Source organism: Bradyrhizobium zhengyangense, from assembly GCF_022012435.1.
Classification (GTDB): Bacteria; Pseudomonadota; Alphaproteobacteria; order Rhizobiales; family Xanthobacteraceae; genus Bradyrhizobium; species Bradyrhizobium zhengyangense.
Genome location: NZ_JAKLUA010000005.1, coordinates 56655 through 170750 on the forward strand (window position 1 = coordinate 56655; position 114096 = coordinate 170750).

Here is a 114096-nt window from a genome sequence, read left to right on the forward strand (position 1 = left end):
CGGAGAAGCAGTGATTGTGCAGGTTCAAGAGGCCCGGCAAGACGAAGCGGCCGGGGCGATCGTAGACCACGTCCGCACTCGGCTTGTCGCGCGTGATTGCCGCGATCTTTTTGCCTTCGACCAGGACCCAATGGTCGCGCAGCACGTCCTGCGCGCCGTCCTTGCGTGACAGCACATAGCTCCCGAAGATTGCTGTGGTGCTCATGTGGGACGTACGTTCCAGAACACGGCGGTGCCGTCGAGAATGCCGGTGATGGCTTTGCGATAGGCGGTCGGCTGCCTATACAGGCCGATCGGAATATAGGGGATTTCCTCGAACGCGACCGCCTGGATCTCGCGGCAGATGCGCTGCTGCTCGGCAAGCTCCGAGGCCGCCAGCCACTGGCTGCGCAACGGCCCCATCTTCTCGCTCGCGTACCAGCCGGCGACCTTGCCTTCGCCGCGGATGTTGGTGTTGCCGGCCGGGTTGAGCCAGTCGATGCCCTGCCAGTTGCCGACTGCCGCGCTCCAGCCGCCCTGCCCAATCGGGTCCTTCTTGAGCTGGCGCTGCAACACGACGGCGAAATCGAGCCCGGCATATTCGACGTTCATGCCGGCCTTGCGCAGCGAATCCACCGCGATCTCGCCGAGCGGTTTTTGCGCCAGCGAATTGGTGGGAACGAGCAGCACGATCTTCTCGCCATTGTAACCGGCAGCCTTCAAATCAGCCTTGACCTTGTCGTAGTTGCGCGGACCGCGGAACACGTCGAGGCCGACCTCGTTCGCCATCGGGGTATCAGGCGCGAAGAAGCCGATCGGCGACACCTGGAAGGCCGGATCGGTGCCGGCGACCGCGGTCATGAAAGCGGACTGGTCGATCGCGCCGAGCAGCGCACGGCGGATGGCGGGATTGTCGAGCGGCGGCTGGAGATGATTGAGGCGCAGCATGCAGGCATAGCCGCGGGGATCGAGGATGCGTGTCTCGATGTCGCCGGCAGCCCTGATGATCGGCAACAGATCGTGCGGCGTGGTCTCCTGCCAATCCTGCTCGCCGGTCTGGAGCGCGGCGACGCCGGTGCCGGCGTCGGGCGTGGTGGTCCAGACCACGCGGTCGTAATGCACGATCTTCGGACCCGCGGTCCAATCCGGCTTGCCGTCGGTGCGCGGCTGGTAGCGCTCGAATTTGGCATAGGCGTTGCGGGCGCCCTGCACGCGTTCGTCGGCGAGATAGCGGAACGGGCCACTGCCGACGACTTCGGTCAGCGGCTTGAACGGATCCTGGCTCGCGAGCCGCTCCGGCATCATGAAGCAGGCGTTGATCGCGGCCTTGCCGAGCGCCTGCGGCAGCAGCGGGAACGGGCGCTTGAGACGGAAGCGGATGGTGCGGTCGTCCACGGCCAAGAGCTCGGCGGTCGCCTCCATCAGCTCGCCACCGAAGCCGTCGCGCGCGGCCCAGCGGCGGATACTGGCCACGCAGTCGCGCGCCAGCACGCGCTCGCCGTCATGCCAAAACAGGCCGTCGCGCAGCGTCAGATCCCACTGGAGCTGGTCGCCGGAGATGACGTGGCCCGACAGCATCTGCGGCGAGACCTGGAGCGAGGAGCTCATGCCGTAGAGCGTATCGTAGACCATGAAGCCATGGTTTCGCGACACCTGCGCGGTCGAGTAGATGGGGTCGACGAAGGCGAGATCGATGACGGGGATGAAGCGCAGCGTCGACTGCGATTCGGCACGCACGATGCCCGGCAATGAGAGCGCCGGCATCCCTGCGGCGGCCTTGAGGAGCGAGCGGCGGGAGATCGGCATTCCAAGAGCTCCTGAAGGTAACCTACGTATTCAACAAGACCGCACCGATCGCGACAGCGACCGCCTGTTGCGCCGGCTCGACCACGGGCACGCCGATGGCGTCCGAGATCGCGGCGCGGTGCGAGGCCATTCCCGCACAGCCCATCACCAAGACATCGGCACGATATTGCGTGACCAACGCACGGCCGGCTTCGATCAAGCGTCCGCGGATGTCGGCACTCGCCGTCTCGGCCGCGCTCGCGCCTACCGACCAGCTTCCGCCATAACGGCTGTCGACGCCCATGACCCGTGCCATCCGCTGCTGGCGGCGAATGCTCGAGGGCGATAGCGCGATGATGCCGAAACGCTCGCCCAGCATCAGCGCGCGGAAGATGCCGCACTCGGCAATGCCCAACACCGGGCGCCCGCCCGCCGCCTCGCGCACCGCATGCAGGCCCGGATCGCTAAAGCAGGCGAGCACGAAGGCATCCGCGTCATCGCGCGACACACGGTTGACGAGCGGCATCACCACGCTGTCGGCATCGCGCTGCGAGCTGATGCTCGGCGGCCCCTCGGCAAGACCGACCACCTCGATGTCAGGTCCGCCTAATATCCGGAGCGGCGCGACCGCGTCGTCGATCGCCGCCGTCACCGACGCCGAGGAGTTGGGGTTGATGACGAGGATGCGGCGACGGGTCATGGCACTTCTCAACGGTTGGCGGCCTCGTGGCGCAGGAAGTTTTCCGCGATCCTTTCGCCGGTGGTGATCCAGACGTCAGGGCAGGACTTTGCGTAGGTCAGAAACTCGCGCAACAGGCGCAGCCGCATAGGGCGGCCGCTGCATTGCGGATGCAGCACCGTCGTCACCATCGCACCCCAGTCGCGAACCTCATCCAGCTCGTCCTTCCAGATCGAGAGCACGTGCTCCTTGGGGAAGATCGAGCGCGGGCTGAAGCGGGCCGAGAGGCCATGCATCCAGTCGTCGTAGCTCGCAGTGACCGGCAGCTCGATCGTGCCGGGCTTGCCGTCGGCGAGGCGATGACGATAGGGCCGCACGTCGTCGCGGAACGACGACGTGTAGACGATGTCGTGACGCACCAGCGCGACGCGCAGCTCCTCGGTGAACTCGCCGTAAGGCGCCCGATAGCCGGTCGGCTTCACGCCAAGCCGGCGCTTCAGCGCCTCGAAACCGCGCTCCAGCTCCTCCTCGATCCAGGGATCGCCGGGATCGGGCAAGAGATGGTGATAGCCGTGGTGGCCGATCTCGTGGCCGGCCTTGAGGATGGATTCGGCCATCGCCGGATGCGCGTCGACCGACCAGCCCGTGACGAAGAACGTCGCCTTGAGATCGAGCTGGTCGAGCAGCTCCAGAAGCTTCGGCGTGCCGACCCGCGCCTCGTAGCCGCCATAGCTCATGGTGATGAGCCGCTGCGCATGCACCGCGTCCTTGCTGGTCCAGGCGCTCTCCGCGTCCACGTCGAACGACAGGAACATCGCCGATCTGTACGGCTTCGGCCAAGGATATTCCGGCGCGGGATCCGCGGTGTTGGCTGGGGTGAGCGGGATGCTCTGGAGTGCCTTACTGTCCAGCATTGATGGTCGCCTTTTCTATTCCGTTGTCGTTCAATTTCCATTTCGCCAGCAGCGTACGATAGGTTCCATCGGCGATCAGCGCGTCGAGTGCTTCGACGAACGCCTGCTGCAACGCCTTTTCCTTGACCGGCAGTGCGATGCCCGTGAACTGCGTTGCGAAGGCAGCGCCGACCGGCGCATAGGCGTTCGGCTCGAGATCCATCAGATAGGGCAGCGTCTCGTTGCCCTGCACAGCGGCGTCGATCCGGCCCTGCTTGAGCTGGGTGCGCGCATCGGCCGAGCCGTCGGTGCCGACGAACTGGATCGGATTGCTGGAGCAATTCTTCTGGCTCCACTTGTCAATTTCGGTCGGAAACATCGTGCGGCGGCTGGCGCCAACCTTCTTGCCGCAAAGCGACGCCATGTCCTTGAACTCGGACGCGCGGGACTGCTGCACGAAGAATTTTGGACCGCTGCGCAGATAATCGACGAAGGAGGCGATCTCGTGCCGGCTGGCATAGTCGGTGAAGCCGGACAGGATCGCATCCACGCGGCCCGTCGAGATCGACGGCATAAATTCGGCAAAACTGGTCTCGGTCCATTCGATCTTGACGCCGAGCTTGCGCCCGAGCGCCTCGCCGAGATCGACATCGAAGCCCGACAGCGCGTTGTTGGCGGGATCGCGGAACTCCATTGGCGGATAGTTCGGCACCAACGCCACCCTGATGCTGCCGCGCTTGGCGATGTCAGGCGGCAGTTCGACCGCCAAGGCCGATACGGTCATGGCGCCGAACAGCGCCGCGGCAACCAAAACTCTCTTCATCAACATGCCCCCATTTCAGATCACAGCCGAAAGAAATGCCTTGGTCCGCTCCTCGCGCGGCGTGCCCAGCACATCCGCAGCGCGGCCCTGCTCGACGATCGCGCCCTGGTCCATGTAGACGACGCGGTCGGCGACCTCGCGCGCGAAGCCGAGCTCGTGCGTCACCACCATCATGGTCATGCCGCTCTTCGCCAGCTCCTTCATCACGGCAAGCACCTCGCCGACGAGCTCCGGATCGAGCGCGCTGGTCGGCTCGTCGAACAGCATCAGCATCGGCTTCATCGCGAGCGCGCGCGCAATGGCGACGCGCTGCTGCTGGCCGCCGGAGAGCTGCATCGGATACGAATCCGCCTTGGCCGACAGCCCGACGCGCCGGAGCAGCTCCAGCGCCTCGGCGCGAACCTCATCTGGCTTGCGGCCCTGCACCTGGAGCGGCCCTTCGGTGATGTTCTCCAGCGCGGTCTTGTGCGGAAACAGGTTGAAGCGCTGGAACACCATGCCGGTCTTCAGCCGCTGCCGCCCGATCTCGCGCTCGGAAAGCCGATAAAGCCGCTCACCCTGCTCGCGCACGCCCAGGAGCTCGCCATCGAGCCAGATGCCGCCGCTATCGATGATTGCGAGCTGGTTGATGCAACGGAGCAGCGTGGTCTTGCCCGAGCCGGAAGCACCGATCAGGCACATCACCTCGCCGGGCCAGACGTCGAGCGAAACATTCTTGAGAGCCTTGAACTCTCCAAAATTCTTGCTGACGGAGCGGATCGCGACGAGGGGCTTTGTCATCGGGCAAACTGCGTTGTGCCGCGCGCAAAACGGCGTTCGAGCAGCATCTGGAGCGGCGTCAGGATCGAGACGACGAGCAGGTACCAGAGCCCGGCGACGATCAGGAGCTCGATCACTCGGGAGTTGGCGTAATAGATGTTTTCAGCGTTGTGCAGCACTTCCGGATACTGGATCACGCTGGCCAGCGAGGTCGCCTTCACCATGCCGATGAACTCGTTGCCGAGCGGGGGGATCACCACGCGCATCGCCTGCGGCAGGATGATCCGGCGCAGAGCGCGCAGCCGCCCCATGCCGATCGCCTGCGCCGCTTCATATTGCCCGATATCGACCGACAGCATGCCGGCGCGCATGACTTCGGACGTATAGGCGCCCTGGTTGATGCCGAGCCCGAGCAGCGCGGCAAGGAACGGCGTCATGACGTCGACGGCACGCGCGCTCCACAGGCCGGGAATGCCGATGGCCGGAAACACCAGCGCGAGGTTGAACCAGAGCAGCAATTGCAGGATCAGCGGGGTGCCGCGGAACAGCCAGGTGTAGCCGGCCGCGGCCGTCTTCAGCACCGGATTCGGCGACAGCCGCATGATCGCAACGACGATGCCGAGGACAATGCCGAGCGCCATCGCCAACACCGCCATCACCATGGTGTTGACGATACCTTCGAGGATCACCTTTGCAGTGATGAAGCGACTGACATGGGACCATTCGATCTGGCCATTGGCGAAGGCGCGCGCGATCGCCGCCAGCACCAGGACGATCAAGGCCGCGCTGATCCAGCGAAACCAGTGCGGCTCGCGCGCAATCAGCATTCCCGAGAGATCGGGAAAACCCTCCGCGAGTGCCGGCGCCGGCTTCATTGCGGCGCCGCGTTCAGCATGGGCTGAGTGACCATATTCGCACCCAGGCCCCATTTGTCGAGGACGGCCTTGTAAGACCCGTCGGCGATCATCGCCGCGAGCTTCTCCGTCACGACCTCACGAAGCGCGGCATCGTCCTTGCGGAACATGATGCCCTGGTAGCCTTTGGCAAAGGCCTCGCCGACGATGCGGTATTTGCCGGGCTCCTGCGTCTGCGCATAAGGCAGCGTCTCGCTGCCCTGCACGGCGGCGTCGATGCGGCCCTGCTTGAGCTGGTTGCGCACGTCGATCGAGTTCTCGCCCGGCACGTATTGGATGGCTGGCTTGCCGGCCGCCTCGCAATTCTGCTTGCTCCACTTCTCGATCTCGACCGGGAAGCTGGTACTGCGTGTGGTGCCGACCTTCTTGCCGCAGAGATCTGTGGCGGCCTTGGCGTCACTCACCGCCATCACGAAGAACTGCGGTCCTGTCGTCAGATAGTCGACAAAATCGGCGGTCTCACGACGCGAGGCGCGGTCGGATATCCCCGAGATGATGAAATCGGCACGCTTGGTCTGAAGCGAGGGGATCAGCTCGGCGAACGGCGTCTCGTTCCAGACGATCTTGAGGCCGCCGAGCCGCTTGGCAAGCTCATTGGCGAGATCGATGTCGAGCCCGACCAGCTCGTTGCTAGCGGGATCGCGATATTCCATCGGCGCGTAGGTGGAGTTGACCGTGAGCTTGAGCACGCCCGCCTGCTTGATCTCAGCCGGAAGCTCGGCGGCTTGTACCGAGGTCACTGCAGCCAGCGCTGCGAAGGCGAGGAAATGCGAGAGGCGTGTCATGTCAGCTCCTTCAACCTTTTCCTTGACCGAACCATTGCCAGCGCCATGCCAAATTCAGTCTGCGTCGAGGACGGCCGGCTCGATGACGCCGGCGCGCTCGGTGATCACCCTGTATTGCTCGGGCCGCCGGTGGGCGGCGAAATTGAACATCTTGTCCTTGCCCTGGCGGCAGAGGTCGAGATCGATGTCAGCGACGATCACCTCGTCCGTCAGCGTCGCGGCCTGCGCGACAATGCGGCCGTTGGGATCGACGATGCAGGAGCCGCCGATCAGGCCCGAGCCGTCCTCGTCCCCGGCCTTGGCGACCGAGATCGCCCAGGTCGCGTTCATGTAGGCGTTGGCCTGCGTCACGAGCGTCGAGTGGAAAGTGCGCAAGGAGGCGTCTTCCGTGGTGCCGCCATTGGGATCGTAGGCCGCCGAATTGTAGCCGATGCAGACGAGTTCGACGCCTTGCAGGCCAAGAACGCGCCAGGATTCCGGCCAGCGCCGATCATTGCAGATCATCATGCCCATGATCGCATGGGCCCAGGCCGAGCCGGCGCGGAAGGCCGGAAAGCCGAGATCGCCATATTCGAAGTAGCGCTTCTCGAGCTGCTGGTAGCGTGCGCCCGCGCGCGGCTCGACCGAGCCAGGCAGATGCACCTTGCGGTAACGGCCGAGGATCTCGCCGTCGCGATCAACCAGGATGGCGCAATTGTAACGACGGCCGTCGGGGGTCAGCTCGGCATAGCCGACATAGAAGCCGACACGCAGCGCACGGGCACGATCGAACAATTTGGCCACAGCCGGGTTCGGCATGCCGTGCTCGAAATAGCGGTCGAGCGCCTCGCCCTCCAGAAGCCAGCGCGGAAAGAAGGTGGTGAAGGCGAGCTCGGGAAAGACCACGAGGCTGGCGCCCCGGTTCGCCGCTTCCTCCAGCATGTTCAGCATCCGCGACAGCGTGTGCTCGCGCGTGTCGGCTTTTTGCGTCGGCCCCATCTGGGCGGCGGCGGCGCGAAGGACACGAACCAAGATTGCCTCCAATCTGTGCGCAATGCTGCCTCAATGGGCTAGTGAACCCTTTGATCCAGCGTGCAAATCCTGAGGCATTAGGCGCAAGGCGGGCTGCAAATGCAATTCATCGTGCTATGATCTTTTGGCCCAGAATATAAATGCTAGTGATATGAACCTGCGCCAGCTCGAGATCCTGCGTGCCGTCATCCGCCACCGCACTACGGTGGCGGCGGCCGACGAGCTGGCCCTGTCGCAGCCGGCAGTCAGCAACGCGCTGAAGACGATGGAGGCGCAGGCGGGCTTTGCACTGTTCGAGCGCGTCAACAACCGGCTGTTTCCCACTGCAGAGGCGATGGCGCTCTACAAGGAGAGCGAGGCAATCTTCGCGCTTCACGCCAAGCTCGAGAACCGCGTGCGCGATCTGCGCGAAAACCGCGCCGGACATCTCGCCATCGTGGCGACGCCGCCGCTCGCCTACAGCATCATTCCTTCCGCGCTGTCCGGCTTCCTGCGCCGCCGCCCGGAGACGCGCGTGTTCTTCGACGTGCGGCGCTACGAGGGCATCATCGAAGGCGTGCTCAGCCGCGTCGCCGAGCTCGGCTTCGCGCTTGGGCTAACGCATCACCCGGGTATCGCGCATGAAGTGGTGCACACCGGCGAGATGGTCTGCGTGCTGCCGCCGCAGCATCCGCTCGCAGGCAAGCCTGTTATCTCAGCCTCTGATCTCTCCGGCCTGCCCTTCATCGGGCTCGAACGCGGCACGCGGCTTGGAGAGGCCGTGCGCGACAGTTTTGCGCGCGCCGGCGCGCCGTTCCAGCCGAGCGTCGAGGTGCGCTATTGCAATACGGCCTGCGTGCTCGCAGCCGCCGGCGTCGGCGCCGCCGTGGTCGACCCCTTCTCGCCGCGGCAGAACGGCGGGCACGGCCTTGTGGTCCGTCCGTTCATACCGACGACACGCGCGGTCGCCTATATGCTATGGTCGGAGGCCGAACCGCTGTCGCGTCTGGCGAAAGCCTTTCTCGGCGAAATCCGCAAGGAGAGCGCGCTTCTGGCGCGCGCAGCGCCACACCAGCAAGATGGGGCAGGAAGCGACTGAGCTTACCTTTGACCTGAGGGGCATATGGCACGCATCACCATCATCGAGACCGGGCAGGTCCCACCAAAATATCGCGAGCAGCATGGCTCCTTTCCGGACATGTTCGAGCGCATGGTCCGCGCCGAGGATCCGACCGCGGAGGTCGACGTCGTCAGCATCCCGAACGGCGATGCGCTGCCCGATCCGTCCAAGCTTGAGGCCGTGCTGATCACCGGCGCTGCTGCGGGCGTCTATGACGGGCTCGACTGGATCGCGCCGCTGGAAGATTTCGTCCGTAGTGCCTATGCCAACAAGACGCCGATGGTCGGTGTCTGCTTTGGCCATCAGTTGATCGCGCAGGCGCTCGGCGGCACCGTGCGCAAGTCCGACAAGGGCTGGGGCATCGGCCGGCATGTCTATCAGGTGCTGCCCGAGAACGGTGTCGTCGACGGCGAAGCGGTTGCCATCGCCTGCTCGCATCAGGACCAGGTGATAGAGGCGCCTGATGATGCGCTGACGATCCTCTCATCCGAATTCACCCCGCATGCCGGCCTGCTCTACGCCAACGGCGCAACGCTGACGGTGCAGCCGCACCCGGAGTTCGACGTGGGATTTGCCCAGGTGTGCTGCGAGCTGCGCGACGGCAAGGCGCCGGAGGATGTTGTTGCCACCGCCCGGGATTCACTGGCGCAGCCGCTCGATAACGCGAAGCTTGGTGGAGCGATTACCAGGTTCCTGGCGAAGCGCTGAGTTTCACCTCGCCCCGCTTGCGGGGAGAGGTCGGATCGCTCTTGCGATCCGGGTGAGGGGGAGCCTCCGCAGGTCTCGCTGCCATCATTTGCGCGGTGAAAGCCCCTCACCCCAACCCTCTCCCCGTAAGAACGGGGAGAGGGAGAGGAAGGCATCTCAAAACGGTTCCGTCCCCAGCCCTGGCACGTCCGCCGGCCGCGGCCCGGGCGCCGGCCAGTGAAACCGGCGATCCTTCTCCGCAATCGCGATGTCGTTGATTGACGCCTCGCGCCGGCGCATCAGGCCGTGCTCGTCGAACTCCCATTGCTCGTTGCCGTAGGAGCGATACCACTGGCCGCTTGCGTCGTGCCATTCGTACTGGAAGCGCACCGCGATGCGGCTCTCGTCGAAGGCCCAGAGATCCTTGATCAGGCGATAATCCTGCTCCTTCTCCCATTTACGGGTGAGGAACGCGACGATGGCCTCGCGGCCCTGGAACACTTCCGAGCGATTGCGCCACCGGCTGTCCTCGGTATAGGCGAGCGAAACGCGCACCGGATCGCGCGAATTCCAGGCATCCTCGGCCATGCGCGCTTTCTGCGCGGCGGTCTCTCGGGTGAAGGGCGGAAGTGGCGGGCGCGACATGGGGGCCTCATCGGGTTGCGGGGCCGCAATCTATCCCTGCACGCGATGGAGTCGAGAGGCGATCGCCTATCGGGCAATCACGAAATCAGATCGGCCTTCATCAGAGTGCGGATCGACTTCGGGATCGGCTGCGCGCGGCCACCGCTGATGAAGGCGACACGCACCTCCGCCTTGACCAGCACGTCCTCGCCGCGCCGCACCTCCTGCGCCAGCAGGATCGATGCCCCCTTCACCGCAACCGGCCAGGTTACGACGTCGAGCACATCGTCCATCCGCGCGGGCTTGAGAAAGTCGAGATGCATCGAGCGCACGACGAAGGCGAAGCCGGCGCCTTCGGTCTCGGGCTGGTCGAACAGAGCCTGCTGCTCGGCGCCCATCAGCCGCAGATGATTGGTCCGTCCACGCTCCATGTAGCGCAGATAATTGGCGTGATAGACGATGCCGGAAAACACTGGTCCGCCAAATCGTAACATGGACAGGCCGCTGATAGCCCTCGGACGTTGGAAACAGGCCGCCTAAGGGATGCAGCACAGCACAGGCCGGTCCAGAGAACCAAAAACCTCCCGACGCAGGGGCTCCGCCCGTTCTCAATCGGTTCTCGTGTGGCCTAATTTGATCTGTGCGGCCCGAACCGTTCCTCTACCGGAACGTTAACGGTGGGGCTTTTGGAGTGCCGCAATGACCGAGCGCCGCCACGTAAAGCAAACTCGATCTCTGGAAGTGAGGATGGCTGAACAGGCCATCAAACTCAAAGAACAAGCCGCTCAACTGCCTGCCGGGAAGGCCAGAGACGACTTGCTCAGACGGGCGAGGATCGCGGAGACCGGTTCTCACATTAATGACTGGATAAAGTCCCCCGGCTTGCAGGCCCCGGAATAGTTCTTGGAACAAATGTCCACTTTGGTACTTATCAGATCACCTTTGGCAGGGTGATTCCCGTGAACTTTTTTAGCAGCGATAAGTTTTCAGGACCGAAAACCCGGGAAGAGCAGCGGTGCAAGTGCGGTGCGCAGCCCCGCTTGGCTCACAGGATGTTGGACCCGTTGCGCGGCCTTATCGTACGCACGTTCGAGTGTCAGTGCGGCGAACGCAGTTGGACTGAGGACAAAGAGTAAGGCCGCCTCAGTTGGCGGCCTCTTTCGTTTCAACCGCTGGGAGAAGGCAGCGTTCCCGCCTCCATGGCGTCCCTCAGATACTTGGGAATGCGCTGCGCTTTTCCACCCGAGACGAATGCCACGCGGACGTAGGCCTCCACCAACAGGTCAACACCGCGCTTGCATTGCTGGTGCAAGGTGATCGATGCCCCCCTCACCTCCTCAGGAGCCGTGATCACGTCTATCACGTCGTCCATGTAGGCAGGCTTGAAGTAGTCGATCTTCATCGAACGCACGACGAAGGCGAAGCCGCTCCCGCCCTCCTCGAATAGCTCGCGATGATCAGTCCCCAAGAGACGTAGGTAGTTCGTCCGGCCGCGCTCCATGAAGCGGAGATAGTTGGCGTGATATACGATCTGGCTGAAATCAGTGTCCTCAAAATAGACCCTGACTTGCATGTGGTGCGCTCCGCTGCGGATAAAGCCGTCTAAGTTCATCGCGCTCACGGGCAGGCTCCGATTGACATAGTGCCAAGGGTTCCCTGCACTGATAGCCGACCACCGTGGCCTTTGTCAGCCCTTCCGGCTCGCCCTTGACCTAGGCAATGGGGGTAGCCCACAAGCATTCCCAATGGGTCGTGGATTGCGATCCGCGATCTCCAGCGCTGTAATCAACGCGCTATGCCCATCCTGACACGCCGACCTGATCCGTACCGAGAGGAATGCTGGCGTATTATGTACGGAGATGTGCATGTCGGTACGATCGCCAAGGCGGTTGGCAACCCCAGCGCGGGGCCTTGCTGGCAATGGCAGTGCGGGTTCTATCCGGGCAGCGAGCCCGGTGAGTGTAGCAACGGCAGCGCCGGGAGCTTCGAGCAGGCTCGCGACGACTTCCTCAAAGCATGGGCGGTGTTCCTGTCCAAGCGGACGGAAGCCGACTTCGATGAATGGCGGGAGCAGCGGGATTGGACGGAGCGGAAGTATGCGGCTTGGGCACGGGGCGAGCGGATGCCTGCCAGATGACACAGAGCGCCGCGTGGAGGAAATGTCGAGCTTCATGGGGGGCAAACTCCGAAGTGGCGTCTAAAGCCTCTCAGGAAGCCGCGCTGACGCTGACGTGATTTCCGACATATATATCGGGTGCGCCAGAGCCCTCGAACTGCTAGTCTTGCGCAGTCTTGAGTTCGGGTGGGATATGGCTCCAGCAGAACTGTCGAGCAGCGAGGCCGAACGGCTGCGAGCGTTTGAACGCAAAGGTCATGATGCGTTGGCGCAGAGCTATCACGCATTCTTTGCGGCCGTGACCTCTCTAGCTACCGATCCACTTTTTGACGCAGTCCGCTTGCGCGAGGGCATACGCTTACTGGACGTGGCGAGTGGGCCGGGTGTTCTAACGGCCCAAGCAGCAAATCGCGGCGCACGGCCGGTCGGCGTTGACTTGTCCCCGCGCATGATCGAACTAGCGCAACGGCTGTACCCAACCATTGAATTTCGGGAGGCCGACGTAGAACACCTCCCATTTCCCGATCACACGTTTGACGCAGTCGTCTGCGCTTTCGGTCTTGGGCATTTTCCTCGACCGGAGGTCGCCGCCTCTGAGTGCGTACGAACATTATTGCCCTCTGGACGCATTGCTTTTGCTTGGTGGGATGAACCGTCGCGCCAGCGCATTCAAGGTATATTCCGCGACGCTATTGCGGAGGTCGGTGTATCAGCAACTCTGGATGTGCCGCAGGGACACAATGTATTTCGCTTTTCCAACTCAAGCGAACTGCACCGCTTGCTAGAGGGAGTGGGCCTTGGGGAGGTGACGGTTACTGAGCATACTGCGACCTACACCGTTTCCGACACGGAAACCCTTTGGCGAGGCGGTTTAGGAAGCCTAGTTTTGACGGGCGCTGTTATTAGGAAGCAGGATCAGGCGACCCAAGACTTGATCCGAACCGCGTTCGAGCGTTGTGCCAGCGTCTACAGGTCAGCCGATGGTCTAAGGCTTCCTATCGCATTTAAAATTGCCTCAGGCAAACGCCCGATTGCAGAGGCGCACAAGTGAGGTCGGCACGGATCGTCGGCGTGCGTCCATGCGCCGACGCGCTTCCGGACCGCCCGCCAGCGTAGCCCCCCGTCTCGAATATCTCTCAAGACGGGGAGCCACAACGACATCCACAAGAAGATTTACTGCTTTGCGGCGGCAGTGGTTACTTCGTTGTCGGTCATGACTTCGAGGCTGAACCGATTGAAGCCTGCGGGTTGAACTGCCCATTTGACCGCCTTTCCGGAGAGCGGCGCAAATATGCCGGTCGCGAATTGATAGACTGCCTTACCGGTGCTTTCGCTTCCGACTGGTTTGCCGTCTTTCATCACCACCGAGCCGACGCCTTCCGTGACGAGCGTGACCCCAATCCCATTGGGTGAGCGCAGCATTCCGATCCCGTTTAGGTACCGGCCTTTAGGGCCGTCCCATTCACTGGTCGAACTTCCGGTGTATAGCGCTCCTTTCAGGAGCCCCTCGACACCGGCGCAGGCATATTGCGTGCCCACGATCCGATGCCCATCGTGATCACCGATGGGGTCTTGGCTGGCCGCTCCAACAATGTTGCATTCATACCGTCCGATCGGCTCCGACTGCGCAATTCCGCACGCGCTGATCAACAGTATGGAAGCCGCAGTAATCAAGATAAAGCGCTTTCCCATTGAATTACTCCTGCAATCGAGTTGCTTTGGCATAATCAATCGAGGGCAATAGCCCGAAAAAGTCGCTTGGCTGAGAACAGCCGCGCTGCCTGCCGATGGCTTTTGTCGCTGCCTCCAGATTTCGGCACATCCTCGACGGCAGCTCAAAGTAGCGAGTAGATCATACACCTCCAGAGCGGGTTTGGGAACGACGGAGGTTTGAGATTTCGCTAGATGACTCAGGCAGCCTCGTGAGAGCGTTGAGCCGGACCCGATGCAAACGCGGGGGCTCTCGCCAAAGCTCGTCAGGAGGCTGGAGTGCCGTTAAAGTCGGGCTGAGCGCCTGCGGCTGTCCCGTGGTTAGAACTGAGAGCATCCCAACCCAATGACACGCAAGCCGATAGAGCTGCCACTCGGATCAGGACAGAAGTTCGTCGCTGACATGCGAGCGTACTTCGCGGCCGAGACCGAGCTGAAAAAGGATGAGATCGCAGCGAGGCAGCTCCATCGCCTTAGTCAGCATCTCAGGCCGGGGGACAAAAAGCTCCGGCTGAGCGACGTGCGCAAGATGTTCGAGTTGCTCCGCGATGAGATGGATGGGCAATGATCCGCACGGATTCCTTATTGCCAAGTCCCGCCGCCTGAGGCTATCGGCATCGTGTGTCTTGAGCGAGCGGCTTGCAGGGAGAAGGGCAATGAACAAGGGTGTCAAACGGCTTGGTATTATCGCGAGCGTCCTATGGGTGATAGTTGGCGGCCTCTGGACGCGCAGCATCGTAATAGAAGAATAAGTCACTTCGCGACTTCAAACCATCAGCTATGCCTCAAGATGCACTCCATCCAAGATGATGGGACCATGCCCAAGGACACCGATTGGGATCAATGCAATCGGCAGTTCCACGCCGATTGGAGTCGCGACGTAACAAGCACTGGCATAAACGTCGAAAACGCGATCTATACATTCGGCCCACTCATTCTGGCGTGGCTAGTGGCCTACATCGTTCTGTGGCTTGGCCGATGGGTGGCGTCGGGCTTTCGGGAGGGAAAAGCCGTGAAGCGAAGTTGAGCCACCGGCTCTCAATGTACCGTCCCTCTTGATGAGCACTCTACCTGTTCTACAAAGTACAGCATGGCGGCACGTGACATTCTGAGGATTTGCTCGCGGATAACCGGGGTGACCGTGTCAATCGCTTCCTTGTGTGTCTTCCCTTTCGGGCGCTTCACTCCCGTGGCCGCTTCGAGCATGCGAACGACTAGCTCAGCTTCATCGATCGGTATTGATGGCATCTTGGTCTCCCATGGAGTTGGTATCACGCGACCAAAATAGGGCGTCGTCGCATCGTCGCCAGTCGATGCAGAGCCGCGAGTTGCCGGGACAGGCATCTCCGTAAGTAGCGCTTTACACCGACCGAAAGTCGCCGGAGAAAGTCTCAATTAGATCAGTGGACGCGGTTGGAGTTCGTCCCGAACATTAAATTTCTTGTCAAGCAGCTCGGGGACCAGTCCGGTCCTTATGCCCAGCCTGCGCCATGTCCTGCCTGAGGGTGCTCACCCTCAAAAACAAATCGGCGGTTGGCGCTCGATCACCTTGCGCGGCTTACGAGACTGCGGTTCAATGCCGGATTGCGCCATGGCCCCTGTCCGCAAAGCGACAGAGGATGATGCGGCTGAGAAAATAGTGCAGAGATGAAACTATCGATTTCGGACTTTCGGTGCTTCCATGAAGTGAAGAACATAGAATTCCGCCCCATCAACATTTTGGTTGGTGAGAATAGTGCTGGAAAATCGTCTTTCTTGGCCGCCATCCGCTTCTTGTTCGATCTATTCCGCGACGATGCCAAGCCTTCCTTCAACAAAGACCCTTTCTTTCTTGGCTCCTACGATCAAATCGCGCATTTCCGCGGAGGTCGTTTCGGTCGAGCGAAAGAGTTTTCGTTTAGTTATAGCGGCACCTTAAACCGAGAATTTCTTCGCCGTCACCCAGTTATCAAAGAGATGTCTGCCTCCACTGAGGACCGCTTCTCGACTCGCGTAAGCTTCACCAACAACAGATCTCAGCCAGCAGTATCAAGTATCCAATTTCAATCGGGTCTTTTCGGCCTGAACGTCACCCTCGGAGGCACTCCGAATGGCGAAGTGATCACGCCGACGAGACGGCTATAGACAATGGCTTCTGGCGGGCAAGCTCACAGAATACCAACAAGAGCAAATTAATGCTGCGGCTGACCAAATAGACAAGGCTCATGTTACCTCGAACGACATTCACATTTTGGGCTTGGCGCGCGCCTCCGGCGCAAGGCTCCTCTACTCGAAAGATGAGGCGTTGCATTGTGACTTCAAGAACCGAAAGATCATCAGTCCAAAGGGCAAGTGTTACACGTCAGCCAACCATCAGAAAATCCTCGATGAAGCAAGCTGTACGTGTCACTAGCTATCCTGCAACACATCGACTCAGGATGCAAAAAGGCCGCCAGCATCATAGACGCCGGGGCCATCCTTAGTCACCGGACGCTGGTACGTCCGCAGTATCAGACAACCCAAGCTCCTCGCGATGCTGACCAGTGAATGTTGCCGCATCGGGTCAGCACTTCGACCGGTCCCTAGCAGCCGTGGGAGTGATCAAAGGCACGACCGAACAGGAGCGCGCCGATATATGCCGAACAGGAATGGACGTTCGTCCCGCTACCCGACAGGTCCGAATAGCCGCGCAAGCAGCCTTCACTTCTTGACGAAGCCGCGCCAAAGTTTGCCTGTGTATGGACCGATAAAAGTGCCCGTCTTCATGCAGGACTGTCCTGCGGCGGTACATTTTGCGTCCGCATCTGGGTGCCTTGAACCGTCTTGCTTGCAATGAGCAATCGCTTCGGAGCATGTCTCGGCGGACGCGGAGCCAAGACACGCCACCGCTGCAACGAAAACAATAGAGTTGAACAATTTAGACATAGAGGTTTGCCTTTGGAAAGTTTCAAAACCGCCCCTTAGGAAACCGTGAGCGCCGCGCTGCCGTCATTCGGGCAATCCAATTTCTCTAAAGGTGCGCGCCATGCGCTCAAGCCAATCAGTATCCTTCGTTAAGCACAACTGGAGAGCGTCGCGCACCGTCAAATCGGGCCGCATGCGAAGCATCTTTGCAAACGCATCGCGCGCCTCTGCCGTGCGGCCTGCCGGTACTGCATTGATGACCAAATATGCTAACGTGTACATCAGAGGGTGCGCTTCAACTGCCTTCAGTGCCCATTGAAAGCCCGCCTCATACTGCTCCAGGCAATTGTAGGCGCAGGCAAGCCCGGTCCAAGCGTACGCTTGATGCGGGTCGAGAGGATCAAGTCGGAGAACCCGAGTGAAGCAATCAATGGCCAGATCGGCGTCACCATAGTTGATCGATACCCAACCTCTCGACATCCAGCAATAGCCGTGGCTCGGGTTTAGGACTATAGCCCGATCGACAAGCTCCTTCGCTAAATCATACTGTTGGCCGATGAAAGATAGGATATGTGCCGCTCTTGCCAAGGCATGAGCATCTTCGTGAGGCAGAACAGCTACCTTCTGCGCCAATCTGAGGGCTTCTGCCCGAACATCTGGCGGTATGGGTGACCCATACGAGATGTGCTGAAAACACAGTGTGTAGCCGGCCATCGCATACGCAGCCGCATAACCAGGGTCCAAGGTGAATGCTTGAACAAAATGACGATACGCTTCCTCGAAGCGCCGCTCATATCTTTGCAGGGCCATGCCTTTGACATAAAGCTCATACGCATCGAGATCGACGGTGGGTTTAATTCTTACCCTTTCAAGCTCAGCCTTCTCCACCCAAAGCGATACTGAGTTGACGATCTTGGCTGTCAGCGCATCTTGAAGATCGAAAATGTCACCAGCGCTGCCGTCGAGCCTTTCCGCCCAGACATGCTTATTCATTGCCGCGTCGATCAATTGAGCCGTGATTCTCAGACGGTCTCCAGATCGGCGGACGCTGCCTTCAAGGACATATCGGACTCCGAGTTCGCGTCCTACTTGGCGAACATCGACCGGCTTGCCTTTGAATGTAAAGCTAGAATTGCGAGCAATCACAAAGAGGGTTGTGAACCGGGACAACGCGGTAATGATGTCCTCAACCATGCCATCGGCGAAATACTCCTGCTCGGAGTCGCCGCTCATGTTTTGAAACGGCAGGACAGCAATGGACGGCTTGTCGGGAAGTGCCGGATAGGCTGTGGCCGCTGGTGCAGGAGTAGTTTGAACGGAAAACACCTGTATCGGCCGGGGGAGGTTCTTGAGGCTAACCTCTCCCTTGTCGGAGAACGCGGCCTTAACTCGGTCTCGCACCTGATCATAGAGCGGGCGGGAGATCGTGATGCCGCCCGGCGCGGCTATCCCCTCTAGTCTAGCAGCTAGGTTGACCCCATCCCCGAGTAGGTCGTCTTGGTCTGCAACAACGTCGCCAAGGTGGATACCGATACGCAGCCGCATCCCGGTCGTTCCATTTTGGATAGCAATGGCGCATTCTAAAGCTCGGACAGGACTCGCGAACTCTGCAAGAAAGCCGTCGCCCATTGCTTTGAATAAGCGGCCCTCATGTCGGTGTATCGCGGGCTCGACAACCTCTCGCCTCAGCCGCGCAAGTTGACTGAGCGCGGCGGTTTCATCAGCGGCAACAAGCTTAGAATAGCCGACCACGTCGGCCGCCAGGATCGCCGCCAATCGCCTTTGCACGGAGCCCTCTGCCACCCGATCCTCCTGCCGTCAGCCGCTTGCATCAAATCACATCTGCGACTTGCGGGAAAGCAGCCCCTCCTTGCTATTCCAGTCGGCTCGCAGAAGGGCGAGCGCCGGAAGGAGGTGCGATAAAAAGGGGAGCCGCGCGAGCTCGTCGGTCTCGCGCGACTTCCAAGGGCGGTCACTCTCCGTTGCCCACTAGGGACACAGCAAAGCCTCAACCTCAACCCGAGAGCGACCAAGGTGGACCAGTTGAAAAAGAAAGGCGCGAGGCGGACGCCGTTGCTCGCCGCCTCGCGACCCAGCTAGTTTGTCGTCGGTAAAGATCAAAGAAACCCGACGATTGATTGGACCGCTGGGATTTTAAGTGAATGCCCCGTTGAGCCGAACCACGCCGGTTGCGGACGGGTTCGCTGCCGCGACGACTGCAACACCGATCAGAGTATTGGAGGTGGCCGTCGTCGTCACGTACCGATTGGTGTTATCCCAATAGAGATCATCGCCTACCGACCATGCTTCCGCATTGCGCTTGGTGAGCACGTAAACACCGGCAACGACTAGCACGTCATCCGCGCCGGAGAGACCACCGTTCGCGCATATGCCGAACATCGAGCCGATGAGGGCACCGTCGCCGGGATTGCAGTTATACGGCAACTGCACGTCGATATGGTCGCCGTGAACTTGGTACTGGTTTTTCATGTTCCTGACTTTCGTTGATAGGGCGACAGCGGGCCGGTGCCCGCCGCCACTCAGCTCGTTACGCGCCAGCGTTCTTGTAGAAGCCGCGATAGTCGATCGCGCCGACGCCGAAGTCATGCTCCAGCGAAACCTTCACGCCTTGCAGGCCGAAGGGCGAATGGATCGTAGTTCGGGGACCGTTTGCCCCATTCAAGAACCCATAAATGAAACAAGGCACGCGAGACGGCTCCGTTGCCACGTACCAAGACGTGTCAGAGATGTTCGCATCGGAGATCGCTCGCAGCTTGCCAGCGTATGGATTGACCGAGCCAACCAGCGTCGGCGTGATCGATGCGACGAGCTGATCGATGACCGTTTCCTGCGCAGGACCGGCGATGATCAAGGCGGGTGGCACGTTGAGGAAGTTGCCCGAGAGCGACTTCATGCCGCGAAGCGCCTGCCGTGCATCACTGACGGTGGAAACGGACGGAGCCGCCCCGGTGCCAGCGAGATTGCCGTGACCGGATGCGAACACGGCGGTGCTGTCGGTCAGAAGCACCGGGTTGCTGTTGAACATCTTGAAGAAGGTGTCGTTCTCGAACACGAGAACGGTCTCTCCCGCCGACCCCAAGATTTGGTCAATGGCACCGAGATCGTCGTTGACCAACATTTGCCTGCTGATCGTGAAGATCACGCCGTAAGGAGTGATCGAGACATTCTCGCTAGCATCACCAGACGTGCCGGAGCGCAACTCGCCGTTTTGTTGCACTTCCTGCAACTGCGGGAAGTCGCCAGCGCGAACCTGCGGATGCGGACGGAAGTCCTTGAACGGCCGCTCGACCGCGAGTTCGCGGTACGTCGGGGTCACGAGCGAGTAGCGCGCGAGCAGGCTCTTATTCAGCGCGTTCGAGAAGATACTGGGGAAATCGGACGTGCTATTGAATGCACGCTCGAATACCCGGAGTTTGTCTACGGTGCTCATCGAGAAGGTGTGCCCGCGATATCCGATGGACGCAGCGGCCATCTCGACAAGGCTCAAGTCCATGTACTGGCGAGCCTGTTCCTTGTGCTGCTCGAAGTGTGCCTTGCCGTATCGGTCTTTCGGACCCTGATAGTCAAAGCTGCTGCTGGCGAGGATGCGCGTGGTGAGTGCGATCTGCATCGCGTCGGCGACGCCGTCGCGCTCATCGCGAACGATCTGGATACGGGACATTGGTTTCTCCTGAGTGATATGCTGCGGGCTCTCAGCTCTCGCAGCGGGATTGATGTGAGATCGCGGTTGGCGCGCGACCGAAGGGGATGATGCCTGCGCGTCGATCATTCGCTGCCTTGCCTCCATGCGAGCGAGCGGGCCGAATGCGGGCGGCGTCGATGTGCCGTCAATAGAGCGGACAACCGCTTGAGGGTCTGCCGGCACCGAGACGAGCGAGCCCTCCAAGACCTGCCAGCGCGTTGCCTCAAAGGTCAACGAGCCGTCCAGCGGGATACGGTCGTCGTCAGGATCAAGCACTCGACCCTTGGCGTCGGTGATCTCCCAGCTCGATACGATATAGCCGACGCTGACGGCGCTGATCTCTCCGCGCTCAATCATGCCGAGCGCAGCTTCGCCCTGCGGAGTTTCGTTGAACTGGACGCGGCCGAGCAGGGTATCGCCCTCGAACCAGATGCGAACGAAGCGGCCGATTGCATTACTGATGCCTCGCTGTGCGTGCGAGTCGAGCAACGGAATGCCTGCGCTTTCGAGCCGAGATAGATCAACGGCATCTGGCGCAATGCGAAGTCGCTCAGTGCCATAGCTGCGCTGTACGGCGCTGCCTTTGCTTAGGACAACATCGACAGTGCGTCGCTCGGCATTGAATGTTCGGGGCGCAGCTCCGCTCTGTGCGAAGCGACGCCCTTCAAGGTTGTTTAATTTCATGGACGTTTCCTGATGGGCCGACGTTGGGTATCGGCCATGGAGATTGCGCTTACCAATTAGGCCGCGCGTGCGGGCCTTTCGGAGCCACGCTGCAAGATCATTTCCTTCGTATACCGAGCCTCGTCGGCGAGACCGTTCTTTGCGATCGGGAACTCCGTCGCTGTAGCTCTCGCGATCACCGCGAGCCGCTTCGCTGAGAGTAGCTTCTCGCTTAGCCGTTCGGCGACCGGAGCAAGCTCGCTGGCAGCTTGAGCGAACGCATCCATCTTCGCGGCGAACTCGGCAAAAGCCACGTCGAGTGCATCTGCCTGCTCTTGGGCGACGCGACGGCGCTCTGCATCCACGATCTGCTCCTCGACCTCCGCAATAGTCGTGTCGAGCGCGGCGATTGCACTGCCGAGCGCAGAGGCACGGCGCTCTGCATCTGCGAGCCGGGCTTCGACCTGCTCGGCTTCATCGCGGGGAGCATCGCCGATGAGCGCGGCGTGCAGCGCTTCGGTGAGCGAGGTAACGGCAGACGTGGCTTCGTCGTGCTGAGACTGGAGATCGTTGCGACGGGCGCGCAACGTTTCGGGGTCTGCCTGCATGCGCGCAGTAGCAGAGCCCTTCCGGGAAAAGAAGGTCATGAGTGATCCTGATTTGAGTTTTTGAGGTGCAGGGCCAGCGATCGGAGAGGACACGCGGGCAATAAAAACCCCGCTCACCGCGCTTCGGGCGCAAGGGTGGCGGGGCCAATGCGTGCGTAGGTACACGATTTTCGATCGGACCTCAACGCGGTTTTAAGTAGCGTTAAGCGCCAGCACGCTCGCAGCGCAGCTTGAGATGGGGCGGAAGCTCGATACAATTCTCAGCGGAATAGATCGCGAATTCCTGCCAGAAGCGGCTAGGCTTGCAATACCACACTCCGCGTTCGCGCTGTTCTGCTTCCATGATCCGCTTGGAGAGTGCGCACCATGCCCAGACTGCTTCATACGAGATGTAGTCGCTAATTTGCTTCCACAGCGCGCGAAGTGGCTCCCATCGCTCTTGGCGCTTGTTGTCTTGTCCAACCAAGGCGATTTCCGCCTCCAGCGCTGCAAGGCCGTCCACCGCGCGAAGCCGTTCGGCTTCGGCAGTTGCGGCACGGTACTCGGCATCAGCGAGTTGTGCTTCGAGGTTGGTTACCTTGCGCCGCAGATCGGCGTTCTGCCGCTCCAGCGCTGCTCCGCCTTCCGAAGCCGTCCTCCTGCGCTGGAGCGCGCCGGGATCGATGCGCTGGAAGTGGAGATGTACAGCCCGCAGCGCTCCGCCACCAAGAGCGGCCGATGGGTCTAGCGCCGGCCGTTGAAGGTAGTCGGTCAGATGAGTGAAATCGTGGTGCATTGGATTGGGTGCCCCTTGTTCACGATCGAAATAGGCATGCCGCGTCGTCTCACAAGCCCGCGCTCATCCTGTTGAAAGTTCGATTGGCTGCTGCCTCAGCGCCGGGAGCGCGCGGAGCGCGGGGCCGCGATGGTGCTGTGAGAGCGCTCGGTCCGACGATGCGCTCCAGCGGCTCCGCTAAGTAATGGGGTAGCCCATCCAGACACCCTGCCGTTGATGTCCGCTACCAGTGCCTTAGCAGAAGGATTTTGCTCGGCCTGAGGATTTCCGGCCGTGACCCTAAGCAGGCCTTAATTGTTGAGCCGATTTGCTCGGAGTGCTATGCTCCGCCGACATCATTCCCTTTTTGGACTGATGGGGCGGGCGGGTTATCAGGCTTACGGACTGCCGTCTGCCAGTTGGAAATACTTTAGCCATAGGCCCCGCCTCCGGACGCATTTTAAAGTCGGCCGGGGAATGTTCATTAGACGTCATTTCCCTCCGTTCTTCCCATTGACTCGGAGGCGGGCTTTTTTCTGTCCAACGCTTTCAAAAAAAAGCTATTCGCCATGTCTATTTTCAGAAGCCGAGCCCAGTGCGCGGCAGGCAGTGACCATTCAAGCGCTAGGCGGGTTTGCCGCTACGTTTCAGCTTCCATAATCTGGGCAGCCTGCGTCATTCCCTTGGGCACCGCGTCCGCTCAATGCTCAGCCCGCGATGTCTTACAGAACCAGCTGAAGCTCAAGACCCACTCGGTCACGGTGTCCGAACTGCCTATCAGGTCCGCTCGCGACGTTGCGACATGGAAGACGATAACAATAGGTACCTTCGCCGACTCTCTTGCGTTGCGCAACGAGCTCGATAGCAAGGGCTGCAATGTCGGTGGTCAGGCGGCTGAAATCCTTGCTCGGCCAATGTTCACCGTTAGCTCACAGAAGGCAGATGTCGAGCTTGTCGATCTATCGCCTGCGCAGCTCGGGCTCACCACCGATACCGTCACATTGGCCGACGTTTACGCAAACGCTCGGCGGCTCGGCCTTGAACTCGCTGGGGCCGAAATCGGCCCGCAATTGCGCCTCCAATATTTCGACCAACCTATTGGCGAATTTCTCACCATCGGAATGGACCCAATCAAGACATGGAGCGGCGAGCCAATTATTCTGAATGTAGCAAACGGCGGGGCCGGATTGATCCTGATCGGCCAAGATGGTCGACCCGAGGCGAGTATTTCGGTCACATCTCGTTTCATTTTCGTCCGATCCCATCAGCCGGCAGCCAGCACCGAAGCCGTAGGATCAGTCGCTACATTTCTGCCGCCGTGACTTCGCGCCCATTGATTTCATTTTCCAGCGATTGCTTACTTTTTTGGATTTCGAAACATGTTCGTGACTATGGTTGCTGTGCTTTGTCACCTTACCGCTCAGGACTGCACTGAGGTGGTTGTCACAAATTCGTCCTTGGATTCGGGCCTTACGCTCCAGGGGTGCATGATCGGTGGCCAAGCAGGCTTGGCGCAATGGAAGGCAAACCACCCCATTTACCGGTCTGAGGATTGGCACGTTAATCGCTACAAATGCGTGGCAGGTCGCTACGAAGCTAGGGCCAAGATCTGATTTCATACGCAAGCATCTCGATCGTATCCGCCAATGAGGTCATTCAAATAGGCGATGCTTTACTGCGCGGATGAGTCCGTTTGTGGCCCAACTCGGACCTTCGGCGAGCCTCGCCACTGGACCGCTGTTGGGGCAACAGCAGACTCTTTCGCTACTCAAGACCGAGATCACCGGCGCTCAGGGTACGCGTCGCCGGGTTTAGCTCCGGCAGCTCCTCGAACAGGCGTTCGGCGGACTGCATATCGATGAAGGTCGAGCGCCCCAGCTTCTTCGCGACGAGCAGACCTTGCTTGATCAGACGATAGCCCCGAGTCCGGCCAATACCCATCGTCTTGAACGCGACATGGGCGCGTATGTAGCGCCACGTTGGCAGAGATTGTTGGATTTTAGTCATTTCTTGACACCTTACTGTTCATTGACGTTTCGACATGTTCGTTCGAGGCGTCGGAGCTTATTAGGACCGGATGTCCCCCCGAAAGTGCTGGTGCTACAGCGGTGGATCACGCGGGCGCCACCTGCGCCCCGGCTCCCTCCAACAGGAACCTAGAGCGAGGGCTTAGGTCCCATGCAGCAGCGAAACCCGCGCGCCCCCCGCGCACACCCAGAGCTGCGATAGGCCCGTACAGAGGCGGAGGAGAGAGTGTATCCCCCTCTATGATTGGCCCTATGGTCATGGCCTGTTTGGCCGGTGTCGGATGGTGCGTTCCCGCAGTGACCATGAGGCCACACGATCGCCGGCAGTGAGCATCTCGTTTCCGGCCGCCACCGTGATCTGCACAACTGTCGCACCACCATGCAACTGCCGGCGATGGCGGGAGCGCGATTGTCGCTGGCCCACACCAATCATTTGAGCCAAGGCCCTCATAGAGACCCCGCTTAGGGGTGGTCAGAACATTGTTTGACCGGGTGCTGACCGTAGCGTTACGGTTTCTCCATCTCAAATCGGTGTTTGCTGACTCTGCTAGGGCCACTGAGCCGCATTCCGTGTGCCGCGTGCATTTTGGCCCGTCGATCACTGCGCGCGCTGAGCGGACGCCGCTGAGTCAGCACGGCAGCTTCGGAGCTGCCTCACGGATCAGCGAGCGATCGTAGACCGACGACACGGCTCAGAGCGAGCGGGGAGCCGGTGGATCAATCGTTTGTCGAGCAGCTTGCCGAGATCGTTGCGCAGGCACGCCTTGAGACTCCGGCACTCGCGATATTCCGGCCGATCGCGCGCCAGCTCCAGCAAACCCGCTTCCGGCATGTCGGGGTTAGCTGTGATCATCCGCTTCAACCATCGTTCTCGATCGGTGATGCAGAGCGAGTTGTAGTCGATAGTCATGCCCCACAGCACGTCGGCTTCATACTCTGACAGGCGGCGGTGGCGTTCGATTTGCCTCCACGCCCAATCGGGGGTGATGCAATGCGCAGTGATCACCTTCACGAGACGATTGAAGTCGTCGGCGGCCCAGCTCCGGGCCTGCTCGATGGTCATCGCGGCAAGCTCTCTAACGCTGCGGTCGGCCTCGCCGAACTTCTCTCGATAGCTGCGGAGGTCAATAACGTTGGTCATCGTGCGTCTTTCCTATAGGGAGCCACGGGAAGTGGGAGCGGATAGCCGGTCTCTCAAAGATCGAACCGTCGATGAAGCCAGTCTGCCATGCTGAGATGCTCGTGGTGTGGTTCCAACTTGTTGCACTGAATGAGAACGTAACTCATGTCGATACCCGCGTTGAGCGTCAGCTCAAACGCGGACCGAGCTTCTTGCCGATCCCCGATATCGTTCGGGTAGCTGTCACAAAGAATTTCGAAGGCATTGTTTCTGATCTCCCTATCCTCAATCTCATCTCTATCCTCTATGGGGGGTATGCTTCGCATACCCCCTTGGTTATGAGAGAGGTTAACTAAGAGGTTCATCTCAGCCTTCTGAGATTTAGGTTCAAAAGGCTGAGATATAGACGCAGAAGATTGGCATTCATTGGCATCTAGCTGCGCCGCAGAAGGTTCGCAAATCTCAGTCTCTTGAGAGTTAGCCATCGTGTCTCCAGAGACTTCACCCTCCCAAATCTCAGAGGGCTGAGATATCTCGGCCTGAATATCAGCGGACTGAGATTTGGAGTGGTGCTCCATCCGATCGTCGTCAGACAATGACGCACCACTGTTGGCCCTATCGGGACCATCGGGGAGGCCATCCGCGTCTGAGGCCCTGACCAACATGCGGTAGCGGTTGGGGCAACCGCGCCCCTTCTTGCCATGGTGAACGTGGAGATGACCGCGCGCCTCCAGCGCGTCGATTGCGTTCTTGACGGTGCCCTGCGACATGCCGATCTCTCGCGCGATGCACGGCATGCCGGGAAATGCTTCTCCGGTTTCCTTGTTCATGTGATCGGCAATCGTAAAGGCGACGACGAACGTGCTGGCTGTCAGGTTCTTTCGATCAGCGCGAACCTGCTTAAGCCACGCGAACAAGCGGCTGGTGTGCTCGCGCGGCGTGAGCCCGCAGTCGTCGTTGCGGTGATCTTGCGAAGTCGAAGTCGAAGCTCTATGTGGCATGGTATTCCTTGTTTCGGCTTTTGAGCCGTCCGCATCTGGTAATGCGGGCGGCTCTTTTTTCGTCTCAGTGTGATGGTGATTGCTGGCGGCCGACTTAACGCCGCTGGTCGGCGATTCAGGTTCGCCGCCGCCGATTGTGCGGCCGACGAAATCGATTGCGCAATGGAAAGATCGCAAATCAAAATGCTAAATTTCGTGGAAAGCGGAAGACACATGGGGTGGGGAAAAGCGGCCAGGGGTGGCGACTATAGCGCGACGGCCGTTGAAGTTCGGCAAGCATCGACTATGTCGGGCTCTTGGAAATGGGCGGAAGTCTGGTGAACCACCAAGCAACGCCCATCCCAATACGGATCGCTCTCCATAGGGAGTGCGACCCGCTTCAATGGGATCAGGACAATGGATAAAGCCAACAGGAGCTTGGTCAGCTTCGCTGAATTGAAGCCACGCTTCGGCGTGCCCTTTACTCGTCGGTATCTGCTCACGCTCAGAGGAAGTTTCCGGCTCGCGTGTCGGTCAGCGACCACCGCGTCGCTTGGATCGAGGCTGAGGTGCGGCAGTGGATTGATCGCAAGGTGAGGGTGCGGCAGTGAAAAATCCGAAGCACTGGAACTGCGTTGATTGCGGAGTGAATACGGCTAAGGGTGGTCCGACTGAGGAGTTTGCTAGAAGGAAGGTCAAGCGCGGCGTCGCGAAGGTATGGCAGGCGGACAAGACTTGGGAAGTTTATGAGGTCAATCCTCAGGTTTGGAAGGCTGCGAGATGCCGAAGTGTCCTTTGCATAGGTTGCATTGAGCAGCGCATCGGTCGGCGTCTTACTCCCGCCGACTTCACCGATGGCGAACTTAACCAGATCGTCGGCACAAAGCGGCTTTCCGATCGCAAGGGTTTTCGTGGCAAGCGCGAGTTCGGCTTCCTCAACCCGATGTTTGGTTAGCAGTTCGCTCGAAGCACTGCTTTTTTGCCTTTTTCCGACCACGCGCTGACGACCAACGACAACGTGTGTCGCGAAGGCGCGACCTAGCACCGATATGTCGATCTGCGCAGCCGACACAGGCTATGATCTTTGATCAAGCCGAATGGAACGCATGCCAATGACTAGGATGAAAACGGCAGTCGCTTATGCGCGGTTCTCAAGCGATCTTCAAAAAGATCGTTCGATCGATGACCAAGTTGCTCTGTGCGAGAACATCGCGAAGCAGCATGGTTATCGCATCGCGAAGGTCTACAGTGATCGAGCCAAGTCAGCCGCGACGCTTTTCGAGAGGGATGCCCTACTCGAACTGATGAAGGACGTAAAGGCCGGGAAGTTTTCAGCCGTGGTCTGCGAGTCCCTCGATCGCATCAGCCGCGATCAGGAAGATTTAGCGGGCATCTTCAAGCGCCTCCAGTTTCGCGAGATCAAGCTCCTCACTGGCGAAGGAGAGACGAGCAGCATTCACGTCGGGGTGCGCGGCATCGTCGGCAGCATGTTTCTGACCGATCTCGGCAACAAGGTGAAGCGGGGTCACAACGGACGAGTGCGTGAGGGTAAATTTCCCGGCGCTGTGACCTATGGTTATTCCCGAGTGCCCGGCAAGCCGGGCGTGCGCGAAATTCATCCAGAGCATTCCAAGGTCGTGCTCAGAGTCTTTCGTGAGTACGCATCAGGTAAGACGACGCGCGAGATCGCGGCCGGACTGACCAGAGACGGCATCCTTACGCCGAGCGGTGGGAAACACTGGAACCATCAGACATTCACGGGCGGTCGCGGTGGAAAGCGGGGCATGATCGGCAATCAGATTTACATCGGCCGGCTAATCTGGAATGCGAACCGTTCTGTCCTCGACCCAGATAGCGGTAAGAAACTCAAGCGTCGCGGCAAGCCGGAGGATGTGATCACGGTTGAAGTGCCGCATCTGCGGATCGTGCCGCAGGAGCTTTGGGATGCCGCCAACAGCGTTTGCACGAGCCGGGCTGAGGCCAAGTTTGGAGCCGGAGGGAAGCGCCCGCAGCGCATCGGGTATCGCCCATATAGCCGGGAGCACCTGCTAGCGGGCCTGCTCTCCTGCGGCTCCTGCGGCGGCCATATGAGGATTGCTCAAGTGTCCCGCGACGGTGGACCGCGCGTCGCTTGTGCTGCTGCGCATCAGCTCGGCACGTGCCAACATCGCAAGTCATATGACATGAAGGTGTTAGAGGAGACAGTGCTTGCCGGCATAAAGGCCCACTTAACCAGCCCAGAGGCCTTAAAGGAATTCACCAAGGGCTATCACGCCGGATGGGCCGAGCGGCAACGAGAGATGCGCTCAGATCGCGAAAACACGCAACGGGCTCTTAATCGGGCTACTGTCGCGATTGATAGGGTTGTCACCGCGATCACGGAGAGCGACGAGCCTGTTAAGGCCCTGACGGAGAAGCTCAGGAGGCTGGAGACTGAGCGCGCTGGTTTGGAGGAGAAGCTCCGGCTCATCGAGAGCGACGGCGGAGCCAACGTTGTCAGCCTGCATCCAGCAAGCATCGGCAAGTTTGCCACGAGCATCGACGCGCTTCACGCTGCCTTGACGCGAGGCGGTGACCCCGTTGCCCTCGCGCCCTTCCGCTCCGCCTTCCGCAATGTGTTCGACCGGATTGTGGTGCATCCGACCGGCAAGCGGATGCCTTACGAGATCACGCCATACGCTCGGCTCAGCGCGATTATAGGCGTGGAGCTGTTCCCGAAGGTGCGCAGCACAGAAGAAATACTGAAAGAACAAGGGTTTGGCTGTGCCGATTTTGTCGGCCCGGAAAAATCCGTGTCCTCGTAGTAGACGCGGACCTGCATGTGGTGGCGGCCATCGCGGATCTCGCCGTCGAGATGAGCTGTCACGTCGCGAGCCTCTTCGCTTGTCGCTAGAGGTCCGTTTTGCGCAAAAACGGCCGGCAGCGCAAGCGCGGCTAGGACACGGTTTCCACCGGCGCCCGCCCCAGCGTCACCTCGACAATCTCCGGCGGCACGCCGACGCGGACCGGAATGATGCTGCAACCGAGGCCGCCGGAGATGACGACGTCGCACTTCAGCCGCAGATGGCCATAGACGAGCGGAACGCCATGCTGCCGCGGAAGCGCCGGCGACCAACCGAGCAAGCGGACTTGTCCGCCGTGGGTGTGACCGGACAGCTGCAGCGCAACGCGCGCGGGCACGCGCGTCGCGATATAGGGCTCATGCGCGAGCAGAACGATCGGCGCATCGTCGGTGATCTTTGCCAGCGTCGCATTGAGATCGTCGGCCCCGAAACTCCGCGCGTGGCCATAGCGCGGCCCCGGAACGTAAGCGAGCTGATCACCGAGGCCCGCGAGCCAGAACGAGCGGCCATCCTTCGTGAGACGCGCAACATCGTTCTCGTAAACGGGAATGCCGGCCGCCTCCAGCGCACGATGTGCGACCGTCGGCCCGTGCCCGGCGCGCTGTACGACCTTGTCGTCCCAATAGTCGTGATTGCCCATGACGGCGTGAACACCGAGCGGCGCCTTCAGGCCAGCCAACAGCCTCGCCCACTCTGCGGCCGGGATGATGCGCGTGACGTGGTGATGGCCGGCAACATAGTCGCCGAGCAGAGCGATCAGATCGGGCTTGATCGCGTTGGTCTGGTCGACGATGCCCTCGATCCGCTCCAGCGACATCCAGGGATCGCAGGCGTGGATGTCGGCGATCACGGCGATCTTCAGCGGCAAGTCCACAGGCCATTGCCGCGGCGTCGGATGGTAGCGCGTGATGCGCGGCCGCAGTTCCGGCTCGACGCCGACGCCATAGGCGGCCGTCGAGATGCCGAGTGCCGAAAGGCCGCCGACGGAACGGATGAGATGACGCCGAGAGATCATAGAAGCCTGCTGGTGATGTGCTTCCGTGATGCGGTTTGAATGGAGCGAAATTGGGGTGCGCTTGTGCAGATCATCTGCACAGGATTACCGAAAGTTCATGACGGCCGGAGCAATGCGCGTTACCGCAAATTACTCGTCGCTCTCGTCCGTGCCAAACAGGCCAAACTGGGCCGCGGCATCGCGCGATGGCTCGGCGATACCCAGATGACGAAAGGCGTGCGAGGTGAGCAGGCGGCCGCGCGGGGTGCGCTGCAAATAGCCACACTGGATCAGATACGGCTCGATGATGTCCTCGATCGCATCGCGCGGCTCGGACAACGCCGCGGCCATCGTCTCCACGCCAACCGGGCCGCCGCCATAGTTCGTCGCGATGGTCGTGAGGTAGCGCCGGTCCATGGCGTCGAGGCCGGCGGCATCCACTTCGAGTGCGCTCAGCGCATGATCAGCGATCTTGCGATCGATCTTGTCGGCATTGGCAGCGGAGGCGAAATCGCGCACGCGACGCAACAGGCGCCCTGCGATACGCGGCGTGCCGCGAGCACGGCGCGCAATCTCGTTGGCGCCATCGGCGCTCATGCCGACATTGAGCACGCGCGCGCCGCGGGTGACGATGCTCTCCAACTCCTCGATCGTATAAAAGTTGAGCCGAATCGGAATGCCGAAGCGATCGCGCAGGGGATTGGTGAGCAGGCCGGCGCGCGTGGTGGCGCCGACGAGGGTGAATTTGGACAGCTCGATCTTGACCGAGCGCGCCGCGGGCCCTTCGCCGATGATGAGGTCGAGCTGAAAATCCTCCATCGCGGGATAGAGCACTTCTTCCACGGCAGGGCTCAGACGATGAATCTCGTCAATGAAGAGCACGTCGCGCTCTTCGAGATTGGTGAGGAGAGCTGCGAGATCGCCGGCCTTGGCAATCACGGGGCCCGACGTGGCACGAAAGCCGACGCCAAGCTCTTTCGCCACGATCTGCGCCAGCGTGGTCTTGCCAAGACCGGGCGGCCCGACGAACAGCACGTGATCCAACGCCTCGCCGCGCTTGCGCGCCGCTTCAATGAAGATCGAGAGATTCTTGCGCGCCTGCTGCTGGCCGACGAAGTCGGACAGCGATTGCGGGCGTAGCGCGGTGTCGCCGACGTCGTCGCTGCGGCGCTCGGGCGAAACCATGCGGTTGGCCTTGGGATCACTCACTTCGAGAGTTCCTTCAAGCCAAGACGAATGAGCTGCGCCGTTTCGGCGTTCTCACCGGCGCTACGCGATGCCGATGCGATCGCCGCAGCCGCTTGCGGCTGACCGTAGCCAAGATTGACCAGCGCGGAGATCGCATCCGCGACGGGCCGCGGCGCGCGCTGGTCGTCGACGGCGCCGGCGAGGTGCACGACGGCGGGATCGACATTGGCGAAGGCCGGCGCCTTGTCCTTTAATTCGGTAACGATGCGCTCCGCGACCTTCGGCCCGACGCCGGGCGTGCGCGCCACCGCGGCCTTGTCGCGCAGAGCAATCGCATTGGCGAGATCGGCCGGCGCCAGCGTGCCAAGCACCGCGAGTGCGACCTTGGCGCCGACGCCCTGCACGGTCTGCAGCAGCCGAAACCATTCACGCTCCTGGTCGGTGCGGAAGCCGAACAGTTTGATCTGATCCTCGCGGACATAGGTCTCGATCGACAATACGGCCGCCTCACCTGGCGATGGCAAGTGCTGCAAGGTGCGAGAGGAGCAATGCACCTGATAGCCGACGCCGCCGACGTCGAGGATGACAAAATCCTCGCCGTAGGAATCGATCAGGCCCTTGAGCTTGCCGATCATAGTCCCGCCACCTTCAGCCGCAGCGCCGTGCTCTGGCGGTGATGGGCGTGGGTGATGGCGATGGCCAGCGCATCCGCGGCGTCAGCCGACGGCGGTTCGGCCTTGGGCAGCAATATCTTCAGCATCATCGCGATCTGCTGCTTGTCGGCGTGCCCGGCGCCGACCACCGTCTTCTTCACCTGATTCGGCGCGTATTCGGCGACGGAGATCCCGAACATTGCGGGCGCCAGCATGGCGACGCCGCGGGCCTGGCCGAGTTTCAGCGTCGCGACGCCGTCCTTGTTCACAAAAGTCTGCTCGACCGCCGCTTCCGTCGGCCGGTGGCTGGAGAGAATGGCCGCGAGCCCTTCATGGATCGCCAATAACCGGCTGGACAACGGCAAATCGTCCGGCGGTTCCACCGAACCGCAGGCGACGTAGATCAGACGGTTGCCCTCAGCCTCGATCACGCCCCAGCCGGTGCGGCGCAGGCCGGGATCGATGCCGATGATGCGAATGGGTTGGCGAATCGGGAGCGCGGTCATGGGCCAGTGATAGCGGTTGGCCCATGATAGCGAAACAGAAACAGAACAGAAGTCCCCCGGGGAAAGGCGGCTAGAGCCCTACCCGCCCATCTTGGCGACCAGCGCGTCCGAGATCTCGAAATTGGCGTAGACGTTCTGGACGTCGTCGTGCTCGTTGAGCAGGTCCATTAGCTTCAAGAGCTTCTCACCGGTCTCGTCGTCGACCGCGACCGTGTTCTGCGGCTTCCAGATCAGCGCGGCCTTGCGCGGCTCGCCGAACTTGGCTTCCAGCGCCTTGGCGACGTCGCGATAGCCTTCGGTCGATGCGTAGATCTCGTGGCCGCCCTCACCCGAGACCACGTCGTCGGCACCGGCCTCGATCGCGGCATCGAGCACCGAATCGTCATCGGCGACGCTGCGGTCGTACTCGATGACGCCGGTGCGGTCGAACATGAAGGAGACCGAGCCGGTTTCGCCGAGATTGCCGCCGGATTTGGTGAAGAAGGAGCGGATGTCGGAGGCGGCGCGGTTGCGGTTGTCGGTCAGCGCCTCGACGATGACGGCAACGCCGCCGGGGCCGTAGCCCTCGTAGCGGATCTCGTCATAGTTCTCGCCGTCGTTGCCGAGCGCCTTCTTGATGGCGCGCTCGATATTGTCCTTCGGCATGTTCTCCTGCCGGGCGGCGATCACGGCAGCGCGCAGGCGGGGGTTCATGGCGGGATCAGGCGTGCCGAGCTTGGCGGCGACGGTGATTTCCCGCGCCAGCTTGCCGAACAGCTTCGACTTCTGGGCATCCTGCCGCCCCTTGCGGTGCATGATGTTCTTGAATTGGGAATGTCCGGCCATGCGTGATCTTCTCTAGGGAATCGTGCGTCAAAGGTGAGCGTGGGGAAGCGCGGCGTTATAGGCCGCCAACCCACCGGAATGAAAGAGTTTCTCATACTTTAAGGTAAGATCGTAGAGGCCTTTGCCCAGAAGTCAGGCACCGTTAACCCTGATTTCATTCCGGCCTGCAAAAATAGCGTCCGCCCATCTCCCGACAAGAGTAGACCCAATGGCGTTTGCATTTTTCCGGAAGCGCCTGCCAGACACGGCCGCGCCGGCGGCAGCCCCGCAGACGGCTGAGCCGGCAGCCCAGTCCGCGCCGGCTCCGGCCACTGATGCCGATTCGGCCCGGGAAATCCTGGAACTGCTGGAACTCGAGCTCGGCGCGATGATCCGCCAGCTCGAGCGCGCCGCCAATTCGGTGGCGGGGGGCGCCGAGGCGACCGCGGCGACCCTCGCCGACATCCGCCAGCGTACCGACGCGCTGACCGGGCGGGCCAATGCGGCGCAGTCCAACGCCTCGAGCTTCGCCCATGCCGCCGACAAATTCACACAGTCCGCGCAAGGGATCGGCGCGCAGGTCCGCGAGGCCGGCAAGCTCGCCGATCAGGCCAGCGATGCCGCGCAGGAAGCGCGCGCCAATGTAGACCGCCTGCGCGAGTCCTCCGCGGCGATCGGCAACGTCGTCAACCTGATCGCCCAGATCGCGCGGCAGACCACCCTCCTCGCACTCAACTCGACCATCGAGGCCGCGCGCGCCGGCGCAGCCGGCAAGGGCTTTGCAGTCGTCGCCACCGAAGTGAAGGCACTGGCGGTGCAGACCCAGAGCGCGACGGAGGAGATCTCCAAGAAGATCGACGCACTGCAGCGCGACGCCGCAGGCTCCGCCGACGCGGTGCATCGGATCTCGCAGGCGATCGAGGCGATCCGCCCGGTGTTCGACACCGTCAACGGCGCGGTGGCCGAGCAGAACGCCACCACCAACGAGGTCTCGGGCAACGCGAGCAGCGCCTCGCAATTCATCATCGCGGTCGGCGAGAGCGCGGCCGAGATCGACGCGGCGACCAAGGCGGCCGAAACCCATGGCGAAAACGTCGCCAGCGCCGGCAAAGCCGTGACGACCTTCGCACAGAAGCTGAAATCGCGCTGCGCCGTGCTTCTCAAGCAGAGCGAGCACGACGACCGCCGCAAGACCGAGCGGCTGCCCTGCCATCTCAAATTCGACGGCGCGCGCGGCGTGTTGCCGGTCTATGAGATCGCGATGGACGGCGTCTTGATCGGCGGAGCGGAAGCAGGCCGGCTCGCGCCGCAAGCGATCATCGACGGCAGCCTCGAAGATATCGGCGCCTGCCGCCTGCGCGTGATCGAGCAATCCAAGGCCGGCGCCCGCACGCAGTTCGTCAGCCCCAATGCCGAGCTGCGCGAAAAGATCGAAGACAAGCTCTGGTCGATCCACGAGGAGAATACCGAGTTTGTCACCCGCGCGATGGAGGCGGGCAACGCGCTGACAAAGATCTTCGAGCAGGCCGTCACCCGCGGCGAGGTCAAGATGGATGACCTCTTCGACACGGATTACGCGGAGATATCAGGCACCAACCCGCAGCAATACCGCACGAAATATCTCGACTGGGCCGACCGCGCGCTGCCGCCATTCCAGGAAGCGTTCCTCGCCAAGGAACCGCGCATGGCGTTCTGCGCCATGGTCGACCGCAACGGCTTCCTGCCTGTTCACAACAAGATCTATTCGCATCCGCAGCGGCCGGGCGATGTCGCCTGGAACACGGCCAATTGCCGCAACCGCCGCATCTTCAACGATCCGGCGGGGCTGGCAGCCGCGCACAACCAGCGCTCGTACCTGATCCAGAGCTATGCGCGCGACATGGGGAACGGCAACACGGTGATGATGCGCGAGATCGACGTCCCGATCCGCGTGCAGGGCCGGCACTGGGGCGGATTTCGCACTGCTTACAAGCTCTAGGGCGCCTCTCGTGCACTCTCGGGCAAGACGGGGCGCGCGAATCATCCTTTAAGCTCGAGCCTGGAATGGGAATGCCGCGGAGGGCCGGCGAACGGCTCCGATTAAAGAAAGCCCGTACATGTCCCTTGCACAGGTTGCAGTGCTCGACACCGGATCGAACCGGACGCTCGCCGAACGGCTGATCGACCAGCTCGCCGACCGCATCGGTGGCCTCGGCGTCGAGCTTGCCGACATCGCCGGCAACGTCCAGGAAGTCGCCAACCGCGTCGCCAACCAGTCGGAGCGGTTCCACCACCTGCAGAAGACGGCGGAGACCATGGTCTCCGCCAACCACGACATCGCCAATGCCTCGCAGGCGGTGCAGTCGACCACTTCGGCCGCGGTTGGCGAGATCGCGCAGTCGCGCGGCGCGGTCGATACCGCGGTCAGCCACATCTCCGAACTCGTTGCAGCCGTCGAGCGCATCGAGGCGCGCCTGGCCGCCGTCGGCTCGGCGCTGGCGCAGGTGGCCAAAGTCTCCGGCTCGATCGAGGCGATCGCCAAGCAAACCAATCTGCTCGCCCTCAACGCAACCATCGAGGCCGCGCGGGCCGGCAGCGCCGGACGCGGATTCGCCGTGGTCGCAAGCGAGGTCAAGAACCTCGCGGAGGCGACGCGGCAGGCGACGCACCAGATCTCCGACACCGTGCGCGATCTCGACGGCCAGATCGAGGGCCTGATCGGCGAGAGCAGCGACGCCTCGCAGCGCGCCAAGACCGCGGGCGAAGGCGCGCAAGCGATCTCCGGCATCATCTCGCGGGTCCAGCAAGGCTTTGCTTCGGTCGAAGCCGAGATCGACAGCGTCACGCGCGCGGCGACCTCCAACCTCGGCCATTGCGACACCGTCATCAACGAGCTCAACGAGCTCGCCAAGGGCGTCGACCTTTCCTCACGCGACCTCAAGAGTGCCGACCAGCGCGTGACAAAGCTGCTCGACACCTCCGAAGACCTGATCGCGCTGATCGCCGACAGCGGCGTCGAGACCTCGGATGCGCCGCTGATCCGTGTCGTCGTCGAGACCGCCAAGCGGATCTCGGCCGAGTTCGAGGCCGCAATCGGTCGCGGCGAGATCACGCTCGACCAGCTGATGGACGAGAACTACCGGGAGATCGCTGGCACCGATCCCAAGCAATACAACACCGCCTATGTCGACTTCACCGATCGCCTGCTGCCTGCGATCCAGGACCCGATTCAGAAGTCCGATCCCCGCATCGTGTTCTGCGTTGCCTGGGCCAAGGGCGGCTACCTGCCGACCCACAATCCGAACTACCGCCTGCCGCAAGGCAAGGACCCGGTCTGGAACAACGCCAATTGCCGCAACCGCCGCCTGTTCACCGATCGCGCGGTGAAGAAGGTCGCGGCGAACACAAAGCCGTTCCTGCTGCAGACCTACCGCCGCGACATGGGTGGCGGACAGTTCGTGCTGATGAAGGACCTGTCCTCGCCGATCACGGTCCGCGGCAAGCACTGGGGTGCGTTCCGGATGGGTTTCCGGCAGAGCTAGAGTCAAATCTCGAAAACAACCCCATGCACAGTAGCGAGGGCGCAGGCAATCAACGGCTTAGCGCCTCGTCGCGGTTCGGGCGCCGACGAACCCTTGACGCGTCGGGCAAAACAGGCGCATAATGCTATTATTCCGAAATCGCCATGCGCCGTCGCCCTCTCCCGCGAGGGGAGAGCGCACAACAATCGGCCCCCTCGATTAGTCCGCCGGACATGCTCACCACTGCTCGACTTTCCCAATCGCACGAGTTTCGTCATCGCATGGTTTTGCGCATTCGCACGATGATCTGCGGCGATCAACGGCGCGCATGACGAAAAAGCGTCAGAACATGACGATTATCATATCACTTAGCCCAAAACTGCTGCATTCATTCCTGCACAAATTCGTGAACGTCATGGCCTGACGCTTCGCATGCGCAGATATGCATTGCTGCGAATTTGAAAGCTTCATCGTTTCGCATCGGTATGATTATGGTCGCGCGATGTTTTCGCCGACGAGATCGCCGTCAGCGATCTGGCGAAGAAGGGAATGCATATGGCAACAACTCTCACCATCAACGGCGAAACGAAATCCTTTGACGCGCCACCGGACATGCCGCTGCTGTGGGTGCTGCGCGACATCTTAGGGATGACCGGCACCAAGTTCGGCTGCGGCATCGCGCAGTGCGGCGCGTGCACGGTGCATGTCGACGGCAGGGCCGTACGCTCCTGCGTACTACCAATCGGCACCGTCGCGAACCGCGCCATCACCACCATCGAGCATGTCGGCAGCACGCCTTCGGGTGCGAAGGTGCAGAAGGCCTGGTTGGAGGCCGAAGTGATCCAGTGCGGCTATTGCCAGTCCGGCCAGATCATGTCGGCCGCGGCGCTGCTGGCGGCAACGCCCAATCCAGACGATGCCGACATCGATGCGGCGATGGCCGGCAACATCTGCCGCTGCGGCACCTATGTGCGCATCCGCGAGGCCATCAAGCTCGCCGCCTCCGGCCGCCAGTCGTGAGATCCGCCATGAATGCACAGAACAGCGTCTCCCGCCGCACGCTCCTGACCGGCGGCCTTGCCACCGGCGTGCTACTCGCCTTCCATCTGCCGCTGCGCGCCGCGCCGAACGAGCCGGTGCAGAAGGACACGACCGACGGCAAATTCGCACCCAACGCCTTCATCCGCATCGACAGGAACGGCCGCACGGTGCTGATGATGCCCCAGGTCGAGATGGGCCAGGGCACCTACACCTCGATCTCGGCCGTGATCGCCGAAGAGCTCGATGCCGACTGGAGCAAGGTCGAGGTGCAGCACGCACCACCCAACGACAAGCTCTACGCCAATCCGACCTTCGGCCTGCAGGTCACCGGTAACTCGAACTCGATCCGCGCCTGGTGGACGCCGCTGCGCAAGGCCGGCGCCACCGCACGCGCGATGTTGATACAAGCCGCGGCCAGCCAATGGGGCGTCGAGCCCGCAAGCTGCACGGCATCGAGGGGAGAGATCGCGCATGCCGCGAGCGGCCGCAAGCTCGGCTACGGCGAGCTGGCGCTTGCAGCCCAAAGCCAGACGCCGCCGAAGGATGTCGCGGTCAAAGATCCCAAGGATTTCGTCCTGATCGGCCAGCCGCTGAAGCGGCTCGACACACCCGACAAGGTCAACGGCAAGGCGCTCTACGGCATCGACGCGATCCTGCCCGACATGAAGATCGCGGCGATCGCCAACTGCCCTGTGTTCGGCGGCAAGGTCGGCAAGGTCGACGACAGCGCGGCGATGAAGATCGCCGGTGTGCGCAAGGTCGTCGTGCTCGACGACGCCGTCGCCGTGATCGGCGATCACATGTGGGCGGCGAAGAAAGGCCTCGAAGCGCTCGAGATCGAGTGGAACGAAGGGCCTAACGCAAAGATCACAACACAAGACATCTGGGACGACCTCCGCAAGGTCAGCGCGAAGGACGGCGCGGTGGCGAAATCCACCGGCGACATCGCCAAGGCGCTCGCGACCGGCGACAAGTTCGAGGCGGCCTACGAGCTACCGTTTTTGGCCCATGCCTCGATGGAGCCGATCAATGCGACCGTGCGGGTCACCAAGGATTCCTGCGAGATCTGGACCGGCACGCAAATCATGACCCGCGTGCAGTCCGAGGCGGCGAAGGCCGCCGGCGTTTCCGTCGACAAGGTGATCGTCAACCAGCATCTGCTCGGCGGCGGCTTTGGCCGCAAGCTCGAGCCGGACATGGTCGTCGCCGCAGTGAAGGTCGCAAAGCAGGTCGACTATCCCGTCAAGGTGATCTGGACCCGCGAGGAGGACATCCAGCACGACGTCTATCGTCCTGTCTATCGCGACCAGATCACGGCGTCGCTGGTCGACGGCAAGGTCGCGGCGTGGAAGTACAAGGTCGCCGGCTCCGCCATTTTGGCGCGCTGGCTGCCGCCCGCGTTCCAGAAGGGCATCGACATCGATGCGATCGACGCCGCGGTCGACGCACCCTACGACTTCGCCAATTTCCACGTCGAATATGTCCGCGCCGAGCCGCTGTCGGTGCCCACCGGCTTCTGGCGCGGCGTCGGCCCAAACAACAATGTGTTCGCGGTCGAATGCGCGATGGATGAGCTGGCGCGCAAAGCCGGAAAGGACCCGATCGAATTCCGCCGGGCCATGCTGACCAAGAACCCGCGCATGCTTGCGGTACTCAACCAGGTCGCGGAGAAATCCGGCTGGGGTGAGAAATTGCCGCCGCGCGTCGGCCGCGGCGTCTGTGTGCAGCCGTCCTTCGCGAGCTTCATCGCGACCGTGGTGGAGGCCGAGATCGATGACATCGGCGAGATCGTGCTCCGCCGCGTGACTTCCGTTGTCGACACCGGCATCGCCGTCAACCCCGATACGGTGAAGGCGCAGATTGAAGGCGGCTTGATCTTCGGCCTCACCGCCGCGCTCTATGGCGAAATCACCATCGACAAGGGCCGCGTGCAACAGTCGAACTTCCACGACTACCGCATGATGCGCATCAACGAGACCCCGAAGATCGAAGTGACCGTCGTCAAAAGCGGTGAAGCGCCCGGCGGCATCGGCGAGGCCGGCGTCAACGCCGGACCGCCGGCGCTGCGCAACGCGATTCTTGCCGCGTCAGGCGTGGCGCTGCGGCGCCTGCCAATCGATCGGAAACTGCTGGCTGCGGGGAAGAAGGCATGAGCAGGACAATGCGTATCCTCGCAAGCATCGTTGTGATCGCCATCGTCGCGGTGGGGATCGGCGTATGGATCATCCGCGGGCCGGGCCCGCTCGATTTTGCCGGCGGCACGAAGGTGGCTCTGGGCGATTACAGCGCCGGCAAGCCCGCAGGCGTGCCGGCCAAGCTCGAGAAGGCAAGCCTTGTCGAACGCGGCGAATATCTCGCCAAGGCGGCGGACTGCATGGTCTGTCACACCAAGCCGGGTGAGAAGGACTATGCGGGCGGGCTCGCCTTCAAGCTGCCGTTCGGCACGCTCTATTCGACCAACATCACGCCTGACAAGGACACCGGCATCGGCAATTACAGCGACCAGGATTTCCTCAACGCCGTCCAGCGCGGCAAGCGCCATGACGGCGCGCGGCTCTATCCGGCGATGCCGTACACGTCCTACACTTACATGAACGACGAGGACGTGCTGGCGGTGAAGGCCTATCTGTTCAGCCTGCCGGCGGTGCGCGCCAAGGCGCCCGACAATACGCTGTCGTTCCCCTTCAACCAGCGCTGGGCGATGATCTTCTGGTCCGCCGTGTTCAATCCGGACACGCGCTTTGCGCCTGATACCTCGAAGAGCCCGGAGTGGAATAGAGGTGCGTATCTAGCGGAAGCGCTGGCGCATTGCGGGGAGTGCCATACGCCACGCAATCTCGGCTTCGCGCTCGACAACCGCAAGAAGTTCGCCGGCGCCATCACCGCCGGCTGGCACGCCTTCAACATATCTTCCGACAAGGCGACCGGCCTCGGCAACTGGAGCGATGAGGATCTGATCTCGTACCTGTCGGTTGGCCACGCGCCCGGCCATGGCTCGGCCTCGGGTCCGATGGGCGAAGCGGTCGACCACAGCTTCAGCCAGTTCGCGCCGGAGGACATCCGCAGCATTGTTGCGTATTTGCGCAGCGTGCCGCCGCAATCCTCACCCGACCTGCCCGCCACCACGGCGCCGGTCGCACCTAGCTCGCACAAGGACGGCGTCACAGCAGACGCCCGTGGCAAGAAGGTGTTCGCCAGCGCCTGCGCCAGCTGCCACGGCTGGAGCGGTGAGAGCCCGGTCTCGCCGATGGCGACACTCACCGGCACCTGGGCCGTCAACGACCCCGCCGCCACCAACGTCGCGCAGATCGTGATCTCCGGCACCATCAGGCATACGCCTGACGGCGCGCTGTCGATGCCGGCGTTCGGCAATGCCTATAGCGACGACGAGATCGCTGCGGTGGCGAACTACGTGACTGCGCGGTTCGGCACGAAAGGCTCGAAGCTGACGGCGAAGGATGTGGCGGAGCTGAGGGAGCAGACGGCGGAGTAGTGCGCTGGTGAGATTGATGCGCGGTCGCGCGTCAATCTCACCCGTCGTCCCGGCGAAGGCCGGGACCCATACGCCGCAGCAATCGTTTTACGAAGACTCGGAGTGACCGGCTTCGCGCAGCAACTACTCCCTGTGGTTATGGGTACCGGCCTTCGCCGGGACGACACCGAGGGTGTAGCGTCGTAGGATGCGCAAAGCGAAAGCGTGCCCACGCACTTTTCGAAGATGGAGAGAGATCGTGGGCACGGCGCGAGTGCGCCTTTGCCCACCCTACGGTTTCTGTGGGTGAAGCTTCGTTCTTCAGCTCAACCAGAACTTCGGCGTCGCCGGCTCCAGCCGGCCACCGACGCGCACCGGTGCGATCTTCAGCGCAAGCCCTGTCGCATCATCCGTCTCGACCGCAACACCGCTCAGCGTCGCAACGCCCGCGGCCGGCTCGAAGCGGCCCGACGGAATCCCCGACGTAAACCTCCGCAGCGGCTCTTCCTTCTGCATGCCGATGATGGAATCGTAATCGCCGGTCATGCCGGCATCCGTCATGTAGGCCGTGCCGCCTGACAGGATCTGGTGGTCGGCGGTCGGCACATGCGTATGCGTGCCGACGACGAGGCTGGCGCGGCCGTCGCAGAAGAAGCCGATGCCCTGCTTCTCGCTACTCGCCTCGCAATGGAAATCGACGACGATGGCATCGGCGGCAACGCCGAGCGGACAGGCGCCCAGCTCGCGCTCGAGCGCTGCAAAGGGATCGTCGAACGGGGTCATGAAGACGCGGCCCAGCGCGTTGACGACGAGGGCATGCTTGCCGTTCTTGGTCTCGACCAAGGCAGCGCCACGGCCGGGCGTGCCGCGCGGATAGTTCGCGGGACGCACCAGGCGCTCGGCGCGCTCGATGAACACCAGCGCCTCGCGTTGGTCCCAGGAGTGATTGCCCAAGGTCACCGCGTCGGCACCGGCGTCGAGAAACTCCTGATAGATCGCCTCCGTGATGCCGAAGCCGCCGGCGGAATTCTCGCCGTTGACGACGACGAAATCGAGCGACCAGTCCTTGACCATGCCGGGCAGATATTCGGCGATGGCGTTGCGACCGCTACGGCCGACGACATCACCCACGAACAGAATGCGCAACTTCAGAACTCCGGAAATCGAACACGTCGGATTCCGTTAGCACATAATCCAGCGCGACGTCGTGGGCCAGTGCCGGAACCGCCTTGATCTCCTGCGCCGCAAAAGCAAGCCCGATGCCGACGATGTTCTTGGTCTTCCGCAAATGCGCGAAGGTGAAATCGTAATGTCCCGCGCCATAGCCGATGCGATGGCCAAGACGATCGAAGGCGGCGAGCGGCGTCAGCATGATGTCGGGGATGACCTCGGCGGCCGCCGGCGACGGTTCGGGAATGCCGAGCGGGCCGAGCATCAGGCGGTCGTTCGGATGGAAGATGCGGAAGACCAGCGATTGGCCGCGCGCGGTGACGCAGGGCAGCGCCAGCCTGGCGCCGTCCTCGGCGAGCTTCTTCAGCAGCGGCAGGGGGTCGATCTCGCTGCGGATCGGCGAATAGCCGGAGACGATGCTGCCAGGCAGCAGCTTGAACGGCAGCCCGCGCTTGGCGAGCTTTGCGGCGGCGGCGGTGCGCTTCTTCTCGCTCAACGCGTCGCGCGCCGCGAGGGCTTTGGCGCGGAGTTCGGATTTGGTGTTGGTCATGTGCGCTTGCTCCGAATGCGAAGCCTTGCTCCGCCGTCATCGCCCGCGGATGCGGGCGATCCAGTATTCCAGAGACGCCAGTGATGAAACATCGACGCCGCGGCGTACTGGATGCCCCGGTCAAGCCGGGGCATGACACTGCCGGTTTGTCGTGGACAGCTAGTCGACAAGAACGCATTGCAAGCAAACAAAAGTGCGAAGCCGCAAACGCCGTTGAAGCACTCGATCCCGGAGTTCCCTACGAAAGTAGGTGGGCACCATATGTCCGGGCCCACGGGCCCGGCCAGGGACAGTTCCCTAAAGGATCGATAAGGCCCCGGGGATATATGGCTCCGGACGCGCGTCGCAGCCTCGCTCGCGCAATGTAACAACGATACTGACGAATCGCCAGCCCGGTGAACGGGCGGCTCCAAATCACCCGATCGCGATCCCGCCTCCGACGGTGCGGTTCAGCACCTGGGTCGACTTCTCGATGCGTTCGGCTGCCGAGTTCAGCGCATTCACCACGGCGGTCTGGGTCAATCTGGCGCGCTCGACGGCGGCGTTGCGGAAATCCCGGAGCTCGACCAGCTCCTGCTCCATGGTGCGGATGCGGTTGCCGGCATCGACCAGCTCGTCGCAGACGGTCAGCGCCGCCATCACGGTGAGGCGCGCATCGCCGATCTCGCCGAACTTTCCGCGCAACGACTGGATGCGCGTCTCCAGGCTTTCGGCGAGCTTGAGCAGCCGCACCTCCTGGCCTTCCTCGCAGGCCATGCGGTATTGCCGGGCATTGATGGTGACGTTGATGTGGCTCATCCGTCCTCTCCGGTATCGAGCACAGAGCGTATCGTGACGATCGCGGAATCCAGCCGATCGGAGATTTCGCGATTGGTGCGCTCGAGCTTGCGCGCCTTCACAAGCGCACCATCGAGCTCGTCGGCAAGGCGCGAGCGGTCCGCACCCAGCGCCTGGATTCGCGTTGCAAGCTCGTTCTCGTCGCGATCGGCATCGCGCCGCCGCTCGACCGCGCTTTCGAGCGCGTCGAGCGCCGCCGTGAGTCTGCGGGTCGCGATCTCGATCTCGACGGCGGAGGACTCCGTCATGGCAGAGCTTTTGGATACGCGATCGTTCATGCAGTCAGCGGCGGAACCTGTGGGCCTTGCCCGTGGCCTTTACCTCAGGGACTTGCCGGCCGGCAAAAGACTCGGTTCGGCAAGCGGTTAGAAGCAGAAATTTACGTGGCAAGCTAGCGAATCGCAACGCCGCCGCGAAACTATGCACCGCTAAGCAGCGTTTACCGCCAAACAGACGTTTGACCACCTTGGACTCCCGGAACCGAGATGCTATCCCAGCCGCGACCCCAGCGGCCGAAAGGCTCCTTTCCGCGCGGGCGAACTGCCGCCAAGCGCCTCATTTCAGACGGATTTCAGACATGACGCAGGTCGACCACAACCGCATGGCCAACGCGATCCGCGGCCTCTCGATGGACGCTGTCGAGAAAGCGAAATCGGGCCATCCCGGCCTGCCGATGGGCGCCGCCGACATCGCCACGGTGCTGTTCACGCAGTTCCTGAAATTCGATGCGGCAGCCGTCGACTGGCCCGACCGTGACCGCTTCGTGCTCTCGGCCGGCCACGGCTCGATGCTGCTCTATTCGCTGCTGTACCTCACGGGCAACGCCGCGATGACGCTGGATCAGCTGAAGAACTTCCGCCAGCTCGGCTCGCTGACCCCGGGTCATCCCGAGAACTTCCACACCAAGGGCATCGAGACCACCACCGGTCCGCTCGGTCAGGGCATCTCGACCGCGGTCGGCATGGCGCTCGCCGAGAAGATGCTCGCCGCCGAGTTCGGCAAGAAGATCGTCGACCACCACACCTATGTGCTCGCCTCCGACGGCGACCTGATGGAAGGCGTGTCGCAGGAAGCGATCGCGATGGCCGGCCACTGGAAGCTCGGCAAGCTGATCGTGCTCTACGACGACAACGGCATCTCGATCGACGGCCCGACCTCGATCGCCGACTCGGTCGACCAGGTGAAGCGCTTCAAGGCGTGCGGCTGGGCCGCCGAGAAGATCGACGGCCATGACCAGGCCGCGATTGCAGCTGCGATCACCCGCGCGCAGAAATCCAACAAGCCGACGCTGATCGCCTGCCGCACCACCATCGGCTTCGGCGCGCCGCACAAGGCCGGCACGGCGAAGGCGCATGGCGAAGCGCTCGGCGCCGACGAGCTGAAGGCCGCCAAGGAAAATCTCGGCATCTCGCTCGAGCCGTTCTCCGTGCCCGATGACGTGCTGAAGGCCTGGCGCGCAGCAGGCAGCCGCGGCGCCACGGCTCGGCAGGAATGGGAGGCACGGCTCGGCGAGCTCGGCAGCCGCAAGCGCGCCGAGTTCGAGCGCCGCCTGCGCCACGAGCGTCCTGCTTCGCTCGCCAAGGCCGTGCGCGCCTACAAGAAGGAGCTGCTGGAAAAGCCGATGAATGCGGCGACCCGCAAGTCGTCGGAAGCCGTGATCGAAGTGATCGCCGGCGCGATGCCGATGGAATTCCTCGCAGGCTCCGCCGACCTGACCGGCTCCAACAACAACAAGGCGAAGTCTGCGACCGCCTTCTCGGCGAAGACGCCGAAGGGCCGCTTCATCCACTATGGCATCCGCGAGCACGGCATGTGTGCCGCGATGAACGGCATCTTCCTGCATGGCGGCTTCGCACCGAACGGCGCAACTTTCCTGGTGTTCACCGACTACGCGCGGCCCGCGATGCGCCTCGCCGCGCTGATGGGCGCCGGCGTCGTCTACGTGATGACGCACGACTCCATCGGCCTTGGCGAAGACGGCCCGACCCACCAGCCGGTCGAGCACCTCGCAGCGCTGCGCGCCATCCCCAACATGCGCGTGTTCCGTCCCTGCGATGCCATCGAGGTCGCCGAGTGCTGGGAGCTTGCGCTGAATCGCGTGGACGGTCCGACCGTGCTGGCACTGACGCGGCAGAACCTGCCGCAGCTCCGCACCACTGCGCCGAACGAAAGTCCCTGCGCGGCCGGCGCCTACGAGCTGGTCGCCGCCCAGGGCGAAGCCAAGGCGACGCTGTTCGCCTCCGGCTCCGAGGTCGAGATCGCGGTGGCCGCCCAGAAGCAGCTCGCCGAGCGCGGCATCCCGTCGCGTGTGGTCTCGGTGCCCTCGCTCGAACTGTTGTTAGCGCAACCAGAGGCCAAGCGCGCCGCCATCATCGGCAACGCGCCGGTCAAGGTCGCAATCGAGGCCGCGGTGCGCTGGGGCTGGGATGCCGTGATCGGCCAGGATGGCGAATTCGTGGGCATGCATTCGTTCGGCGCGAGCGCACCGGCGAAGGACCTTTACAAGCACTTCGGTATTACCGCCGAGGCCGCAGTTAACGCTGTGCTGAAGCGCGTTTCCTGAGAGTTGAGCTTGCCAAAAAAAAGGACTACGTAAGGTCCCATATGATCAAGCACCGCCCGGCCGAACCGGGCGTCCGCCTCTAAAAAACCCTCGCAGGCGCGCAAAGCGCGTTGTGCGGGATGATGGGGTCATTGAACAGCCGTCACTGAACGGTCATAAGGAGACGAAACATGGCAGTCCGCGTTGGAATTAACGGTTTTGGTCGCATCGGCCGCAACGTCCTGCGGGCTATCGCCGAGTCCGGCCGCAAGGACATCGAGGTCGTCGGCATCAACGATCTCGGCCCGGTCGAAACCAATGCTCATCTCCTCCGCTACGACAGCGTTCATGGCCGCTTTCCCGGCACGGTGACCGTCGATGGTGACTCGATCAATCTCGGCAGCGGCAAGATCAAGGTGACCGCCGAGCGCGATCCCTCGAAGCTGCCCTGGAAGGATCTCGGCGTCGACATCGCGCTGGAATGCACCGGCATCTTCACCTCCAAGGACAAGGCCTCCGCGCATCTCGCCGCCGGCGCCAAGCGCGTGCTGGTCTCCGCACCCGCTGATGGCGCCGACGCCACCATCGTCTTCGGCGTCAACCACGAGACGCTGACCAGGGATCATCTGGTCGTCTCCAACGGCAGCTGCACCACCAACTGCCTCGCGCCGGTCGCCAAGGTGCTGAACGATCTCGTCGGCATCGAGACCGGCTTCATGACCACGATCCACGCCTATACCGGCGACCAGCCGACGCTGGACACGCTGCACAAGGATCTCTATCGCGGCCGCGCGGCGGCGATGTCGATGATCCCGACCTCGACCGGTGCTGCGAAAGCGATCGGCCTCGTGCTGCCCGAGCTGAAGGGTAAGCTCGATGGTGTCGCGATCCGCGTGCCGACCCCGAACGTCTCGGTCGTCGACCTCAAGATCGTCGCCAAGCGCGCCACCGACGCCAAGGAAATCAACGCGGCGATGAAGCGCGCCAGCGAGCAGCAGCTCAAGGGCGTGCTCGGCTACACCAGCGCGCCGAACGTCTCGATCGACTTCAACCACGACCCGCATTCCTCGACCTTCCACGAGGACCAGACCAAGGTGCAGAACGGCACGCTGGTGCGCGTGATGTCCTGGTACGACAACGAGTGGGGCTTCTCGAACCGCATGGCCGACACCGCCGTTGCGATGAGCAAGGTGATCTAACTCCGCAGCGATTTGGTCATTCCGGGATGGTCCGAAGGACCAGACCCGGAATCTCGAGATTCCGGGTTCGCGCTACGCGCGCCCCGGAATGACAATCCAAGTGGTGAGATATCCCATGACCAACAAATTCCGCACCCTCGACGACGTCGACGTGAAGGGCAAGCGCGTGCTGCTGCGCGTCGATCTCAACGTGCCCATGGACAATGGCCGCGTCACCGACGCGACCCGGCTCGAGCGCGTCGCGCCGACCATCAATGAAATCGCCGACAAGGGCGGCAAGGTCATCCTGCTCGCGCATTTCGGCCGGCCGAAGGGCCGCGACCCCAAGGAATCGCTCAAGCCGGTTGCGGAAGCGCTGTCGAAGGTCGTGAACAAGCCGGTCGGCTTCGCCGACGACTGCATCGGCGAACCCGCGGCCAAGGCGGTTGCGGCGTTGAAGGACGGCGACATCCTCTGTCTGGAAAACACCCGCTTTCACAAAGAGGAAGAGAAGAACGATCCGGCCTTCGTCGCGGAGCTGGCAAAGCTCGGCGACATCTGGGTCAGTGACGCCTTCTCGGCGGCGCACCGCGCTCACGCCTCGACCGAAGGCCTCGGCCACAAGCTGCCGGCCTATGCCGGCCGCACCATGCAGGCCGAGCTCGACGCGCTGGAGAAGGCGCTGGGCTCGCCGACCAAGCCCGTCATCGCCATCATCGGCGGCGCCAAGGTCTCGACCAAGATCGACCTGCTGGAAAACCTCGTCACCAAGGTCGATGCGCTGGTGATCGGCGGCGGCATGGCCAACACTTTCCTGCACGCCCAGGGCGTCGGCGTCGGCAAGTCGCTGGCCGAGAAGGATCTCGCAGCCACCGCGCTGCGCATCATGGAGAAGGCGGAAGCCGCCAACTGCGCCATCATCCTCCCGGTCGACGCCACCGTCGCCTATCATTTCGCGGCGAACGCGCCCTCGCATGCTTACGGGCTCGATGCGATCCCGGCCGACGGCATGATCCTCGACGTCGGCCCGCAATCGATCGTGCGCGTCCAGGCCGCGATCGACGATGCCGCCACGCTGGTCTGGAACGGACCGCTCGGGGCCTTCGAGATGCAGCCGTTCGACCGCGGCACCGTCGCGGCCGCCAAGCACGCGGCCGAACGAACGAAGGCGAAAAAGCTGATCTCGATCGCGGGCGGCGGCGACACGGTTGCGGCGCTCAACCAGGCCCACGTGGCCGGTCAATTCACCTATGTCTCGACCGCCGGCGGCGCGTTTCTTGAATGGATGGAAGGCAAGCCCCTGCCCGGCGTCGAAGTGCTTCGCACCAAGTAACTTGGCAGCAAGTAATCAAACGGCAGGAAACAAGCGGCCCTCAGGCCCAAACGGAGAGAAAAACAGATGGCTCGGATCACGTTGCGTCAATTGCTCGACCATGCGGCTGAGAACGATTACGGCGTACCGGCCTTCAACATCAACAACATGGAGCAGGCGCTGGCGATCATGGACGCGGCCAACCAGGTCGACGCGCCCGTCATCATCCAGGCCTCGCGCGGCGCGCGTTCCTACGCCAACGACGTCATGCTCAAGCACATGATGGACGCGGTGACCGAGATCTATCCGCACATCCCGGTCTGCGTGCATCTCGACCACGGCAACGAGGCCGCGACCTGCATGACCGCGATCCAGGCCGGCTTCACCTCGGTGATGATGGACGGCTCGCTCAAGGCCGACGGCAAGACCCCCGGCGACTGGACCTACAATGTCGGCGTCACCAAGACCGTGACCGACATGGCCCATCTCGGCGGCATCTCGGTTGAGGGCGAGTTAGGGGTGCTCGGCTCGCTCGAAACAGGCATGGGCGACAAGGAAGACGGCCACGGCGCCGAGGGCAAGCTCTCTCACGACCAGCTGCTGACCAATCCGGACGAGGCCGTGAAGTTCGTGCAGGAGACCAAGGTCGACGCGCTGGCGATCGCCATGGGCACCTCGCACGGCGCCTACAAGTTCACCCGGAAGCCCGACGGCGACATCCTCGCCATGAACGTGATCGAGGAGATCCACCGCAAGCTGCCGAACACGCATCTGGTCATGCACGGTTCCTCCTCGGTGCCGCAGGACCTGCAGGACATCATCAATGCCTATGGCGGCAAGATGAAGCCGACCTGGGGCGTGCCGGTCGCCGAGATCCAGCGCGGTATCAAGAACGGCGTGCGCAAGATCAACATCGACACCGACAACCGCATGGCCATGACCGGCCAGATCCGGAAAGTGCTCAAGGACAACCCGGAAGAGTTCGATCCGCGCAAATATCTGAAGCCGGCGATGGAAGCCATGACCAAGCTGTGCAAGCAGCGGCTGCAGGAGTTCAACACCGCAGGCCAGGCCTCCAAGTTCAAGAAGATCCTGACCCCCGCCGACATGGCCAAGCGCTACGCCAAGGGCGAGCTGGATCCCCGCGTCGCGTAAGCGATCGCGTGGGTGGCGTAAGACCGCTCCGCAGGCACCCACTCCCGTCATTCCGGGGCGCCGCAAAGCGGCGAGCCCGGAATCCATGGTGCCACCGTCGACGCGGATCAATGGATTCCGGCTCGCGCCAAGGGGCGCGCCCCGGAATGACCGATGTCCCCCCCTTTTACCCTGCGACCAACGTTAACTCGGCAATTGCCCGAGAACCGTCTATTTTCACAGGCAAGGGCAGAATCGTTTTGGGAGGACCTCTCGATGAATCTGACTGAGCTCAACAGGGTTGCGACCGCCATGGTCGTATCAGGCAAGGGCATCCTTGCCGCCGACGAATCCTCCGGCACCATCAAGAAGCGGTTCGACGCGATCGGCGTGGAATCGACGGAAGGCAACCGCCGCGACTATCGCGAGATGCTGTTCCGCTCCAAGGAGGCCATGAGCCAGTACATCTCCGGCGTGATCCTCTATGACGAGACGATCTGGCAGGATGCCAAGGACGGCACGCCGCTGGTGAAATTGATCGAGCAGAGCGGCGCCATTCCCGGCATCAAGGTCGACGAGGGCACGCAAGGCTTACCGATGTGCCCGGGTGAAACAATCACCGTCGGCCTCGACAAGCTCGCCGAGCGGCTGAAGAAATATTACGAGCGCGGCGCGCGCTTCGCCAAATGGCGCGCGGTGATCGATATCGGCAGCGGGATTCCTTCGATGACCGCGATCAGCGTCAATGCCCATGCGCTGGCGCGCTACGCCGCGCTGTGCCAGGCCGCGCAGATCGTGCCGATCGTCGAGCCGGAGGTGCTGATGGACGGCGATCACGACATCGACCGATGCTATGAGGTCACGAGCCGCGTGCTCAACAAGACGTTCCAGGAATTGCGGGTGCAGCGCGTCGCGCTCGAAGGCATGGTGCTGAAGCCGAACATGGCGATCTCAGGCAAGAAATGCCCAAAGCAGGCCTCCGTCGAAGAAGTCGCGGAGAAGACGATCCGCCTGCTGAAAGCCTGCGTGCCCGCGGCCGTGCCAGGCATCGCCTTCCTCTCCGGTGGCCAGTCGGACGAGGAGGCGACCGCGCATCTCAACGCCATGCACAAGCTTGGCCCGCTGCCCTGGGGCCTGACCTTCTCCTACGGCCGCGCGCTGCAAGCCGCGCCACAGAAGGCCTGGTCGGGCAGGCCCGAGAATGTTACGGCCGGGCAAAACGCATTCAGTCATCGCGCCCGCATGAACGGCCTCGCCTCCAAAGGCGAATGGCAAAGCAGCCTGGAAAAGAAGGCAGCCTAGATCTTGTCGAACAAATCGCCTCCGCCGCGCCCGGCGCCGCGTCTCTATCTCGCGACGCCAGACGTCGATGATCCCGCTTCGGTCCTCGCGGCATTGCCTGATCTGCTCGCAGCCGCCGATGTCGCGGCCGTGCTGGTGCGGCTGAAGGAGACCGACCAGCGCACCATGATCTCGCGGATCAAGGCGCTGGCGCCGGTCGTGCAGAACGCCGGCGCGGCCCTGCTCGTCGACGGCCATCCTGAAATCGTCGCGCGCGGCGGCGCCGATGGTGCGCATCTTTCAAATATCGCGGCGCTGGAAGATGCCATGCCGTCGCTGAAACCGGATCGCATCGCCGGCGTCGGCGGGCTCGAAACGCGCCACGAATCCATGAACGCGGGCGAGATGGGCGCGGATTACGTGCTGTTCGGCGAGCCTGACGCGAAAGGCCAGCGTCCCCAGGCCCAGGCGATCGCCGAGCGGCTGGACTGGTGGGCCGAGCTGTTCGAGCCGCCCTGTGTCGGCTTCGCCACCTCGATCGAAGAGGCCTACGACTTCGCCGCCAGCGGCGCCGATTTCGTGCTGGTCGGCGATTTCATCTGGGCCGACCCGCGCGGGCCCAAGGCCGCGCTGATCGAGGCCGACGCCGCGATCAAGAAGGCCTTCACGGCGGCCGCCGTGGGCGAGAGCTAGCAGCCGACATGACGCTCCCGCGCATCACCCTCCTGGCCACGCTGCTGCTGGCGGCGCCTGCGGCCGCGCAGCTCCAGATCACGCCGCCGGCCACGATCCCGAGCCCTCCGCCCGACAAGCAGAAGGCCAAGGAATCGACGAAGGAGAAACCAAAGGTCGCGCCGCACACGATCGCCAAGAAGAAGGAGCCGGCGCCAAAGCCGTCGGCCTCGCCGAGCCCGACGCTGCCGGCAACCGTGATCCCGGCGCCGGCGACCGACAATTCCAATGTCGACCTGGTGTTCGGCGCCTATCAGCGCGGCCAGTACAAGACCGCCTTCGACCTCGCCAGCGCGCGCGCCCAGACCGGCGACGCCAAGGCCATGACAATGCTGGGCGAGCTCTATTCCAACGCCATGGGCATCAGGCGCGACTACGCCAAGGCGGTCGAGTGGTACAAGCGCGCCTCCGATGCCGGCGACCGCGAGGCGATGTTTGCGCTGGCCATGCTGCGCATGGCCGGCCGCGGCGGCCCGGTCGACAAGGGCGAGGCGGTCAAGCTGATGGCCTCAGCCGCCAAGCTCGGCGAGCCCAAGGCGGCCTACAATCTCGCTCTGCTTTATCTTGACGGACAGACCCTGCCGCAGGACGTCAAGCGTTCCGCCGAGCTATTGCGCCAGGCAGCCGACGCCGGACTGCCCGAGGCGCAATACGCGCTTGCGACCTTCTACAAGGAAGGGACCGGGGTGCCGAAAGATCCCGAACGATCGGTGCGGCTGCTGCAGGCGGCTTCGCTCGCCGACAATGTCGATGCCGAGGTCGAATACGCCATCGCCATGTTCAACGGCACCGGCACGCCGAAGAACCAGCCCGCGGCCGTGGCGTTGCTGCGCAAGGCCTCCCGCCAGGGCAGCGCGATCGCGCAGAACCGCCTGGCCTGGGTGCTGATCAACGGCATGGGCACGCCCGTGGACAAGATCGAGGGTTTCAAATGGCACCTGGTGGCCAAAACATCAGGCAAGGGCGATCCGGAGCTCGACAAGGAGCTGTCCGACCTGCCTGCAGACGACCGCGCCAAGGCGGAGGCCGCCGCCAAGAAATGGCTTGGGACCAAATGACCTGACGCCAAATGGCCTGCAAACGACCCGCAGGTGACCTGAATGACTTGACCTTTGGCCCCTCGCGGGGCACCCAATCTCCTCAAATGGCGCCCTTTCGCGCCCCCTCCCCCCGATCAAGACCAGAGCTCATGCTGTATTCCGCCACTATCAACGTCATGGTCAAAGCCGCGCGCCGCGCCGGCCGCAGCCTCAAGCGCGATCTCGGCGAGATCGAGCATCTCCAGGTCTCGCTGAAGGGGCCGGCCAATTTCGTCTCGCTCGCCGACAAGCGCGCCGAAGAGATCCTCTACCAGGACCTCGCCAAGGCCCGGCCCGGCTACGGCTTCATCGGCGAAGAGGGCGGTACGCGCGAGGGCACCGACAGGAGCCACACCTGGGTCGTCGATCCCCTTGATGGCACCACCAACTTCCTGCACGGCATCCCGCAATTCGCGATCTCGATCGGCCTCGTGCGCGAGGGTACGATCATCGCCGGCGTGATCTACAACCCCGCCAATGACGAGCTGTACATCGCCGAGCGCGGCAAGGGCGCCTTCCTCAACGACCAGCGCCTGCGTGTCGCCGGCCGTCGCCAGCTCAACGAATGCGTGGTGGCCTGCGGCCTGCCCCATATCGGCCGCGGCGACCACGAGGAATTCCGCCGCGAGATGACCGCGATCCAGGACCGCGTCGCGGGCCTGCGCCGCTTCGGCGCCGCCTCCCTCGACCTCGCCTTCGTCGCCGCCGGCCGCCTCGACGGCTACTGGGAGCGCAATCTGCAGTCCTGGGACATCGCCGCCGGCATGCTGATGGTGCGCGAAGCGGGCGGCACGGTGACCGACATCAACACATCGGGCGATGCGCTGGTCACGGGCGACGTCGTGTGCGGCAATGAGTACGTGCACGGGGAGCTGGTGAAGATTTTGAAGCGGCCGGCGTAGTCACCCGGCGGTTCGACCCGCAGCGACTAAGAATCGTCGTCGTCGGCCTCCTCGTCACGATATTCGCCGCCGAGGGTCAGGCCCTCGATCATCGTGGCGCCTTTTGACTTGATCACCCGGCGAAGCGGGACCGAGCTCTCGCTTCGCAAGGCTTCCATCAGCTGCTCCGAGTGGGTCACGATCCAGATGTCGGCGCGGGCCGATGCCTTGACGATCAGCCGGGCCAATGGCGCCAGCAGCGACGGGTGCAGGCTGGTCTCGGGCTCGTTCAGCGCAATGAACGGCGGAAGCCGGTAGCCCATGAACACCGCCAGCAGGCAGATGTATTTCAGCGTCCCGTCGGACAGTTCATGAGCCCCAAACGGACGCGGCATGTCTTCGAGTTGCAGATCGAACTCACACAGGCCGTTTTGTTCCCACGCGCGGAGCTCAGCGCCCGGGAATGCATCCTGGATCGCGTCCTGCAGGTCGGTGGCGTCTCCCCTGATGGTATAGAGTGTCGCCAGGGCGGCCGCCAAATCGCTGCCATCGGCACTGAGCGAGGGCGTCGTGACCGCGAGGCAAGGCTTTCGTATCGGCGACGCCGGATCGGTGCGAAAGTCGTGATAGAAGCGCCAGCCCAGCATTGCGTTTCTGATCACATCGATTTCAGGGCATTCCTTGCCGTCGAAAAAGCCCGCAAGCGCCGGCTCGGACGGCAGCACGGCATCCTTGTGGCTGCTCCATGCGCCGCTGTCGTCGCGGATGCTGACGAGCGAATTCTTCCGCTCCATCAGTAGAACCGTTCGCTTGCCCTGCGTCGCCTCGATGCTTTCTCCCTTGATCATCGGCTCGCCGGAAAACGCCGCCTCAGCGGGGGCAGGAAATCCGATCTCAATAGAATATTTCAGGCGATCGAATCTCGCCGACAATCGCAGGCGTCCATCCTCGCCACGTTTGCGGATGCCTGACCAGCAGATTGAATTCAGTCCGCCCTCCTCGGCGATCGTGCGCGTGATCCGCCCGGTCGCCGCGTCGCGCAACAGCGACAGGGATTTGTACAGATTGGATTTGCCGACGCCGTTCTCACCCACGAACACGGACAGGGGGTGGATGGGTAGGGAGAGCCGCCGAATCGAGCGATAGTTCGAGATCGCAATATCGGTCGGACGCATCAGGTGCTCACCATCGGCAGGTGTGCATTCGCAGCGCAGTGCGACTGCACGTTCGTTCAATCAGGGATGCACTCTGGATCGACGAACCCGGGAAGGCAAGCTCCGCTCGTCATTCCGGGCTCGCGCTACGCGCGCCCCGGAATGACAGTGTGCCCTATGGCCTTACTGGCGCCGGCGGCCCATAGGCCTCGCCTTCCTTCGCCCCCACCTTCTCCCTGTCCCCCGCCAGCACGCGCTGCACCGAGACGAAGAACACCGGCACCATCAGCAGCGCCAGGATCACCACGGCGATCATGCCGCCCATCACGACGCTGCCGAGCGCCTGCTGGCTGGCGCCGCCAGCGCCGTGGGCAATCGCCATCGGCAGCACGCCGCAGATGAAGGCAAGACCGGTCATCAAAATGGGACGGAAGCGCAGGCGGCAGGCCTCGATCGTCGCTTCGACCAGTGGCTTGCCTTCTTTGCGCAAATCCTTGGCGAACTCGATGATGAGGATCGCGTCCTTGGCGGCGAGGCCGATGATGGTGATCAGGCCGACGGTGAAATAGACGTCGTTGGGCAGGCCGCGCAGCATGGCCGCTACCACCGCACCGACGATACCGAGCGGCACGGTGAGCAGCACCGCGAGCGGAATGGTCCAGCTCTCATAGAGCGCGGCGAGACACAGGAACACCACGAAGACCGAGAGCGCGAGCAGGAACGGCGCCTGCGAGCCCGACAGCTTTTCCTGCAGCGACTGGCCGGTCCACTCATAGCCGAATCCGCGCGGCAGCTTGCCGGCAAGCTTCTCCATCTCGGCGATGGCATCGCCCGAGGTGAAGCCGGGCTTTGCTTCGCCCGAGATGCGCACGGCCGGATAATAATTGAAGCCGGCGATCTGGGTCGGGCCGCGCGACCATTCGACCGTCGCGAAGGAGGAGAACGGCACAAGCTGGCCGCGACTGTTCTTGACGTTGTAGTTGAGAATGTCCTCGGTCTTCATGCGGTCGCGGCTGTCGGCCTGCACCACGACGCGCTGCATGCGGCCGCGGTTCGGGAAGTCGTTGATGTAGTTCGAGCCGAGATTGGTCGAGATCGTGTTGTTGATATCCTCGAAGGTGACGCCGAAGGCGCCGGCCTTCTCGCGGTCGATCACGAGATTGACGACGCCGGCTTCAGGCAGGCCTTCAATATAGACCTTCTGCAGCACCGGGCTCGCATTGGCCTCCGCGATCAGCTGATCGGCGGCGCGCATCAGGGCCGGATAGCCTTTCTGACCGCGATCCTGCAGGCGGAACGAGAAGCCGGAGGAGTTGCCGAGATTGTCGATCGGCGGCGGCTGCAACGCCGAGATTTTTGCGTCGCGGATCGAGGCCGACAGGTCGCGATTGATGTCGTTGACGATGGCGGCGGCCGACTCCTTCGGCCCGCGCTCCGACCAGTCCTTCAAGGTGATGAACGCCTGCGCGGTGTTCATGCCCTGGCCCGAGAAGCTGAAGCCGGTGAGGAAGGTGACGTTGTCCACGCCCGGCCGCTGCGCCAGATATTTTTCAACCTTCTCGATCACGGCCTCGGTGCGGCCGTAGGACGAGTCCGACGGCGTCTGCACGTCGGTGGTGACAAAGCCCTGGTCGTCGACCGGCAGGAAGCCGCCGGGCAGGCTGACGAAGGCCCAGGACAGACCTGCCAGCAGCGCGGCATAGACCAGCATCAGGCGGCCGGTGCGCTTCAGCGAGAAGCCGACCGTGCGGGAATAACCTTCCTTGCCACCTTCGAGCATGCGGTTGAACCAGCCGAACACGCCCCTCTTCGCGTGGCCGTGACCGGCCGCGACGGGCTTGAGCAGGGTCGCGCACAGCGCAGGCGTCAGCGACAGCGCCAGGAAGGCGGAGAAGCCGATCGCCGCGACCATCGTCACGGAGAACTGGCGGTAGATGATGCCGACCGAACCCGGGAAGAACGCCATCGGTACGAACACCGCCATCAACACCAGCGTGATGCCGATGATGGCACTGGTGATCTGCGACATGGCTTTGCGCGTCGCCTCCTTCGGCGACAGGCCTTCCTCGGCCATGATGCGCTCGACGTTCTCGACCACCACGATGGCGTCGTCGACGAGGATACCGACCGCGAGCACCATACCGAACATGCTGAGCATGTTGATGGAATAGCCGGCGAGCAGCAGAATGGTGCAGGCGCCCAGCAGCGCCACCGGGACAACGATGGTCGGGATGATGGTGTAGCGGATGTTCTGGAGAAACAGGAACATCACCACGAAGACCAGCACCACGGCCTCCAGCAGCGTCGTCAGCACCTTCTTGATCGAGGCCTCGACCACGGGCGTGATATTGTAGGGGATTTCGTAAGAGATATTGGCCGGGAAGAAGCGCGACAGCTCCTTCATCTTCGCTTCCACGGCGCTCGCCGTCGCCAGCGCGTTGCCGGTCGGCGACATCAGAACGGAGAGACCCGCGGTCGGCTTGCCGTCGAGGCGGGTGTTGAACTGATAGCTGAGGCCGCCGACCTCGATGCGCGCGACATCGCGCAGCCGCACGGTCGAGCCGTCGGCATTGGCGCGCAGGATGATGGCACCGAACTCGTCCGGCGAGGACAGCTGGCCCTTGACCAGAACCAGCGCTGAGGTGCGCTGTGTCGCGGTCGACGGCTCGGCTCCGATGCTGCCTGAGGCGACCTGCGCGTTCTGCGCTGATATCGCCTTGTTGACGTCGTCAGCCGTGAGCCCATAGCCGACGAGCTTGGCCGGATCGACCCAGACGCGAAGGCTGCGCTCGGTCGAATAGAGCGTGGCGCGGCCGACGCCGGGGATGCGGCGGATCTCGCCGAGCACGTTGCGGATCATGAAGTCGCCGAGTCCGACTTCGTCTAGGCTGCCGTCGGTCGAGTTCAGCGTGATGATCTGCAGCACCGCGCTGGAGGCTTCCTCGATCAAGATGCCTTGCTGGATCACCGCGCGCGGCAGGCGCGCCTCGACCCGCTTGATGCGGTTCTGTACCTCGACCGAGGCCGCGCTGGTGTCGGTGCCCGGCTGGAAGTTGGCTGTGATCTCGACCTGGCCGAGCGAGTCGCTGGTCGATTCGAAATTGAGGATGCCGGAAGCGCCGTTGAGCTCCTCCTCGATCAGGCGGGTGACGCTGTTGTAGAGGTTCTCCGGCGAGGCGCCCGGATAGCTCGTCGAGATCGAGATCGAGGGCGGCGCGATGATCGGATATTGCGCGATCGGCAGCAGCGGGATCGAGATCGCGCCGATCAGACAGATGAACAGCGCGACGACCCAGGCGAAGATCGGCCTGTCGATGAAGAAGCTCGGCATGATCAGCTACCGCGTGACCTTGAGGGCGTGTCTGTTGTCCGCGCTCGCCTCGGCCTCGGACCAGGATTGCGGCTTGACCTTGTCGCCGGCTGCAAATTTCTGGAAGCCTTCGACCACAACCTTGTCGCCGGCCTTCAGGCCATCGGTGACGAACCAGATGCCGTCCTGCACCGAGCCGGTGCGAACAGGCTGCACCGCGATGCGGTTGTCGTCCTTGACGACGAACACCTCGCTGCCGCCGCCGCCATTGCGCTGGACCGCCTGCTGCGGCACCGCGATCGCATCGCTGTCGAGACCCTGGTCGAGACGAACGCGCACATACATGCCCGGCAGCAGCTCGCGTTTGGGATTGCGAAACTCGCCGCGCAAGGTCACCTGGCCGGTATGGGCGTCGACCTTGGCCTCGGAGAACAGCAGCTTGCCGTCGAGCCCGTAGAGGCTGTTGTCGTCGAGCACGAGGCGCACCTTGACGGCATCGGACTCGATGCGATCGAGATCGCCGCTTTCGAAGGCGCGACGGAGCTGATTGAGCTCGGTCACCGACTGGGTGAAGTCGGCATAGACAGGATCGAGCTGCTGCACGGTGGCGAGATTCGTCTCGTTTTGCACGACCAGCGCGCCCTCGCTGACAAGGGCAGCGCCGACCACGCCGTCGATCGGCGCGCGCACGGTCGCGTAATCGAGATTGAGCTTGGCGCGCGCGAGATCGGCCTTGCGGCCCTCGACCTCGGCCTGGGCCTGACGCTCGGCGGCGATGGTCTTTTCGTTCTCGGCTTCGGGCGCAGCGCGCTGGCTGGTCAGCGTCGCGATACGGCGCGCCTGCTGCTGCGCCTGCATCAACGCGGCCTCGGCCTTGGCAAGCCCGGCCTCATTGGCCATCACCTCGACCTCGAACGGGCGTGGATCGATCCGATAGAGCGGATCGCCGGCCTTCACCTCACTGCCCTGGCGAAACAGCCGCTCGACCACGATGCCTGAGACGCGCGGGCGCACTTCGGCGACGCGCGTCGGCGAAATCCGACCCGGCAGCTCGCGCACCACGGCGCGCGGCTGTGGCTTGACCGTGACGATGCTGACGTCGGGTTCGACAGGTTGGGCGGCGGAGACGGCGGAGGAAGATTCGTCGCAAGCAGCAAGCAGCGGCGCAAGGGCCGCGAGCATCATTGCAACGCATGCCGATCGCGCTCGAAGTCCTGACATGAAGTTAAGTGCCCCAAGATTGTTGAAACTGATCGAGCACGCGCAACGCCCGTCCTGGACAATGCTGCGCGACTGATGCGATCAAAATAGAATGGACGTGCTGCGACGCAATGCATGCAGCAGGCGGCTCAATGTCACACGGGCTATCGCGCTGAGTTCAGGCTGATTTTCGGGACTCACCGGATTGTGAGTCAGGTTCCGTCGCGGCGCTCTGCGACAGAACATCGCAATCAATCCGTCGCCTTCATCCGGTAGTGGCTGACGCCCCACTCCGTTCCGTCGGCGTAGCCGAACAGGCCTGCGGTGGCGAGGAAGAACCAGCGCCAGCGCCGCATCCATAGGTGAGTCTCATCGCCATAGACGTTGCGCAAGGCGGCTTCGATCGCGTCGCGATGCGCGTCGAAATTGGCGAGCCAGTCCATCGCGGTGCGCTGATAATGCGTGCCGCTCCAGCGCCATTCCTTCTCGACCTGGAAGATATCGGCATATTGCCTGACGAGCTGATGGCTCGGCATCACGCCGCCGGTGAAGAAATGCTGCGCGATCCAGTCCTCGCGATTGGCGCGGTCGAACACGTAGGAGCCGGCGCGATGGGTGAAGATGTGCATGAAGAAGCGCCCGTCCGGCGCGAGCCATGACCGCACGCGCGTCATCAGCTTGCGCCAGTTCATCATGTGCTCGAACATCTCGACCGAGACGATGCGGTCGAACTGGCCTTCGGGTGCGAACACGTTCATGTCTGATGTGACGACGCGCAGATTGAGCAGGCCGCGGCTTTGCGCGATGCCCTCGATATAGGCGCGCTGCGATTGCGAGTTCGACACCGCGGTCACCGTGGCATGCGGAAACTGCCGCGCGATCCATAGCGACAGCGCGCCCCAGCCGCAGCCGAGCTCGAGGATGGTCTGGCCGTCGGCAAGGCCCGCATGCTCGACGGTCTGACGCAGCGCTTCCTCCTCGGCCTCCTGCAGCGTGGTCGCGTCCGTCTTGTAGAAGCAGGAGGAATATTTCCGGTTCGGACCCAGCACCTGGGCGAAGAAGCCTTGCGGCACCTCGTAGTGCTGGGTGTTGGCGGCATCCGCATGCTCGGCGATCGGCCGCAGCATCATCTTTCCTGCGAAGGCGGCATCGTCGGCGGCGGCGTCCGCGGCGAGGCGCGTTGCGGTGCGCGAGCACAGGCGCTGGATGGCGGCGCGGACCACGAGGTCCGGCAGCGGCACGCGTTCGGCAGTCCCGATGATCGTGGACATGACGCTCATGCGGCCATTCCCTCTCGCGGTGGCAACGGAAAGAACATGCTGGTTCGGGATTGATAGGCGCGGTAGCGCTCGCCGCGCGATCGCAGCATCTGCGCTTCCAGGGGCGGGATGCCGGTGACGTGGACCAGGATCCAATACATGAAGATCGGCGCGAGCAGGCTGGCCCAGCCCCAGGGGTAGCCCGCCGCAAGCCCGATCACGGGATAGGCGAGCCAGCCGAACCATTCGAAGAAGTAGTTGGGGTGACGCGACCAGCGCCACAGTCCGACGTCGCAAACCTTGCCATGGTTGCCGGGGTCGTGCCGGAAGCGGCGCAGCTGCGCATCCGCCTGCGCCTCGCCGGCGATTCCGATCAGCAGGATCGCCGCTCCCAGGACGTCCTGAATGCGCAAGGCCGGCGCGGGGACATGCGCGGCGACAAAGATCGAAAACACCAGAGGCACCGAGCCCAGCGCCTGGTTTTGCAGGAAGATGAACATCCGCCTGGGGGCATTGAGGCCCCACTCCGCGGCAAAGGCGGCGTAGCGGGGGTCATCGGTGATCCCGGCGGTGCGAATCGCGATATGGGTGCCGAGCCGGAGCGACCAGACCGCGACGAGGCCGGCGACCAGCCATTGCCTGATGTTGGACCCTTCGCCTGCGAGCGGCCACAGCGCGCTGCCGGCGCCGACCAGGCCGATCGCAAAGGTCCAGATCGTGTCGACCCAGCCGGAATTGCCGCTGCGCTGCTGCACAACCCAGGCGAATGCCATCAGGACCGCGAGCGAGAGCGCGATGGCCGCCAATCCCCAAAGAAACATCGCCATGCAAAAAATCCGACCTAAGCCTGTGGAATGCCGAAGTTTTGCAAAATACGTGGATATCAAAGCCCGGTTTCAGCTTTGGGTTCCGCGCTCCTTCCCGAAATCCGCACATCCGGCGCTTTTTTTGCACCCGGCCTGTGCCATAGTGCGGAGGCAAGCAAGCTTCGTAATGGATGATCCCGGCCATGCCGTCAGGCGCCTCGCCCCGCTCCGCCATCGACATCGAGTACACAAAACTGTCCTCGCCCAGCGTCTTCCTGGTGCGGATGCTGGTTTTCCTGGTGCTGTGCACGCTGGTGGGCGTGGTGCTCTACAAGCAGATCATCCTGGCCTTCTTCGCCAATCCCGGGCTGAACGCCCTGATCGGGGCGGTGCTGTTCATCGGCATCGTGCTGGCCTTCCGCCAGGTGATCCGGCTCTATCCTGAGGTGTCCTGGGTCAACAATTTCCGCATCGCCGATCCCGGCCTCGCGCCGGCCCGGCACCCAAAGCTGCTGGCGCCGATGGCGATGATCCTGGGTGGCGAGCGCACCGGGCGGATGTCGATCACCCAGACCACGATGCGGCATCTGCTCGATTCGATCGCGACGCGCCTGGATGAAGCCCGCGACATCTCCCGCTACATGACCGGCCTCCTCGTCTTCCTCGGCCTGCTCGGTACTTTCTGGGGCCTGATCGAAACGGTCGGCTCGGTCGGTAAGGTCATCGACGGGCTCAAGGTCGGCGGCGATGCCGGCGCGCTGTTCGACACGCTGAAGGAGGGGCTGGCCGCCCCGCTCGGCGGCATGGGCATCTCGTTTTCCAGCTCGCTGTTCGGCCTCGCCGGCTCGCTGATCCTCGGCTTCCTCGATCTGCAATCGAGCCAGGCGCAGAACCGCTTCTACACCGACCTCGAAGACTGGCTCGCCACCACCGTGCGTGAGTATGGCAGCGGCGAAGTCTCCGCCGTCGCGAGCACTGGCGGGGGCGGCGTTGCCAGCGGCGAGCTTCAAGCGGCTGTGGAACGGCTGCGCTCCGTGCTCGAGGAAGGCAGCGCCAGCCGCGGCACCACGGCAGCGATGGCGAGCCTTGCCGAAGCGATCCAGGCGCTGGTCTCGCACATGCGCACCGAGCAGCAGATGATCCGCGAATGGGCCGACGGCCAGGGCGAGCAGAACCGCGAGATCCGCCGCCTGCTGGAGCGCATCGCGCGCCAGCCCGAGAAGAGTTAAGCAATCAGATTTGAGAGGCGAGCATGGCTCTAGCCCGCGGCCGCCGCAGCGAAGGCGCCTTCAACTACTGGCCCGGATTCGTCGACGCGCTGTCGACGCTGGTGCTGTCGATCGTGTTCCTGCTGTCGGTGTTCCTGGTCGTGCAGTTCTTCCTGTCGCAGGAGGTGACCGGCAAGGACAAGGCGCTGGAGCAGCTCAACGCCAAGATCGCCCAGCTCACCGAGCTGCTGTCGCTAGAGAAACTCGGCAAGCTCTCGCTCGACGACCAGGTCTCGCAGTTGAAGGCCGGCCTCGCCTCGGCCGAGAGCGAGCGCGACCGGATGAAGGGCCTCTATGAAGGCCTCGCCAACGCCGGCAACGACGCGCAAGGCAAGACCGCCGAACTCGGCAAGGCGCTCGACTCCGAGAAGGCGGTCTCGGCGCGGGCGCTGGCGCAGATCGAGGTGCTGAACCAGCAGATCAGCGCGCTGCGCCGGCAATTGGCGGCCCTCGAAGAGGCGCTCGACGCATCCGAGAAGCGCGACAAGGAATCGCAGAACCGCATCGCCGATCTCGGCTCGCGCCTGAACGTGGCGCTGGCACAGCGCGTGCAGGAATTGTCGCGCTATCGTTCGGAGTTCTTCGGGCGGCTGCGTGCCATTCTCGGCAACCGTCCTGATATCCGCGTGGTCGGCGACCGCTTCGTGTTCCAGTCCGAAGTGTTCTTCGACACCGGACAGGCAACGCTGCTGCCCGAGGGTCGCGCCGAACTCGACACGGTGGCGGCGGCTTTGATCGAGCTCGACAAGAAGATCCCGGCCGAGATCGCCTGGGTGCTGCGGGTCGACGGTCACACCGACGTGCGGCCGGTGAACGGCCCGAACTTCAAGTCGAACTGGGACCTGTCATCGGCGCGCGCGATCTCGGTGGTGCAATACCTGATCTCGCTCGGCGTGCCGGCCCAGCGGCTGGTCGCCGCGGGCTTTGCCGAATTCCAGCCGCTCGACACCGCCAACACCGAAGAGGCCTACAAGCGCAACCGCCGCATCGAGCTGAAGCTGACGGAGCGGTAGTGAGCGCGCTCCGCCTCCGCCCCTACGCAGACGCCGACGAAGCGGCCGCGATCGACCTCTGGCATCGGACCTGGCAGCAGGCTTATCCGCAGATCGATTTTGCCGCGCGGCTCGACTGGTGGCGCGAACGCTGGCGCAAGGATCTGGTGCCGAAGGCCCAGATCGTGGTCTCGGAACAGGACGGCGCGCTGACGGGTTTCGTCACCATCGACGGCGACGGCTATCTCGACCAGCTCGTCGTCGATCCCAATCATTGGGGCTCGGACGCGGCGAGGCTGCTGGTGCATGAGGCCAAGCGACTGTCGCCATCAGGCCTCACGCTGCTGGTCAACAAGGACAATGCCCGCGCCGTTCGCTTCTATGAGCGCAACGGCTTTGCCCATGCCGGCGAGGATTTGAACCCGACGTCGGGACGGCCGGTACTGAAGATGGCGTGGCGGCCGTGACATCAGTGACGTAAAAGCGCGGCGCGGTTTGCTAGCGTGATACCAAGACAAGCCAATGGAGAGGATCGATGCGGCTGAGCGATCTGGCCAAAGGGTCTTCGGTCTTTCTCGGCGTCATCGTCGCGGGCTATGTGTCGAGTGTTTATGTCGACCAGCGCTTGGCCTCACCGCCCAAGGCAGCAACTGAAACGACAGGTTCGCCTGCGCTAACGAACAGTCCTATTCCGACAGACAGCCCGGCGCCAGCCAACGGCGGGTCACCTTGCATTGGCGAGGGCGGAAGCTGGAAGAACTGGCCGTGGCCGAACGTGCCGATGGGCTCGCCCAAGTGTCCGTGAGATCAGCGACGCCTCACGCCCCCTCGAACTGTAACCTCGCCAGCCTCGCATAAAGCCCGTTCGCCGCGACGAGCTCGGCATGGGTGCCCTGCTCGACGATCCTGCCCTGGTCCATCACCAGGATGCGGTCGCAGGACAAGACGGTGGCGAGGCGATGCGCGATGACGAGCGTGGTGCGGTGCTTCATCAGCTCTTCGAGCGCGGTCTGCACCAGCGTCTCGCTTTCGGCATCGAGTGCGGAGGTCGCTTCATCGAGCAGCAGCAGCGGCGCATCGCGCAGGATGGCGCGTGCGATGGCGATGCGCTGGCGCTGGCCGCCAGACAGCGTCACGCCGCGCTCGCCGAGTGGCGTGTCAAAGCCTTCGGGCAGGCGGCGGATGAACTCGCTGGCATGCGCGAGATCGGCGGCACGCTCGACCTCGGCATCATCAGCATCGGGCCGGCCGAAGCGGATGTTTTCACGGGCGCTGGCGGCAAACACGTTGGATTCCTGCGGCACCAAAGCGATGCGCGAGCGGAAGTCGCGCGGATCGGCGGACCTCACCGGCACGCCATCGAGCGAGATCGAACCGCCGCGTGGATCGTAGAAGCGCAGCAGCAAATGGAAGATCGTGCTCTTGCCGGCGCCGGACGGGCCGACGATCGCGACCTTCTCGCCAGGACGCACCGCGAACGACACGGCGTCGAGCACGTTGACATCGGGCCGCGCGGGATAGGCAAAGCTGACCCGATCGAAGCCGACCTCGCCGCGCCCCGGCACGGGCAGCACGCGCGGCGCCGCGGGCGCTGCGATTTCCGGCTTCACATGCAAAATCTCGAACAGGCGTTCGGCGGCGCCTGATGCCGCCGACACCTCGCCCCAGACCTCGCTGAGCTGGCCGAGGCCTGCGGCCGCGAAGGCCGCATAGAGCACGAACTGGCCGAGCCGGCCCGGCGTGATCGTGCCGGTCAGCACGTCATGCGAGCCGATCCAGAGGATGCCGACCACGCTTGCGAACACGATGAAGATGACGATGGCGGTGAGAACCGCGCGGGCCTGTGTCGACGTGCGCGCGGCCTCATAGGCCTGTTCGACCTCACCGCCAAAGCGGTTCGCCGCAAGCCCTTCGCTGGTATAGGCCTGCACGGTTCGGATCGCGCCGACCAGCTCGCCGGCATAGGCGGACGCATCCGCCAGCGTGTCCTGCGCATTGCGCGACAGCCGCCGCACCCAGCGCCCGAACGCGACCAGCGGCAGCACGATCAGCGGGATCGCCAGCAGTACGAAGCCTGAGAGACGCGGGCTGGTGATCACCATCATCGCTGCCGCGCCGAAGAACATCATCAGATTGCGCAGCGCGATCGACACGGAGGCGCCGACGGCGGATTTGATCTGCGTCGTGTCGGCCGTGAGCCGCGACACCAGTTCGCCGCTGCGCGCGGAGTCGAAGAAGGAGGGCGACAGCGAGAGCAGATGCGCAAACACGTCGCGCCGGAGATCGGCGACGATGCGCTCGCCGATCGTCATCACGAGGTAGTAGCGCGATGCGCTCGCGAGCGCGAGCACGGCAACGACCGCGATCATCACCGAGAAGTAATTGTTGATCATCGCGATGCCTTCGGGCGTCAGCCCGAAATCGATCATCCGGCGCACCGCGACCGGCACCAGCAGTGTGGTCAGCGCCGCAATCGTCAGCGCAACGAAGGCAAGCGCCGCGCGGCCGCGATAGCGGGCGACGTAGGGCGCGAGCGCCATCAGCGGCCGCAGCTTGGCCCGGCCCTTGGCCGGTTGCTCGATCAGTTCGGCTTCGATCGACGGGGCCTCTGCGGGCCCGGTTTCAAGCCGTTCAACAGCGCTCATTGGAATCCGACCAAAAGAGAGACGTTGGCTCCACATAGGCCGCTGCACGGGGCGAGGCAAATCCGGGATGTACCGTAGGGGACGGCCCGGTTCTCAAGTCCCCACAATGGCTTGTTTTAAGGGGGGCTGTGAGGTATAGACCCGGCCAAATCCGTCATTCGATAGCCACTCAAGCAAGGCGCCGGGCGCCCTAGGAATTGCCATGAAAGCCGAGATTCATCCGAATTATCATACGATTAAGGTCGTCATGACCGACGGAACCGAGTACCTGACCCGCTCCACCTGGGGCAAGGAAGGTGACACGCTGAACCTCGACATCGACCCGAAGTCGCACCCGGCCTGGACCGGCGGCAACGCCCAGATCATGGATCGCGGCGGCCGCGTCTCGCGCTTCCAGAAGAAGTTTTCGGGCTTCCTCAAAAAGGATTGATCCGGCCGGCAAGGCGGGAACGAAAAACGCCCCCGGGAGACCGGGGGCGTGTTTGTTTTTCCGCATGTCATTCCGGGGCGGTCCGCGGGACCGAACCGGAATCTCGAGATTCCGGGTTCGATGCTTCGCATCGCCCCGGAATGACGAAAAGCTTACCGCTCGAACGCGGCCTTCAATGCGTTGAGGTGCGGCACCAGCGGGTTGCCGATCGCGATGTGGTCGGCCGGCGGGGTGTGGATCGAGCTATCGAGCCGGCGCACGCGGGTCTGCAGGCTCATCGAGCGATGGATCAAATCCTGGAGCTGCGTCGGCAGCTTCTCGATGGTGTCGGAGGGACCGGGATCGGCGGCGGTGAGCTTGACCTTGGTCTTCTCGCGGTTGGCCTGGACCAGCGTCATCTCGCCTTCCTTCACGGCACGGTGCAACAGCAGCCATGAGGCGAGCTGCATCAGGCGCGTGGTGAGGCGCATGCTCTCGGTCGCGTAGGTGAGGCTGACGGCCCGGTCGAGCGCCTTGGCCTCGGTGCGGCCGGCACCGTCGAGATAAGCGGCGGTCTCTTCGACGAGATCCATGCCCTCGCGGAACAGGACGCCGAACGCCGCAGAATTGGTGAACCGCTCGCTGAGTTGAACGAGAGCGCCGTCGGCTTGCAAACGTTCCATGGTTAACGCCCCTTACGCAACTGTTTACCTGTCCGGCTTTTGCGCCGGCTTATGATGAACAAATCATTGCGCGGGGGGATCGCGGAGTCCAGCGGCAAGCGCGGATATGGTTTCCGCGGGTCGTTCCGAGGAACTCAACCGGAAATGGAGGAAAAAAAGAGCCGCCGGAGACCGGCGGCTTTGAAAGTTGATAACAGGGAGGCGTCAAACAGAGTGGACAGGAGCCACTCGGTGTCCAAACGAGGACAGTTCCAGTCATAAACTCGAAAGCTTAATGGTGCGTAAACGAACGATTATTTTGAGGGTTCGTTAGGCATGTCGGCCAGTGGACGAGTGTCTCTCCGTCGTCGCCCCGGCGGCCGGGGCCCATAACCACGGGAGGCGTGGTCGCACGAGCAGGTAACTCGGAGTCATCGCCCAATGACCTGCACGGAGTATGGGTCCCGGCCTTCGCCAGGACGACAGACATTGGTTTGACGACGACTACGTCTTGAAAAAGCTGTTCGCCGCATCGCGCGAGGAGCGCTTCTTGGTGGCGGCTTCTTCCAGTCTTGCGATCTCGGTCTTGAGCAAGGAGACGCGCTCGGTCAGTTCCTCGACCGACAACAGTGAGAGATCCTGTCCGATCTCGTGGGTGACCTTCTTGCGCGGGCGGTCGTCGTCTTCCATCGGCATCGTCGTTCCTCCTGCGTCCGCCGACCGGACCACACCGCTTGATACACGGCTTGGGCGGTTGCCAGTCCGGACTGCGCTGGCTAATCAAAGGCCTCGTTTCCCTCGCACCTTTGCTCAAGGACACATCATGGACAAGCTGCCCGCGCAAATGACCGTGGTCGCCATCTCCAAGCCCGGTGGACCGGAGGTGCTGCTGCCGGAACGGCGGGCTGTGCCGCAGCCCGGTCCTGACGAGATCCTGGTCAAGGTGCAGGCCGCCGGCGTCAACCGGCCCGACGTGGCGCAGCGCTCCGGCGCCTATCCGCCACCACCCGGCGCCAGCGACCTGCCCGGCCTCGAGATCGCAGGTGAAGTGGTCGCGGTCGGCAGCAACGCCAAGCGGCACAAGATCGGCGACAAGATCATGTCGCTGGTCGCCGGCGGCGGTTATGCGCAGTATTGCATCGCACAGGACGCCCAGGCCATGAGCGTGCCCCCGGCCCTGTCGATTAGGGAAGCCGGTGCGCTGCCGGAAACCCTGATGACGGTCTGGCACAATGTGTTCGAGCGCGGCGGCCTGAAAGCCGGCGAGACGCTGCTGATCCACGGCGGCTCCTCAGGCATCGGCACCATGGCGATCCAGCTCGCGAAGGCGTTCGGTGCAAAGGTGTTCGTCACCGTCGGCTCGCAGGACAAGATCGACGCCTGCCTCAAGCTGGGGGCGGATCGTGCGATCAATTACAAAACCGAAGATTTCGTCACTGTGGTCAAGGAAGAAACCGACAAGGTCGGCGTCAACCTGATCCTCGACATGGTCGCCGGCGACTATGTCGATCGCAACTATGACGCCGCTGCCGTCGACGGCCGCATCGTGCAGATCGCGACCCTCAACGGCCCCAAGGTCAGCGTCAACATCGCCAAGGTGATGGTGAAGCGGTTGACCCATACCGGCTCGACCTTGCGTCCCCGTAGTAATGCGGACAAAGCGGCGATGGTCGCCGCGATAGAGGCGAAAGTGATGCCGCTTCTGCGCGAAGGCCGGGTCAAACCCCTGATGGACAGTGCTTTCCCGCTGGAAAAGGCCGCCGACGCACACCGGCGCATGGAGACCTCCGCACATATTGGCAAAATTGTGTTGGAGGTCTAGGCCGCTGGCCCATCAAACCGGGCGGAAACCCTTTGATTTTCTTGGCTTTCGTGGCATCTATCGCGAAACGCCGAACCACTTCCGTCCGGTCTGAAATCGTCTTTACGTGCCAGCCTTGCGTGCCGTTCCTGCACTCAGAGTTTGCGTCGAACGCGGAGAACTGACCTTGCGTCTGATCAGGTGCCTCGCGCCCATCGCGCTGGGCCTCATGATTCTTGTCGCCGCGTATCCCGCGCGCGCGCTCGACGCTGTCAGCGTCCGCAGCGACGCGCCCGCGATCGACCTCACCGGCGTGCTCGAGCATCAGCGCAGCGACGCAGATCGCATCCAGGTCTCCACCGCGCCCGGCACCGACGGCATCGTCCGCCGCATCGAGGTGCGCGCCCGCGAGGGCGGCCAGAACTGGGTGGTGTTCGCGCTCGCCAACAACACCGACGATCAGCTCGACCGTCTGATTGTCGCTCCGCATTACCGCATCGTCTCCTCGGGACTGCTCTGGCCCGACCTCGGGCTGTCGCGCATCGCGACCATTACGCCGTCGATCGGCGACCGGCCGGAACGCCAGGAAAGCGCGACGGCCGACGTGTTCCGCATCACGCTCGATCCCGGCGCCGTCGTCACCTTCGTCGCGGAACTGCGCACCGACAAGCTGCCGCAGCTCTATCTGTGGGAACCGGAAGCCTACAAGGACAAGGTCAACTCGTTCACGCTGTACCAGGGCATCGTAATCGGCATCTCCGGCCTTTTGGCGCTCGTTCTCACGATTTTGTTCGTGGTGAAGGGCAGCATCATGTTCCCGGCGGCCGCAGCGCTGGCCTGGGCGGTGCTGGTCTATATCGGCGTCGATTTCGGCTTCTGGGGCAAGGTGCTCGACATGTCGAACAACGCCGAGCGCATCTGGCGCGCGGCGGGTGAAGCGATATTGGCGGCGACGCTGCTGGTGTTCCTGTTCGCCTATCTCAATCTCAGTCGATGGCATGTGCGCTACTCGCACATCACGGTGGGTTGGCTCGCGTTCCTCGGCTCGTTGGTCGCGCTCGCGCTATTCGACCCGGCCGTCGCCTCCGGCATCGCACGCATCTCGCTGGTGCTGATCGCGTTCGCCGGCTTCGCGCTGATCGTCTATCTCTCTACCCATGGTTTCGACCGCGCGGTGCTGCTGATCCCGACCTGGTTCCTCCTGGTGGTCTGGGTGGTCGCGGCCGGCATGACGGTTGCGGGCTCCGTTACCAACGACATCGTCGGCCCTGCCCTGCTCGGCGGCCTCGTGCTGATCGTGATGCTGATCGGCTTCACCGTCATGCAGCACGCCTTCGCCGGCGGCGGCGCCACCACAGGCGTCGTCTCCGACATCGAACGCCGCGCGCTGGCGCTGGCGGGTTCCGGCGATCTGATCTGGGACTGGGACGTGTCCGCCGACAAGGTTTTCACCAGCCCCGAGACGGAAGCCCTGCTCGGACTGAAGCGCGGCACGCTCGAAGGACCCGCGGCCTCGTGGCTAGAAGTGCTGCATCCGCTCGACCAGGACCGTTTCCGTGCCGCGCTCGATAGCGTGCTCGACCAGCGCCGCGGCCGCCTGGTGCAGGATTTCCGCCTGCGTACCCCCGACGGTCATTTCATGTGGTTCGCGCTGAAGGCGCGCCCGGTGGTCGGCTCCGACGGCGAGGTCTCGCGCGTGGTCGGTACGCTCACCGACGTCACCGAGCTTCGCAACGCGGAAGAGCGCCTGCTGCACGATTCCGTGCATGACAATCTCACGGGCCTGCCCAACCGCAAGCTGTTCATGGACCGGTTGGGCGCCGTCGCGCATTTCGCCAAGACCATGCCGACGCTGCGGCCGACGCTGATGGTGATCGATCTCGACCGCTTCAAGCAGGTCAACGATTCCGTCGGCATCGCGGTCGGCGATTCCATCCTGCTGACGCTGGCCCGCCGCCTCACCCGCATCCTGAAGCCGCAGGACACGCTGGCGCGCCTCGCCGGCGACCAGTTCGGCCTGATCCTGCTCTCGGAGCAGGACCCGGCGCGGATCACCAATTTCGCCGAGACCATCCGCAAGACCATCCGCGCGCCGATCGCCTTCAACGACCGCGAGATCTTCCTGACCGCCTCGATCGGCATGGCGCTGTCCGATCCGCAAACCCAGCTCACGGACGAGATCATCAAGGACGCCGAGCTTGCGATGTATCATTCCAAGCGCATCGGCGGCGACCGCATCGATGTCTACAAGCCGGCAATGCGCGCGCGGAAGACCGACCGCCTGACGCTGGAGAGCGAGCTGCGCCGCGCCATCGAGCGGCAGGAGCTCACCATCCTTTACCAGCCGATCGTCCGGCTCGAGGATCGCTCAGTCGCCGGCTTCGAGGCACTGGTGCGCTGGGATCATCCAAAACTCGGGCGCATGGCGCCGTCGGAATTCATCACGATCGCGGAAGAGACCGGCCTGATCGTCGATCTCGGCATGTTCGTGCTCGACCAGACCGCCAAGCAGCTTTCGATCTGGCAACGCGCGATGCGCTCGCGCGAGCCGATCTTCGCGTCCGTCAACGTCTCCTCGCGGCAGCTGCTGCGCCACGATTTGATTCACGATATCAGAACCGTGCTGTCGCGATCTTCAGTCGCGCGCGGCACGCTGAAGCTGGAATTGACGGAATCGCTGGTGATGGAGAATCCGGAGCACGCCGCGCAAATGCTGACGCGGATCCGCGAGCTCGGCACGGGGCTGTCGCTCGACGATTTCGGCACCGGCCATTCCTCGCTGGCCTATCTCCAGCGCTTCCCGTTCGACACCATCAAGATCGACCAGTCCTTCGTCCGCACCACCAACCGCGGAACGCGGCCGGTGATCCTGAAGTCGATCATCGCGCTCGCGCATGATCTCGGCATGGACGTGGTGGCGGAAGGCGCCGAGACCGATTCCGACGCGGTCGAACTGTATCAATTGGGCTGCGAATACGCGCAGGGCTTCGCCTTCGGCGAGCCGATGGACGCGGATGCCGCGATGCGCCTGCTGACGGAAGTGCGGCTGGAAGCAGCGAGCTGATCGTTCGACGCGCGAGGTGCCGTAGGGTGGGCAAAGGCGCACTTGCGCCGTGCCCACCATCCTGAAGACGTGGGCACGCTTCGCTTTGCACACCCTACGATACTTAAGAGCGCCGCGGCCTCTCTATATCCACGCGTGAACCCATTCCGAGAACGTTGACCTGGATCAATGCCGTCTACGGTCCGCGTGCACCGCATGTTGCGCCACTTGGAGGAAGTTCCAATGCGCACATTGGCTTTGACGATTTTGGCCATAGGCATGCTCTTAGCATCAGGGCATGCCCGGGCTCAGAGATATGATCCGGCTTATCCCGTTTGTCTGTACGTCGTCGCCTTCGGAGCTACCCCTTACTATCGATGCAGCTACCATACGATGGACGAATGCAGGGCATCGGCCAACGGTCAGATGTGCGTCCTCAACCCGTACTACGGTGGTGCGACGGCGCCGATGAAAGAGAACAAGCGGCATGATCGTCGCCCGGTCGGATCAAGATCGGCCGCACACGCCGAGACCAGAGCGTATGTGCCACCTAGATCACCGATCCACTCCCGGTCCGCACCGTTCAATCAATCAAATGAACCGTATTACGGAGCTTCCCAAGGTTACGCGCCGGGCGAAAAACAACAATTTCTCGAAAGCGTGAGACGAAGCCTCTAGAGCGGGATTGTCAGGTTGAATCGCGCAGCGGCGGGGACGTTCACCTCTCCCGTTTACGGAAGGGAACATACCGGACCAGGAAATCTCGCTACCTCCGCCGGTCGTTCTTCCGCTTCGTGAACCGCACGCTCGCACCGTCAGGCATCCGCGTCGCCACGAAGCCCGCGGCGAGGCAGGCTTCGCGCTGCGGCATCTGGATATCGGGGCTGCGCAGGCTGTCCCACCATGACGCACGGTTGGCCGCGCGCGGCAGAGCAGCGCCGATGATCTCCTCGATCTGCTCGAAGGTCAGCACGAACTCCGCCTGCTTGTGCCGCATCAAGTAGTCACGTAGCGCATCGTATTCGTTCACGTCTGTCCTCTCGTCCGAAGCCCGGATCCAGCCGATCGGGCCTGCCAAAAATCGCTAGCCGGATAAACCATTCCTTAACTCATCGCGGCGGTGCCGTCGCGGCTTAAACACTGAGCAAGCTTTCAGGCGCATCCACTAGTATCGGGAGCAAAGGATGCTGTCTGGATGGCGCAAAGCCAAGGCCCGCCGGCCCTGGCGTATCTCGGCAAAGCTGTTGATCATCACGTCCGTCGTGACGGTGATCGGCTTTTCCGCCATTTGCGTCAACGTCATGCTGGACATGCGCCGCGGCGAGGAGGCGCTGGCCCGCCAGACGCTGGAAAACCTGGCCACCTCGATCGACGCCGACATCAGCCGCAACATCGATATCTACGACCTCTCCCTAAAGGCGGTCGTCAACAACATGCTGCTGCCCGAACTCGCCACGGTCTCGAGATCGGTCCGTCAGCTCATCCTGTTCGATCATGCGACCACGGCTCGGCATTTCGGTGCCATCCAGGTGTTCGATGCCGACGGCAGGCTGACCATCGACGCCTCGACACTGGATCCGCAAGCCGAGAACCGCACCGACGAAGAGTATTTCCGAATTCATCGCGACAATCCGGACGTCGGACTGTTCATTAGCCGTCCGATGCTGTTCCGCGGCGCCTTTTCGATCGTGCTGAGCCGGCGCATCAGCGATACCGACGGCGGCTTCATGGGGGTCGTGGCCGGCTCGATCCGCTACACCTATTTCCACGAACTGTTCGAGCGGCTGAGCCTCGACCCCGAGGACACCATCACCGTGCTCAAGCGCGACCGCACCATCATGATGCGGCGGCCGTTTGATCTCGACATCATCGGCAAGAATCTGGGAACGCAGCAGAACTGGAAACCTGACAATCTCAGGGCCGGCGGGTCCTACGCCGGTAAGGGGCCGGTGGATGTGACGCCGCGCCTTTACGTGCGCAGCAGCGGCTCCGGCCCGTTGTTTGTCGTGGCAGGCAAGCCGCTGAGCGCGGTGTTCTCATTGTGGCAGAGAGAAGCGCTGCGCATCGGCGCCGTGGTGCTGATGCTGTCCCTGTTCGTGCTGGGCTCGGCCATCGTGCTCGCCCGCGAGATCGGCCGGCGCGCGGATGCCGAAAGCAGGCTCGAGGAGATGGCGACGACCGACGCGCTCACGGGCCTGCGCAACCGCCGCAAGTTCGACCAGGTCATCGACATGGAATGGCGGCGCGCCATGCGCCAGAAGACGCAGGTCGCGCTGCTGATGATCGATGCCGATCACTTCAAGGCCTACAACGACACGTTCGGTCACCAGGCCGGCGACCAGGTGCTGGTCGGCATCGCCATCTGCATCTCGGATTCGGTGCGCCGCGCCGGCGACTGCGCCGCGCGCTATGGCGGCGAGGAGTTCGCCGTGCTGCTGCCGAACACGTCGGCCACCGACGCGTTCAGGATCGCCGAGACCATTCGTGCCAAGGTGCTGGGCTGGTCCGATCGCGGCGCGGGATCGACCGTCTCCTGCGGCGTCGCCAGCCTCGCGCCCACTGCTGGCACGGACTGGGCCGTGCTGGTCGCCGCCGCTGACAAGGCGCTCTATGCCGCAAAAGCCGGCGGCCGCAACCAGTCGGTGGTGGCAAGCTTGGCGCAGCTGTCGCTGGTGGCGTGAGCGGCTACTGCTCCAGATACTTCTTCATCTCCGCGATCAGCCCCTCGCGCAGCTCGGGCCGCTTCAGCGCATAGGCGATGTTGGCGCGCAGGAAGCCGGGCTTGGAGCCGCAATCATGACGCTCGCCCTCGAACTCGACGCCGTAGAATTTCTGCGATTTGGCGAGGCCGATCATCGCGTCGGTGAGCTGGATCTCGCCGCCGGCGCCGCGCTCCTGGGTCTCCAGAATCTTGAAGATCTCGGGCTGCAGAATGTAGCGGCCTGTGATCGAAAGGTTTGAGGGCGCCGTGCCCTTGGCCGGCTTCTCGACCATGCCATCGACCTCGAACATCTTGCCGGTGCGCTTTCCGACGCCGCAGATGCCGTATTGATGGGTGAGATGGTCGGGCACCGCCTCGACCGCGATCAGGTTGGATTTCTCGCCGAGCGTTGCCGCCGTCTCGACCATCTGCTTCAGGCATCCGGGCGAATTGAGCACGAGCTCGTCGGGCAGCACCACCGCGAACGGCTCGTTGCCGACGATGTCGCGCGCGCACCAGACCGCGTGGCCGAGGCCGAGCGGCGCCTGCTGGCGGGTGAAGCTGACGGCGCCGGCTTCCGGCTGGTTCTGCGCCAGGATCTCCTGCTCGGCCTTCTTGCCGCGCTGACTGAGCGTCGTGTCGAGCTCGAACATCCTGTCGAAATGGTCTTCGATGACGTTCTTGTTACGGCCGGTGACGAAGATGAAGTGCTCGATGCCGGCTTCCCGCGCCTCGTCATAGACGTACTGGATCAGGGGCTTGTCGACGATGGTGAGCATTTCCTTCGGCATCGCCTTGGTGGCGGGCAGGACGCGGGTGCCGAGGCCGGCGACGGGAAATACGGCTTTGCGGATTTTCATGGGATTGATCGAATACCTTGGGGCGCAGGTGAAAGAAGCAATGCTTCTTGCTAGCGGTTTTGCAGCCGGTAACAAAGGCGGATGTAGGGCTCCGTTTCAGAGAATTTGCGAAAAAGGTGACCAGCAAAAATTCACCTTTGTTAAGATATTGGCAACCGTAACGAGGCCTCCTGATGGCGGATTTTCGGCCGGACGGATGGGATATGAGGCAATCGGTGGCAGGCTTGGCAAAACGCGGCGGATCTCTGGCGAGCGCAACAATGATTGCGGCCGCGCTTCTGTTCCCTGTGTCCGCGCGGGCCCAAGGGCAACAAGGACAACAGGGGCAAAGCGGCCTGTCCAACCTGTTCGGCGGTATTTTCTCCGGCTCGAATCCGGCGCCGTCGCAGCCGGCCCCGGGCGGGGCCCAGACGGGAGCTCAACCTTGGAGCGGCGAGGACGGCGCCTCCGGCCATCCGCTGATGACGGCGGCTGCGATCCGCGAGGCGGCCGGCAATTTCGACAATTGCGTTGCGGGCATGTGGCCTGATGCCGCACGGCGCGGCATCACGCAGGAGAATTTTCAGCGCTTCACCGCTGGGCTGTCGCCCGACTTGCGCATCATGGACCTGATGGACTCTCAGCCGGAGTTCTCCAAGTCGATCTGGGACTATCTCGACATCCTCGTGAACGACAACCGCCTCGCCAAGGGCAAGGAAATCCTCGCCCAATACAAGGCGCAGTTCGACGCGACCGAAAAGGCCTATGGCGTCGACCGCTATATCATCGCGGCGATCTGGGGCATCGAATCCAACTATTCGACGCAGATGGGCGACCGCAGCGTGCTGCAATCGACCGCGACGCTCGCCTGCGTCGGCCGCCGCCAGGCCTATTTCAAGGACGAGTTCCTCTCGGCACTGGAGATCCTCAACCGCGGCGATCTGCGCCCTGAGCAGATGCGCGGCTCCTGGGCCGGCGCATTCGGCCCGACCCAGTTCATGCCGACCGCGTTCAAGCGCTTTGCCGTCGATGGCGACGGCGACGGAAGGCGCGACGTGGTCGACAATCCGACCGATCTAATCGCCTCGACAGCGAACAATCTGAAGAAGGACGGCTGGCAGAGCGGCCAGACCTGGGGCTTTGAGGTCGTGGTGCCGCAGGGCTTCAACTACATGCTGGCCGACCGGGCCAAGATGATGACGCTCGCGCAATGGGAGAAGCTCGGGCTCAAGCGGGCGACCAATCAGCCTTTCCCACATCCGGCGGATAAAGCCTATTTGCTGGCGCCCGCCGGCGCGCAGGGGCCCGGCTTCCTGATGCTGCAGAACTTCCGCGTCATCATGAAATACAATCCCGCCGAGGCCTATGCGATGGCGATCGGCCATTTCGCCGACCGCCTGCGCGGCGGGCAGCCCTTCGTGCAGCCATGGCCGCGGCAGGAACGGGAGCTGTCGCGGACCGAGCGGCTGGAACTGCAGCAGCTCTTGGCCCAGCGTGGCTTCTATAAGGGTACCCCGGACGGCCAGTTCGGCGGCCAGACCCGGGAGGCGTTGCGCAACTTCCAGGTCTCGATCGGGCTCCCTGCCGACGGGTTTGCCACCTCCGACGTGCTGGACCGGCTGCGCGGGCGGTAAAAGCGGCCCGAAAGTAACCCTGAGCGGCGATTTTGGCCGGATCGGCGGTGTATTCCCTAAGAATCTGCAAGAGAATTTGCCCGTTTGGCGCCCGATTCCGTTATTATAACGACCTATCTCCAGACCCCATTGCGCGCGCCCGAGATCGCATGTCGAAGCCAAAATCCTTTTTCAAGGCGCTGACCGAGACCGGCCCGCTGATCGCGCTGGGGACGGCGCTTGCGATCCTAGTCTCGATCGCGGGACCGGCCTCGGCGCAGTTCTTCAACTTCCCGGGCTTCGGTGGCCCGCCGCAGCGATCGGCGCCGCCGCCGCAGCGTGGTGGCGGCTGGTTCGGCGGTGATTTCTTCGCGCCCTTCCAACAGCAGCAGCAGCAGGCCCCACGCCAGGATTTTTCGCGCGCGCCGGCACCCGCCAAGCGTGACACCATTCCGGACAAGAACGTGCTGGTGATCGGCGATGCCATGGCCGACTGGCTCGCCTATGGCCTTGAAGACGCCTACACCGAGCAGCCCGACATGGGCGTGATCCGCAAGCACAGGACCACGTCTGGCCTGATCAAGTATCAGCCGAAGGGCGAGCCCTCGGACTGGGCCGCGGCCGCGAAGGGCATTCTGGAGACCGAGAAGCCTGACGTCATCGTCGTCATGCTCGGCCTCAACGATCGCATGTCGATCCGCGAGCCTGTCACCGACAAGCCTGCGGAGAAGGACAAGGACAAGAAGAACGACAAGGGCGCGCGCGCCAAGCCGCAAGGAAAAGGTGACGCCAAACCGGGTGACGCGAAGTCCGGCGAGACCAAGTCCGACACCGCGGCAAAGCCGGACGACAAGCCCGTCGACACCGACCTGCCGCAGGACGACGCCGACAACGCGGACACGCCCGCAGCCGCGCCCGAAAAGGCCCCGCGTAATCCAAATGGCGTCTACGAATTCCGCGACGACCGCTGGGTTGAGCTCTACGGCAAGAAGATCGAGGAACTTGCGGGCGTCCTGAAGGCCAAGGGCGTGCCGGTGCTCTGGGTCGGCCTGCCCGCGATCCGCGGACCCAAGGGCACCGCGGACATGCTGTTCCTGGATTCGCTCTATCGCGAAGGCGCAGCCAAGGCCGGCATCACCTATGTCGACGTCTGGGACGGCTTTGTCGACGAGGCCGGCCGCTTCCTGCAGAAGGGCCCTGATTTCGAAGGCCAGATCCGACAGCTGCGCAGCGGCGACGGCGTCTATTTCACCAAGCCCGGCGCGCGCAAGCTCGCGCACTATGTCGAACGCGAGATCACGCGTCTCCTGGCCGGCCGTTCCGGTCCGATCGCCCTGCCGAGCGAACCGGCAACGCCCGACACCAACGCCGAGCCCGGCAAGCCGCCGCCGCGGCCGCTCGCCGGCCCGATCGTGCCGCTGGTTGCGGCCTCGATCTCGACCGATCAATTGCTGGGTGGACCCGGCACGCGCCCCGCCTCCGTCGATGCGCTCGCGGCCAGGACGCTGGTGAAGGGCGAACCGCTGGCCGCGCCCGCGGGCCGTGCGGATGATTATTCCTGGCCGCGCCGCGAGGTCGGCCGCGAGCAAGCCAAGGGCGATACGCCTGTTGCGGCGACGACGCCCGACGGCGGCGCTGCGGCGCCCGGCACGCCCGGTGCTGCCGCTGCGATCGCGCCTCCCAAGCCGGTCGCACCGAAGAAGCCGACGCCGCCGCCGCAGCCGGCACAGGCAACGCCGTCACTGCGTGATTTCTTCGGCTTCGGCTCGCCGCAACCTGCTCCGCGTCAACTGGCGCCCGGGCCGCGCAACCCGAATCCGAACCCCGCGATTCCGCGTCCGCCCGGCAATGTCGGGCGTGCAGCCGAAGTGGTTCGGTAGTTTAGTCTTATGTCCCGGACGCGGCGCAGCGCCTTGGTGGTGCGCCGCGGAGCCGGACCCAGCTTCTTCAACATCGACAAAGAATTGCCCCGGCTCTGCGCAGCAGCGCTTTAGCGCTGCAGCGCGTCCGGGGCACGAGAGCGCGTGTTTGTCGCTCAGCCGTAATAACGCCAGCGCGGCGGCGGGCGACGGGCGGGGCGCGACATCAGAAGCGCGAGGGCGAAGCCGATGCCGCCCGCGATCAGAAGCGAGCCGAGCGGATTGTCCTGCACCTTCTGGGCAATCGCCTGCGAGCCGTCACGCAAGGTTTCGGCCGGCTTGTCGTAAGCATCCTTGGCGTAGCTGGTGGCGGTGTCCGCGGCGTCACGGACGGCGTCCTTGGCCTGGCCGTAGAGATTCTGCACTGTGCCGGCGGCTTCGCGCGCCTTGCCCGATGCCTGCGTCTGCGCATCGCCTGCGAGATCGCCGACGGCGCCTTCAGCGCGTCCAGCGAATTCCTTGGCCGATCCGACGATCCTGTCCTTGTCCATGATGCTCCTCCTCCGGGGTCAGCCGGAGTAACCGATCAGGCGCAGCGCAGTTCCAATCAGGTCAGAGAATGAGTCCGCCATCGACCACCAGTGTCTGACCGATGATGTAGGACGACAGCGTAGAGGCCAGGAACAGGGCCGCACCGGCCATGTCAGCCGGCGTGCCCAATCGCCGCAGCGGAATGCGCGCCAAGGCGCCCTCGAGCCGCTTGGGATTGTCGGTCGTCACCTTCGTCATCTTGGTGTCGACGAGGCCGGGCGCGATGCCGTTGACGCGGATGCCGTCCTCGGCCCACGCCTCGCCCAAGGTCCGCGTCAAGCCGACCGCGCCGGTCTTCGAGGCGTTGTAGGCGGGATTGCCCATGGTGGAATGATAGGCCGCGGTCGAGGACACCATGATCAACGCCCCCTTCGAATCCCGCAACATGGAATGAAATCGCGTCGCGCACGCCATCAGGCTCATGAGATTGACCTCGACGACCTTGCGAAAGCCCGCCATCTCGAACTCGCCGCGGCGATAGATCACCGCGCCCTGCGCGAGCACGAGAATATCAAGCTTGTCGAAGGGCGGCTTGAACTCCTCGATCGCGCTCGTCTTGCTGACGTCGAGCTGCGCGTAGGCAAGACCGGCGAGATCGGAGCCCTCCTCGACCGAATATTCCGCTGCACGCGCGCGCGTGCCGCATACCGCAACGCTAGCGCCTCTGGCGCGAAACGCCTGTGCAATACCATTGCCGATACCGCTGGAACCACCGACCACCAGCACCTGCTTGCCAGAGAAATCGAGCTCGTTCGCCATCGCGGCCTCCCCCTTTGTCTTGCTTGTTTGACCTGTCTGCGGATCGATGCCAGCCTTGTCCATCTCACAACAAGAAACAAGAGACCACGAGGAAACACATGCCCGAGTTCAAGCTCAGCCGCTCCGTGAAGGGTCTGACCGTTCTCGTCACCGGCGCCGCCAGCGGCATGGGCCGAGCCACTGCACGCGTGTTCGCTGGCGAAGGCGCCAACGTCGCCGTCACCGACTATGACGAGCAAGGCGCGAGCGCAGTTGCCAAGGAGATCGCGGCGAGCGGCGGCTCGGCGAAATCGTGGAAGCTCGACGTCGCCGACGGCGGCGAAATCAAGCGCGTGGTTGGCGATGTCGCCGCGCATTTCGGCGGTCTCGACATCGTCATCAACAATGCCGGCATCTCCGTGCGCGTCGCGATCGACGATGAGGCTTATGAAGATGCCTGGGCCAAGGGCATCGCGGTGATGCTGACGGCGCATCCACGCATCATCCGCGCCGCGCTGCCGCATTTGCGCAAATCGAAATCGCCACGCATCGTCAACATCGCCTCGACCGAAGCGCTCGGCGCCACCGCATTGCACAGCCCCTATTCGGCGGCGAAGGGTGGCGTTGCGAGCCTGACGCGCTCGCTCGCAGTCGAGCTCGGCCGCGAGGGCATCACGGTCAATTGCATCTGCCCGGGCCCGATCCGCACCGCCATCACGGACCGCATCTCCGAGGAGCACAAGACCATCTACGCCAAGCGCCGCACCGCGCTCGGCCGCTACGGCGACCCAGAAGAGGTCGCGCATATGACGCTGAGCCTGTGCCTGCCGGCAGCGTCTTTTCTTACCGGTGCCGTGATCCCGGTCGACGGCGGGCTGATAGCGCGGAATGCGTGAGAGCCATGCGCGGCGAGCGTTGACAACCACTGTTACGAGAGTAGCTTTTTCACCGACAGAGCGGGCCCAACCGCTCGCAATTCGTGGGAGAGAACGCCATGTCGATCGCCATCCGGCAGCTTCAGAAGCATTTTGTCGGCGAGGTTTCGGGCCTCGACCTGCGAAAGCCGCTCACGCCGGATGAGGCCCGCGAGATCGAGTCCGCCATGGACAAATATGCGGTGCTCGTCTTCCACGACCAGGATATCAGCGACGAGCAGCAGATGGCGTTCGCGCTGAATTTCGGTCAGCGCGAGGATGCCCGCGGCGGCACGGTGACCAAGGAAAAGGACTATCGGCTGCAGTCCGGCCTCAACGACGTCTCCAACCTCGGCAAGGACGGCAAGCCGCTGGCAAAAGACAGCCGCTCGCATCTGTTCAATCTCGGCAACTGCCTGTGGCATTCCGACAGTTCGTTCCGCCCAATCCCGGCAAAATTCTCGCTGCTGTCAGCCCGCGTGGTGAACCCGAAGGGCGGCAACACCGAATTCGCCGATATGCGCGCGGCCTATGACGCGCTCGACGACGAGACCAAGGCGGAGATCGAGGACCTCGTCTGCGAGCACTCGTTGATGTATTCGCGGGGATCGCTCGGCTTCACCGAGTATACCGACGAGGAAAAGGCGATGTTCAAGCCGGTGCTGCAGCGGCTGGTGCGGACCCATCCCGTGCATCGCCGCAAATCGCTGTATCTGTCATCGCATGCCGGCAAGGTCGTCGGCATGAGCGTGCCGGAAGGTCGGCTGTTGCTGCGCGATCTCAACGAGCACGCGACGCAAGCCGAGTTCGTCTACGTCCACAAATGGAAGCTGCATGACCTCGTGATGTGGGACAACCGCCAGACCATGCATCGCGTCCGCCGCTACGACCAGTCGCAGCCGCGCGACATGCGCCGTGCGACGGTGGCGGGGACCGAGCCGACGGTTCAGCAGCAGGCGGCGGAGTAGCGTCAATCCAGCAGCGGGTGTCATCGCTCGGCTCAAGCCGGGGCATGACAGCGGAAGGTGACACGCGACTGCAAAGTCGCCCCACCCAGCTACGCGTGCCCGGCCTCGTTCGACAGCATGCCGGGATCGATACCGATCTTGCGCAGGGCGCGGCCGTATTTCTCGTCGACGTCGTCGCCGAAGATCAGGTCCGCGTCCGCGTCGCAATGCAGCCAGCCGTTGCTCTGGATCTCGGTCTCGAGCTGGCCAGGCCCCCAGCCGGCGTAACCGAGCGCGAGGATGGCGTGCTTGGGGCCGGAGCCGTTGGCGATCGCGCGGAGAATGTCGACCGTCGCGGTGAGGCAGACGCCGTCATCGATCCGCAGCGTCGCGTTCTCGATATAGAAATCGCTGGAATGCAGCACGAAGCCGCGGCCGGTGTCGACCGGCCCGCCGCGCAGCACCTTCATGCTTTCGGCATTTTCGGGCAGCTTGATGTGCTCGCCCTTCTTGACGATTCCGAGCTGCTCCAAGAGCTCCGGAAAGTCGATGCTGCCCGCGGGATGATTGACGATGATGCCCATCGCGCCTTCGGCGGAATGAGCGCAGAGATAGATCACCGAGCGCTCGAAGCGGGAGTCGCCCATCACCGGCATCGCGATCAGGAGCCGGCCGTCGAGGTAAGCGGCGGAATTGGGGAGCCTGGGGCCTGTGCCGCGGGTGCTTTCGCCCGTCCTCTTGCCTGTGGGAGCCATCGGTGAAGCACTCCGGTTTGAATTCCTATCCTGATGTCGGGCCGCCCTGCTGTCAAATCAAGGCTTGCAGAGATATGATTCGGGTGCATCCATCACAAGCAATTCAATGGTTTGACCAGGGGCGACCCTGTAAAGACGTGCCATGCTGACCAGAGTTCCCCTGCATGCGGCGATTGGCGTCGCAACAACCTTGCTTGCGTCGTCACTGGCGATCGCTGCCCATGCCGACGATGCGTCGCCGTGGCAGCGCGACGGACATTCCGCGGTGCGCCTGCTCGCGGGATCGCGCAGCGGCACGGTGCTGCTCGGCGGTATCGCTGTCCAGCTTGAGCCCGGCTGGAAGACCTACTGGCGCATGCCGGGCGATTCCGGCGTTCCGCCGCGGTTCGACTTCTCCAAGTCAGACAATGTCGAAGCGGTGACCGTGATGTGGCCGGCGCCACTGAAATTCGACGACGACGCGGGCGGTCATTCGATCGGCTATCACGACCAGATCGTGCTGCCCTTGCGTATCGTCGCCAAGGCGGCCGACAAGCCCGTGACGCTGCGCGCCGAGATCAACTACGCGGTCTGCGAAAAGCTTTGCATTCCCGTCGAGGCCAATGTCGAGCTCGGCTTCAACAACGTCGCATCGACTGAAGACGGCAATTTGCGCGCAGCACTCGACGCCGTGCCGAAGCCCGCCAATATCGGCGACCCAAATCCGCTGACCATCCGCGACGTCAAGCGCGACGGGCCAAAGAACGTGGTGGTCGATGTCGTCGCGCCCGAAGGCAGCAAGGTCAATCTGTTCGTGGAAGGGCCGACGCCGGAGTGGTCGCTGCCCATTCCCGATGCGGTCGAACACAGCCCGCCCGGGGTGAAGCGATTTTCCTTCGAGCTCGACGGATTGCCGCCGGGCGTCAAGCCTGATGGCGCGGCGCTGAAATTGACGCTGGTCGGGCCGGACAAATCGTACGAGTTCAATACGAACTTGCAGTGAGGCCGAACTGCCGAAGGCGCGTCAATTGCGCTGCCGGCACTCCACATTCAGCGGTCGTCCCAGACAAGCGCCGTGCAGCGGCGCGCAGGTCCGGGACGACACCGAGGGCGGCGCGACCGCGTTCCCACCCAACCGAATCTTAACGAATGGTTGCTAAGTCCGGAGGCTGCCGCGACATGCGGACGCCTGGGGATTGTTCGACTTGGCCGTGATGGATGCAGAACCCGCAACGACCGGACCGGCCGGCCTGATCGCACGGTTGCGCGGAAAACTGACGGGCGGCTCGAGCGAAGCATCGCTGACGCGGCGGTTGGCCGGCACCATCTTCATCATTCGCGTCATCAGCGCGGGCCTCGCCTATTTTTCGCAGGTGCTGCTGGCGCGCTGGATGGGGACGTCCGACTACGGCATCTATGTCTATGTCTGGACCTGGGTGCTGCTGCTCGGCAGCATGATGGATTTCGGCATCTCCGCTTCCGCGCAAAAGATCATTCCGGAATATCGCGCCAGCGGCGATCACGCGCTGCTGCGCGGCTTTCTGTCCGGCAGCCGCTGGCTGACCTTCGCCGTCTCTGCGCTGGTGTCGCTCGCGCTTGCGGGCATCGTCAAGCTTTTCTCGCCATGGATCGATCCGGCCGAGGAGCTGCCGCTCTATATCGGCTGCATGACGCTGCCGGCCTTCGTCGTCGCCAACACCCAGGACGGCATCGCGCGCTCGCATGACTGGATGCAGCTTGGCCTGATGCCGCAATTCATCATCCGCCAGGCGCTGATCATCGGCATCACGGCGTGCGCCTTCCTGCTCGGCTATCATCTCGGCGCCATCGCCGCGATGGTGGCGAGCGCAGGCGCAGTCTGGATCGCGATGACCGGGCAGATGGTGGTGCTGAACCGCAGGCTCGCCGAGCACATCGCGCCGGGCCCCAAGGCCTACGACATCAGCGGCTGGCTCGCCGTCTCGCTGCCGATTCTCTTGGTCGAGAGTTTTTATTTGCTGCTCTCCTACACCGACGTGCTGGTGCTGCAGCAGTTCCGCCCCTCCGACGAGGTCGGCGTCTACTTTGCCGTGGTGAAGACGCTGGCGCTGGTGTCGTTCATTCACTACGCGATGTCGGCGACGACGGCGCATCGCTTCGCCGAATACAACGCCAGCGGCGACAAGGCGCGCCTGTCAGCCTATGTCGCGCATGCGATCGTCTGGACATTCTGGCCATCGCTGGCGGCAACCATCGTGCTGCTCGCGCTCGGCAAGCCGCTGCTCTGGCTGTTCGGACCACAATTCGTTGTCGGCTACGACATCATGTTCGTCGCGGCCGTCGGCCTCGTGGTGCGCGCCGCGATCGGTCCCGTGGAGCGGCTGCTCAACATGCTGGGCCAGCAGAAGATCTGCGCGCTCGCCTATGCGCTGGCGTTCGTCATGAACGTCGTGCTCTGCATCGCGCTGGTGCCGCGCTTCGGCGGCCACGGCGCCGCGGCCGCGACCTCGATCTCGCTGACCTTCGAGACCGTGCTGCTGTTCTGGATCGTGAGACAGCGGCTGGGGCTGCACGTGCTCGCGTTTGGTAAATAGGTACGACGCACGCCCAGCTGCGCGTTGTTCCGGGGACGACTGTTTCCAGTTGAGCGCGCGAAACAGGCGAAACCTCTCTCCCCAGCCACTCCGCAGCATAATTTTTCTTATTCTGTCCAACAGGTTGCGTCGCGGGGAAAGTTTATCCTACGTCATATTGCCCAACTGACGAGATAAACCTAGATTCTCCCTGACATGATTGATCCGCTCTACGTTGCTTCGGGTTTCGGCGTCGGCCTGCTTGTCGGGTTGACCGGCGTGGGAGGCGGCTCATTGATGACGCCGCTCCTGATCCTGCTGTTCGGCATCCACCCGACCACGGCCGTCGGCACCGACCTGCTCTATGCCGCCGCCACCAAGACCGGCGGCAGCGTGGTGCATGGCTGGTCACGTAGCGTGCATTGGCGTGCGGTGCTGCGGCTGGCCTGCGGCAGCATTCCGGCGAGCGCGCTGACGCTGCTGGTGCTGTGGAAGCTGGATCTTCGCAGCGACGCCGAGCGCAACCTGGTCAATCTGGTGCTGTGCTTCGCGCTGATCCTCACCGCAACATCGCTGATCTTCCGCAAGTCGATCATGGAGCGCTATCGCCGCCGCATGGAACAGCTCGACGAGCGCACCATCACGATCGCGACCGTGATCACGGGAGTCGTGCTCGGCGTGCTGGTCTCGATCTCGTCGGTCGGCGCCGGTGCCGTCGGCGTGACCGTGCTGCTGTTGCTCTACCCGCGCCTGCCGATGGCAACCATCGTCGGCTCCGACATCGCGCATGCGGTGCCGCTGACGCTGGTGGCGGGCATCGGACACTGGATGCTCGGCTCGGTCGACTGGGGTCTGATGGGCGTGCTGCTGCTGGGCTCGCTGCCCGGCATCATCATCGGCAGCTACGGCGCAACGCGCGTGCCCGAAACGGTGCTGCGCGTGGCGCTGGCCAGCGTCCTTGTCGTGGTCGCCAGCAAGATCATGTTCGCGGAGCTCAACCTGCAATCTGCGATCGTAACGGCATTGGCCTGGAGCCATTGAGGCACGAGACCACAGCCCGGTCCCCGGTATCGTAGGGTGGGCAAAGCGAAGCGTGCCCACGACCTTTTTCGTGATCGAGAGAGATGGTGGGCACGGCGCTTTCGCGCCTTTGCCCACCCCACGCTGTGTCGTCTGGGACGACAGAACGCGGCCGTTACTCCGCGGTCCAGCCGCCGTCGATCGACAAATTGGTGCCGGTGATCTGCGCAGCGTCGTCGCTGCACAGGAACAGCGCAAGGGCGGCCACCTGCTCCGAGGTCACGAACTCCTTGGTCGGCTGCGCGTCGAGCAGCACGTCGTTGATGACCTGCTCGCGCGTGAGGTTGCGGGCCTTCATCGTGTCCGGAATCTGCTTCTCCACCAGCGGCGTCCAGACATAGCCGGGGCTGATGCAGTTGCAGGTGATCTTGCTGGTTGCGACCTCCAGCGCCACGGTCTTGGTCAGGCCGGCGATGCCGTGCTTGGCCGACACATAGGCCGACTTGAAGGGCGAAGCGACCAGCGAGTGCGCCGAGGCCGTATTGATGATGCGGCCCCAGCCCTTCTTCTTCATGCCGGGAACGGCGGCGCGGATGGCATGGAAGGCCGAGGACAGGTTGATCGCGATGATCTGGTCCCACTTCTCCGGGGGGAATTCCTCGATCGGCGAGACGAACTGGATGCCGGCATTGTTGACGAGGATATCGACCGAGCCGAACGACTTTTCACCGAGCGCGATCATCCCGGCGATCTCGGCCGGCTTGGTCATGTCGGCGGGCGAGTAGACCGCTTTCACGCCAAAATCGGATTCAATCTTGGTGCGCTCCTTCTCGATGTCCTCGGGCGAGCCGAAGCCGTTGATGACGACATTGGCGCCGGCAGCGGCAAACGCGCGCGCGTAAGCAAGGCCGATGCCGCTGGTCGAACCTGTTACGACGGCGTTCTTGCCTGAGAGAGTACCCATGTTATTCGCTCCTTTTTGGCGGGGGCGCGGTGACGTCCCCCGTGAGATCGTAGGTCACCATGGTCTCGCCGGACTGCGGCTTCTCGAGCCAGTCCTTGTGGCGCATCGACAGATGCACGTCGCGCACGCCGCTTTCCCAGTGCTCGACCATCGCGACATGCGAGAAGTCGTAGTCCTTGGACGAGGATTCGTAGTTCTTGCTGCGATAGATCAGGTGCACCACCGTGACAGTGCTCTCACGAGAGACCTTCGCGAGGAACTCGACGGACGGGTCGTTCTTGAGATAATCGGGCAATTTGGCAATCAGCTCGCGCGCCGCCCTGCGGGCGTTGTGCAACTGCTTGTTCTTGTCGGTGTTCATTCGCGTGCGGCTGGAGAAGCGGATGTCCTTCTCGCGCTCGGTGGCCTCGAGCAGCGAATTCGGCAGGTCGCCGCGGGCGCTGAACAAATCGACCTGGAAGATCAGCATGTCGCGGTCGATTTCAGCATCGAGCACGAAGTCGAGCGGCGTGTTGGAGGCGATGCCGCCGTCCCAATAATGCTCGCCGTCGATCACGACCGACGGAAAGCCCGGCGGCAGCGCGCCTGAGGCCATGATGTGCTCGGGGCCGATGAGCTTGCCGAGCTTCTTGAACTCGTAATTGTCGAAATATTTGAAGTTGCCGGAGGTGACGCCGACGGCGCCGACCGAAAGCCGCGTCTTCAGATCGTTGATGCGGTCGAAGTCGACGAGGCGCTCCAGCGTCTTCTTCAGCGGCGCGGTGTCGTAATAGCTCTCGGCCTGCTTGCTGCCCGGCGGCCAAAGCGGCGCGGGCGGGACTCGCGGAGTGAAAAAGCCGGGCACGCCGAAGGTCGCGATCAGTGCGGCGCTGGTGGAATTGAACAGCTCGCGGCTGTGGTCGCTCTTGCCGATCGGCTTCCACGGCACCGGCGCGGAGACCATCTCCCAGAATTCCTTGAGCCGCTTGACGCGGGTCTGGCCATCATTGCCGGCAATGATGGCGGCATTGACCGCGCCAATCGAGATGCCGGCAACCCATTCGGGCTCGAAGTCGAAATGGCACAGCGCCTGATAGGCGCCGGCCTGATAGGAGCCAAGCGCGCCGCCGCCCTGGAGAACCAGGACGCGCTGCGCCTTCGCGGGGACTGTTGCGACTTCCGGACTATGATCTGTCATTCGGGAACAATAGCAAAAGGCGAGCCACCGTGGCGACAGTCTGTCGCGACGTCAATGCACCCGGGATCAAGTCTGGCTTATCGGGGATCGGTCGATGCCAGGATCATGGTCCAGAACACCTTGTACTTGGTGCCCGGAGCATAGCTCGCCGCGATGCCCAATTTTGTGACACCGCTCTTGAGCATGTTGGCGCGGTGCGGAGGCGAGTCGCGCCAGCCGGAAAACGCTTCGGCCAGCGTATGATAGCCGGCCGAAATGTTCTCGACAGCCACGGTTGCCGGATAGCCGCCGGCATTGAGCCGCTTGGCCAGGGGGGCGCGCACGTCATGGTCCATCTTGTTGGCGGCGGCCATGGCTCCGGACTGGGATTCGGCGAGCCGCATCAATTCGGGGTCGATCTCGACGGCGCCGAGCCCGTTGTTCTGGCGGTATTGCGAGATCATGATCGCGGCGGCCGGCGCATCGAGCTTGGCGCCCGGGACCGACATGTCGGCATACATCGACGGCTGCTGGACCGGCGCTTCATTGCCGGCGCAGCCGGCGAGAAGCAAAGTGAGAAGGATCGCGGCCGCAGCGCGCATGTTCAGGGGCCCCCAAATGAGGGGCCGTTGTTGCATACCAACCGTGGCTGAAAGGTGAATTTTGAGGAAAATCGTATCCATCATTCCGGGGCAGCGCGCAGCGCTGAGCCCGGAATCCTGCTCAATAATCGCGAGATTCCGGGTCTGGTTCTTCGCACCATCCCGGAATGACGGAGCCTAACCCGCAAATATGCGGTAGCGGCGGGGCTCGAGGCCAATAGTGTCGCCGGCCCGCAGTTCCCGGTCACGAGGAGCGTCGATCTCGATGGTCTGGCCGCCCGAGAGCGCGACTTCGGCCCGCTGCACCGGGCCGAAATTGCGGACATGCTGGACCGCGCCCTCGAAGGCGCCGCTACCAGGCGGACCAATGAGCATGTCATGTCGCCGCACGAACAGTCTTGACGCGCCAGGCGCCAGCCCCTCCGCGGCGAGCCGCAGCGGGCGATCGCCGAGCCTGACGACGCCGCCCTCGACCTGGACCGGCAGCTCGATGGATTCGCCGATGAAGCCGTGGACGAAGGCGCTCGCGGGCGTCTCATAGACGTCGTCGGGCGAGCCGATCTGCTCGATCCTGCCCTTGTCCATGACGACGACGCGGTTGGCGACTTCGAGCGCCTCTTCCTGGTCGTGGGTGACGAAGATCGACGTGACGTTGATCTCATGGTGCAGCGAGCGCAGCCATTTGCGCAGTTCTTTCCGCACTTTTGCGTCCAGCGCGCCAAAGGGCTCGTCGAGCAGCAGGATGCGCGGCTCGATCGCGAGCGCGCGGGCAAGCGCGATGCGCTGGCGCTGGCCGCCGGAGAGCTGGCTCGGATAGCGGTCGGCGAGCCAGTCGAGCTGCACGAGATCGAGCAGTTCCTTGACCCGGGCGCGGATCGCCACCTGGTCCTTGCGGATCGCGCGCGGCTGCACGCGGAGGCCAAAGGCGACGTTCTCGAATACGCTCATATGGCGGAACAACGCGTAGTGCTGGAACACAAAGCCGACATGGCGCTCGCGCGCGCCCTGCGCCAGCGCATCCTCGCCGTTGATGACAACCTCACCCGCATCAGGCCAGTCGAGTCCGGCGACGATCCGCAGCAACGTGGTCTTGCCCGAGCCGGACGGCCCGAGCAGTGCCAGCAACTCGCCGCTGTCGACCTTGAGGTCGACACCGTCGAGCGCGGCAAAATTGCCAAACTTCTTGACGAGGTTTTTGACTTCAATGGTCACGGGATTCTTCTCCGTCCTCTAGCCGGCGCTCCAGGATGGTCTTGGCTATCAGCGTGATCAGCGCAAGCATGGCGAGCAGCGAGGCAATCGCAAACGCCGCGACGAATTGATATTCATCGTAGAGAATCTCGACGAGCAGCGGCATGGTGTTGGTCTCGCCGCGGATATGGCCGGAGACGACCGAGACCGCACCAAACTCACCCATCGCGCGCGCATTGCAGAGCAGGACGCCGTAGAGCACGCCCCATTTGATATTGGGCAGCGTGACGCGGAAGAAGGTCTGCAGGCCGGAAGCGCCGAGCGAGATCGCGGCTTCTTCTTCCTGCGTGCCCTGCTCCTGCATCAGGGGGATCAGCGCACGCGCCACGAAGGGGAAGGTCACGAATGTCGTGGCGAGCGCTATACCGGGCACCGCGAACAGGATCTGGATGTCGTGATCCCTCAGCCAGCCGCCGAAATAGCCTTGCGCGCCGAACAACAGCACGAAGACGAGACCGGAGATAACCGGGCTGACCGAAAACGGCAGGTCGATCAGCGTGATCAGGAAGGTTTTGCCGGTGAATTCGAACTTCGCAATCGCCCAGGCCGCAACGAGACCGAAGATGAGATTGACGCTGACCGAGATCGCGGCGACGACCAGCGTCAGCTTGATCGCGGCCAGCGCCTCTGGCTCGGCCAGCGCCGCGGCATAGGCCAAAAGACCTCGCGAGAAGGCTTGCGCGAACACCAGCACCAGCGGCAGCACGACAAAGACGGACAGGAACACGATCGCCAGCGCGATGATGGCGATGCGCACCGCCTGCGGCTCGGTGCGGAGATTGTTGCGCGCGGCCGCGGCACGGGCGCGTGCCTTGGCCTCGGGCGAAGACAGCGAAACGGTATCGGCGATCTGCATCGTCATCGTCCCACCCTCATCGCTCTCCTTCCCGGTGCTGCGCCCAGCGCTGCAACCGGTTGACCGCGAAGATGATGACGAAGGAAACGAGGAGCATGACCACCGCAATCGCGGTCGCATCGGCGTAGCGGAATTCGGAGAGACGGATCACGATCAGCAGCGGCGCGATCTCGGAGACGTTGGGCAGGTTGCCGGCGATGAAGATCACCGACCCGTATTCACCGACCGCGCGCGCGAAGGCGAGCGCGAGCCCCGTGAGCAGCGCCGGCGCGAACGAGGGCAGGATCACGCGGATAATGGTCTGCCAGCGGCTCGCGCCCAGGCTGCCGGCGGCTTCCTCGATCTCGGGGTCGAGATCCTGGAGCACCGGCTGCACGGTACGCACCACGAACGGAATGCCGATGAAGATCATGGCGACGAAGATGCCGAGCGGCGTGAACGCCACCTTGATGCCGAGCGCGGCGAGCGGCGCCCCCAGCCAGCCCTTCTCGGCGAACAGCGTGGTCAGTGCGACGCCGGCGACCGCCGTCGGCAGCGCGAACGGTACGTCGACGATCGCATCGAACAGCCGCCGGCCGGGGAAGCGGTAGCGCACCAGCGCCCAGACGATGATGCTGCCCATCACCAGATTGACGCAGGCCGCCGCGAACGCGAGCCCGAAGGAGATGCGGAGCGCGTTCAAGGTGCGACGACTGGAGAGGATGGCCCAGAACTGGTCGGGACTGAGTTCAGTCGACTTCAAAAACAGGCCGGCAAGCGGAATCAGGATGATGACGGACAGCCAGGTCAGCGTCAGTCCCATCGTGAGACCGAAGCCCGGCAATGTCCGGCGTCGTGCTGCGATTGCGCTCACCAGGCCCCTGTCGCCTCTCCGTCAGCGCCCGATCAGTTCTTGTAGATCTGATCGAAGACGCCGCCGTCGGCGAAATGCTCTTTCTGCGCCTTGGTCCAACCGCCAAAAACGTCGTCGATGGTGAATAGTTCGACCTTGGCGAAAGAATTTTCGTACTTCTTTGCGATCTCGGCATCGCGCGGACGGTAGAAGTTGCGTGCGGCGATCTCCTGCCCTTCCTTGGTGTACCAGTACTGGAGATAGGCATCGGCGACGTCGCGGCTGCCCTTCTTGGCGGCGACTTTGTCGACGATGGCGACCGGCGGCTCGGCGAGGATCGATTGCGGCGGCGCCACGATCTCGAATTTTTCCTGGCCGAATTCCTTCAGCGCGAGATACGCCTCGTTCTCCCAGGCCAGCAGCACGTCGCCGACGCCGCGCTCGACAAAGGTCACGGTGGCGCCGCGCGCGCCGGTGTCGAGCACCGGCACCTGCTGATAGAGCTTCCCGATGAAATCCTTGGCCTTGTCGGCGGAGCCGTATTTCTTCTGCGCAAAGCCCCAGGCGGCAAGATAATTCCAGCGGGCGCCGCCCGAGGTCTTCGGGTTCGGCGTGATGACGGCGACCCCCGGCTTGATCAGATCGTCCCAGTCCTTGATGCCCTTGGGATTGCTCTTACGCACCAGGAACACGATGGTCGAGGTGTAGGGCGATGAATTCTGCGGCAGGCGCTTCTGCCAGTCGGCCGCCGTGAGGCCCTTGCCGGCGATGGCGTCGATGTCATAGGCGAGCGCGAGGGTCACCACATCGGCCTGCAAGCCGTCGATCACCGCCCTCGCCTGCGATCCGCTGCCGCCATGCGACTGCTTGATCTCGACGCTCTTGCCTGTTTCCTTCTGATAGGCGTTCGCGAACGCCTTGTTGAACTCGACATAGAGCTCGCGCGTCGGATCATACGACACGTTCAGAAGATTGATGTCAGCAGCGAGAGCCGCGCTTGCCAAGAAACTTGTAACGAGTCCCGTAACGAGCAGTCCTGCAGCGAGCGGAAAGATACGACGCACCATGTCCATCTCCATTCACTTCGATGACCTCGATGTCAGCGAAGGCATGCAGGCGAAACTCGTGGCGAAACGCTCTCAAGTCAACGGAAGCGGATTTTCTTGTTCGCAAGCCCGCAGCGCGACTGTGCTACGAAGTCTTCGTCGTGTGGATGCCGCATTCTGTCTTGGCCCGGCCGCGCCAGCGACCCGCGCGCTCATCCTCGCCCTCGGCGGTCCTGCTCGTGCAAGGCATACACCCAACCGAGCGAAAACCCGATGCCGCAAGCGGGTGACGCGGCAATTTGGCGCGGACGAAGATCGCCTCGAGTTCCTCGCGCGAGACATTGGCGAACGGGTTGAACTTCAACCGCGCGCCATCGTCCTCGACGACCGGAATATCGGCGCGCGTATTGCCCTGGAAACGCTTGCGACCGTTGAGCCAGGCCGAGAACGGCCTGAGTGCACGCGCGAGCGGCTCGACTTTGCGGATGCGGCAGCAGGCGTCGGGATCGGAGAACCAGAGGTCGCGGTCCGGATCTTCGCGCGTCAGCGTCTCCTCGGCAGGCTTGATCGAACGGACGTCCTTCAAACCCAGCGTTTCGATCAGCGTATCGCGATAGGCCAGCGTCTCCTCGAACAGCCAGCCGGTATCAAGAAAGATCACGGGGATCGCCGGGTCGACGTCCGCCATCACCTTCAGCAGCGTTGCTGATTCCGTACCGAAGGACGACACCAGCGCGAGCTTCTCACGGCCGACCGCTTTCAGCGCGGCCGCGACGACCTCCGCAGGCGAGGCGTCGCGCAAGGCACGATCGAGCTCCGCCGCTGAAGGTAGCGTGGAAACGGACGAGACTTGAGGTGCGATGGCGTTCACGTGCCGACACCCTCGGAGTGACGCAGCTGCATGCGCCGGTGCAGGGCCGTGATACGGCCATCGCCGGTCGGCTGGTAGAACACGGAATAGCGTTTTGCGGTCTGCATGAAGGCTTCCGCATCGGCCTGCTTCTTGACCTCGAAGGAATCGAAGCCGGCGCGCAGCATGAACACGAACTGGTCGCGCAGGATCTGCCCCGTAGCACGCAGCTCCCCGCGATAATTGTAACGCTCGCGCAGCAGCCGGGCCTGGCTGTAGGCGCGCCCGTCACGAAAGGTCGGGAACACCAGGGCAACGGCGGCGATCTTGCCGAGATACGGCACGAGCTCGTCGATGTCGCGGTTGTTCGGCCAGATCACGCCGACCCTGCCGGCGCGCTTCAGCAACGCATCCGCCTCGGCGATGAAACGCTCGGCCGGCACCAGGATGTCGCCGCTCTCGGGCAACGGCGTGTCGACGGCCAGCTTGACGAAACGGTCGTCGGCGATTTTTCCGCCATTAACGAGTGGCATAGACGCGCTCCTTGAAGGGTTCGACGCCGAGCCGCTTCACCGTGTCGATGAACAGCTCTTCGGGCCGCTCGCGCAGCGCAAGATAGGCTTCGACAACGTCTTCGATGACGTCGGCGACCTCGTCGAACTTGACGCCGGGGCCGATCAGATTGCCCAGCGCCGCGCCCTCGTCGGCCCGGCCGCCGATGGTGATCTGGTAGACCTCCTCGCCGTTCTTCTCGACGCCGAGAATGCCGATATGGCCGACATGGTGATGGCCGCAGGCGTTGATGCAGCCGGAGATGTTGATGTGCAGCCGGCCAATCAGATTGGCGAGCTCGTGGTTGGCGAAGCGCCGCGTCAGCTCCTGCGCGATCGGAATCGAGCGCGCATTGGCCAGCGAGCAATAGTCCAGACCCGGGCAGGCGATGATATCGGTGATCAGGTTGACGTTCGGCGTCGCCAGCCCGAGCTTGTCGAGCGCCTTCCACAGCGCCGGCAAATCGCGCTTGGCGACGTGCGGCAGCGCCAAATTCTGTTCGTGGCCGACGCGGATCTCGCCGAAGGAATATTTGTCGGCGAGATCGGCCAGCGCATCCATCTGCTCGGCCGTGGCGTCGCCCGGGGGCTTGCCGATCGGCTTCAGCGAGATGGTGACGATGGAATAGCCCTGCACCTTGTGCGGCGCGACCGAGTTCTTGCGCCACGCCTCGAAGTCGGCGTCCGCCGCGGCCTGACGCAGCTCGTCCGGCATGTGCGGCAGCTTTTCGTAAGCGGGATAGGTGAAGCGCGAGCGGATGTCCTCGATCACCTCGTCGTCGATCTGGAGCGAGGCGTTGCGGATGTGCTGCCACTCCTCCTCGACCTCGCGCGAGAATTTCTCGATGCCGAGCTCGTGCACCAGGATCTTGATGCGGGCCTTGTAGATGTTGTCGCGGCGGCCGTACTGGTTGTAGACGCGCAGGATCGCCTCGATATAGCTGAGGATATCGCGGCCATGCACGAAATGCTTGATGGTCTTGCCGATGAACGGCGTGCGGCCGAGGCCGCCGCCGACGAGCACCTCGAAGCCGGTCTCGCCCTTCTCGTTCTTGATCAGCTTCAGCCCGATGTCGTGGATCTTGATCGCGGCGCGATCGTGGTCCGACGCGGTGATCGCGATCTTGAACTTGCGCGGCAGGAACGAGAATTCCGGATGCAGCGTGGTGTGCTGGCGGATCAGCTCCGACCAGATGCGCGGATCCTCGATCTCGCCGGGTGCGACACCGGCCCACTGGTCCGAGGTGACATTGCGCATGTTGTTGCCGGAGGTCTGCATCGCGTGGATGCCGACCTTGGCGAGATCTTCCAGCGCGTCAGGCAGCTCGGCGAGCTTGATCCAGTTGAACTGGATGTTCTGCCGCGTCGTGAAATGGCCATAGCCGCGGTCATATTTGCGCGCGACATGAGCCAGCGCCCGCAGCTGGTCCGTCGCCAGCGTCCCGTACGGGATCGCGACGCGGAACATGTAGGCGTGCAATTGCAGATAGACGCCGTTCTGGAGGCGCAGGATCTTGAACTCGTCCTCGGTGAGCTCGCCCGAGAGGCGGCGCTTCACCTGGTCGCGGAACTCCGAGACGCGCTCGTTGACGAGCGTGCGGTCGATTTCGTCGTAAGCGTACATCAGCGAATGCCTTAAGCCTGGGCCGACTGACCGATGGTCACGCCGGTGCGGCGGATCTGTTCGCGCAGATTGCCGGGTTCGATCTTGCCGTCTGCGCCGACCTGCACCGGAGCGATATAGGGACCGATCGCGCCGACGTCATCGGCGACCGATTCTGCAAGCAACGCCTTGGCTTCGTCGGAGTTGCGCACGATCGCAGCCTCCGAGAGGTCCGCGGACCAGCTCTTGGCGGCGGTGCGGTACACAACGATTCCGTCCCAGGTGCGGTTGGCGGTGACGACCGAGGGGCCGGCGATTTTGATCTTCTTCTGTTCAAGCGGGGAGGTCATTCGGCTGCATCCAATAGGTCAGAGATGATTTGAGCTGAGTTTTTCTTGGGAGTTTGACGACGAAGCGAGCCGGCATGCCGGACCACGTCGCCGATGATGAGAATGGCGGGACCACCATTGGTCTGCCGCACGAGCTCGGGCAAGTCGCGCAGCATGCCGATCGCGCCTTGGGCATCGGGCCGCGTGACGCGGGCGAACACGCCGACCGGCGTCTCCGGCGAGCGGCCGGCGGCGAACAGGCCCGCGCGCACGGCGGGGGCCGCGGTCATGCCCATGTAAACAACAACGGTCATTCTGGTGTCGGTCAGCGTCGACCAGTCGACGGTCTCTGCATCGCGGGCCTTGTGCGCGGTGAGGAAGGTGATGCGGGTGGCTTCGTGACGGTAAGTGAGCGGCACTTCGAAATCGGCGGCTCCGCCAAGCCCGGCGGTGATGCCGGGAATGATCGAATAGGCAACGCCGGCGGCGCGCAGGGCTTCCACCTCTTCGCCGCCGCGGCCGAACACGAAGGGATCGCCACCCTTCAGCCGCACCACGCGTTGACCAGCTTGCGCAGCTTCGATCATTCGCGTGTTGATGGCGTCCTGTCCGATGCCGGGCTTGCCGACACGGCGGCCGACCGGAACGCGCGTTGTATCGCGACGGATGCGATCGAGAATTTCGCTCGAGACGAGTTCGTCATGGAAGACGATGTCGGCGTCCTGCAGCGCGCGCAGCGCCTTGATGGTGAGCAAGTCCGGGTCGCCGGGGCCGGCGCCGACCAGCGCAACCGAGCCTTGCGGCTTGTCAGCACGCGCGAAATCGGACGGATCGGAAATAGCATTCAACGCCGCGCGCGCATCGGCTTTGCGGCCAGCCAGCACGGCAGCGCCGATCGGGCCATCGATCACCCGCTCCCAGAAGCGGCGGCGCAGCGGAAACTCGGCAATGCTCTCGTTGATGGACTTGCGGAAGCCGCCGATGAACTCGGCAAGCTCGCCGATGCGGGCCGGCAGCAGTGCCTCGATCTTCTCGCGCAGCCGCCGCGCCACCACCGGCGAAGTGCCGCCGGTGCCGACGGCGACCACGACATCGCCGCGATCGACGATCGCCGGGAAGATGAAGCTGGAATGATCGAGATCGTCCATGACATTGACGGGCAGGCCGAGCGATTTTGCCCGCGCCGACATCGCCACGCCGACATCGCCCGCGCCGGCGCAGACGATCGCGATGACGCCAGCAAGATCCGATGTGAGCGGATCATCCGTCGCGATCTCGATACGCGCGGTGTCGTCGGAGTTCAGACCCAGGTCCTGATTGCCATCGATCGCATGCACGCGAACGCGCGCACCGGCAGCGGCGAGCACGCGCAATTTTGCGCGCAAAAGCTCACCCGCGCCGATGAGGACCACCGGACCGGCTTTGAGATCGAGAAACACCGGCAAGAACCGCATGCGATACTCGCTTCCCCCACATCCGGGGTTGACTGGAATTATTTTCTATATATGTGTCGTTTCGAGCGCGCAAAGAGAAAATTTTTTCTTCTCTCCTGCAGTGCAACTATAGAATTTTAGCCTCCAAACGCAAAGTGGCAGAGATGCATCTTCTCAAGGACGATTCCGCAGTTGCCGGCGTGAGCAGCCAGGCCCCCGTTGGACGCTCGGGCTCGCAAGAATTTTCCGCTGATGTTGCGCCAAGCATGGACCATCTCGACCAGCTCGAGGCCCAGAGCATCTACATTTTCCGCGAGGCGTTTGCGCGTCTGAAGAAGATCGCCCTGCTGTGGTCGCTCGGCAAGGATTCCAACGTGATGATCTGGCTGGCGCGCAAGGCCTTCTTCGGCCGCGTGCCGTTCCCGGCCCTCCATGTCGACACCGGCAAGAAGTTTCCTGAGATGTATCGCTTCCGCGATCACTATGGCAAAGAGTGGGAGCTCGATCTGCGCGTCGAGCCCTGCCCGCCCATCGATGCCGTCGACCCAACGCTGCCGCCGGCCGCCCGTTCCGCCGCGCGCAAGACCGAAGGTCTCAAGATGGCGCTGGCCAAATACGGCTTTGACGGCCTGATTGCCGGCATTCGCCGCGACGAGGAAGCCACCCGCGCCAAAGAGCGCGTGTTCTCGCCGCGCGGTCTCGAAGGCAATTGGGACGTGCGTGACCAGCCGCCGGAGTTCTGGGATCATTTCAACGCATCGCCGCCGCAAGGCGCGCATTTGCGCATCCATCCGATCCTGCATTGGACCGAGGCCGACATCTGGGCCTACACCAAGCGCGAGAACATCCCGATCATCCCGCTCTATCTCGCCAAGGACGGCAAGCGCTATCGCTCGCTGGGCGATCAGGACATCACCAATCCGGTCGCTTCAAACGCGTCGAACATCGACGAGATCCTGGCCGAGCTCGAGCAGACCAAGGTGCCGGAGCGTGCCGGCCGCGCGCTCGACCACGAGACCGAGGACGCTTTCGAGCGCCTGCGCGTCGCCGGCTACCTCTGATTCAAGGACGCATCGCGGTCATGAACATGCTCGTCACCCCCACTTCGCCCGCCACGCCGAACGGCACCACGCGTCCGCAGGTTCGCATCGTCATCGTCGGCCATGTCGACCACGGCAAGTCGACGCTGGTCGGCCGTCTTCTGCATGAGACCGGCAGCCTGCCCGACGGCAAGCTCGAGATGCTGAAGGCCGTCAGCGCGCGGCGCGGCATGCCGTTCGAATGGTCGTTCCTGCTCGACGCGCTCCAGACCGAACGCGACCAGGGCATCACCATCGACACCACGCAGATCCGCTTCCGCACCAATTCGCGCGACATCGTGCTGATCGACGCGCCCGGCCACGCCGAGTTCCTGCGCAACATGATCACTGGCGCCTCGCAGGCCGACGGCGCGGTGCTGATCATCGACGCGCTGGAAGGCGTGCGCGACCAGACCCGCCGTCACGGCTATCTCCTGCATCTGCTCGGCGTGAAGCAGGTCGCTGTCGTCGTCAACAAGATGGATCGGGTGGATTTCAGCGCCGATCGCTTCAAGGAAATCAGCGACGAGATCTCGGCGCATCTCAACGGCCTCGGCGTGACGCCGACCGCCGTGATCCCGATCTCCGCGCGCGATGGCGACGGCGTTGCCGAGCGCACCGCCCGCATTGGCTGGTACAGGGGTCCGACCGTGGTCGAGGCGCTGGACCGGCTCGAGCCGGCGCGGCCGTTGGAAGCGCTGGCACTGCGCCTGCCGGTGCAGGCGATCTACAAGTTCGACGATCGCCGCATCGTCGCCGGCCGTATCGAATCCGGCAGCCTGATTGCCGGCGACGAGATCGTCATCATGCCCGCGGGCAAGATCGCCAAGATCAAGTCGGTCGAGAGCTGGCCGCTGACGCCGGTCGCAACGCGCCAGGGCGCGGGCCGCTCGGTCGGCATCACGCTCGACCGCGAATTGTTCATCGAGCGCGGCGACATCATCGCGCATGCGAGCACCGCCCCGCGCGAGACGCGGCGGCTGCGCGCGCGCATCTTCTGGCTGCACGATAAGCCGCTCGCCAAGGGCGATCAGTTGCTGGTCCGCTGCGGACCGAAGGAAAGCCGCGCCACCGTCGTTGCCATCGAAAAGGCAGTCGATCCCGGCGAGCTCTCGAGCAGCGAGAACAAGGCGATCGGCCGCAACCATGTCGGCGAGATCGACATCTCCCTGTCCAATCCGATCGCAACCGATCCCTACACCGAGAACCCGCGCACCGGCCGCCTTGTGATCGAGGTCGCCGGGCGTATTGCCGGCGGCGGTCTCGTGCTGTCGGTCGATGCCGGCCAGCGTGCCGTGCCTGTCGACATCGTTCCGGTGGAATCGGCGCTGCGCCTGGATGAGCGCTCCGCGCGCTATCGCCACAACGGCGCCGTGGTCTGGCTCACCGGCCTGCCGGCCTCCGGCAAGTCGACGCTGGCGAAGGCACTGGAGCGGCGTCTCTTCGCCAATGGCGGCTCGCCGATCCTGCTCGACGGTGACACGCTGCGCGCCGGGCTCAACAGCGATCTCGGCTTCTCCGCCGCCGACCGCGGCGAGAACATCCGTCGCCTCGCCGAAGTTGCGACGCATCTTGCGCGTAATGGCCATATCGCGATCGTCGCGGCGGTCTCCCCGTCGCGTGAGGATCGCGCCACCGCACGCCGCATCGCCGACACCACGTTCCGCGAGATCCATGTCGCGACGCCGGCCGGGGTGTGCGAGGAGCGCGATCCCAAGGGCCACTACAAGAAGGCCCGCGCGGGCTCACTGGCCTCGTTCACCGGCATCGGCAACGACTATGAGGCTCCGCAGGGGGCTGAACTCGTGATCGACACGTCGACACGGACGGTTGCCGATGCGGCGGATGAGATCGAGCAGATGCTGAAGGCGACCGGCGTGCTGTTCGACGAGCTCGTGGACCTCGCCGCGAATATTTGAGGCCGCCCTGGCCCCGCTGTCGTCGCCCGGCTTGACCGGGCGACCCAGTATCCCAGAGACAGCGTTGGGATACGGAGAAGCCGCGGCGTACTGGATTCCCCGCTTTCGCGGGGAATGACGGGGGCCCACATCTCCTTGACATTTTGACAGACCCCTGGGGGTCTTCTCACCGCCCCGATTTTGAGGCTAATAGGTCCCGAAAGCCGCCCCCGCGTGGGCGCATTTTGCTGCTGCCGGGTCAAAAGCAGCCAAAAACAGCCATTTCCAACAAGAAAGACCATCATGAAACGCGTCGACGCCCACGGATTGAAGATCGCCCCCGTCCTTTTCGATTTCATCGCCAAGGAAGCCGCCCCCAAAACGGGGATCGCGCCGGATGCGTTCTGGGCAGGGGTTGCCGCCATCATCAAGGAGTTGGGGCCGAAGAACCGCTCGCTGCTCACCTTCCGTGATCAGCTCCAGGCCAAGATCGACGACTGGCACCGGGCCCACAAGGGCAAGGCGTTCGACCTCGACGCCTACACCGCCTTCCTGAAGGAGATCGGCTATCTCGTCCCGGAGCCGGCGACGCAGAAGGTCGAGACCGCCAATGTCGACGAGGAAATCGGCAAGATCTGCGGCCCGCAGCTGGTCGTACCGCTCACCAACGCGCGCTACGCACTGAACGCGGCGAATGCGCGCTGGGGCTCGCTCTATGACGCCTTCTACGGCACCGACGCGATTCCGCATGACCCCTCCGAAAGCGGCAAGGGTTACAACAAGGCGCGCGGCGACAAGGTGATCGCCAAGGCCAAGGCGTTCCTCGATACCGCCGTGCCGCTGGCAACCGGCAGCCACACCGACGTCACCGCCTACAGCGTGGTCGCCGGCCAGCTCGCGGTGAAGCTGAAGAGCGGTAACGCCACCGCGCTGAAGAACGCCGCGCAATTTGCCGGCTTCCAGGGCGATGCGGCGGCACCATCAGCCGTGCTGCTCGTCAATAACGGCCTGCATGTCGAGGTGACGATCAATCGTGGCAGCGCGATCGGCAAGGACGATCCGGCCGGCGTCGCCGACATGGTGATGGAGGCCGCAGTCTCCACCATTCTCGACATGGAAGATTCGGTCGCCGCGGTCGACGCCGAAGATAAGGTGCTGGTCTACCGCAACACGCTCGGCCTGATGAACGGCACGCTGTCCGCCGACTTCGAGAAGGGCGGCAAGACGCTGACGCGCTCGCTCAATGCGGACCGCAGCTACAAGACACCGGACGGCAAGGGCGAAGTGAAGCTGCACGGCCGCAGCCTGCTGCTGATGCGCAATTGCGGTCACCACATGTTCACCGACGCGGTGCTGGACGAGAAGGGCGAGGAAGTGCCCGAAGGCCTGCTCGATGCCGCCGTCTCCGGGCTTCTTGCCATTCATGACTTGAAAGGGAACTCCAAGGTCAAGAACAGCCGCACCGGCTCTGCCTATATCGTCAAGCCGAAGATGCACGGCCCGGACGAGGTCTCGTTCACTTGCGAGATCTTCGACCGCGTCGAGAAGATGCTGGGCTTGCCTGAAAACACGCTCAAGGTCGGCATCATGGACGAGGAGCGGCGCACCACCGTCAACCTCAAGGCCTGCATCCAGCGCGCCTCCAAGCGCATCATGTTCATCAACACCGGCTTCCTCGACCGCACCGGCGACGAGATCCACACCTCGATGGAAGCGGGCCCGATGATCCGCAAGAACGAGATGAAGGCGCAGGCCTGGATCAAGGCCTATGAGGACTGGAACGTCGACATGGGCCTGATCGATGGCCTGCCCGGCCACGCCCAGATCGGCAAGGGCATGTGGGCGGCGCCCGACAAGATGGCCGACATGCTGCAGCAGAAGCTCGCGCACCCGCAGGCCGGCGCCACCACGGCGTGGGTGCCATCGCCGACCGCAGCCACGCTGCACGCCCTGCACTACCACCAGGTCAACGTCATCGCGCGTCAGCAGGAGCTGACCAAGGGCGGCCCGCGCGCCAAGCTCTCCGACATTCTCACCATTCCGGTGTCGAAGTCGAACTGGGCGCCTGACGACGTCAAGCAGGAGATCGACAACAACTGTCAGGGTATTCTCGGCTATGTCGTGCGCTGGATCGACCAGGGCGTCGGCTGCTCCAAGGTGCCTGACATCCACGATGTCGGCCTGATGGAAGACCGCGCGACCTTGCGCATCTCGAGCCAACATCTCGCCAACTGGCTGCACCAGGGCGTCATAACCGAAGCGCAGGTGATGGAATCGCTCAAGCGCATGGCCGTCGTCGTCGACAAGCAGAACGCGGGCGATGCGATCTACAAGCCGATGGCGCCCGCGTTCGACGGCACAGCCTTCAAGGCCGCCTGCGACCTGATCTTCAAGGGCCGCGAGCAGCCGAACGGCTACACCGAATACATCCTCACCGCGCGCCGTCGCGAGGCGAAGGCGCTGGGCTGATACGTCGGCTTACGCGAACATCAAAGCCCCGGTGTGAACCGGGGCTTTTTTGTTGGGCATCCGTAGCCCCGCTAGAACACCGCGAGATATTTCAGCAGCGAGACGATGCCGATGATGATGACGATGACCCGCGCGATCTGTTTGGCGCGCCCGTCCATCGGCAGCATGTTGATGAGATAGAGCACGAGAATGACGACGAGAAAGGTGACGAGTACGCCGACCAGCATCGCAGGGCCCCCTTCAGGCAAATTGCTAACGAGGTCCTAACGCCTGTCTCGCGCGCTGGTTCCATGCAGGCAACCCATTGCAACTTCTGGTAAATGCGTAATTCTACCGGCAGACGACCTGCCTAAAACTTTACCCTTTTCGTTTCAGATGCCGAAACCGTCCGCTCCGCGCCGCGAACGGTATGTGATTGCCGATCCTGTCATGCCCCATCGTTCTTGATTTTGCCGGGGCATCGCTACCGAACCTTGAAATGGGAATTGGGGGACCTCGATGCTCAATCGTCTGACCGTGTCCGCGCTGCTGAAGGCCGTGATCGCGATCACGTCGATCTCTGTGGTGATTGCGCTGTCGCTCACCGCCTGGGACTCATGGGACCGCCTCAGGACCGCCAACCGCATTTCGCAGATCGCCGACGCCTCCGCCGATTTGTTCAAGGCGATGCATAATCTGCGCACCGACCGCTCGACCACCAACCGGCTCCTCAACTCGACCGGGCCTGTGGATGCCGAGATCGAGAAATATCTGCGCGCGATCCGGGACGCCGAGATGCCCGCCATGGCGCATGCACTCGAGCTACTGCCTGCGATGGACTTCCCGCAATCTGGGACGATGGTGCCGGAACTCGCCCGTCTCTACAAGCTGCTGACCGATGAGCAGAAGCAGTTCTGGGAGGACGTCGCCAAGCCGAAGGAGCAGCGCCGCTCAGGCCTGCCGAAGGAATATATGGAGACGACGCAGGGGCTGCTCGACACGCTCGACAAGCTCTCGAACACGCTGGCCGCCGCCGTCAATCATCAGGACGCTGCGATCGACCAGTTGCTCTCGATCAAGCAGAATGCCTGGCTGCTCCGTAACACCGGCGGCGAAGCCTCGCTGATCGTCTCGACCGGGCTCAGCGCCGGCCGTATCGCACCGGAGGCGCGCCTCGCCTATACCCAGTTCGTCGGCGGAACGGCCGCAGCGTGGAAGGCGGTGGAATTGTCGACCTTGGGGATGCAGCTGCCACAGGCTCTGTCATCCGCTCTGACCGCGGTCCAGAGCGCCTATTTCGATCCGCAATATCTGGCCCTTCGCGATCGTCTGGTGGGCGCGCTCGCCAATGGTGAAAAGGCCGAGATGACCGCCAACCAATGGACCCCCGTCACGGTGGGCCGCCTGTCCGCCGCTGTGGCCGTAGCCGAGACCGCTCTCGATGCCGCCAAGAGCCATACACTGGAACAGCGCGCTGCCGCGCAGCGTGCGCTGACCGTGCAGTTGGTGCTGCTGGCGCTCGCCATCGGCCTCGCCGTCGGCGCAAACGTGCTGATCAGCCGCCGCGTGATCAATCCGCTCAACACCATCCGCGATGCCATGCTCAAGGTCGCCGGTGGCGATCTCGCCGTCGACAGCGGCTATCTCGATCGCAACGACGAGATCGGTGCGCTCGCCGGCGCGCTTGAGACTTTCAAGCAGCAGGCCAGCGACAAGCTCAGGATCGAGGAGCACGAGCGCGAGCGCAATGCGGGCGCCGCCGCCCGCCAGCGCGCCGTGGAGGCCTATGTCGGGGAGTTCGAAGGCGCGGTACGCAAGACGCTGGGTGAACTGAACGATGCCTCCGGGCAGATGCGCAAGACCTCGGGCGATCTCTCCGCCGTGTCGCGCCAGACCAACGACCGCGTGCAAATTGCCGGCAAGGCTTCCAGCGACGCCTCGATGAGCGTCGACAGCGTCGCCGCGGCAGCAGAAGAGCTCTCGGCCTCGATCAACGATATCAGTCAGCAGGCCGCGCATGCTGCCGGCATCGCCGGCCGCGCCGTCACGCAGGCGCGCGAGACCGACGGCACGGTGCAGGGCCTGCAAAAGTCGGCCGGGCGCATCGGCGAGGTCGTCGGCCTGATCAACACCATCGCCGCGCAGACCAATCTGCTCGCGCTCAACGCCACCATCGAGGCCGCACGCGCCGGCGAAGCGGGCCGCGGCTTTGCCGTGGTCGCCTCGGAGGTGAAGTCGCTGGCGAGCCAGACCGCGAGGGCGACCGAAGAGATTTCCGAACAGATCGCCGACATCCAGAAGGTCGCAGGCGATGCCATCCACGCCATCCAGACGATCGGCGGCATCATCGGCGAGGTCAACGAGGTCGCGACCGCGATCGCCGCGGCCGTGCAGGAGCAGGGTGCGGCAACGCAGGAAATCACACGCAGCACGCAATATGCGGCGCAGGGCACCCGGAACGTCTCCGACAACATCACCGGCGTGAAGGCCGATGCGGATGCCGCAGCCGCGGCGGCCGACAATGTGAAGAGTGCCTCCGAGATGCTCGAAGCCCAGAGCAATCAGCTCGGCCACGACGTCTCCGATTTCCTTGGCAAGATCCGCGCGGCGTAGGCCTGCCTTACTCCTTCGCGATCACCGGCACCTGGCGGAACTTCGCGCGCATGGACTCCGGCAGTGGCGAGAAGTTCATCGCGACGCCGCGACGATCGTTGGCGTTGCGATTGGCGACGACGAGGCCGTCGCTACCCGCTACGATGTCGCCCTTGCGCAAGGTCGGGTCGTCCTCGATCTTGACCTGCGCAAGCCCGACGGGGTCCTTGCCGTTACAGGTACAGCCCGCGACAATCTCGTTGCGATAGCGGAAAGCGTTGGGCAGATCGGAATAGGATTTGCCCTTGTCCGTGGTGGCGTCGTCGATGTTGCTCCCATAGACCAGCGACGTCTCTGAAGCCGGGCAAAAGCTCTTGCAGGATTGCGCCTTGCTTTCGGCATCCGCACCTTGCGCGGGGAAATAGCGCCCGTCGCAACCACGCACGCAGTAGGCCGTTCCGCCGCCGTAGGATGCGCGCTGGCGCGGCGCATCGTAGCGCGGCATGTCGTCGTTCGGGAACGGCACGCGAACCTCCGGCGGCGGCCGCATGCGGAAGCCGCCGAACAGCGCCGAGAAGAAGTCCTCCGCATGCACTGCAGGCGCGAGCGCAAGGCTGAGGGAAGCAACCGCGACGAACGCGGCCGCTCCGCCAGCGAGCTTGCTGATCGAACGTCTCATCATTTGACCTCACTCAAACGCTTAGTCCACCGACGACGCTGGGACGTTGAGCGCCTGGCGTCCGGACGGCAGCGTCGTTGCCGCCGGCCGCTTGCGGACGGGATCGCCGCCGCGCGCCATCAGCGGCGCATTCTTCGGCAGCACCACGACCTTGGCGCCGACATTGACGCGGCTGAACAGGTCGGTGACGTCCTCGTTGGTGAGGCGGATGCAGCCGGACGAGACGAATTTGCCGATCGTGGTGGGATCGTTGGTGCCATGAATGCGGTATTCGCTGGAGCCGAGATACATCGCGCGCGCACCAAGCGGATTGCCGGGGCCGCCGGCGACGAAGCGCGGCAGATAAGGCTGGCGCGCAATCATCTCTGCCGGCGGATGCCAATCCGGCCATTCCGCCTTGCGGCTGATGCTCTGCACGCCCGACCAGGTGAATCCCTCACGGCCGACGCCGACGCCGTAACGCATCGCGCGCCCGTTACCCAGCACGTAGTAGAGGTAGGTGTTGGCGGTATCGATCACGATGGTGCCGGCGGGCTCATTGCGGTCAAAGCTCACGATCTGCCGGCGCAACCGATCTGGCAGCACCGCGTCTTCGTCGGTGGCCTCGGGTGCCACGTTGGCATAGCCCTGCGAATACGTCTGGTCCTGCGGATAGGCCTGCAGCTGCATTGGCGCATAGCCGAATGTCTGCGCCTGAGCCGCGAACGGCACTGTCAGCAAAGCTGTCGCAAAGGCACAAGCGGTGACGGCGCGCGGCGAGAAGCTGCGACGGACGACGGAGAACTTTGTCATGTGCTGCCCCGTTGGATGTGCGCATCTGGGTGATGCTGCTGGCTTGTAAACGCGGCAGCGCCGACTCAAGTTCCGCCACCGCTTGCGGCAGCTGTGTCACAGTCAAGCGAGCACGGCTTCACGAAGCCGCGATGGAACCCCGACACCCCTCACGCGTTCTCCGTTGACCAATGGGCGCCCGGAAACCTCCGTGCGGGGAGAGAAATTGTGCGCGTCCTTCCCAGTGAACGTCTGATCTCCGGCAACGACGAGAGTTCTCCACTCCCAGACAGCCACGTCGAGCTGCCGCCGGTGATTAGGCGCACCGAGTTCGTCGCCTTTGCGCTTGCCGGCCTGCTTTTGATCGCCGTCATCGCCGTGCTCTATTTCGCCAAAGCGTTCTTCCTCCCGGTCGTGATGGCCGTTGTCGCCGGCACCATGCTGTCGCCGGCCGCCACCTTCCTGGAGAAGCGTCGGGTGCCGCGCGCGCTTGGAGCGGTGCTGATCGTGATCGCGGTCACGACGGTGGTCGCCTTCGTCGTTGCACTGATCGCGGTACCCGCAATGGAGTGGAGCTCACGCCTCCCGGAGCTGGGTGCGCAGTTGAGGGAGAAGGCGCATGTGTTCGACCGACCGCTCGCGCTGTGGAAGGAGCTGCAGACCATGGTCGGCGGGTCCGACGGGCTGCCGAGTGTCCCTCTGCCGAAAGTGGACTGGGTGCAGCCCGCGCTGGAATTCGTGTCGCCGACCTTCGCTGAATTTCTGCTGTTCTTCGCCACGCTGATCCTGTTCATCGCGAGCTGGCGCGACCTGCGGCGCGCCATGATCATGAATTTTGGCGACCGCGACGCGCGGCTGCGGACGCTGCGGATTCTCAACGAGATCGAGGTTCATCTCGGCAACTATCTGCTGACCGTCACGGTTATCAATATCGGCGTCGGCATCGCCACAGGCATTGTCTGTGCGGCCACCGGCATGCCCAATCCAGCCGGGCTCGGCGGGCTTGCGGCTGCGCTCAACTTCATTCCAATCATCGGACCGGTCGCCATGTTCGTCGTGCTGGCCGTGGTCGGGCTGGTCGCATTCCCAACCATTGGCGGCGGCCTGATGGCCGCCCTCGCCTTCGGCGGCGTCACCTTTCTGGAGGGGCACTTCGTCACGCCGACCATCATCGGCCGAAGGCTGTCGTTAAACGCGCTCGCCGTCTTTGTCGCGCTGGCGTTCTGGACCTGGCTGTGGGGACCGATGGGCGCGTTCCTGTCGTCTCCGCTGCTGATCGTAGGATTGATTCTGAAGGAGCATCTGTTGCCGGAGAATTCGCCGCAATTGCCGCAGGAATGACGGGCTCCGCAGACGGAACTTCGGCCACAACCGAACGTTTTCCGTCCAGGTCACCGCCAACAGTTCGGAGCTTGTGATGTCAATGACCACTGGCGAAACCGGTACGAGAGACTGGACCGACAAAGCCACCGCAGAACGCCTCCAGAAGGATGTAGCAGCCGTGAAAAGCGATATCGCCGCCCTCACCGATCAGATCACCGACGCCCTTAACACCTTCGCCAACGCCACGGGCAAGCAGGCCCGGCGCGGCTACAAACAGGCGCGCGACAACATGGATTCGACTCTCGACGATTTCTCGGAGCGCGGCAGCGCGATGATGGACGCGGCGCAGGATGCCTATGGCTCGATCGAGGAGACGCTGGAAGACGCGATCACACAGCGGCCGCTGGCGACCGTCGGTGTCGCGCTCGGCATCGGCTTCCTGATCGGCTTCGCCTGGCGCCGCTGAGGCGCGCGATTGATCGTGAGGTCACGACAGTCTTCCTGCCGTGACCAGCGGGTCACGAATTGGCTTGTGGGCATCTGAGGAGCAAGGCTGTGTTTCAGCGCATCATCGACGGCATCAGCGCATCGACGGGCACGACTGTGCGGCTGACCTCGCTGGCGGCAGGTGCGGCGCTCGCGCTGTTCATCACCACATGCTTCCTCTGCGCCGCGGCCTTCATCTCCGTCCTCGACAAATACGGCCCGGTTCAGGCCTGCCTTGCCGGCGCCGGCATCTTCTTCCTGCTGACGCTCGCTGCCGCGGGAAGCTATTGGGGCTATAAACGGGAAATCCGGACTCGCGCACGTATCGCGGCCGAGCGCGCCGCCAAGGCAGCCCCCAGCATGCTCGCCGATCCCATGCTGATCGCCACAGGCCTGCAGATCGTCCGCGCCATCGGGGTCAAACGGCTGCTGCCGATCCTGGCGATCGGAGGCGTTGCGCTTGGAATCATGGCAAGCCGCGTCGGCGTCCCTGACGAGGCGCCGGCCGAGCCTGCCGAGTAGGATCGCGTTACGCTAAGAAAGTTGCGCCGTCCACCGAGCAGGAAGGCTCGCGGCGACTCGACGGGCCGCCTCTGCGCAATATTTCATCAGACGTGGAAAAATCCTTGTGGCTTCACGTAATCGCTACTCGGATAGGCAGGTCGTTGCCGTTAAAAGCATCGCCCTGATTCCAAATGAAATAATTAGCAATGAAGCCGTCCGTCAAGGCGAACCTCGCCGCATTCCAACACGACGCCAGGCTCTATTTGACGCTCGGCATTGCCAACTGGTCAGTGTTCGTCGACCACATCCCGAACAATGTCGTCAACCTGCTGACGCTGCGCAATTTCGGCTTCAGCGGCGCCGCCGACCTGTTCGTGTTCGTGGTCGGCTATGGCGTTGCCATCATCCACGGCAGGATGGCATTGGAGCGCGGCTATGTCGTCGCGGCGACCCGCATCTTCCGTCGCGTCTGGCGGCTCTATGCCGCCTATGTGGTCCTGTTCGTGATCTACATCGACACCATTGCTTACGTCGCCTCGCAATCGATGGCGCCGGAGATCATCAGCGATTACAACATCTCGGGGATTCTCGAGCACCCGCTGCGCATCCTGGTCCAGGGATTGGTGCTCCAGGAGGAGCCGCTCAATCTCGACCTTCTGCAGCTGATGATTCCGCTGATGGCGTTCTTTCCCTTGGCCTTGTGGGGCCTGCTGCGACGTCCGAACGTGACTCTGGCCGCTTCGATTGCGCTGTATCTCGCCGCGCGATGGTTCGGCTGGACGTTTCACGCCTATCCCGACCTGGAGTGGACATTCAATCCGCTGTGCTGGCAGATGCTGATGGTGCTGGGCGGCTGGTTCGCCGTCACCGGCGCGTCAGGCCATAAGCTTCACAAGATCTCCTGGCTGCGTGTGCTCGCCGGCGCCTACCTCGTGCTCGCGATGGCCGTCACCTTGATGCGCCATTCGCCTGCTCTGTCCACCTATCTGCCTGACATCGTGCTCAACGGCATCTCGCCGACCGACAAGGAAAATCTCGCGCCGTATCGTGTCATCCATTTCCTCGCGCTCGCCTTCCTTGCGACCCATCTCATTCCGTCTAACCATCCGGGGCTGCAATGGAAGTCGCTCCAGATGGTGATCAAATGCGGCGAGGAGTGGCTTGCCGTGTTCTGCATCGGCGTCTTCCTGTCTTTCGCCGGCCATCTCATCCTGATCACTGGCGCCAATCTGGTCGTGATGCAAATCGGGGTGAGCCTGGCCGGCTTCGCCGTGATGACGGCGGTGGCGTATTATATCTCCTGGTCGAAGCGCCAGGACGAGCCGGCGGCCTTGCGGCAACGGGCCTAATTATCGTGCGATTTTGCTAGGCCAGGGACCTCCGCTGCGCTATGCGGAATGAGGTGGCCCTGTGGCAATGGCGGCCTCTGCGCAAGGAGAGACCGGCTTGGTCATGGGGAAAAGCACGAGCGATGCGGCCGAGGGCGCGCCCCGGCGCGGCCGGCCGCGCTCGATCGAGTCCACCAACGCCATCCTCGAAAGCGCCTATGCGCTGATGGCCACGACCGGCCTTGCCGCGACCACGATCGATGCGGTGGCACGCCACTCCAACGTCTCCAAGATGACCATCTACAAATGGTGGCCATCGCGGGAGGCGCTGCTGATCGACGCCTTTCTCCATCACGCCGCCCAAATGCTGCCACTGCCGCCGGCGAGCGCGGGCACGGCTGCCGTGCGCGCGCGCCGTCATGCCGCGGCCTATGCCGAAGCCTTGCAGGGCGAATTCGGCAAGGTGCAGCTTGCCGTCATCTCCGAATGCATCTCCAAGACCGGCTCGGCCGAGCTGTTCTATGCCCGCTATCTGCAATTCCGCCGCGACGCGTTGGTGGAGATGATCGCGGCCGGTCAGCGCGACGGCAGCATTCTCGCGCAAGCGCCGGCGGAAGATCTCTACGACGCCATCTATGGCAGCCTGTTCTATCGCTACGTCTTCGGTATCGCGCCGATCACCCCGGCCTATGCGCGGTCCCTGGTCGATCTGGTGCTGCGGCCGAAAGGCTAAAAACCGGCGTAGGATACGGCCAATCTGCCTATTTCGACAGGAGCATCGTTCTCATCATGATCAAGCGCATCTTGCCCTACGAAGGGTTGCTCCACGAAGTGGTCGAGCATGGAGGCGTTCTCTACATCGGCGGAATCGTGCCGGAGGACACGAGCCAGGACATGTCGGGTCAGGCAAATGATGTGCTTGGGCAGCTGTCGCGTCTGCTCGAGACTCTCGGATCCGACATGGCCAATGTCCTGCAGGTGACCATCTTCATGACCGACCTCAGCGAGAAGGTTGCGTTCAACGCGGCCTGGAAGGCGCACTTTGCGGGAGCTCACTTGCCGGCCCGTGCCGCCGTCGGCGTGGCCGATCTCGGCCCGAACGTCAAACTTGAAATGACCGCCATCGCGGCTCGCGTGAGCGCTGTCTGAAGCGCGAGCGCCAAGCCGACTTCAAGGCGACTTCGTCGGTCGCACCGGCGCCGAAATCTTGTCCGTGCGGTCGCGCTCGGTCATGTCGACGACTGTCTCCATCGGCGCCGTCAGCTCGTAGACATAGGAGACGTCGGTGAAATAGCGCTTGGCGTTGCCGCCGAGCGCTTCGGGGGCGACGCGGTCGAGCAGGATCAGGCCGAAATCCGAATCCGGGCGACGCGTCGCCTCGCTGGTGTTGAACTCCTCCCAGCGGAAATGAAACACAGTCTCGGGCTCCTCGCCCGTCACGGTCCAGTTCGCGGTAATGTGCGGATGCTTGCCGACCAGCGACAGGCCTTCATCTGAATGCGAGGCGAGCTCGAAGAACAGCAGCGACAGGCTTTGCGCGGCGCGCGCGCTCACGGCGATATCGGGGCCGCTGACGGCGATGCGGTCAGCGTGCGGAATTGCGCGCGCCTCGAACAGGCCCTTCAGCTTGACGCCCTGCCATTGGCTCTCGCTGAGCAGCGAGACCACGTTGGACATGGCGTGGATGCGGCCGATCAGCAGCTCGCGGGCGACGTCGATGTCGGAGCCATGGCGCAGCGTGCGCGTCACGATCGACTGGATTACCGCCAGGATGTTCTTCACGCGATGATTCAGCTCGTCGATCACGGCCGTCAGCCGCCGTTCGAAGCCGATCCGCACCTGGATTTCGCGGCTCAGCCGCAGATTGTTGTAGGCGACGTAACCAAACAGGCCGCACACCATCGCGGTGATGGCGAAGCCGATCGCCGCCACGATGATCGCGGTCTGCTCGGCGCGGCGCGCCGAATTGGTCTTGGCGTAATAGCCGAGCTGCCAGTCGCGGCCACCGAAGCTGATGGTGCGCGTCGCCGACGGCGCCGGACCGTCCGGCGTCGTCATGCGGGTCGAGACGACGCCCTGATCGTTGGCGACGAGCTCGCTGTTCTCCTTGCGCGGGTCCTTGAGCGCGACCGAGAACAACGACAGATCGTCGTTGGTCA

Annotated in this window: 109 protein-coding genes, 1 other RNA gene and 1 pseudogene (2 of these 111 running past the window's edge); 49 read left to right on the top strand and 62 right to left on the bottom strand. The window is 63.4% G+C overall.

Features of this window, described 5'->3' with window-relative positions; translation table 11 throughout:
- The 9 genes in view from L6637_RS17340 to L6637_RS17380 are tightly spaced (at most 54 nt apart) and all read right to left on the bottom strand, a layout consistent with a single transcriptional unit that may run on beyond the window.
- Positions 1-205, bottom strand: partial view of an amidohydrolase family protein gene (locus tag L6637_RS17340; protein ID WP_237871545.1) — the 5' end (the start) only. Its footprint begins 1169 nt before the window's first position; only the first 205 of its 1374 coding nucleotides appear in the window; it begins with the start codon at positions 203-205; the stop codon falls past the left edge of the window.
- A complete protein-coding gene (locus tag L6637_RS17345) occupies positions 202-1785 on the bottom strand; it encodes an ABC transporter substrate-binding protein (RefSeq protein ID WP_237871547.1) in 1584 nt (527 codons plus the stop codon). Before L6637_RS17345 ends, L6637_RS17340 begins: the two co-directional genes overlap by 4 nt.
- 22 nt (positions 1786-1807) lie before the next feature.
- On the bottom strand, positions 1808-2464 hold the full coding sequence (locus L6637_RS17350; RefSeq protein WP_237871549.1) for an aspartate/glutamate racemase family protein: 657 nt from the start codon (positions 2462-2464) through the stop codon (positions 1808-1810).
- Between the two features lie 8 nt (positions 2465-2472).
- On the bottom strand, positions 2473-3357 hold the full coding sequence (locus L6637_RS17355; protein WP_237863012.1) for a polysaccharide deacetylase family protein: 885 nt from the start codon (positions 3355-3357) through the stop codon (positions 2473-2475).
- Positions 3344-4159, bottom strand: a complete 816-nt coding sequence (locus tag L6637_RS17360; RefSeq protein ID WP_237871551.1) for an ABC transporter substrate-binding protein — start codon at positions 4157-4159, stop codon at positions 3344-3346. The genes L6637_RS17355 and L6637_RS17360 overlap by 14 nt, the downstream gene beginning before the upstream one ends.
- A gap of 15 nt (positions 4160-4174) precedes the next feature.
- The gene (locus tag L6637_RS17365) at positions 4175-4939 is read right to left on the bottom strand and encodes an amino acid ABC transporter ATP-binding protein (RefSeq protein WP_237871553.1); all 765 of its coding nucleotides are present in this window, start codon (positions 4937-4939) and stop codon (positions 4175-4177) included.
- Positions 4936-5793, bottom strand: a complete 858-nt coding sequence (locus L6637_RS17370) for an amino acid ABC transporter permease (RefSeq protein WP_237871555.1) — start codon at positions 5791-5793, stop codon at positions 4936-4938. The genes L6637_RS17365 and L6637_RS17370 overlap by 4 nt, the downstream gene beginning before the upstream one ends.
- The gene (locus L6637_RS17375) at positions 5790-6617 is read right to left on the bottom strand and encodes an ABC transporter substrate-binding protein (protein WP_237871557.1); all 828 of its coding nucleotides are present in this window, start codon (positions 6615-6617) and stop codon (positions 5790-5792) included. The genes L6637_RS17370 and L6637_RS17375 overlap by 4 nt, the downstream gene beginning before the upstream one ends.
- Before the next feature lie 54 nt (positions 6618-6671).
- A complete protein-coding gene (locus L6637_RS17380; protein ID WP_271607867.1) occupies positions 6672-7628 on the bottom strand; it encodes an N-carbamoyl-D-amino-acid hydrolase in 957 nt (318 codons plus the stop codon).
- A 151-nt stretch (positions 7629-7779) separates the two neighbouring features.
- Here L6637_RS17380 and L6637_RS17385 point away from each other — a divergent pair, with 151 nt between their 5' ends.
- Together L6637_RS17385 and L6637_RS17390 are read left to right on the top strand one after the other, a co-directional pair.
- Entirely contained in the window at positions 7780-8706 is a 927-nt protein-coding gene (locus tag L6637_RS17385; RefSeq protein WP_237871560.1) for a LysR family transcriptional regulator, read from the top strand.
- A gap of 24 nt (positions 8707-8730) precedes the next feature.
- Positions 8731-9435: a type 1 glutamine amidotransferase gene (locus L6637_RS17390; RefSeq protein WP_237863018.1), complete on the top strand. Its 705-nt coding sequence runs from the start codon at positions 8731-8733 to the stop codon at positions 9433-9435.
- A 156-nt stretch (positions 9436-9591) separates the two neighbouring features.
- Here L6637_RS17390 and L6637_RS17395 read toward each other — a convergent pair whose 3' ends face one another.
- Together L6637_RS17395 and L6637_RS17400 are read right to left on the bottom strand one after the other, a co-directional pair.
- Entirely contained in the window at positions 9592-10059 is a 468-nt protein-coding gene (locus L6637_RS17395; protein WP_237871561.1) for a nuclear transport factor 2 family protein, read from the bottom strand.
- A gap of 77 nt (positions 10060-10136) precedes the next feature.
- Positions 10137-10532 carry a YbgC/FadM family acyl-CoA thioesterase gene (locus L6637_RS17400; protein WP_237871563.1) on the bottom strand — a complete coding sequence of 132 codons (396 nt, stop codon included), beginning with the start codon at positions 10530-10532 and terminating at the stop codon, positions 10137-10139.
- A 205-nt stretch (positions 10533-10737) separates the two neighbouring features.
- On the opposite strand from L6637_RS17400, the gene L6637_RS17405 reads away from it, so the two are divergent.
- On the top strand, positions 10738-10938 hold the full coding sequence (locus L6637_RS17405; RefSeq protein ID WP_237871565.1) for a hypothetical protein: 201 nt from the start codon (positions 10738-10740) through the stop codon (positions 10936-10938).
- A 265-nt stretch (positions 10939-11203) separates the two neighbouring features.
- Here the strand turns inward: L6637_RS17405 and ybgC are convergent, their stop codons facing one another.
- Entirely contained in the window at positions 11204-11650 is a 447-nt protein-coding gene (gene ybgC / locus L6637_RS17410; protein WP_237871691.1) for a tol-pal system-associated acyl-CoA thioesterase, read from the bottom strand.
- Between the two features lie 697 nt (positions 11651-12347).
- Between ybgC and L6637_RS17415 the strand changes: the two genes are divergently transcribed.
- A complete protein-coding gene (locus L6637_RS17415; RefSeq protein ID WP_237871567.1) occupies positions 12348-13205 on the top strand; it encodes a class I SAM-dependent methyltransferase in 858 nt (285 codons plus the stop codon).
- A gap of 122 nt (positions 13206-13327) precedes the next feature.
- Here L6637_RS17415 and L6637_RS17420 read toward each other — a convergent pair whose 3' ends face one another.
- Positions 13328-13846, bottom strand: a complete 519-nt coding sequence (locus tag L6637_RS17420) for a hypothetical protein (protein ID WP_237871569.1) — start codon at positions 13844-13846, stop codon at positions 13328-13330.
- Between the two features lie 364 nt (positions 13847-14210).
- Here L6637_RS17420 and L6637_RS17425 point away from each other — a divergent pair, with 364 nt between their 5' ends.
- Positions 14211-14432, top strand: coding sequence for a hypothetical protein (locus tag L6637_RS17425; RefSeq protein WP_237871571.1), 222 nt, complete (start codon positions 14211-14213; stop codon positions 14430-14432).
- Between the two features lie 470 nt (positions 14433-14902).
- Here L6637_RS17425 and L6637_RS17430 read toward each other — a convergent pair whose 3' ends face one another.
- On the bottom strand, positions 14903-15112 hold the full coding sequence (locus L6637_RS17430; RefSeq protein WP_237871573.1) for a hypothetical protein: 210 nt from the start codon (positions 15110-15112) through the stop codon (positions 14903-14905).
- A gap of 399 nt (positions 15113-15511) precedes the next feature.
- On the opposite strand from L6637_RS17430, the gene L6637_RS17435 reads away from it, so the two are divergent.
- The gene (locus L6637_RS17435; protein ID WP_237871575.1) at positions 15512-15988 is read left to right on the top strand and encodes an AAA family ATPase; all 477 of its coding nucleotides are present in this window, start codon (positions 15512-15514) and stop codon (positions 15986-15988) included.
- A gap of 843 nt (positions 15989-16831) precedes the next feature.
- Here the strand turns inward: L6637_RS17435 and L6637_RS17440 are convergent.
- The 5 genes from L6637_RS17440 to L6637_RS17460 form a co-directional block, all read right to left on the bottom strand.
- Positions 16832-18550, bottom strand: coding sequence for an adenylate/guanylate cyclase domain-containing protein (locus L6637_RS17440; protein WP_237871577.1), 1719 nt, complete (start codon positions 18548-18550; stop codon positions 16832-16834).
- A gap of 351 nt (positions 18551-18901) precedes the next feature.
- Positions 18902-19237, bottom strand: a complete 336-nt coding sequence (locus L6637_RS17445; protein ID WP_237871579.1) for a DUF2190 family protein — start codon at positions 19235-19237, stop codon at positions 18902-18904.
- Between the two features lie 58 nt (positions 19238-19295).
- On the bottom strand, positions 19296-21134 hold the full coding sequence (locus L6637_RS17450; protein ID WP_237871581.1) for a phage major capsid protein: 1839 nt from the start codon (positions 21132-21134) through the stop codon (positions 19296-19298).
- Between the two features lie 56 nt (positions 21135-21190).
- The gene (locus tag L6637_RS17455) at positions 21191-21760 is read right to left on the bottom strand and encodes a hypothetical protein (RefSeq protein ID WP_237871583.1); all 570 of its coding nucleotides are present in this window, start codon (positions 21758-21760) and stop codon (positions 21191-21193) included.
- 163 nt (positions 21761-21923) lie between these two features.
- Positions 21924-22496 carry a hypothetical protein gene (locus L6637_RS17460; RefSeq protein WP_237871585.1) on the bottom strand — a complete coding sequence of 191 codons (573 nt, stop codon included), beginning with the start codon at positions 22494-22496 and terminating at the stop codon, positions 21924-21926.
- A 662-nt stretch (positions 22497-23158) separates the two neighbouring features.
- On the opposite strand from L6637_RS17460, the gene L6637_RS17465 reads away from it, so the two are divergent.
- Positions 23159-23797, top strand: coding sequence for a hypothetical protein (locus L6637_RS17465; RefSeq protein WP_338076858.1), 639 nt, complete (start codon positions 23159-23161; stop codon positions 23795-23797).
- Between the two features lie 442 nt (positions 23798-24239).
- Here the strand turns inward: L6637_RS17465 and L6637_RS17470 are convergent, their stop codons facing one another.
- The 3 genes from L6637_RS17470 to L6637_RS17480 form a co-directional block, all read right to left on the bottom strand.
- Positions 24240-24482, bottom strand: a complete 243-nt coding sequence (locus tag L6637_RS17470; RefSeq protein ID WP_237871589.1) for a hypothetical protein — start codon at positions 24480-24482, stop codon at positions 24240-24242.
- A gap of 681 nt (positions 24483-25163) precedes the next feature.
- A complete protein-coding gene (locus L6637_RS17475; RefSeq protein WP_237871591.1) occupies positions 25164-25565 on the bottom strand; it encodes a hypothetical protein in 402 nt (133 codons plus the stop codon).
- A gap of 131 nt (positions 25566-25696) precedes the next feature.
- On the bottom strand, positions 25697-26800 hold the full coding sequence (locus L6637_RS17480) for a helix-turn-helix domain-containing protein (protein ID WP_237871593.1): 1104 nt from the start codon (positions 26798-26800) through the stop codon (positions 25697-25699).
- 257 nt (positions 26801-27057) lie between these two features.
- Between L6637_RS17480 and L6637_RS42805 the strand changes: the two genes are divergently transcribed.
- The 3 genes from L6637_RS42805 to L6637_RS17490 all read left to right on the top strand — a co-directional run bounded on the left by L6637_RS42805 (position 27058) and on the right by L6637_RS17490 (position 29406).
- Positions 27058-27213 carry an AlpA family phage regulatory protein gene (locus L6637_RS42805; RefSeq protein WP_377802989.1) on the top strand — a complete coding sequence of 52 codons (156 nt, stop codon included), beginning with the start codon at positions 27058-27060 and terminating at the stop codon, positions 27211-27213.
- The gene (locus tag L6637_RS17485) at positions 27210-27557 is read left to right on the top strand and encodes a hypothetical protein (protein ID WP_237871595.1); all 348 of its coding nucleotides are present in this window, start codon (positions 27210-27212) and stop codon (positions 27555-27557) included. Before L6637_RS42805 ends, L6637_RS17485 begins: the two co-directional genes overlap by 4 nt.
- 166 nt (positions 27558-27723) lie before the next feature.
- Positions 27724-29406: a recombinase family protein gene (locus L6637_RS17490; RefSeq protein WP_237871693.1), complete on the top strand. Its 1683-nt coding sequence runs from the start codon at positions 27724-27726 to the stop codon at positions 29404-29406.
- On the opposite strand, the pseudogene L6637_RS17495 reads toward L6637_RS17490, so the two are convergent.
- The 6 genes and pseudogenes from L6637_RS17495 to L6637_RS17520 all read right to left on the bottom strand — a co-directional run.
- Positions 29382-29525: pseudogene (locus L6637_RS17495) on the bottom strand (acyl-CoA thioester hydrolase); the annotation flags it as partial. The gene L6637_RS17490 and the pseudogene L6637_RS17495 overlap by 25 nt on opposite strands.
- An 11-nt stretch (positions 29526-29536) precedes the next feature.
- Positions 29537-30460 carry a metallophosphoesterase gene (locus L6637_RS17500; RefSeq protein ID WP_237871597.1) on the bottom strand — a complete coding sequence of 308 codons (924 nt, stop codon included), beginning with the start codon at positions 30458-30460 and terminating at the stop codon, positions 29537-29539.
- 129 nt (positions 30461-30589) lie between these two features.
- A complete protein-coding gene (gene ruvB, locus L6637_RS17505) occupies positions 30590-31648 on the bottom strand; it encodes a Holliday junction branch migration DNA helicase RuvB (protein WP_128949819.1) in 1059 nt (352 codons plus the stop codon).
- A complete protein-coding gene (gene ruvA / locus L6637_RS17510; RefSeq protein ID WP_237863022.1) occupies positions 31645-32262 on the bottom strand; it encodes a Holliday junction branch migration protein RuvA in 618 nt (205 codons plus the stop codon). The genes ruvB and ruvA overlap by 4 nt, the downstream gene beginning before the upstream one ends.
- Positions 32259-32786 (bottom strand): crossover junction endodeoxyribonuclease RuvC, encoded by a 528-nt coding sequence (ruvC, locus tag L6637_RS17515; protein ID WP_237863023.1) that lies wholly within the window; start codon positions 32784-32786, stop codon positions 32259-32261. The genes ruvA and ruvC overlap by 4 nt, the downstream gene beginning before the upstream one ends.
- A gap of 78 nt (positions 32787-32864) precedes the next feature.
- Positions 32865-33611 (bottom strand): YebC/PmpR family DNA-binding transcriptional regulator, encoded by a 747-nt coding sequence (locus L6637_RS17520; RefSeq protein WP_237863024.1) that lies wholly within the window; start codon positions 33609-33611, stop codon positions 32865-32867.
- A gap of 208 nt (positions 33612-33819) precedes the next feature.
- Between L6637_RS17520 and L6637_RS17525 the strand changes: the two genes are divergently transcribed.
- From L6637_RS17525 to L6637_RS17545, 5 genes are all read left to right on the top strand, one after another.
- Positions 33820-35568, top strand: a complete 1749-nt coding sequence (locus tag L6637_RS17525) for a methyl-accepting chemotaxis protein (RefSeq protein WP_237871599.1) — start codon at positions 33820-33822, stop codon at positions 35566-35568.
- Positions 35569-35686: 118 nt separating this feature from the next.
- Positions 35687-37111: a methyl-accepting chemotaxis protein gene (locus L6637_RS17530; protein WP_237863026.1), complete on the top strand. Its 1425-nt coding sequence runs from the start codon at positions 35687-35689 to the stop codon at positions 37109-37111.
- A gap of 534 nt (positions 37112-37645) precedes the next feature.
- A complete protein-coding gene (locus L6637_RS17535) occupies positions 37646-38110 on the top strand; it encodes a (2Fe-2S)-binding protein (protein WP_237871601.1) in 465 nt (154 codons plus the stop codon).
- Positions 38111-38118: 8 nt separating this feature from the next.
- On the top strand, positions 38119-40284 hold the full coding sequence (locus L6637_RS17540; protein ID WP_237871603.1) for a xanthine dehydrogenase family protein molybdopterin-binding subunit: 2166 nt from the start codon (positions 38119-38121) through the stop codon (positions 40282-40284).
- Positions 40281-41624, top strand: a complete 1344-nt coding sequence (locus L6637_RS17545) for a c-type cytochrome (protein ID WP_237871605.1) — start codon at positions 40281-40283, stop codon at positions 41622-41624. Before L6637_RS17540 ends, L6637_RS17545 begins: the two co-directional genes overlap by 4 nt.
- A gap of 300 nt (positions 41625-41924) precedes the next feature.
- Here the strand turns inward: L6637_RS17545 and L6637_RS17550 are convergent, their stop codons facing one another.
- From L6637_RS17550 to L6637_RS17570, 5 genes are all read right to left on the bottom strand, one after another.
- The gene (locus L6637_RS17550; RefSeq protein ID WP_237863030.1) at positions 41925-42749 is read right to left on the bottom strand and encodes a TIGR00282 family metallophosphoesterase; all 825 of its coding nucleotides are present in this window, start codon (positions 42747-42749) and stop codon (positions 41925-41927) included.
- Positions 42727-43323, bottom strand: a complete 597-nt coding sequence (locus tag L6637_RS17555; RefSeq protein ID WP_237863031.1) for a 5-formyltetrahydrofolate cyclo-ligase — start codon at positions 43321-43323, stop codon at positions 42727-42729. The genes L6637_RS17550 and L6637_RS17555 overlap by 23 nt, the downstream gene beginning before the upstream one ends.
- Before the next feature lie 194 nt (positions 43324-43517).
- A non-coding RNA gene (gene ssrS / locus L6637_RS17560) (6S RNA) lies at positions 43518-43678 on the bottom strand.
- A gap of 59 nt (positions 43679-43737) precedes the next feature.
- Positions 43738-44121: a cell division protein ZapA gene (locus L6637_RS17565; protein ID WP_237871607.1), complete on the bottom strand. Its 384-nt coding sequence runs from the start codon at positions 44119-44121 to the stop codon at positions 43738-43740.
- Positions 44118-44408 carry a DUF4164 domain-containing protein gene (locus tag L6637_RS17570; RefSeq protein ID WP_084292232.1) on the bottom strand — a complete coding sequence of 97 codons (291 nt, stop codon included), beginning with the start codon at positions 44406-44408 and terminating at the stop codon, positions 44118-44120. The genes L6637_RS17565 and L6637_RS17570 overlap by 4 nt, the downstream gene beginning before the upstream one ends.
- A gap of 329 nt (positions 44409-44737) precedes the next feature.
- Here L6637_RS17570 and tkt point away from each other — a divergent pair, with 329 nt between their 5' ends.
- The 8 genes from tkt to L6637_RS17610 all read left to right on the top strand — a co-directional run bounded on the left by tkt (position 44738) and on the right by L6637_RS17610 (position 54320).
- Positions 44738-46723, top strand: a complete 1986-nt coding sequence (tkt, locus tag L6637_RS17575; RefSeq protein ID WP_237863032.1) for a transketolase — start codon at positions 44738-44740, stop codon at positions 46721-46723.
- A 170-nt stretch (positions 46724-46893) separates the two neighbouring features.
- Positions 46894-47901 carry a type I glyceraldehyde-3-phosphate dehydrogenase gene (gene gap, locus L6637_RS17580; protein WP_237863033.1) on the top strand — a complete coding sequence of 336 codons (1008 nt, stop codon included), beginning with the start codon at positions 46894-46896 and terminating at the stop codon, positions 47899-47901.
- Positions 47902-48016: 115 nt separating this feature from the next.
- Entirely contained in the window at positions 48017-49213 is a 1197-nt protein-coding gene (locus tag L6637_RS17585; RefSeq protein WP_237863034.1) for a phosphoglycerate kinase, read from the top strand.
- Positions 49214-49279: 66 nt separating this feature from the next.
- Positions 49280-50347 carry a class II fructose-bisphosphate aldolase gene (gene fba, locus L6637_RS17590; protein WP_128949805.1) on the top strand — a complete coding sequence of 356 codons (1068 nt, stop codon included), beginning with the start codon at positions 49280-49282 and terminating at the stop codon, positions 50345-50347.
- A 255-nt stretch (positions 50348-50602) separates the two neighbouring features.
- Entirely contained in the window at positions 50603-51628 is a 1026-nt protein-coding gene (locus tag L6637_RS17595) for a class I fructose-bisphosphate aldolase (RefSeq protein ID WP_237871609.1), read from the top strand.
- Between the two features lie 3 nt (positions 51629-51631).
- Positions 51632-52300 carry a thiamine phosphate synthase gene (locus L6637_RS17600; protein ID WP_237871611.1) on the top strand — a complete coding sequence of 223 codons (669 nt, stop codon included), beginning with the start codon at positions 51632-51634 and terminating at the stop codon, positions 52298-52300.
- A gap of 8 nt (positions 52301-52308) precedes the next feature.
- On the top strand, positions 52309-53397 hold the full coding sequence (locus L6637_RS17605) for a tetratricopeptide repeat protein (RefSeq protein WP_237871613.1): 1089 nt from the start codon (positions 52309-52311) through the stop codon (positions 53395-53397).
- A gap of 131 nt (positions 53398-53528) precedes the next feature.
- Positions 53529-54320, top strand: a complete 792-nt coding sequence (locus tag L6637_RS17610; RefSeq protein ID WP_237871615.1) for an inositol monophosphatase family protein — start codon at positions 53529-53531, stop codon at positions 54318-54320.
- A gap of 26 nt (positions 54321-54346) precedes the next feature.
- On the opposite strand, the gene L6637_RS17615 is transcribed toward L6637_RS17610, so the two are convergent.
- The 5 genes from L6637_RS17615 to L6637_RS17635 form a co-directional block, all read right to left on the bottom strand.
- Positions 54347-55474: an AAA family ATPase gene (locus tag L6637_RS17615; protein ID WP_237871617.1), complete on the bottom strand. Its 1128-nt coding sequence runs from the start codon at positions 55472-55474 to the stop codon at positions 54347-54349.
- 154 nt (positions 55475-55628) lie between these two features.
- Positions 55629-58784: a multidrug efflux RND transporter permease subunit gene (locus L6637_RS17620; protein ID WP_237871619.1), complete on the bottom strand. Its 3156-nt coding sequence runs from the start codon at positions 58782-58784 to the stop codon at positions 55629-55631.
- A 6-nt stretch (positions 58785-58790) separates the two neighbouring features.
- Positions 58791-59984: an efflux RND transporter periplasmic adaptor subunit gene (locus tag L6637_RS17625; RefSeq protein ID WP_237863041.1), complete on the bottom strand. Its 1194-nt coding sequence runs from the start codon at positions 59982-59984 to the stop codon at positions 58791-58793.
- Between the two features lie 230 nt (positions 59985-60214).
- Positions 60215-61243, bottom strand: coding sequence for an SAM-dependent methyltransferase (locus tag L6637_RS17630; protein WP_237871622.1), 1029 nt, complete (start codon positions 61241-61243; stop codon positions 60215-60217).
- A complete protein-coding gene (locus L6637_RS17635) occupies positions 61240-62049 on the bottom strand; it encodes a DUF1295 domain-containing protein (RefSeq protein WP_237871624.1) in 810 nt (269 codons plus the stop codon). The genes L6637_RS17630 and L6637_RS17635 overlap by 4 nt, the downstream gene beginning before the upstream one ends.
- A gap of 182 nt (positions 62050-62231) precedes the next feature.
- Here L6637_RS17635 and L6637_RS17640 point away from each other — a divergent pair, with 182 nt between their 5' ends.
- From L6637_RS17640 to L6637_RS17655, 4 genes are all read left to right on the top strand, one after another.
- Positions 62232-63257 (top strand): flagellar motor protein MotA, encoded by a 1026-nt coding sequence (locus tag L6637_RS17640; protein ID WP_237863044.1) that lies wholly within the window; start codon positions 62232-62234, stop codon positions 63255-63257.
- Positions 63258-63280: 23 nt separating this feature from the next.
- A complete protein-coding gene (locus L6637_RS17645) occupies positions 63281-64309 on the top strand; it encodes a peptidoglycan -binding protein (RefSeq protein ID WP_237863045.1) in 1029 nt (342 codons plus the stop codon).
- Positions 64309-64755, top strand: coding sequence for a GNAT family N-acetyltransferase (locus tag L6637_RS17650; RefSeq protein ID WP_237871627.1), 447 nt, complete (start codon positions 64309-64311; stop codon positions 64753-64755). The genes L6637_RS17645 and L6637_RS17650 overlap by 1 nt, the downstream gene beginning before the upstream one ends.
- Positions 64756-64823: 68 nt before the next feature.
- Entirely contained in the window at positions 64824-65093 is a 270-nt protein-coding gene (locus L6637_RS17655; protein WP_237863047.1) for a hypothetical protein, read from the top strand.
- 13 nt (positions 65094-65106) lie between these two features.
- Here L6637_RS17655 and L6637_RS17660 read toward each other — a convergent pair whose 3' ends face one another.
- On the bottom strand, positions 65107-66933 hold the full coding sequence (locus tag L6637_RS17660; RefSeq protein ID WP_237863048.1) for an ABC transporter ATP-binding protein/permease: 1827 nt from the start codon (positions 66931-66933) through the stop codon (positions 65107-65109).
- Between the two features lie 202 nt (positions 66934-67135).
- Between L6637_RS17660 and rpmE the strand changes: the two genes are divergently transcribed.
- Positions 67136-67363, top strand: coding sequence for a 50S ribosomal protein L31 (gene rpmE / locus L6637_RS17665; RefSeq protein WP_025034016.1), 228 nt, complete (start codon positions 67136-67138; stop codon positions 67361-67363).
- A 152-nt stretch (positions 67364-67515) separates the two neighbouring features.
- Here rpmE and rcdA read toward each other — a convergent pair whose 3' ends face one another.
- Together rcdA and L6637_RS17675 are read right to left on the bottom strand one after the other, a co-directional pair.
- Positions 67516-68025 (bottom strand): protease adaptor protein RcdA, encoded by a 510-nt coding sequence (gene rcdA / locus L6637_RS17670; RefSeq protein ID WP_237863049.1) that lies wholly within the window; start codon positions 68023-68025, stop codon positions 67516-67518.
- 483 nt (positions 68026-68508) lie between these two features.
- A complete protein-coding gene (locus L6637_RS17675; protein WP_237871629.1) occupies positions 68509-68700 on the bottom strand; it encodes a DUF1192 domain-containing protein in 192 nt (63 codons plus the stop codon).
- A gap of 127 nt (positions 68701-68827) precedes the next feature.
- Between L6637_RS17675 and L6637_RS17680 the strand changes: the two genes are divergently transcribed.
- From L6637_RS17680 to L6637_RS17690, 3 genes are all read left to right on the top strand, one after another.
- The gene (locus L6637_RS17680; RefSeq protein ID WP_237863051.1) at positions 68828-69826 is read left to right on the top strand and encodes an NAD(P)H-quinone oxidoreductase; all 999 of its coding nucleotides are present in this window, start codon (positions 68828-68830) and stop codon (positions 69824-69826) included.
- Between the two features lie 166 nt (positions 69827-69992).
- Positions 69993-72869: an EAL domain-containing protein gene (locus tag L6637_RS17685; RefSeq protein ID WP_237863052.1), complete on the top strand. Its 2877-nt coding sequence runs from the start codon at positions 69993-69995 to the stop codon at positions 72867-72869.
- 222 nt (positions 72870-73091) lie between these two features.
- Positions 73092-73526, top strand: coding sequence for a DUF3551 domain-containing protein (locus tag L6637_RS17690; protein WP_271607884.1), 435 nt, complete (start codon positions 73092-73094; stop codon positions 73524-73526).
- Positions 73527-73614: 88 nt separating this feature from the next.
- On the opposite strand, the gene L6637_RS17695 is transcribed toward L6637_RS17690, so the two are convergent.
- Complete coding sequence (locus tag L6637_RS17695) at positions 73615-73878, bottom strand: DUF7662 domain-containing protein (protein ID WP_237871631.1); 264 nt, start codon at positions 73876-73878, stop codon at positions 73615-73617.
- 154 nt (positions 73879-74032) lie between these two features.
- On the opposite strand from L6637_RS17695, the gene L6637_RS17700 reads away from it, so the two are divergent.
- Positions 74033-75529, top strand: a complete 1497-nt coding sequence (locus L6637_RS17700; RefSeq protein WP_237871633.1) for a sensor domain-containing diguanylate cyclase — start codon at positions 74033-74035, stop codon at positions 75527-75529.
- A gap of 4 nt (positions 75530-75533) precedes the next feature.
- Here L6637_RS17700 and galU read toward each other — a convergent pair whose 3' ends face one another.
- Positions 75534-76409, bottom strand: a complete 876-nt coding sequence (gene galU, locus L6637_RS17705) for a UTP--glucose-1-phosphate uridylyltransferase GalU (protein ID WP_237863055.1) — start codon at positions 76407-76409, stop codon at positions 75534-75536.
- A 203-nt stretch (positions 76410-76612) separates the two neighbouring features.
- Between galU and L6637_RS17710 the strand changes: the two genes are divergently transcribed.
- Together L6637_RS17710 and L6637_RS17715 are read left to right on the top strand one after the other, a co-directional pair.
- The gene (locus L6637_RS17710; RefSeq protein WP_237863058.1) at positions 76613-78022 is read left to right on the top strand and encodes a lytic murein transglycosylase; all 1410 of its coding nucleotides are present in this window, start codon (positions 76613-76615) and stop codon (positions 78020-78022) included.
- A 149-nt stretch (positions 78023-78171) separates the two neighbouring features.
- A complete protein-coding gene (locus L6637_RS17715) occupies positions 78172-79881 on the top strand; it encodes an SGNH/GDSL hydrolase family protein (RefSeq protein WP_237863059.1) in 1710 nt (569 codons plus the stop codon).
- Positions 79882-80036: 155 nt separating this feature from the next.
- On the opposite strand, the gene L6637_RS17720 is transcribed toward L6637_RS17715, so the two are convergent.
- Positions 80037-80411, bottom strand: coding sequence for a CsbD family protein (locus tag L6637_RS17720; protein ID WP_237863060.1), 375 nt, complete (start codon positions 80409-80411; stop codon positions 80037-80039).
- A gap of 61 nt (positions 80412-80472) precedes the next feature.
- Positions 80473-81210: an SDR family NAD(P)-dependent oxidoreductase gene (locus tag L6637_RS17725; RefSeq protein ID WP_237871635.1), complete on the bottom strand. Its 738-nt coding sequence runs from the start codon at positions 81208-81210 to the stop codon at positions 80473-80475.
- A gap of 98 nt (positions 81211-81308) precedes the next feature.
- On the opposite strand from L6637_RS17725, the gene L6637_RS17730 reads away from it, so the two are divergent.
- A complete protein-coding gene (locus tag L6637_RS17730) occupies positions 81309-82085 on the top strand; it encodes an SDR family NAD(P)-dependent oxidoreductase (protein ID WP_237871637.1) in 777 nt (258 codons plus the stop codon).
- 98 nt (positions 82086-82183) lie between these two features.
- A complete protein-coding gene (locus tag L6637_RS17735) occupies positions 82184-83071 on the top strand; it encodes a TauD/TfdA dioxygenase family protein (RefSeq protein ID WP_237863063.1) in 888 nt (295 codons plus the stop codon).
- Positions 83072-83160: 89 nt separating this feature from the next.
- On the opposite strand, the gene L6637_RS17740 is transcribed toward L6637_RS17735, so the two are convergent.
- Positions 83161-83805: a YqgE/AlgH family protein gene (locus tag L6637_RS17740; protein WP_237863064.1), complete on the bottom strand. Its 645-nt coding sequence runs from the start codon at positions 83803-83805 to the stop codon at positions 83161-83163.
- Between the two features lie 142 nt (positions 83806-83947).
- On the opposite strand from L6637_RS17740, the gene L6637_RS17745 reads away from it, so the two are divergent.
- From L6637_RS17745 to L6637_RS17755, 3 genes are all read left to right on the top strand, one after another.
- On the top strand, positions 83948-84787 hold the full coding sequence (locus L6637_RS17745; protein WP_237871639.1) for a protein-disulfide reductase DsbD domain-containing protein: 840 nt from the start codon (positions 83948-83950) through the stop codon (positions 84785-84787).
- 202 nt (positions 84788-84989) lie between these two features.
- Positions 84990-86357, top strand: a complete 1368-nt coding sequence (locus L6637_RS17750; RefSeq protein ID WP_237863349.1) for a flippase — start codon at positions 84990-84992, stop codon at positions 86355-86357.
- Between the two features lie 195 nt (positions 86358-86552).
- Positions 86553-87377 (top strand): sulfite exporter TauE/SafE family protein, encoded by an 825-nt coding sequence (locus L6637_RS17755; protein ID WP_237863066.1) that lies wholly within the window; start codon positions 86553-86555, stop codon positions 87375-87377.
- A 154-nt stretch (positions 87378-87531) separates the two neighbouring features.
- Here the strand turns inward: L6637_RS17755 and L6637_RS17760 are convergent, their stop codons facing one another.
- The 12 genes from L6637_RS17760 to cysG all read right to left on the bottom strand — a co-directional run bounded on the left by L6637_RS17760 (position 87532) and on the right by cysG (position 98850).
- Positions 87532-88320, bottom strand: a complete 789-nt coding sequence (locus tag L6637_RS17760) for a 3-hydroxybutyrate dehydrogenase (protein WP_237863067.1) — start codon at positions 88318-88320, stop codon at positions 87532-87534.
- A gap of 1 nt (position 88321) precedes the next feature.
- The gene (locus L6637_RS17765) at positions 88322-89497 is read right to left on the bottom strand and encodes a DUF3734 domain-containing protein (RefSeq protein WP_237863068.1); all 1176 of its coding nucleotides are present in this window, start codon (positions 89495-89497) and stop codon (positions 88322-88324) included.
- A 77-nt stretch (positions 89498-89574) separates the two neighbouring features.
- Entirely contained in the window at positions 89575-90078 is a 504-nt protein-coding gene (locus L6637_RS17770; RefSeq protein ID WP_237863069.1) for a CAP domain-containing protein, read from the bottom strand.
- A 177-nt stretch (positions 90079-90255) separates the two neighbouring features.
- A complete protein-coding gene (locus L6637_RS17775) occupies positions 90256-91290 on the bottom strand; it encodes a sulfate/molybdate ABC transporter ATP-binding protein (protein ID WP_237863070.1) in 1035 nt (344 codons plus the stop codon).
- Entirely contained in the window at positions 91280-92191 is a 912-nt protein-coding gene (gene cysW / locus L6637_RS17780; protein WP_237863071.1) for a sulfate ABC transporter permease subunit CysW, read from the bottom strand. The genes L6637_RS17775 and cysW overlap by 11 nt, the downstream gene beginning before the upstream one ends.
- 10 nt (positions 92192-92201) lie before the next feature.
- The gene (gene cysT, locus L6637_RS17785; protein ID WP_338076542.1) at positions 92202-93038 is read right to left on the bottom strand and encodes a sulfate ABC transporter permease subunit CysT; all 837 of its coding nucleotides are present in this window, start codon (positions 93036-93038) and stop codon (positions 92202-92204) included.
- A gap of 32 nt (positions 93039-93070) precedes the next feature.
- Positions 93071-94084, bottom strand: coding sequence for a sulfate ABC transporter substrate-binding protein (locus tag L6637_RS17790; protein ID WP_237863072.1), 1014 nt, complete (start codon positions 94082-94084; stop codon positions 93071-93073).
- 124 nt (positions 94085-94208) lie between these two features.
- Entirely contained in the window at positions 94209-94934 is a 726-nt protein-coding gene (locus tag L6637_RS17795) for a phosphoadenylyl-sulfate reductase (RefSeq protein WP_237863073.1), read from the bottom strand.
- Positions 94931-95446, bottom strand: a complete 516-nt coding sequence (locus L6637_RS17800) for a DUF934 domain-containing protein (protein ID WP_237863074.1) — start codon at positions 95444-95446, stop codon at positions 94931-94933. Before L6637_RS17800 ends, L6637_RS17795 begins: the two co-directional genes overlap by 4 nt.
- Positions 95433-97088: a nitrite/sulfite reductase gene (locus tag L6637_RS17805; protein ID WP_237863075.1), complete on the bottom strand. Its 1656-nt coding sequence runs from the start codon at positions 97086-97088 to the stop codon at positions 95433-95435. The genes L6637_RS17800 and L6637_RS17805 overlap by 14 nt, the downstream gene beginning before the upstream one ends.
- Positions 97089-97099: 11 nt before the next feature.
- Positions 97100-97417: a DUF2849 domain-containing protein gene (locus L6637_RS17810; protein ID WP_140481233.1), complete on the bottom strand. Its 318-nt coding sequence runs from the start codon at positions 97415-97417 to the stop codon at positions 97100-97102.
- Positions 97414-98850, bottom strand: coding sequence for a siroheme synthase CysG (cysG, locus tag L6637_RS17815; RefSeq protein WP_237863076.1), 1437 nt, complete (start codon positions 98848-98850; stop codon positions 97414-97416). The genes L6637_RS17810 and cysG overlap by 4 nt, the downstream gene beginning before the upstream one ends.
- A 245-nt stretch (positions 98851-99095) precedes the next feature.
- Here cysG and cysD point away from each other — a divergent pair, with 245 nt between their 5' ends.
- The 3 genes from cysD to L6637_RS17830 all read left to right on the top strand — a co-directional run bounded on the left by cysD (position 99096) and on the right by L6637_RS17830 (position 104275).
- Positions 99096-99890 carry a sulfate adenylyltransferase subunit CysD gene (gene cysD, locus L6637_RS17820; protein ID WP_237863351.1) on the top strand — a complete coding sequence of 265 codons (795 nt, stop codon included), beginning with the start codon at positions 99096-99098 and terminating at the stop codon, positions 99888-99890.
- A gap of 20 nt (positions 99891-99910) precedes the next feature.
- Complete coding sequence (gene cysC / locus L6637_RS17825) at positions 99911-101827, top strand: adenylyl-sulfate kinase (RefSeq protein WP_237863077.1); 1917 nt, start codon at positions 99911-99913, stop codon at positions 101825-101827.
- 282 nt (positions 101828-102109) lie between these two features.
- A complete protein-coding gene (locus tag L6637_RS17830; RefSeq protein WP_237863078.1) occupies positions 102110-104275 on the top strand; it encodes a malate synthase G in 2166 nt (721 codons plus the stop codon).
- A gap of 71 nt (positions 104276-104346) precedes the next feature.
- Here the strand turns inward: L6637_RS17830 and L6637_RS17835 are convergent, their stop codons facing one another.
- Entirely contained in the window at positions 104347-104502 is a 156-nt protein-coding gene (locus tag L6637_RS17835; protein WP_008546817.1) for a Thivi_2564 family membrane protein, read from the bottom strand.
- Between the two features lie 271 nt (positions 104503-104773).
- On the opposite strand from L6637_RS17835, the gene L6637_RS17840 reads away from it, so the two are divergent.
- Complete coding sequence (locus L6637_RS17840; RefSeq protein ID WP_237863079.1) at positions 104774-106867, top strand: methyl-accepting chemotaxis protein; 2094 nt, start codon at positions 104774-104776, stop codon at positions 106865-106867.
- A gap of 7 nt (positions 106868-106874) precedes the next feature.
- Here L6637_RS17840 and L6637_RS17845 read toward each other — a convergent pair whose 3' ends face one another.
- Together L6637_RS17845 and L6637_RS17850 are read right to left on the bottom strand one after the other, a co-directional pair.
- Entirely contained in the window at positions 106875-107528 is a 654-nt protein-coding gene (locus L6637_RS17845) for a DUF2865 domain-containing protein (RefSeq protein WP_237863080.1), read from the bottom strand.
- A gap of 18 nt (positions 107529-107546) precedes the next feature.
- Positions 107547-108317 carry a L,D-transpeptidase gene (locus L6637_RS17850; protein ID WP_237863081.1) on the bottom strand — a complete coding sequence of 257 codons (771 nt, stop codon included), beginning with the start codon at positions 108315-108317 and terminating at the stop codon, positions 107547-107549.
- A gap of 207 nt (positions 108318-108524) precedes the next feature.
- Between L6637_RS17850 and L6637_RS17855 the strand changes: the two genes are divergently transcribed.
- The 6 genes from L6637_RS17855 (at position 108525) to L6637_RS17880 (ending at position 113086) form a co-directional block, all read left to right on the top strand.
- A complete protein-coding gene (locus L6637_RS17855) occupies positions 108525-109637 on the top strand; it encodes an AI-2E family transporter (protein ID WP_237863082.1) in 1113 nt (370 codons plus the stop codon).
- Between the two features lie 76 nt (positions 109638-109713).
- Positions 109714-110085, top strand: coding sequence for an ElaB/YgaM/YqjD family protein (locus tag L6637_RS17860; protein ID WP_237863083.1), 372 nt, complete (start codon positions 109714-109716; stop codon positions 110083-110085).
- 89 nt (positions 110086-110174) lie between these two features.
- Positions 110175-110627, top strand: coding sequence for a hypothetical protein (locus L6637_RS17865; protein WP_237871641.1), 453 nt, complete (start codon positions 110175-110177; stop codon positions 110625-110627).
- A 188-nt stretch (positions 110628-110815) separates the two neighbouring features.
- Positions 110816-111958 carry an OpgC domain-containing protein gene (locus tag L6637_RS17870; protein WP_237863085.1) on the top strand — a complete coding sequence of 381 codons (1143 nt, stop codon included), beginning with the start codon at positions 110816-110818 and terminating at the stop codon, positions 111956-111958.
- A 103-nt stretch (positions 111959-112061) separates the two neighbouring features.
- Positions 112062-112670 carry a TetR/AcrR family transcriptional regulator gene (locus L6637_RS17875; RefSeq protein ID WP_237871642.1) on the top strand — a complete coding sequence of 203 codons (609 nt, stop codon included), beginning with the start codon at positions 112062-112064 and terminating at the stop codon, positions 112668-112670.
- Positions 112671-112726: 56 nt separating this feature from the next.
- Positions 112727-113086, top strand: a complete 360-nt coding sequence (locus L6637_RS17880; protein WP_237863087.1) for a RidA family protein — start codon at positions 112727-112729, stop codon at positions 113084-113086.
- 21 nt (positions 113087-113107) lie between these two features.
- Here L6637_RS17880 and L6637_RS17885 read toward each other — a convergent pair whose 3' ends face one another.
- On the bottom strand, positions 113108-114096 hold the 3' portion of the coding sequence (locus L6637_RS17885; RefSeq protein ID WP_237863088.1) for a CHASE domain-containing protein. It continues 676 nt past the right edge of the window; the window shows 989 of its 1665 coding nt (coding positions 677-1665); its start codon lies beyond the right edge, outside the window; it ends in the stop codon at positions 113108-113110.

What these genes read in the sequence shown, in the direction of transcription:
- L6637_RS17345 (WP_237871547.1), bottom strand. Translation starts at nt 1,785, where the DNA reads ATGCCGATCTCCCGCCGCTCGCTCCTCAAGGCCGCCGCAGGGATGCCG.
- L6637_RS17350 (WP_237871549.1), bottom strand. Translation starts at nt 2,464, where the DNA reads ATGACCCGTCGCCGCATCCTCGTCATCAACCCCAACTCCTCGGCGTCG.
- L6637_RS17355 (WP_237863012.1), bottom strand. Translation starts at nt 3,357, where the DNA reads ATGCTGGACAGTAAGGCACTCCAGAGCATCCCGCTCACCCCAGCCAAC.
- L6637_RS17360 (WP_237871551.1), bottom strand. Translation starts at nt 4,159, where the DNA reads ATGAAGAGAGTTTTGGTTGCCGCGGCGCTGTTCGGCGCCATGACCGTA.
- L6637_RS17365 (WP_237871553.1), bottom strand. Translation starts at nt 4,939, where the DNA reads ATGACAAAGCCCCTCGTCGCGATCCGCTCCGTCAGCAAGAATTTTGGA.
- L6637_RS17370 (WP_237871555.1), bottom strand. Translation starts at nt 5,793, where the DNA reads ATGAAGCCGGCGCCGGCACTCGCGGAGGGTTTTCCCGATCTCTCGGGA.
- L6637_RS17375 (WP_237871557.1), bottom strand. Translation starts at nt 6,617, where the DNA reads ATGACACGCCTCTCGCATTTCCTCGCCTTCGCAGCGCTGGCTGCAGTG.
- L6637_RS17385 (WP_237871560.1), top strand. Translation starts at nt 7,780, where the DNA reads ATGAACCTGCGCCAGCTCGAGATCCTGCGTGCCGTCATCCGCCACCGC.
- L6637_RS17390 (WP_237863018.1), top strand. Translation starts at nt 8,731, where the DNA reads ATGGCACGCATCACCATCATCGAGACCGGGCAGGTCCCACCAAAATAT.
- L6637_RS17395 (WP_237871561.1), bottom strand. Translation starts at nt 10,059, where the DNA reads ATGTCGCGCCCGCCACTTCCGCCCTTCACCCGAGAGACCGCCGCGCAG.
- L6637_RS17400 (WP_237871563.1), bottom strand. Translation starts at nt 10,532, where the DNA reads ATGTTACGATTTGGCGGACCAGTGTTTTCCGGCATCGTCTATCACGCC.
- L6637_RS17405 (WP_237871565.1), top strand. Translation starts at nt 10,738, where the DNA reads ATGACCGAGCGCCGCCACGTAAAGCAAACTCGATCTCTGGAAGTGAGG.
- ybgC (WP_237871691.1), bottom strand. Translation starts at nt 11,650, where the DNA reads ATGAACTTAGACGGCTTTATCCGCAGCGGAGCGCACCACATGCAAGTC.
- L6637_RS17415 (WP_237871567.1), top strand. Translation starts at nt 12,348, where the DNA reads ATGGCTCCAGCAGAACTGTCGAGCAGCGAGGCCGAACGGCTGCGAGCG.
- L6637_RS17420 (WP_237871569.1), bottom strand. Translation starts at nt 13,846, where the DNA reads ATGGGAAAGCGCTTTATCTTGATTACTGCGGCTTCCATACTGTTGATC.
- L6637_RS17425 (WP_237871571.1), top strand. Translation starts at nt 14,211, where the DNA reads ATGACACGCAAGCCGATAGAGCTGCCACTCGGATCAGGACAGAAGTTC.
- L6637_RS17430 (WP_237871573.1), bottom strand. Translation starts at nt 15,112, where the DNA reads ATGCCATCAATACCGATCGATGAAGCTGAGCTAGTCGTTCGCATGCTC.
- L6637_RS17435 (WP_237871575.1), top strand. Translation starts at nt 15,512, where the DNA reads ATGAAACTATCGATTTCGGACTTTCGGTGCTTCCATGAAGTGAAGAAC.
- L6637_RS17445 (WP_237871579.1), bottom strand. Translation starts at nt 19,237, where the DNA reads ATGAAAAACCAGTACCAAGTTCACGGCGACCATATCGACGTGCAGTTG.
- L6637_RS17450 (WP_237871581.1), bottom strand. Translation starts at nt 21,134, where the DNA reads ATGAAATTAAACAACCTTGAAGGGCGTCGCTTCGCACAGAGCGGAGCT.
- L6637_RS17455 (WP_237871583.1), bottom strand. Translation starts at nt 21,760, where the DNA reads ATGACCTTCTTTTCCCGGAAGGGCTCTGCTACTGCGCGCATGCAGGCA.
- L6637_RS17460 (WP_237871585.1), bottom strand. Translation starts at nt 22,496, where the DNA reads ATGCACCACGATTTCACTCATCTGACCGACTACCTTCAACGGCCGGCG.
- L6637_RS17470 (WP_237871589.1), bottom strand. Translation starts at nt 24,482, where the DNA reads ATGACTAAAATCCAACAATCTCTGCCAACGTGGCGCTACATACGCGCC.
- L6637_RS17475 (WP_237871591.1), bottom strand. Translation starts at nt 25,565, where the DNA reads ATGACCATCGAGCAGGCCCGGAGCTGGGCCGCCGACGACTTCAATCGT.
- L6637_RS17490 (WP_237871693.1), top strand. Translation starts at nt 27,724, where the DNA reads ATGAAAACGGCAGTCGCTTATGCGCGGTTCTCAAGCGATCTTCAAAAA.
- L6637_RS17500 (WP_237871597.1), bottom strand. Translation starts at nt 30,460, where the DNA reads ATGATCTCTCGGCGTCATCTCATCCGTTCCGTCGGCGGCCTTTCGGCA.
- ruvA (WP_237863022.1), bottom strand. Translation starts at nt 32,262, where the DNA reads ATGATCGGCAAGCTCAAGGGCCTGATCGATTCCTACGGCGAGGATTTT.
- ruvC (WP_237863023.1), bottom strand. Translation starts at nt 32,786, where the DNA reads ATGACCGCGCTCCCGATTCGCCAACCCATTCGCATCATCGGCATCGAT.
- L6637_RS17520 (WP_237863024.1), bottom strand. Translation starts at nt 33,611, where the DNA reads ATGGCCGGACATTCCCAATTCAAGAACATCATGCACCGCAAGGGGCGG.
- L6637_RS17525 (WP_237871599.1), top strand. Translation starts at nt 33,820, where the DNA reads ATGGCGTTTGCATTTTTCCGGAAGCGCCTGCCAGACACGGCCGCGCCG.
- L6637_RS17530 (WP_237863026.1), top strand. Translation starts at nt 35,687, where the DNA reads ATGTCCCTTGCACAGGTTGCAGTGCTCGACACCGGATCGAACCGGACG.
- L6637_RS17535 (WP_237871601.1), top strand. Translation starts at nt 37,646, where the DNA reads ATGGCAACAACTCTCACCATCAACGGCGAAACGAAATCCTTTGACGCG.
- L6637_RS17540 (WP_237871603.1), top strand. Translation starts at nt 38,119, where the DNA reads ATGAATGCACAGAACAGCGTCTCCCGCCGCACGCTCCTGACCGGCGGC.
- L6637_RS17545 (WP_237871605.1), top strand. Translation starts at nt 40,281, where the DNA reads ATGAGCAGGACAATGCGTATCCTCGCAAGCATCGTTGTGATCGCCATC.
- L6637_RS17555 (WP_237863031.1), bottom strand. Translation starts at nt 43,323, where the DNA reads ATGACCAACACCAAATCCGAACTCCGCGCCAAAGCCCTCGCGGCGCGC.
- L6637_RS17565 (WP_237871607.1), bottom strand. Translation starts at nt 44,121, where the DNA reads ATGAGCCACATCAACGTCACCATCAATGCCCGGCAATACCGCATGGCC.
- L6637_RS17570 (WP_084292232.1), bottom strand. Translation starts at nt 44,408, where the DNA reads ATGACGGAGTCCTCCGCCGTCGAGATCGAGATCGCGACCCGCAGACTC.
- tkt (WP_237863032.1), top strand. Translation starts at nt 44,738, where the DNA reads ATGACGCAGGTCGACCACAACCGCATGGCCAACGCGATCCGCGGCCTC.
- gap (WP_237863033.1), top strand. Translation starts at nt 46,894, where the DNA reads ATGGCAGTCCGCGTTGGAATTAACGGTTTTGGTCGCATCGGCCGCAAC.
- L6637_RS17585 (WP_237863034.1), top strand. Translation starts at nt 48,017, where the DNA reads ATGACCAACAAATTCCGCACCCTCGACGACGTCGACGTGAAGGGCAAG.
- fba (WP_128949805.1), top strand. Translation starts at nt 49,280, where the DNA reads ATGGCTCGGATCACGTTGCGTCAATTGCTCGACCATGCGGCTGAGAAC.
- L6637_RS17595 (WP_237871609.1), top strand. Translation starts at nt 50,603, where the DNA reads ATGAATCTGACTGAGCTCAACAGGGTTGCGACCGCCATGGTCGTATCA.
- L6637_RS17605 (WP_237871613.1), top strand. Translation starts at nt 52,309, where the DNA reads ATGACGCTCCCGCGCATCACCCTCCTGGCCACGCTGCTGCTGGCGGCG.
- L6637_RS17610 (WP_237871615.1), top strand. Translation starts at nt 53,529, where the DNA reads ATGCTGTATTCCGCCACTATCAACGTCATGGTCAAAGCCGCGCGCCGC.
- L6637_RS17615 (WP_237871617.1), bottom strand. Translation starts at nt 55,474, where the DNA reads ATGCGTCCGACCGATATTGCGATCTCGAACTATCGCTCGATTCGGCGG.
- L6637_RS17620 (WP_237871619.1), bottom strand. Translation starts at nt 58,784, where the DNA reads ATGCCGAGCTTCTTCATCGACAGGCCGATCTTCGCCTGGGTCGTCGCG.
- L6637_RS17625 (WP_237863041.1), bottom strand. Translation starts at nt 59,984, where the DNA reads ATGTCAGGACTTCGAGCGCGATCGGCATGCGTTGCAATGATGCTCGCG.
- L6637_RS17630 (WP_237871622.1), bottom strand. Translation starts at nt 61,243, where the DNA reads ATGAGCGTCATGTCCACGATCATCGGGACTGCCGAACGCGTGCCGCTG.
- L6637_RS17635 (WP_237871624.1), bottom strand. Translation starts at nt 62,049, where the DNA reads ATGGCGATGTTTCTTTGGGGATTGGCGGCCATCGCGCTCTCGCTCGCG.
- L6637_RS17640 (WP_237863044.1), top strand. Translation starts at nt 62,232, where the DNA reads ATGCCGTCAGGCGCCTCGCCCCGCTCCGCCATCGACATCGAGTACACA.
- L6637_RS17645 (WP_237863045.1), top strand. Translation starts at nt 63,281, where the DNA reads ATGGCTCTAGCCCGCGGCCGCCGCAGCGAAGGCGCCTTCAACTACTGG.
- L6637_RS17655 (WP_237863047.1), top strand. Translation starts at nt 64,824, where the DNA reads ATGCGGCTGAGCGATCTGGCCAAAGGGTCTTCGGTCTTTCTCGGCGTC.
- L6637_RS17660 (WP_237863048.1), bottom strand. Translation starts at nt 66,933, where the DNA reads ATGAGCGCTGTTGAACGGCTTGAAACCGGGCCCGCAGAGGCCCCGTCG.
- rpmE (WP_025034016.1), top strand. Translation starts at nt 67,136, where the DNA reads ATGAAAGCCGAGATTCATCCGAATTATCATACGATTAAGGTCGTCATG.
- rcdA (WP_237863049.1), bottom strand. Translation starts at nt 68,025, where the DNA reads ATGGAACGTTTGCAAGCCGACGGCGCTCTCGTTCAACTCAGCGAGCGG.
- L6637_RS17675 (WP_237871629.1), bottom strand. Translation starts at nt 68,700, where the DNA reads ATGCCGATGGAAGACGACGACCGCCCGCGCAAGAAGGTCACCCACGAG.
- L6637_RS17680 (WP_237863051.1), top strand. Translation starts at nt 68,828, where the DNA reads ATGGACAAGCTGCCCGCGCAAATGACCGTGGTCGCCATCTCCAAGCCC.
- L6637_RS17690 (WP_271607884.1), top strand. Translation starts at nt 73,092, where the DNA reads ATGCGCACATTGGCTTTGACGATTTTGGCCATAGGCATGCTCTTAGCA.
- L6637_RS17700 (WP_237871633.1), top strand. Translation starts at nt 74,033, where the DNA reads ATGCTGTCTGGATGGCGCAAAGCCAAGGCCCGCCGGCCCTGGCGTATC.
- galU (WP_237863055.1), bottom strand. Translation starts at nt 76,409, where the DNA reads ATGAAAATCCGCAAAGCCGTATTTCCCGTCGCCGGCCTCGGCACCCGC.
- L6637_RS17710 (WP_237863058.1), top strand. Translation starts at nt 76,613, where the DNA reads ATGAGGCAATCGGTGGCAGGCTTGGCAAAACGCGGCGGATCTCTGGCG.
- L6637_RS17715 (WP_237863059.1), top strand. Translation starts at nt 78,172, where the DNA reads ATGTCGAAGCCAAAATCCTTTTTCAAGGCGCTGACCGAGACCGGCCCG.
- L6637_RS17720 (WP_237863060.1), bottom strand. Translation starts at nt 80,411, where the DNA reads ATGGACAAGGACAGGATCGTCGGATCGGCCAAGGAATTCGCTGGACGC.
- L6637_RS17725 (WP_237871635.1), bottom strand. Translation starts at nt 81,210, where the DNA reads ATGGCGAACGAGCTCGATTTCTCTGGCAAGCAGGTGCTGGTGGTCGGT.
- L6637_RS17730 (WP_237871637.1), top strand. Translation starts at nt 81,309, where the DNA reads ATGCCCGAGTTCAAGCTCAGCCGCTCCGTGAAGGGTCTGACCGTTCTC.
- L6637_RS17735 (WP_237863063.1), top strand. Translation starts at nt 82,184, where the DNA reads ATGTCGATCGCCATCCGGCAGCTTCAGAAGCATTTTGTCGGCGAGGTT.
- L6637_RS17740 (WP_237863064.1), bottom strand. Translation starts at nt 83,805, where the DNA reads ATGGCTCCCACAGGCAAGAGGACGGGCGAAAGCACCCGCGGCACAGGC.
- L6637_RS17745 (WP_237871639.1), top strand. Translation starts at nt 83,948, where the DNA reads ATGCTGACCAGAGTTCCCCTGCATGCGGCGATTGGCGTCGCAACAACC.
- L6637_RS17755 (WP_237863066.1), top strand. Translation starts at nt 86,553, where the DNA reads ATGATTGATCCGCTCTACGTTGCTTCGGGTTTCGGCGTCGGCCTGCTT.
- L6637_RS17760 (WP_237863067.1), bottom strand. Translation starts at nt 88,320, where the DNA reads ATGGGTACTCTCTCAGGCAAGAACGCCGTCGTAACAGGTTCGACCAGC.
- L6637_RS17765 (WP_237863068.1), bottom strand. Translation starts at nt 89,497, where the DNA reads ATGACAGATCATAGTCCGGAAGTCGCAACAGTCCCCGCGAAGGCGCAG.
- L6637_RS17770 (WP_237863069.1), bottom strand. Translation starts at nt 90,078, where the DNA reads ATGCGCGCTGCGGCCGCGATCCTTCTCACTTTGCTTCTCGCCGGCTGC.
- cysW (WP_237863071.1), bottom strand. Translation starts at nt 92,191, where the DNA reads ATGACGATGCAGATCGCCGATACCGTTTCGCTGTCTTCGCCCGAGGCC.
- L6637_RS17790 (WP_237863072.1), bottom strand. Translation starts at nt 94,084, where the DNA reads ATGGTGCGTCGTATCTTTCCGCTCGCTGCAGGACTGCTCGTTACGGGA.
- L6637_RS17800 (WP_237863074.1), bottom strand. Translation starts at nt 95,446, where the DNA reads ATGCCACTCGTTAATGGCGGAAAAATCGCCGACGACCGTTTCGTCAAG.
- L6637_RS17805 (WP_237863075.1), bottom strand. Translation starts at nt 97,088, where the DNA reads ATGTACGCTTACGACGAAATCGACCGCACGCTCGTCAACGAGCGCGTC.
- L6637_RS17810 (WP_140481233.1), bottom strand. Translation starts at nt 97,417, where the DNA reads ATGACCTCCCCGCTTGAACAGAAGAAGATCAAAATCGCCGGCCCCTCG.
- cysG (WP_237863076.1), bottom strand. Translation starts at nt 98,850, where the DNA reads ATGCGGTTCTTGCCGGTGTTTCTCGATCTCAAAGCCGGTCCGGTGGTC.
- cysD (WP_237863351.1), top strand. Translation starts at nt 99,096, where the DNA reads ATGGACCATCTCGACCAGCTCGAGGCCCAGAGCATCTACATTTTCCGC.
- cysC (WP_237863077.1), top strand. Translation starts at nt 99,911, where the DNA reads ATGAACATGCTCGTCACCCCCACTTCGCCCGCCACGCCGAACGGCACC.
- L6637_RS17830 (WP_237863078.1), top strand. Translation starts at nt 102,110, where the DNA reads ATGAAACGCGTCGACGCCCACGGATTGAAGATCGCCCCCGTCCTTTTC.
- L6637_RS17835 (WP_008546817.1), bottom strand. Translation starts at nt 104,502, where the DNA reads ATGCTGGTCGGCGTACTCGTCACCTTTCTCGTCGTCATTCTCGTGCTC.
- L6637_RS17840 (WP_237863079.1), top strand. Translation starts at nt 104,774, where the DNA reads ATGCTCAATCGTCTGACCGTGTCCGCGCTGCTGAAGGCCGTGATCGCG.
- L6637_RS17845 (WP_237863080.1), bottom strand. Translation starts at nt 107,528, where the DNA reads ATGATGAGACGTTCGATCAGCAAGCTCGCTGGCGGAGCGGCCGCGTTC.
- L6637_RS17850 (WP_237863081.1), bottom strand. Translation starts at nt 108,317, where the DNA reads ATGACAAAGTTCTCCGTCGTCCGTCGCAGCTTCTCGCCGCGCGCCGTC.
- L6637_RS17860 (WP_237863083.1), top strand. Translation starts at nt 109,714, where the DNA reads ATGTCAATGACCACTGGCGAAACCGGTACGAGAGACTGGACCGACAAA.
- L6637_RS17870 (WP_237863085.1), top strand. Translation starts at nt 110,816, where the DNA reads ATGAAGCCGTCCGTCAAGGCGAACCTCGCCGCATTCCAACACGACGCC.
- L6637_RS17875 (WP_237871642.1), top strand. Translation starts at nt 112,062, where the DNA reads ATGGGGAAAAGCACGAGCGATGCGGCCGAGGGCGCGCCCCGGCGCGGC.
- L6637_RS17880 (WP_237863087.1), top strand. Translation starts at nt 112,727, where the DNA reads ATGATCAAGCGCATCTTGCCCTACGAAGGGTTGCTCCACGAAGTGGTC.